Origin of the sequence: Paraburkholderia sp. BR10937, assembly GCF_040965695.1 — a bacterium.
Taxonomy (GTDB): Bacteria; Pseudomonadota; Gammaproteobacteria; order Burkholderiales; family Burkholderiaceae; genus Paraburkholderia.
Window position 1 is genome coordinate 111,707 of record NZ_JBFRCL010000003.1, and the last position, 112,913, is coordinate 224,619.

The window sequence follows — 112,913 nt, forward strand, 5'->3', positions numbered from 1 at the left end:
CCGCGAGCACCGGGCCGAATACTTCCTCCTGGGCGAGGCGGCTTTGCGGCGGCACGTCGCGCAGGAGCGTCGGGACTTCGTAGAAGCCGCCGCTCGGCGCATCGGCTTCGAGCCTGCCGCTTGCCGCCGTGGCGATGCGGCTCGCGGCCGCTTCGTCGAGAAAGCCTCGCACGCGCTGGCGCTGCTTCTCGTTGATGAGGGGGCCGCAGTCGAGATCGGCAGTGGCCGGGCCCACGCGCAACTTGCCAAACGAGGCGGCGAGGCGGTCGATGAGCGGCTCGTAGGCGCTGCGCTCGATCAGCACGCGGCTGCCCGCCGAACAGGTCTGCCCGGCGTTCTGCACGATCGCGGCGACGAGCACGGGCAGCGCGGCGTCGAAATCGGCATCGGCGAAGACGATTTGCGGCGACTTGCCGCCCAGTTCGAGCGTGACGGGCACGTGGTATTCGGCGGCCATCTGTGCGACGAGCTTGCCCGTTTGCGGCGAGCCCGTGAACGAGATGTGGTCGATGCCGGAATGCGCGCTGAGCGCCGCGCCCGCCTCATGCCCGAGCCCCGTGACAATGTTGAGCGCGCCCGCGGGCAGACCGGCTTCGCGCGCGAGTTCGGCCACGCGCAGCAGCGACACGCAGGCGTCCTCGGCGGGCTTCACCACGCACGCGTTGCCGGTGGCGAGCGCCGCGCCCACGCTGCGGCCGAAGATCTGCATCGGGTAGTTCCAGGGCACGATGTGGCCCGTCACGCCGTGCGGCTCGCGCACCGTGAGCACCGTGTAGCCGGCCTGGTAGGGCAGCGTTTCGCCGTGCAGCTTGTCGGCGGCGCCGGCGTAGAACTCGAAATAGCGCGCGAGCGCGGCGGCGTCGGCGCGCGCCTGCTTGAGCGGCTTGCCGGTGTCGCGCGCTTCGAGTTGCGCGAGTTCCTCCTGGTGCTGGCTGACCAGGCCCGAGAGCGCGAACAGCAGTCGCCCGCGCTCGGCGGCGCTCAGTGCGCCCCAGGCGCCCTCGAAGGCTTTGCGTGCAGCCGTGACGGCCGAGTCGATGTCGGCTGCATTGCCGCGCGCGAGCTGCACGAAGGGCTGGCCGGTGGAGGGATCGATCGCGGCGAGCGTCTCGCCGCTGGCGGGCGATTGCCACTCGCCGCCGATGAAGTGCTTCGCTTCTTCCATGCATGCGCCTCGTAAATAGGGAGTGAAGCGGGGGTGAAACGAGGGAGGGGAAACGCAAAACGGGAAACGTCGCCGAAACGTGCCTCGGATCGCCAGATGGCGGGCCGCGCCGGCAGATCGATTATCGCGCCAATTGCGGGCGCTACGCGCGGCAATTCAGCAGGCGCTTCATCTGCGTGCGGGAAAGCCCTGGGCCGAAGTCCCGGCCGCCCTGGCCGATTGGCTATAATGGCGTCCATCCTCCAACGTCCGCGACGTTCGGTTCCGCGCCGTTTTTCCGCGCGAGCCGTCGATTTTTCCCCTTCTCAACAGAGAGCGCTCATGAGCTTTGCAAATGTCCCCGCCGGCAAGGATCTGCCGCAAGACTTCAACGTGATCATCGAGATTCCCGCGCAAAGCGATCCGGTGAAATACGAAGCCGACAAGGACCTGGGCCTGCTCGTCGTCGACCGTTTCGTCGGCACGGGCATGCGCTATCCCGTGAACTACGGCTTCATTCCGCAGACGCTCTCCGGCGACGGCGACCCGGTCGACGTGCTCGTGATCACGCCGTTCCCGCTGCTGGCAGGTTCGGTCGTGCGCTCGCGCGCACTCGGCATGCTGCAGATGACCGACGAGTCGGGCGTCGACGCGAAGCTGATCGCGGTCCCGCATGACAAGGTCTGCCCGATGACGGCCAACCTCAAGTCGCTCGACGACGTGCCCGAGTACCTGAAGGACCAGATCAAGCACTTCTTCGAGAACTACAAGGCGCTCGAAAAGGGCAAGTGGGTCAAGGTCGAAGGCTGGGTCGGCATCGAAGCCGCCCACAAGGAAATCACCGACGGCGTGGCGAACTTCAAGAAGTAGACCAGCGTAATCAGGAAACGAAAGTTTCCGATGAGGCGCCCCCTTTGGGGGCGCTTTTTTTACGCCTACGAATTTGCGAGGCTTTTCACATTGCTCGGTCGGGTTTGACTCCGCAGTTTTTCTTGCTTGGACAAGCCGGCGTAGCTGGCGCGTCAGGAGCTCAAGTATGTGCAACTCCGGTACCGCCCTCGGGGCGGCTGTCCACACCCTTGCGGTGTGGGCAGCGGAGTTGTGCACACGGGGAACCGGCGATGCGAATGGAAAACAGGTGGCCGGAATCAGATGCGGCTATCCGAAACGCTCCGGGAAGCGGAAAGCGCACTGCTGGCCGAGTTTGAAAGGTATCCGTCTGCGCAACCCGCCAGAAGTCTGAACCTCAGAACGCGTAACCTTGATCGTGCCAGTAATGCCAGTCCGCGACTGCCACCTGTGTTGACTTATCGCTGTTCAACGAAACAAGCTGGGCCAGCGGTGCCACAACGTCTCGTTCGCCCCACCGGGCCCAGACGAAGATGCCAACCCGACACAGGTCTTCATGAGCGAGCGCGGTGACCGAGACCTGTTCACCTGCGGGCAGCGGCGAAGAGGCCATCGCCTTGCGAACATTGGCCTGGAATGGGAACGAGAGGTGTTCTTCCAGGTAGTAGTACCACGACAGCGCACGCTCTTCCTCGGTATACGCGTCGACGACGACTTCCATCTCGATGCGATGTTCACGTTCCGCGTTGGGTTTGGTCCTGGCCATGACGTCGTGCGGTATTCGGTATTGACTCGGCTTACAGATCGACGATATGCCGCAGCAGGCCGTAGGAAACGCGCCAGTGCCCCTCCGAGCCTGTTACCGCGATCGAGGCGGTTTTCGCGTTCAGTCTGACGATGATGCCAAAGCGCTCGTTCAGGTGCGTGTCGGTGAACCCGACCGTGTCGCCGATGGCGAACTCTTCGCGTTTTGCGCGCGGCGGCGGTGGCGGCTCAGGATGAACAACTGGGGCAGTCCTGTCGGGAACGATCGCCGCGTAGGGAATCGCCCAGTGGCGCCGACTGCGGCTGTCCTGAACGACCGCCTGTGTGTGCCGAAGCTCAACGATGGTGCCTTGCGATAGCGGTTCCAGTGGATTCTCGCCGACGTAGTCGACGCTCATCCCGAGGTGCAGCCGCTGCCGCACTTCCAGGATCCGTCTGGGGTCGTCAAGCATTTTGCCGATCGCGAGATAGAGGCGGTAGAGTTCGGCGCTGGGCGCCTGTCGAAGTGTTTCGAGAATGTCCATGAATCGAGGGGCGTTTAACGGGCAAGCGGCAGCAGTTCGTGCACCCGACTGGCTGGATATGACGGCAATTTCTCGAGTGTGTTCTTGAGCCACGCATAGGGCTCGACGTGGTCCAGGCGGGCCGTACCGAGCAGTGAGTACATCGTGGCGGCCGCCTTCGCTCCGCGCGGCGAAGCTGCAAATAACGAGTTCTTGCGGTTATAGAAGGCCTTCTGTAAGCGTCGCGGCTGGCTGTTCGCGGACACTGTCGGCGGCGCGACTGCGAGCGCCAATCTTACTCTCTCGTCGAAACCTGCAAAGCCTGTCGAATCGATCCGTACCGTTACCTCACCTTGCTGTTCCAGCAATTGCCTCTGGCAAAGACTGTCGACGACTACGCTGCGCTGCTTGCCAGGGGCATGTCAGCTCAGCCCGGATGAGTTATAGATTTGCTCGCAGGAAGTCCACGACCTCCTGGTCGATCTGGCGATGAATCTCCACGCGATTGATCCGCGGCGCATCCCGGCAGATCAGGGTCACACTGGCTGCGACCGAGGCCGGACAGGGATCAATGAAAACGAAGTGGTTGCCTGGCACGATGTGGACTGCAGGCGGTGTGGGCAAGCCTGACACGACGGCAACAGAGTTTCTTGTAGAACCAAGATAGCTGTCGTCCTGCGGTCGATAGAGCATCGTCGGTATACGCACAGCGGACAAGCCATGCGCCTCAAACATCATCGCCAGCGGATCCATCAGCACCAGGGCCTTCATGCGGCGGTCAACGGGCGGTTGCCAAGCGACCAGTTCAGCGGGGACGGCCGCTTTACCTTGGGCGCCGTTCGTACCATTGCTGGATGCTGAACGCGGACATGATCCCGAATCATCATGGTTCGCGCAGTACGCACTGGCGTATGCAAAGTCGGGTTTCGCTCCCGCTAGAATCAGCGCAGTGTAGCCACCCGCCGAGTATCCGATCATGCCAATTCTGCCGACATCGGCGCTTGCTGAAAACCGTGGATCTGCGAGAACTGCATTGAGCGCGGCTTCTGCCTGTCGGGGACGATCAATCAGAATCTGGGCTTGGGACGGCGCCCGGGGATAGCCTGAAGCATCTCCAACGTGCGTCGGCAACACGACGATAAATCCGGCGCGAGCCAAAGCGGTAGCCAGGCCTGAGCCACTGAAGGAAAGCCTGGCTGGTTTTTGGTCGCGCCGCATTGATGAAACGAATCGTTTGGTCTACGAAGTAGCAAACACGCAAATCAATATCGTTTCGTGCCGCTACCACTACTGATGGTCAACACCAAGGAAAATCGCACCATGACCGCAGAACAGGAGAGGCACGACGAATTCGTTGTGTTTTGTTCAGGTGAATATAACGCGAGCTTTCGGCTCACGCTGGACGTTGACGGGGGAATTCGCTCCAGCGCGGCCCTTGTTTCGTTGAACAGAGAACTCGACAAGCCGCTCGGCCAGGTCAAGCTGGGCGTCCGCGCTCTCACCTTCACCCTGCATCAAGACGGCTATCCCGTCGAATACAGTGCTCAAGGCGAGTCATGGTCTCCAGTCCTGGAGCCGAAATTTGACGCCATGAGTCATGACGGCGCACTGGTTCTCGACGTCCGCAAGGCGCAAGAACCCGGTGAGCCTCATCGTTCTGCAGCTGGGTCTCTCTCTCTCTCTCTCACCCGCAGGCCTTGGGCAGCAGTTATGTGCGTCGATGCCAGCGCTGCCGCAGTAAACGGCGCCGTCGCCGTGAGCACGTAAATTGGACGACTGCTGAGGTTTCGAAACCGGTCTGGCGTCTTGTGCTTCTGGGCTGAGGTCGCTCCACATGATTCCTGCGCGACCATATGAACAGGCGCGGGTGACCTTCCAGACGGATGGGTGGACGGCCGACCAGTCCAGCGAACCGCTAATTCCCAGGCCGGATTCGAACACTACCGTCGGAGAGCCATTGCCAGTGCAGTTGAGCTGTATGCGCCGCTCGCCGATGTTCACCATCTCACCCGGCGGTTGCCCACTCCGTTGCCAGAAGAGATGACGTACCGCGAAGTAGAGGATGCCGTCATGGCTGGCGTGCTCTCAGGGGGAGCATCAAGGTCATCGGGTGGATAGGCGACGCCCGAAAACCGTAGTGTTCATAGAACTGTTTTGCGCGCTCGTTTAGCGCATGTACAAGCAACGCTCGAACGCCGGCATTCTCGGCGACGGCGTGCACGCGCGCGACAGCATCCTGGAGCAGGGACGCCCCGAGCTTGATGCCCTGGGCACGGGCATCGACTGCGAGCCTTGCAAGCACCATGACCGGCACCGGATCAGGCATGTTGCGCCGCACAGCGCTCGTGGTCTCCTCATGTGCGACGGCCCCCGCCGCCAGGGCGTAGTACCCAAGCACGCATTGGTCAGGGTCGACCACGATGAAGGTGCGGCTGGCGCCGTTCAGATGGTTGGTCAGGGCACGTCGCTTCAACCAGTCATCCAGCGATGGCTCGCCACAACTGAACCCATCAAGTCGATGCGTTGCGGCGAGCGGTTGCGGTGCCGAAAGCTGCATGTTCACGACTTGCCGGTCTTCCACGGTGCCTTGACCGCCATCAGGCGCTCAAGGCCCGGATTCGTGTCCTGTGGCGCATCAAGCAACGCGGTGAACTGGCGGAAGCGTGCCTCGTCCAGGCTGAAAAAGACCTGATCCAGCACAATGGCTTTCGCACGCTCACACGCCGCTTCCAGCATGAAATCAGAGCGATTCTTGCCCAGCAGGCTGGCAGCATGGTCGATCAGGTCGCGCTGCTCGGGCAACGCTCGCAGGTTGATAGAAGCGTCACGCATGAATTCGCCCCTTGATGTGTGTACATTAGATACACATAATAGGGCGGTGTGTAGCTGTTGTCAATACACTCTTGTGAACCGGCGACTCTCACAGGCCCGTTTAGCCTACTTCTGCGACGTCGCGCAGTTCGGGCCCGCGCAGGATGTCGAGCCGCGCGGGCCTGCCCACCGCATAGCCTTGCGCGTAGTCCACGCCCATCGCGATCATCCAGTCCACGATGGCGGCGTCCTCCACGCACTCGGCGATCGTCAGCTTGCCCGCGGCGTGCGCGACCTGATTGATCGATCGCACGATGGCCTGGTCCAGCGGACTGTCGATGATGCCGCGTATGAAGCTGCCGTCGATCTTCAGATAATCGACGTGCAGATGCTTGAGGTAGTTGAACGACGACATGCCCGCGCCGAAGTCGTCGAGCGCGAAGCGGCAGCCCTGCGCGCGCAGGCGTTCGATGAGCGTGATCGCCTCGTCCAGGTTCGTGATGGCGGCGGTTTCGGTGATCTCGAAACACACACGCTCGAACGGGATCGACCAGATGCGCTGCTGTTCCTCGATATAGTCGGCGAGCTGCTCGTCGCCGAGCGAGGCGCCCGAGAGGTTGATCGACCAGGTGCCGTAATCGTGCGTGCCTTCGGCGATCATCGCGAATGCGCTCGCGATCACCCAGCGGTCGATGGCCGGCATGAGGTCGAAGCGCTCGGCCGCGCCGATGAACGCGGAAGGCTCGACGAGCGCGCCGGAGGCGGACTGCATGCGCAGCAGCAGTTCGACGTGCGTGTCGTCGGCCGCCGATGCCGATATGGACGACTGCGCGAGCGAGAGGATTTTCTGGCCGAACAGGCAGAACTGGCCGTTCTCGAGCGCCGCCTTGATGTCGGAGACCCACGCCATCTGCGCGTGCGTCTGCGAGAGTTCCTCGTCGTCATAGCGAAAGCGGTGCACGCGGTTGCGGCCTTTCTTCTTCGCCATGTAGCACGCCACATCCGCGGCCTTCATCACCTCTTTCACGGAAACGAGTCCCGCCGCGTCGCCGACGAGGCCGATGCTCACGCTCGTCTGCACGATGCGCCCGGCGCCCGTGAAGCGGATCGCGGCGATGCCCGAGCGCAGGTTCTCCGCGAGCAGTGACGCGTGCGAGGCCGTGCAGTGCGGCAGCACGACGCCAAATTCGTCGCCACCCAGGCGCGCAATGATCTCCTCGCCACGCAACCCGCTTTTGAGCACGCGGCAAACCTGGCGGATCAGCTCGTCGCCGGTCGAGTGGCCGCAGGTGTCGTTGACGACCTTGAACTGGTCGAGGTCGAGAAACATGACCGCGTGGCCAGGCTGTCCGGCAGGTGCGCTAGCGCTCTCGTCGAGCAACGCGGCCAGACGCCGCTCAAATTCGCGGCGGTTGTAGATGTCGGTGAGCTCGTCGTGGGTCGCCTGGTAGGCGAGGCGGGCGGCATGCTCGCGCAGCGCGCTCACGTCGTAGAGCACGATAACGGTGCCGATCACACGGCGTTGCGCGTCGCGCAGCCTCGACACCGAGTAGTCGACCGCGAGACGTGAGCCGTTCGGGCGCAACACATGCAGACTCGCGCCGCCTGCGTTGCCTGCCGCCAGAGAATTCATCAGGAGATCGAAGCGCTGCTGTTGTTGCGCGTCGTTGCGCAGGTCGCAGATCGCGTCGAACGGTTGCGCGAGCATCCCGGCGGCCGCGCGGCCGAGCATGCGTTCGGCCACCGCGTTGCAGTAGGTCACGCGCGCGTGCTCATCGGTGCGGATCACGGCTTCACCGATCGAGGCCAGCGTGACCTCCGCCAGTTCGCGTTCGGTATAGGCCTTCGCTTCGGCGGTCCTCAGTTCGGAAATGTCGAACAGGCAACCGACCATGCGCACGGCGCGCCCGCGCGCGTCGCGCACCGCCTGGCCGCGCGCGCGGCACCAGCAGTAGCTGCCCGCGAGCGTGCGCAGACGAAACTCCACGTCGAAAGTCGTTGCGCGCGCAAGGTGTTGGCGCAGCGCGTGGCGCACGAGCGTGAGGTCGTCCGGGTGGACGAGCTGGCTGAGTCCCGTGTCGCTTTCGAAGCGCGTGCCCACGTCGTAGCCGAGCTGCTCGTAGAGCCAGTTCGAGAAGTAGCATTGCCGGCTGCCGACCTCCCAGTCCCAGAGTCCGGCGTTGATGCCTTCGAAGCCTAGCGTGAGGCGCTCCTCGTTCTTGCGCACTTCGGCTTCGAGGCGGTCGCTGCGAGCGAGCGCGCGGCGGATGAATTGCGAGAACACGCCGAGCAGCACGATCGCGGAAGCGGCGAGCGCGAGCGTGAGGAGCGAGCGCGTGGCGCGCGCCGCGTCGTCGAGCGAGCGGGAGAAGCCGCTTTCGATGGGCGCGAGCTGGCTGTCGATCTCGCGCAGTTCCTGCACGAGGCCGGTGGATTCGGGCGCGTGCAGTTTGCCCGCCCGAACGAGCGCGTGCAGGCGTTCGCCCGTATCGGCAAGACGCAGGATATAGCGGTCACCGGTCTCCCAGAAGGCCACGGCCGGGCGCATCCACGGCGTGTTCTTGAGCGTGCGGTAACCCCAGGTCATGCCGTCCATGTCGGCGGGCGCGATGCGGCCCAGCTCGAAACCGTGCCGGATCGCTGCGGTGTCCGGCTGCGCGCGGTTCATCTCCAGCCTGGCCGCGCGGTCCCCGAGCGGCACCGCAACGCCGGCGAGGAACGCGCGGTAGTCCGCCTCGTCGCCGGTGCGCGCGTAGCGCTCCAGCGCGTGGACCGCGTCCTTCTGGCCCTTCGACCAGCTGCTTTCCCCCGCCACATAGGCAAGCAGGATCGACATGATCGCGAGGCTGACCGCGGCGATCGCGGCCATGACGGCAGCGAGCAGCCATAACGGCAGCAGGACCGCGGTCGTGCGCCGCAATCCGTGCCACCCGGGGGCAAACCGGCTCGGCTCCGTTTTAATGGGTCTCTTCATGCTTCACCGGTCCCTTCGGCTTGCGAGGTGAAATGAGAGCGCACGCCGGGGGCTAAGACCGGCGTCTTGTGAGCAATAACGGCGAGGGCTGCGGCGGCTTTAGGCTTTAGACGGCGCGTTCGATGAAAAGAGCAAACGCTCTTGCGGCGAGGCGTTTGCTCATTCGGTCGCTGCGGTTTCCGGGGCTGCTTCCGGGGGCAGCGGGGGCAGGACCGATTCGAGCGTGCGCGCGCCGGCCGCGAGCGCGCGCTTTTCGCGCGGGGTGAGGCGCTTGACCCAGTACTCGGCGCTCGAGGCGCGCGCACGGTCGGCGAACTCGAATTGCGCGAGCACCTGCACCGGCTTGCGCGAGCGCGTGTAGCGCGCGCCCGTGCCGCTCGCGTGCTGGGCGAAGCGGGCGGCGACGTCGATGGCGATGCCCGTGTAGACGCTGCCGTCGGCGCATTCGAGCATGTAGAGGAACCACGGCATAGTTCTGGAAGCGATGATCGTTATGGGTGCGGGCGTTTCAGGACGCCCCGCGCGTGAATTTTACTTGCGGGCAACGCGCGAATCACGCTCGAAAAGGATTGCGCTCATTGAGTTCGTGCATGTAGGCGTGAATATGATTCGTCTCGCTCTCGAGAAAGCGCGCGACGGCATCCGAGAACGCCGGATGGGCGAGCCAATGCGCCGAACGCGTGGCGGTGGGCAGGAAACCGCGCGCCATCTTGTGTTCGCCTTGCGCGCCGCCTTCGAACACGTCGAGCTTTTCCTCGATGCAGAATTCGAGCGGCTGATAATACGCGGTCTCGAAGTGCAGACAGGGCACGTGTTCGAGCGCGCCCCAGTAGCGGCCATAGAGCGTACCGCCCTGGCCATTCTCACCGCGCTGCCAGACCACGAGCGAACTCGCGATCGGCTTGCCTTCGCGCTCGGCGATCACGAGCAGCAGATTCTCCGGCATCGTCTCGCCGATCATGCGAAAGAAGTCGAGATTCAGGTACGGCGAAGAGAAATGCTCGCGGTAGGTTTGCCGGTAGCAGCGGCTGAAAAAGCGCCACTCGGTGTCGCTGATGTCCTCGCCGCGCACACGCCGCATCGTCACGCCCGCGTCGTGCACCTTGCGCCGTTCCGCGCGGATGTTCTTGCGCTTCTTCTGCTCCAGCGTGGAGAGAAAGTCGTCGAAGTCGCGATAGCCGTCGTTGAGCCAGTGAAACTGCACGCCTTCGCGCTGCATCATGCCGAGATCGGTCAGCGCCTCGGCGTCTTCCGTGGTCGGAAAGAGCACGTGCAGCGACGAGACGTCGGCCTGCTCGGCGAAGGCGAGCAGCGTCGCGGCCAGATGGCGGCGCGCGGTTGCGTCGGCGGCGATCAGGCGCGTGCCCTGCACCGGCGTGAACGGCACGGCGCACAGGAGCTTCGGGTAGTACTCGAGGCCGTTGCGCTTGTACGCGTCGGCCCAGGCCCAGTCGAACACGTACTCGCCGTACGAGTGGCCCTTCAGATACACCGGCGCGGCGGCGGCGAGGCGGCCCGTGCGCGTGTCGGTGAGCGTGACGAATTGCGCGGCCCAGCCCTCGTTCGGCGTGGTGCAGCGCGTGGCGTCGAGCGCCGCGAGGAATTCGTGGCGCAAAAAGGGCGTAGGCTGCGCCTGGCGCGCGAGCAGCGCGTTCCATTCGGCGGCGTCGACCTCGGACGGTGAGCCGAGGATGCCCGTGCGATAATCGAAATGTTCCTGTTTCATGCGTGCCCGTTGGCGTGGGATGCGGCTTGGGTCGTTCAGCAGCGCCTGGCGCGGCAAACGGTCATGGTAAAGCAAACGTCCCGAGCGGGTGAGGACCGCCGCGCTTCGTGCAGCGGCGTCAGCCAGGCAGCATCGAGCGGCCCCAAAGCGGCATCAAGCGGTGTCAAGCAGCCCGAACGTCAGAGCGCGCGCTTGCGTGTGCAGCGCGCCCGCCTCAAGGTTATCGAAATGAAAGAGCGCTTCTTCAATCTCTATACGCACGGCTTTGCGCGCGTGGCCGTGGGCGTGCCGCGCTGCCGTGTGGCCGATCCCGCATTCAACGCCAGCGAGACGCTCGCGCTCGCGCGCGAGGCCGCCTCGCAGGGCGCGGCGCTCGTCGCGTTCCCTGAGCTTGGGCTCTCGGCCTATACCTGCGACGACCTGTTCCATCAGCAAGCGTTGCTCGACACCTGCGAGCGCGCGCTCGCGCAGATCGTGGAAGCGTCGGCGGCGCTGCCGCTCGTGATGATCGTGGGGCTGCCGGTGCGCGCGGGGCATTCGCTCTTCAACTGCGCAGCCGTCGTGGCGGGCGGGCGTGTGGCGGGCGTCGTGCCCAAGAGCTTCCTGCCGAACTACGGCGAATTCTACGAGCCGCGCCAGTTCAGCGCTGCCGATAGCGCGAGCACCGACACCGTACGTCTCGCCGGCGCGGACGTGCCGTTCGGCGCGTCGCTGCTGTTCGAGGTGCCGCAGGTCGCGGGTCTGCGCTTTCACGTGGAAATCTGCGAGGACGTCTGGGTGCCGATCCCGCCGTCGTCGTTCGCGGCGCTCGCGGGCGCTTCGGTGCTCGTCAATCTTTCGGCGTCAAACGTCGTGGTGGGCAAGGCGGGCTATCGGCAGCAGCTGGTCTCGCAACAGTCGGCGCGCTGTCTCGCCGCGTATCTGTACACCTCGGCGGGCAAGGGCGAATCGACCACCGACATGGCCTGGGACGGCCACGCGCTCGTGTGCGAAAACGGCGAACTGCTCGCGCAGTCGGAGCGCTTCTCCGACGACTCGCACCTCATCTTCGCCGATGTCGATCTCGCGCGGCTGCAGCAGGAGCGCATCCGCCAGACCACGTTCGGCGATTCGGTCCGGCGCCACGCCGATGAAGTCGCGAAGTTCCGCGTGATTTCATGCGAGCTGGCCGGCGAGGGCGCATGGCAGCGCGATGCGCTCGCGCTTTCGCGCCGCGTGGAGCGCTTCCCCTATGTGCCGGCCGATCCGAAGCGGCGCGACGAGCGCTGCAACGAGGTCTACAACATCCAGGTGCAGGCGCTCGTGCAGCGGCTTTCGCAGGCGGGCATCAAGAAGGTGGTGATTGGCGTCTCGGGCGGCCTCGACTCCACGCATGCGCTGCTCGTCTGCGCGAAGGCGATGGATCGCCTCGGGCTGCCGCGCGCGAACATCCTCGCGTACACCATGCCCGGGTTCGCCACGAGCGAGCGCACGCTGCGCCAGGCGCGCGAACTGATGGCGCTGGTGGGCTGCACGGCGCGCGAAATCGACATTCGCCAAAGCTGCATGCAGATGCTCGAAGACCTCGGCCATCCGTATTCGGAAGGCAAGGAAACCTACGACATCACTTTTGAAAACGTGCAGGCCGGCGAGCGTACGAATCACCTGTTCCGCCTCGCCAACTTCAACCACGCGATCGTGATCGGCACGGGCGATCTCTCCGAGCTCGCGCTCGGCTGGTGCACGTATGGTGTGGGCGATCACATGTCGCACTACAACGTGAATGCGAGTGTGCCGAAAACGCTCATCACGCACCTCGTGCGCTGGGTGGCCGAAACGGGCCAGATTGGCCAGAACGGGGAGAGCGGGCGCGACGTGCTCGAAGCGATTCTCGCCACCGACATCAGCCCGGAGCTGATCCCCGGCAAGTCCGATGGCGCGCCCGGGCAGAAAACCGAAAGCACGATCGGCCCGTACGAATTGCAGGACTTCAACCTCTACTACACGCTGCGCTTTGGCTTCGCGCCTTCGAAGGTCGCGTTCCTCGCGCGCCACGCGTGGGGTGACCGCGAAGCGGGCGCGTGGCCCGAGAACGCGAAGGTCGCGCGCAATCAGTACGATCTCGCGTCGATCAAGCGCAATCTGCGTATTTTCCTCGACCGCTTCTTCCGCCAGAGCCAGTTCAAGCGCACCTGCATTCCGAATGCGCCGAAGGTCGGCTCGGGCGGCTCGCTCTCGCCGCGCGGCGACTGGCGCGCGCCCAGCGATTCGGAGTCGGTGGTCTGGCTCGCCGATCTGGAGCGCGTACCCGACGAAGCGGGCGGGGCGAGCGCGGCGCCTGCGGGCAAGCCCTCGGCGTGAGCCCCGGCCGCACAGCGTAGAATCCCGATATGTTCCGAAATTTTCGACAAATCCGATAACGAGACGAGGTTCGCCATGAAACGCATTACTGCCGTGATCAAACCGTTCAAGCTCGACGAAGTGCGCGAGGCGCTCGCCGAAGTGGGCCTCACGGGCCTGACCGTCACCGAGGTCAAGGGCTTCGGCCGCCAGAAGGGCCATACGGAGCTTTACCGCGGCGCCGAGTACGTGGTCGACTTTCTGCCGAAGGTGAAGATCGAGGTGGTGGTCGCGAGCGCCCAGGCCGACCAGGTGATCGACGCGATCATCGGCGCGGCGCGCACCGGCAAGATCGGCGACGGCAAGATCTTCGTGACCGACGTGGAGCGCGTGATCCGCATCCGCACGGGCGAGGAAAACGAAGCGGCGGTCTGAGGCCGCGCGCCTTCGAAGCACCGGAAGCACCCATAGAAAAGGGGACGGCGCCGCTTGCGCGGCCCGTCCCCAGAATAAAAAACGGTGCGATACCCTTTCGGACATCGCACCGATACGCGCCTCTCGCAGCAGCGTGAAAACGTCGATGTAGCTGTTCTTTCTACACTCGCTTCGAATTAGAACGAGTGCTGGATACCTGCGTACACGCCAACCTGGCTGTGGCCCGGAACCGGGTTGCCCGTGCTTGCAGCCGTACCGAAGTTGTTGGCGTTCAGGCCGAAGTTGGCCGTCTTGCTGTTCTGCACCGTGCCTGCCTGGATGTCAAGCAGCGTGCGCTTGGACAGGTTGTACGAGCCGCCGATCGTGTACAGCGTGGCGTTGCCGCCGCCGTTGTTCGCGTTGACGTGGTAGACCGCTGCGATCAGGGCTGCAGCCGGCGTCATTTGCCACGTCACACCGCCCCACTCGTGGTCGAGCGTGGTCGGCTGGCCGATGATGCCCGGATTCATGCCCGACGAACGGATGGCTTCGTAGCCGCCCTGAACCTTGAACGCGCCGAGGAACAGGTTGAACATGGCCATGTAATCGCGCGAGTAAGCGAATACGCCGTTGCCGTTACCTTGCGAGGTGGAGAGCGGCGTCTTCGTGCTGCCGTCCAGCGCGTTGTACAGGCCGCCGAGCTGACCATTGTTCGGATTGCGGATTTCGTCATACAGGCCGCGGATCTGGAACAACGAGCTCGTGTAGGTCAGTTGCAGGCCAGCTTCGCGACCCGACGGCGTCGTGTTGTTGCCGTTCCAGTTCGTCGCGTTCGAGAACGCGTACTGGCCGTACACGTCAAAGCCGTACCAGTTCGGCGACTGGTACGAAATGTTGTTGCTCGATTGCGGCCAGTTGCGGCCACGGACCATCGAAGCCGACGACCAGTTCGACTGACCGAACGGGTCGAAGTCCCAAATGCCGTTGGAGATGAACAGCATGCGGCCAGCCAGCAGCGTACCGAACTGGTCGTTCGCTACACCGATAGTCGCCCAGCGATTCCAGAGCGAGCCGGCCGAGCCGAGCGAGCCGTTCGCGGTGCTGAAGCTGCCTTCCAGGTGGAACAGAACCTTGTTGCCGCCACCGATGTCTTCAACGCCCTTCATGCCCCAGAGGCTGGTGCCCCAGTAGCCGCTTTCGAGCTGAACCTGGCTGGAGCCGTGGGTGGCTTGACCATTCGCGCCGCTGCCGGCACCAATGCCGTTCATATACGCCACACCCATGTCGAGGCGGCCATAGAGCGTGACGCTGCTTTGTGCATGCGCGATCACGCCAGCCGACATCAATGCTGCGGCGAGCAAAGCTTTCTTCATCTTCTCCTCCATACCCTGTCAAAGAGTCAACCTTAGTACTGCGAAAGACGTCCGTGCGCTTGGCGGCGCTGCGAACAGAAATCGTCGCGTGAGGGAGAATTACCCCGAGGACCGGCGTACGGGCTGGTGCCGCTGCATGACCCGCGCTGGGTCGTCTTGCAGGTCCCCTGGTTGACTGGCATCTCCCGTTCTTTTTGAAGTGAAACTACTTTTAATGAACTTTGTTTTGCTACTTTGGTTACTAATTTAGCAAAAAAGGTCCGCGCTGGCGAACTAATTCGTGCTCGCACCCCGGGATGTCGTCAAATTGCAATATGGTCTTCCTGGATGGTGGTCAGAGAGATACTACAAACAGGTCGAAAAGCTTGCGGGACAAGGGACTCACGTCAGTTGAATGGCTGAGTTCAGGATTGCCACTATTGACGAGGGATTTCACAAGGAGTAATGCGAAAAACGCCGTTTTTGCGGCTAAACGGACGGCTTTTCGAGGACGAACGTCCCAAAAAGAAAAGGCGCTGTAAGCGCCTTGTAAAACTACTTTTACTACATGGCCGAAAGGCCGCGACCCAGTGAGTCGTCTTACTTGAGGCTGCCTGAAAGGAACTGGCGCAGGCGCTCGCTCTTCGGATTGGCGAAGACCTCGGCCGGCTGGCCTTCCTCTTCCACGAGTCCCTTGTGCAGGAACATGACGTGGTTCGAAACGTTGCGCGCGAAACCCATTTCGTGGGTGACCACGATCATCGTGCGGCCTTCCTCGGCGAGTTTCTGCATGACCTTGAGCACTTCACCCACGAGTTCGGGGTCGAGCGCCGAGGTGGGCTCGTCGAACAGCATGACGTCGGGGTGCATGGCGAGCGCGCGGGCAATCGCGACGCGCTGCTGCTGACCGCCCGAGAGGTGCGAGGGGTATTGCTTCTCCACGCGCGGCGCGAGACCGACCTTCTCCAGATAGGTGCGTGCGCGCTCTTCGGCTTCCTTGCGCGGCAAGCCCAGCACGTGCACGGGCGCCTCGATCACGTTCTCGAGCACCGACATGTGCGACCACAGGTTGAAGTGCTGGAACACCATGGCGAGCTTGGTGCGCACGCGCTGGAGTTGCTTTGCGTCGGCGGGGTGCAGGGCGCCCGTGCGCTTGTCCGCGCGCGTGGCGACTTCCTCGCCGTCCACCACGATGCGCCCTTCGTTGGGCTGCTCGAGGAAATTGATGCAACGCAGCATCGTGCTCTTGCCCGATCCGGACGAGCCGATCACGCTGATCACGTCGCCTGCATTGGCTTTCAGGGACACGCCCTTGAGGACTTCGTTGTCGCCGTACTTCTTGTGGATGGAGTCGACGAACAGCTTCTGCTTCTGGGAATTCATCAATTGACCTTTAAACACGCCCTCGCGGGCTCACTTGCCTTGCGGTCGCAGGTACGCGAGCCAGCGGCGCTCCGCGCGGCGGAACAGCCACACGAGCGTGAAAGAAATGATCAGGTACAGGAGTGCGGCGATGCCGAACGCGCCGAACGACTGATACGTTGCCGAGTTCACGTCGCGCGCGATCTTCAGGATGTCCGGCACGGTTGCCGTGAAGGCCACGGTCGTCGCGTGCAGCATCAGAATGACTTCGTTGCTGTAGTAGGGCAGGGCGCGGCGCAGCGCCGAAGGCAGGATCACGCGGCGGTACAGCGTGAATTGCGACATGCCGTACGCGCGCGCGGCCTCGATCTCGCCGTAGGGCGTCGCCTTGATCGCGCCCGCGAAGATTTCGGTGGTGTACGCGCAGGTGTTGAGCGTGAACGCCAGCAGCGTGCAGTTCATGCCGCTCCTGAAGAACGCGCTCGTGAGCTCGTGGTTGCGCACGATCTCGAGGCTGTAGAGGCCCGTATAGCACAGCAGCAACTGCACATAGAGCGGCGTGCCGCGGAAGATGTAGGTGTAGAGCCACACGAGCCCGGCGAGCCACTTCCTCTTCGACACGCGGGCCACGGCGAGCGGCACCGAGAGGCAGAAGCCGAGTCCGATCGAGATGACGAGCAGCCATAACGTGATGGCCACGCCGCTGAAATGGTAGCCGTCGGAGAAGAGGTAGTTGCGCCAGTATTGCTGGATCAGTTGGACGAAGTCTTGCATGGTCTTGGCCTCGCGCGATTCAGAGATCCGCCTTGCGCACACCGGTGGAGTAGCGCTTGTCGAGATACATCAGCACGAAGTTGGAGACCGTGGTGATGACGAGATAGATCGCGCCGGCGAGCAGCGTGAAGAAGAAGAAACGCAGCGTGCCCTTGCCAGCGTCCTGGCTTGCCTTCACGACGTCGGCGAGGCCGATGATCGAGACGAGCGCCGTGGACTTCACGAGCACCTGCCAGTTGTTGCCGATACCGGGGAGCGCGAAGCGCATCATCTGCGGGAACATGATGCGCGTGAACACCTGCCAGCCCGTCATGCCGTACGCGTGGCCCGCTTCGAGCTGGCCGCGCGGCACCGCGAGGAACGCACCGCGGAACGTCTCGGTGAAGTACGCACCGTAGATGAAGCCCAGCACGACCACGCCCGCGAGGAACGGATCGATGTCTATCTGATCCCAGCCGAGCATGTCGGTGAGGTTGTTCAGCCAGATCTGGATGCTGTAGAAGAGCAGCAGCATGAGCACGAGATCGGGCACGCCGCGAATGAGCGTGGTGTAGAGCGTGCCCGCGCCGTGCGCGAGGCGGTTTTTGGAGAGCTTGGCCGCCGCGCCGATCAGCCCGAGCACGAACGAGAGCGCGAGCGACAGCACGGCGAGCTTGACGGTCTGCCAGGTGCCGGCGAGGATCAGCGGGCCGTAGCCTTGAAGAAACATGGGCGAGTCCTTGACGGTGCGTTTCTCACACCGCGAAAGGCGCGGCTGTCTGCCGCGGTTCAAATCCGGTCATGGCCGCGCGGTTTTTAGCCTGGTCGCGCGCGGGCCGATGCGATTGCGCTCGTGAGCGCGCCTGTGACTGTATACGAAGCCCGGTGGCGGTCTATCGGGGAGCCCCCGGGGCTTTAATGTGTCGTGGCGCGAGGCGCGAGCGGTGGGTGTCTCGTTGTTTATTTACCTGCGTGTGCGTTCCCGTTCACTTGCCTTTGTAGATATCGAAGTCGAAGTACTGCTTCGCGATCCTGTCGAACGTGCCGTCCGCATGAATCGCGGCCAGCGCCGTGTTGAACTTCGCTTTGAGTTCGGCGTCGTCCTTGCGCAGGCCGATGGCGGTGCCGTCGCCGATCGTCGCCGGGTCTTCCACTTCCGGGCCCGCCCACGCGAAGCCCTTGCCGCGCGGCGTTTTCAGGAAGCCGAAATCCGCCTGGACCTCGTCTTGCAGCGTGGCGTCGAGGCGCCCGGCGATCAGATCCTGGTAGACCTGATCCTGATTCTGGTACGAGATCACGTTCACGCCCTGCGGCGCCCAGTGCGCCTTCGCGTACGCTTCCTGGGTCGAGCCCTGCTCGACGCCCACGTTCTTGCCCTTGAGCGAAGCCGACGTGGGCAGAAGCGGCGAGCCCGTGCGCGCGAGCATGCGTGCGGGCGCATCGAACATCTTCGCGGAGTAGTCGATCTGCTGGGCGCGCTGCGGCGTGATGGTCAGCGACGATACGATCGCGTCGAACTTGCGAGCCTTGAGCGCCGGGATGATGCCGTCGAGGTCGTTTTCGACCCAGACACACTTCACGTTCATGCGCGCGCACAGGGCTTTCGTGAGGTCGACATCGAAGCCGACGATCTGTCCGTTCGGCGCTTTGGATTCGAACGGCGCATAGCTGGCGTCCACGCCGATGCGCACGGTTTTCCACTCTTTGGCGGCGGCACTGCCTGCGATCAGGGCGAGCGCCACGCACACTGCAAACTTCTTCATCATTCTCCTGTCGAGCCGGAGCGAGTGCTTTTTTTAGCACTGACTCCGTCCCATGCACGACTGATACGGGCGGCGCGGCGCGGTAGGGGCGCGCGGCCGACGCAAGGCGGACCGGCTCGTGGCCGTTGGCCGCCATTCTAGGTGATCAAAAATGCGGGTCGGAAAGCGCGACGCACTCCGGCCCCTGCGGCAGCGCGTGCTGGCGGGGCGGATAATCGCCACGGGGTGTCCACCCCGGGGCCATCAGGGCTCACGCCGGCCGAAAAGCGCGGTATTTTACCCGAAGCCGGGGGGCGTGCGGGTCTGACGCAGGGCGACGTCGGCAGCGCAGCGCATTGATGTTGCTGGTGAAACGATGCGGTGCGCCGCTGCGGATTGTGCAAGTGGGCCGCCGCCCTTACCTTCGGACATCGACATGATTGACCGGAGATTGCCATGCTGACTATCCGACGCGCCGACGAACGCGGCCATGCCAACCACGGCTGGCTCGACTCGTACCACAGCTTTTCGTTTGCCGACTATTTCGACGAAGCGCACATGCACTACGGTGCGCTGCGGGTGCTCAACGACGACCGCATCGCGGGCGGCCAGGGCTTCGGCGCGCACGGCCATCGCGACATGGAGATCGTGACCTATGTGCTTTCCGGCGCGCTCGCACACCGTGACAGCATGGGCAACGGCTCGACCATCCGCCCCGGCGACGTGCAGCGCATGAGCGCCGGCACCGGCGTGATGCACAGCGAGTTCAACGGCTCGAAGGAAGAGGAAGCGCACCTGCTGCAGATCTGGCTGCTGCCGCGCGAGCGCGGCGGCGCGCCCGGCTACGAGGAAAAGCGCTTCGACGACGCCGACAAGCGCGGGCGGCTGCGCCTCGTCGCCTCGCCAGACGGGCGCGACGGCTCGGTGACCGTGCAGTCGGATGCCTCGATCTACGCGGCGCTCGTCGACGGCGAGGAGCGCGTCGAGTATGCGGTGCCGGCCGGGCGGCGCGTCTATCTGCATGTGGCGCGCGGTGCGCTGGACGTGAACGGCCAGCGCCTCGAAGCCGGCGATGCCGCGATGATCGAGGCCGAGGCGGGCGTCGCGCTCGCGAGGGGCGCAGCGGCCGAAGTGCTGCTGTTCGATCTCGCCTGAGCCTTTGACCGGCAGCGGCCGGCAACCGCCCGCGCCATGAAAAAAGCGCCGCGGGGTGCGAATCCCCGCGGCGCTTTGTCGCGCTTTTGCGCGTGTTACGCGATTACTGCTGTGCAGCCGGTGCCGAAGCGCCGCCCTTGTGGTGCTGCTCCCAGCGCTCGCGCATCTGCTCGTGGCGCTGCTCCATCTTCGCGAAGCGTTCCTTGATCGCCGTGCTCACGGTCGTCTTCTGCTGGTCGTTCAGGCCGTTGTAGAAGGCGAGCCACGCTTGCGTGGTTTGCTCGCGCAGCTGCTGGTTCTGCTGCTCGACCTGCTCGTGCGCCGTGTGCATGGCGTTCAGGTCGAGGATCGGCTGGTTCTTCATCGAATCGAACTGCTGCTTCATCTGTTCATGATTCTTGCGCATGGCCTGGCCGTTCTGCTTCATCGTGTCGAGCGCGGCCTGCCATTGCTTTTCCTGCGCGGCGTTCAGGTTCAGCTTGTCGTGCAGCTTCTTGAAGCCGAGCATGAAGTCGCCGTGCATGCCCGGACCGCCGTGCATCATGCCGGGGCCGCCGGGGGGCGGCGGGGTCTGGGCGTTGGCGGCGGTGGCGCCCACGGTGAGCGCGAGCGAGGCAGCAGCGATGGCGAGAAGGCGCGAAGTCGTCTTGTACATGGTGATGCTCCTGACAAATCCATGAGGGTTTTATCCGGTCTGGCGCGGCGCTTTCCGGAAAGTGGTGGCGCTCGCAACCGGTGTCCCTAGCGTATCGACCCGGCAGGCAGCGCGTGTTACGCGGCGGGCCGCCGAGATTACGCAACATTACACGCGCCTTTCGCGGTAACACCTCGTAACCCAGCTGGAAGAGCTGTAAGCAAACGGCCCGTGCGCGCGCGTTACACTTCATCCCATGGCTACTCAAATCCTTGTCGTCGACGACGACCTCGAACTACGCGACCTCCTGCGCGACTATCTCGCGCGCCAGGGCATGGAAGTCTCGGTGCTGCACGACGCCGGCTCGCTGGAGCGGCGGCTCGAGCGCGAGCGCCCGGACCTGATCGTGCTCGACCTGATGATGCCGGGCGTGGACGGCCTGACCGCGCTGCGCAAGCTGCGCGCGGCCGGCGACGACATCCCCGTGATCATGCTGACGGCGCGCGCAGACGACGTGGATCGCATCGTCGGCCTCGAACTCGGCGCGGACGACTACCTCGGCAAGCCGTTCAACCCGCGCGAGCTGCTCGCGCGCGTGCAGGCGGTGCTGCGCCGGCGCCGCACGATGCCTTCGGCCGCGGCGCCCGAGCAGCGCGAGCCGTACGCGTTCGGCCGCTTCACGCTCGACTTCCAGTCGCGCACGCTGCAGCAGGAAGGCAAGCCGATCATGCTGTCGGGCAGCGAGTTCGCGCTCCTGAAGATTTTCGTGAACCACCCCATGCGTACGCTCACGCGCGAGCGCCTGCTGGAGTTGCTGCACGGTCCCGAGTACGACGGCACCGACCGCGGCATCGACGTGCAGGTGTGGCGTCTGCGGCGCATTCTCGAAAGCGACCCGTCCACGCCGCGCTTCATTCAGACCGTACGCGGGCGCGGCTACGTGTTCGTTCCCGACGGAGAGCAGGGCAACCATGCGCCGGCCGGTTGATTCGCTGTTCGGGCGCCTCGCGGTCATCTTCATCGGCGTTCTGCTGGTGTCGCACGTCGCCTGGTTCACGCTCATGCGCGTCGAACACAATCAGATGCAAACGCGCTACGCCGTCGAGGAAGCGACCTTCCTCGTCGACGCGGTGCGCCAGCACGTCGAGCGCGAGCCCGACCAGCCGCTGCCTTCGCGCGTGCAACTCGTCGATCCGGCGAGTCCTGCCGTGCCGCCGGTCACCGACCGCATGCCCGAGCCGCTGCGCCGTTTCATCGACGAAGTGCGCGACCGCATGCCGCCCGGCACCGACGTGCGCGTCGGGCCGCCCGGCGGGCCGCCCACGCTCTGGGTGCGCGGGCCGCAGGACGCTCGCTGGATCGTGCTGCCGGGCCAGCCGCTGCGCATCATGCGGCCGCTCGACAAGTTTCTGCCCTGGGTCATCACCATTTTCGCCACCGCCGTGATCGCCGCGCTCGTGGCCGCGTGGATGCTGCAGCAGCCGCTGAGCGCGCTCGCCCAGGCGGTGGGGCGCTTTGGCCGCGGCGAGCCCGTGCCGCCCGTGCCCGAACGCGGGCCGCGCGAGCTGCGTCAGCTCACGCTGGGCTTTAACCAGATGGTCAAGGAAGTCGAGCGCACGGAGAAAGACCGCGCCGTCATGCTGGCGGGCGTCGCGCACGATCTCAAGACGCCGCTTGCCCGGCTGCGCCTGCGCGCCGAAATGATGGACGAGCAAAAGGTGCGCGACGGCGTGGTGCGCGACGTCGAGTCGATGGCGCACATCGTCGATCAGTTCCTCGTGTTTGCGCACGACGGCGCCGATCGCAGCGAGCCCGTCGAGGTCGACGATCAGTGCGAGCGCATCGTGCGCAACCATCGCACGGCGAGCGGCGAGACGATCACGATCGAAACGCGTCTGCGCGCGGGGCCGGAGTTTCGTCTGCCCGCGGCCACGCTCGAGCGCGTGGTCTCGAACCTGCTCGACAACGCGCATGCGTATGGCGCACCGCCCGTCGTGATCGAGAGCGAGCGCGGCCCGACGGGTTTCTCGCTCACCGTGCGCGACCACGGCAAGGGCATCCCCGACCAGGAACTGACGCAGGCGAGCCGGCCGTTCGTGCGCCTCGACCCGGCGCGCGGCGGCAACGGGCACAGCGGCCTGGGCCTCGCGATCGTCGAGCGGCTCGTGCGCCGCGCGGGCGGCGAGCTCTCGATCGGCAACGGCGAGAGCGGCGGGCTCGCGGTGCGCATGACGTTTGCGTTCGACGTGGTGGAGCGCACCGTCACCGAAGCGGCGCAGATCTGGTAAATCGCGTGGGAATGGGTCTGGCGGAAGCCCGCGCCGAAGAGGCGGGGCATGGCCGCATGGGCTCGACGTGGTACTGAGCTGGTATTGACCAGGCAGGAACCGGACGTTCGGCCCGAAGGCGCCGCCAGAGCGACGCCAGGATAAGCCAGGCTAAGCCACGTCAGGTCGGGCGCAGCCGCTCAGGCCGTGAAGAGCGTGTCGAGCGCGGCGGCGGCCTCGTTGTCCACCGTGTTGTAGGTCACGGTGTCGGCCTCGAAGATGTAGTGCGTGGTGTACTTGCCGAGGCGGGCAAGAATCTCTTCCTGAATCAGCTCGGGCGTGGCGTCGAGTTTCAGGTACCACGCGGTCGATGACAGGCGCGTCTGGAACGCGCCGTACTCGACCATCAACTGGTCGAACGCGAGCGCATCCTGATCGCGGCAGACAATGACCAGATTTCCCTTCATGCATGCCTCCAGATTTGTGCGGAACACCGAAGTGGCGCGGTTTGACTCGTGCGCACCGTATGGACTGGCGCGCACCGTTCATCCCATGATACCGCGCCTCGCCGGTTGAGCCGGGCGAGCCCCGCAGCCTGGTACGGGCATCCCTCGTGTGATGGTTTGCGCAAGCTCGTTGCGCACTCACCAGGTCGGCGCCGCGGCGCGCGGCGGCACGACGCCCTCGGCCGTCATGGCCTCGCAACGGTCGCGCCCGGCCGCCTTCGCCATGTAGAGCGCGAGATCGGCGCGGCTCATCAGACGCTCGGGCTGATCCTGCGAGGCCGCAAGTTCGGTCACGCCGATGCTCACGCTCACGCTCGCTTCCTCGGGCAATTCCACGCACATGCGTTTGCCAACCTGCTCGCGCAGGCGATCGAGCACGATGAGCCCCGTGGCTAGCGAGGTCGCGGGCAGCAGGATGCCGAACTCCTCGCCGCCCAGACGGCCGACGGCGTCGTCGGCGCGCAGTTCGGCGCGGCAGGTCTCCACGAAATGCTGGAGCGCGCGGTCGCCCGCCGGGTGGCCGAAGCGGTCGTTGATCTGCTTGAAGTAGTCGAGGTCGGCAATCGCCATGCACAGCGGTTGGCCTGCCTCGTAGGCCGCGTCGATCTCGCGGCGCAGCAGGTCGAGGAAGTAGCGCCGCGAGAGCGCGCCGGTCAGGGCGTCGTGGCGCGCCTCGGCGGCGAGCAGCGCGTTCGCGGCCTGCAACTGCCCGGCGAGATCGCGGCTCGCGTGATGCAGGCGCCGCTCGCGTACCCACGAGACCGAGATCACCGCCGCGAGCGCCGCGGTGCCCGCGAGCGTGAGGAAACTGAGGAGCCGGTCGCGCTGATGGTTCGCGATCAGCTCGGACCATGCGTTGACCGGATCCACGAGATGCGCCGAGAGCCCGGAGTTCAAGCCGCCGCGCTGTTCGTAGAGGGCTGGCGCGCGCTGGCCCGGCAAGGCGATCATCTGCGCGGCGTCAGCGCGCGGGATCCACGGCGCCTCGCGCAACGCGGTTTTCGATGCCGGGCGCAACTCGAGCGGCGCGAAGTGCTCGCGCAGATAGGTGTTCACGCGGTCCAACGCATTCATTTCGGCGACGTGCGAGCCAGGCAAGGCGCGTCCTTCGAGTGCGCTGTCATGGGCCATGATGATGACGCCATTGTTGTCCGCGACGAAGGTGCCCGGGTGGGTCACCCAGTGGCGCAGCCGGGCGATGCTGACCTTCGCGACCACGGCGCCGACCAGCAGGCCGTCGTCATAGGCGGGCGCTGCGACGAAAATGCCGGGCTCGCCGCTTGCCGTGCCCACGCCGTAGGCTTCGGAAAACGCCCCGAGCAGCGTGTCGTTCAGATACGCGCGCGGACGCATGTCCACGCCGACGTAGGAGATTTTTTCGAGCGCATTGCTCGACGCGATGCAGATGCCGTTCGCGTTGACGAGCCAGATCGCATCGAGCCCGGAGAAGCCCTGGGCGTCGTGGAGGAAGCGGTCGACCCCGGCGAGCGCCGGCACGCCTTGCAACTCCTTGCGCCGCGCCAGTTCCGTCGAATCGCTCGACGCGGCATAATGCGCGGCCCCGGTAAGCGCCTGCTGCACGACGCGCGTTTCGGCCATCGTCGCCGGAATGGCGCGCGACATGGCGAGGTCGCTGGCGATCATTTCGGCCATGTTGTCCACGACCGAGCGCATCACCTGGCGTTGTGCGGCGAGCGCGGCCTCGAACTCCTGGCGGACCATGCGGTCCGCGAGCCAGTCGGCCGCCGCCCAGCAGACGAGCGCGACCACCACGACCCCGAGGGGCCCGGCTGCCTGACGCAAGAGTCTCCTGTTCATCGGCCTTCTGGTCCGTGAGTGGTATTGAGGCGTGGGGATCGGCGCCCCTGGGCGTCGGAGCGCCACTGACGGAGCGTGTCGATTTTACCCCTCGAACGGGGCTGGCGAGCCCGCTCTCGAAGCGTCAGCGCGGCGTTGCGAGGCGGCGCGAGCGGACGGCGGCGCGAGCGTGGATCGCTAACATGCAAGGCGCATGCCGTCAGCGCGGCGATACGCGGCGATGAGCGAGGTCGAGGTAGCGCAGACGCGGTTGGCGCGGCTTCGCGAGCGCCGTTCACGCACGTGCCAGCGTGTGGCGCGCAAGCGACGCCCACTGGCGTTGGCGGCCCGAATGAGGCAGGAACGGAGGCAGACGCGGCGTTGCTGTGTCATCAAGGCGTCATCGATGCGTCATCACGATGACGTGCACAAGCCGCGCGCGGCGCGTTCTGGAAGCTCTCCAGAAGGCCGGCGAAAGCGCCGCGAAAGCCCGTGTAGTCTGGCTTTCACGGCGTACCGGACGCGGTTGTGAGTGTCATCAAGGTTGTAGTAGTGTCGTGCCGTTTCAGTCGAGGCAAGTCCAGCCGCCAGTTGCCAGCCGCAACTGCGGCGCGGGCGGTGTATACCACCGCGGCATCGTCGCCGTGTCATCAACGCCAACGAAATTCTGAGTCCATGCGCCTTGCCTTTATCGATCCGCCATCCCCGCAGCTTGAGCAATGTCTGCCCGGCGGCACGGACGCCATGTCGTCCGCCTTTCTGAAACCCGGTGCGGAGGGCGTCTGAATGGAGTTCAGCTTCAACCTGAACCGCACGGCCAACGCCTCGGCGTGGCGCGTGCTGCCGAACCGCTGGGACTTCGTGGCGTTCCCGCTGATGATCGGCCTGATTGCGATGGCGGCCGTGGGCTTTCACGAAACGATGGCGCCCATCGCCACCTTGAAGGCGCAGCCCATCTCGCTCGATCCCGCGAACCTGCCCGAGTACGCCATGCGCACCACGCTGCGCATGCTCGCGGCGATGGTGGCGTCGCTCATCTTCACGCTCGTCTACGGCACGCTCGCGGCGAAGAGCCGTCGCGCGGGCCAGGTGCTCGTGCCGATTCTCGACATCCTGCAGTCGGTGCCGGTGCTCGGCTACATCTCGTTCACGGTCACGTTCTTTCTCGCGCTCTTTCCCTCGCGCGTGCTCGGTGCCGAACTCGCGGCGATCTTCGCGATCTTTACGAGCCAGGCCTGGAACATGACCTTCAGCTTCTACCAGTCTCTGCGCACGGTGCCGCGCGATCTGGATGAAGTCTCGCGCGGGTTCCACCTGACCGCATGGCAGCGCTTCTGGAAGCTCGAAGTGCCGTTCTCGATGCCGGGTCTCATCTGGAACATGATGATGTCGATGTCGGGCGGCTGGTTCTTCGTGGTGGCCTCCGAAGCGATCACGGTGGGCAACAACACGATCACGCTGCCGGGTGTCGGCGCGTATCTGGCCCAGGCGATCGCGGAAAAGAACCTGCATGCCGTGGGCTGGGTGATCCTCGCGATGGTCGTGGTGATTCTCGCCTACGACCAGTTCCTGTTCCGCCCGCTCGTGGCGTGGGCCGACAAGTTCCGCATGGAGAACACGAGCTCGGGCGACGCGCCCGAATCGTGGCTGCTCGACCTGATTCGCCGCACCCATCTCATTCATCAACTGCTCGTGCCGCTCGGCTGGCTCTTCGCCAAGGCGGCGCGCATGCCGATCAAGCTGCCGTCGTTTCCGAACGTGACGTTCGCCGCGCCCGTGGCGCGCGGCCGCCCCGGCTTGCGCGCACGCATCGGCGACGCCGTGTGGGCCGTGCTCGTGATCGCCTTGACTGTGTTCGTGGTGTGGCGCGTGGTGAGCTTCGTACGCACGGGTGTGACGCTCGACGAAGTGTGGCACGTGCTCGGCCTCGGCTTCATCACGCTCTTTCGCGTGATCTTGCTGATCGCCATCGCTTCGGTGATCTGGGTACCGCTCGGCGTGCTGATCGGCCTGCGTCCGGCGATCGCCGAGAAGGTGCAGCCGCTTGCGCAGTTCCTCGCGGCGTTCCCGGCGAACCTGCTGTTCCCGGTGTTCGTGATCGTGATCGTGCGCTTTCACCTCAACCCTGACATCTGGCTGTCGCCGCTGATCGTCCTCGGCACGCAGTGGTATATCCTGTTCAACGTGATCGCGGGGGCCAGCGCCTATCCGAACGACTACAAGGAAGCGGCGAAGAACTTCCGCATTCGTGGCTGGCAGTGGTGGCGTCAGGCTATGCTGCCGGGTATTTTCCCGTACTACGTGACGGGCGCCATCACCGCTTCGGGCGGCGCGTGGAACGCGAGTATCGTCGCGGAGTTCGTGCAGTGGGGCGACACGAAGGTCGCCGCGCACGGTCTGGGCGCCTACATTGCGCAGACGACGGCGGCCGGCGATTACCCGAAGATCATTCTCGGCATTGCCGTGATGTCGCTCTTCGTCACGCTGTTCAACCGCCTCCTGTGGCGCCCGATGTACACGTATGCCGAGTCCCGTCTGCGGCTCGACTGATCGACGACTGATCGAACAACGAATGATCGAAGGTAACGCGATGCAAAACCCCAAGACGCTGAGCGCCGCGCACGGCGATGTGCAGACGGCCCCGAACCCGCCGCGCCTCGGCGAAGAAATTCTGAACGTGAAGGACGTGTGCCGGGGCTTCAACAAGACCCAGGGCGAACTGCTCGTGCTCGACGACGCCAACCTCCAGCTGCGCGAGGGCGAGATCGTCGGTCTGCTGGGTCGCTCGGGCTCGGGCAAGTCCACGCTGCTGCGCATCATCGCGGGCCTGATCTCGCCCACGTCGGGCGACGTCACCTGGCGCGGCAAGCCGCTCGAAGGGCCGGCCGAAGGCGTGGCGATGGTGTTCCAGACTTTCGCGCTGTTCCCGTGGCTCACCGTGCTGCAGAACGTGGAAGCGGGCCTCGAAGCGCAGGGCGTGGGCGCGCGCGAGCGGCGCGAACGGGCGCTGGCCGCCATCGACCTGATCGGTCTGGACGGCTTCGAAAACGCCTATCCGCGCGAGCTTTCGGGCGGCATGCGCCAGCGCGTGGGCTTCGCGCGCGCGCTCGTGGTCGACCCGATGCTGATGCTCATGGACGAGCCGTTTTCCGCGCTCGACGTGCTGACCGCCGAAACGCTGCGTACCGACCTGCTCGACCTGTGGACGCAAGGCCGCCTGCCGATCAAGTCGGTGCTGATCGTCACGCACAACATCGAGGAAGCGGTGTTCATGTGCGACCGCATCCTCGTGTTGTCGTCGAATCCGGGCCGCGTGGTGGCCGAGATCAAGGTGCCGTTCAAGCATCCGCGCAACCGTCTCGACCCGGCGTTCCGCAAGCTCGTGGACGACATCTACGCGAAGATGACCGCGCGCCAGACCGGCGAAACCACCAGGAAGGGCCTCGAACTCGGCAGCTGGCTGCCGCGCGTGTCGACCAACCTGATGGCCGGTCTGATCGAAACGCTCGCGATGGCGCCGTATCACGGCCGCGCCGACATGCCGGAGATCGCACGCTCGCTGCATCTGGAAGTGGACGACCTGTTCCCGATCGCGGAAGTGCTGCAGAACCTCGGTTTCGCCGACGTGCGCGAAGGCGACGTGCTGCTCACGCCGCCCGCGCGCGTGTTCGCGGAGTTCGGCACGCAGGAGCGCAAGATGATGTTCGCCGAGCATCTGCTGCGCCACGTGCCGCTCGCGGCGCGAATCAAGAAGGTGCTCAACGAGCGCCCGGGCCATCGCGCGCCGCGCGTGCGTTTCGAGCAGGAACTGGAGGACTTTCTCTCCGACGGCGCCGCCGAAGAGACGCTCGACACCGTGATCGACTGGGGCCGTTATGGCGAGATCTTCTCGTACAACGACCAGTCGGAAATCTTCAGCCTCGAGGACGTGGAGTCCTGAGCGACACACGGTTCGTCGGACATAAAAAACGGTCGCGGGGTGCGTTCACCCGGCGACCGTTTTTCGTTTGCGGACAAGACGTGTTATTGCAGCGTGCCCCAGCGCTCCACCGCAGGTTCGGCTGTGGCCCACTTCCAGCCCGACTGGTCCTGACAGGCGCTCGCGGTGAACCACTGCTCGGGCGCGTCGGCTTTCTCGCCGTCCTGCACCGAGAACACGAAGTCCTTGCAGAGCGTGAGGGCGTTGGCGAACGCGCGCGTCACGCGCACCTGGCCGTGGCCGTTCTCCACGGGCAAATCGTGCTTGATGCGCCAGATGTCCATGCCGCCCACGGGCAGGCGGCCGGCCGTCTCGGCGATCAGCGCCTGCTGGTCCGCGTGCATGCTCTTCATGAAACGGCCGACGGCTTCGTCGGTGGCCGCCTGCACGGCAATGCCCACGCCAATGCCCACGGCAGGATTCGCCGTGACGATGCCCGTGGCCGCGGCCGCCGCGGCGCCGCTCGCCGCGCCGATCGACGAGCAGCCGCTCGCCGCGAGCGCGACGCCCGCACAGAGTGCGGCCAGCGCGATGAGCTTCACGGGGCGAGCCTTCGACGAGTCCGTTGCAGCGTGCCGTGCGCGCTTCGCGCGCGCGTTCATGCCGTTCATTGCAGCGCACCCCAGCGGGCGGTGGCGGGTTCGGCCGAGGCCCACTTCCAGTTGTCGCCGTCGCGGCACACCGATGCGACGAAGAACGCGCTCGAGGCGGGCTTGTCCTTCGTGGCCTCGTGATCGACGGAGAAGACGATCTCCTTGCAGTCGAGCGCGCCGTTGCTGATCGTGCGGCTCACCGTGACGCGGCCATGCTCGTCGTCCTCGATCGGGAACGAGTGCGTGATCGACCATGGCGCGACCGCGCCGACTGCGAGCGGGCCCGCCGCGTGGGCGATGCTGTTCTGGGTGTTGGTGTGGACGACGCGCTCGGAGTACTGCACGCCGGCCTTCGCCGCGGCCACGGCGCCGAGGCCGATGCCGGTCGCCACAGCCGCGTTGCTCGTCACTTTCGAGGCGACCGCCGCGCCGGCGATACCGGCGCCGGTTTGTGCGCCTTCGGAGTAGAGCGAGCTGCAGGCCGAGCACGCGAGGCTCGCCACCGTGGCGAGCAGCGTGAGCGACATGACGCGTCGCCAGCGAGGATGAGCGCAAGGGAGCGGGGGCACGCCGGCGATCGTTTCCATGACCGCGACCGACACCGATGGCGCAACGCGCGCCCGAGCACTTCGTTCTTGCATGATGATTCCCTGCCGCTAGCCGGATAGCGCCGCGTTGCGCGGATATCCAGCATGTTTTGCTGACTTGACGTGCTGCGGATTGTGCAGCACGGGATTGCTTACGGGGATAGGTAAAGTGCAAGAAATTGCAAAAGGGCGTGCACGGCAGGCCGACCTTTGATCGGACTGCCGCGCGGCTCCCGCCTCGCCGCGCAACGAGCGTGCCGCGATCAGGCGGGGAGGGGAATCAGGCTTCGTTCGTGTCCGGGTCGGCGGGTGCTTCGCTTTCGCCATCGTCGGCGCCGTAGCTGCCGAGCCGGTTGTAGAGCGTCTTGAGGCTCACGCCGAGCGTGCGCGCCGCGAGACGCTTGTCGCCGCCGCAATACTTGAGCGTGCCGAGAATGATCTGCTTCTGCGCATCGGCAAGCGGCGTGCCGATCCAGACGCTCATGGCGTCGCCCTGGGTGACGGGCTTCTTCACGCGCGGCACCAACTGCGGATGCGCGATCTCCACGACCTTTTCGGCGAGGATGAATGCGCGGTACACGGCGTTCTTCAGCTCGCGCACGTTGCCGGGCCACGACCAGTTGCGCACGGTTTCGAGCGCACGCTTGCTGAACGCCTTTTGCGTGCCTTCCTGGTCGTTCAGCTCGGTGAGGAAATGCTGCGCGAGCAGTTCGCGGTCGCGTTCACGTTCGCGCAGCGGCGGCGCGCGCAGCGGAAACACCGCGAGCCGGTACATCAGATCCTCGCGCAGGCAGTTTTCCTTCACGGCCGTCACGGGGTCGCGGTTGGTGGCGGCGATGATGCGCACGTCGCCGCGAATCGCTTCGTTGCCGCCCACCGGAAAGTACTCGCCGGTTTCGAGCGCGCGCAGCAGCTTCACCTGATGCAGCAGCGACATCTCGGTGATTTCATCGAGGAACAGCGTGCCGCCGCGCGCGTGCTCGAAGTGACCGTCGCGGGCCTGCACGGCGCCCGTGAAGCTGCCTTTTTCGTGACCGAACAACTCGGCCTCGATCAGCTCGTCGGGAATCGCACCGCAGTTGACCGCGATGAACGGACCGTCGCGGCGTTCGCTGTGCGCGTGAATCGCGCGGGCGATCAGCTCCTTGCCCGTGCCCGATTCGCCGACGATGAGCGCCGTCGCCTCGGTTACGGCCACGCGGTCGATCTGCGCATAAAGATCCAGCATGACGGCCGACGAGCCGTACAGCAGACCGTACGACTGCAATCCCGCGACGCGCGCATCCGCGTCCGCTGCGGTATTTCCATTGTTTTCGCTGTTGCGTTTGGTGGCGGCGGGCGAGCCCGGCTCGATTGACGCCATAGGGATGTTCGTCCTGCAAAGGTAGTGCGGGGCGTTCGCTTCTGCGCACATCGGCGTGCTTCTGCGCGTATCGGCGAACCGGCCCTGCGATCCGGGGCTGGCCGTCCAGGACAGGTGCGGAACTTGCCGCTCCGACGGCCGCGAGGTTTGCGTCTGCGAGGTTGGCATCTCGTTTTCGCGTAAACATTTAACCACTGCCGCGCCTGACAGGGCAATGGACCTGTCCGGGCACACCGCGAGCGAGTGTGGCACGCATCCTGCTGCGGAACTTGAGGAGCCCCGCGCCGTCTGCATGAACAGGGGCAGCGCATCGACCACGCCCCGGGCGATGTCATTCGAGTCAACTCGCGTCTTCCGTCTTTGACGAGGCGTATCTGGGAGAAAGCGATATGTCGAAGAACCGCAGCGGTTTGGTAGGAACCCTGGTGACCGTCGGCGCGCTTGGCGCCATGGCGGGCATGCTGGCCTGGCGTTTCTCGCAGCGTCATCACATGCAACGGCAAACTTTTTATCGCGATCTGAGCCGCTGGGAGGGCGAAGGCGGCTCGCTTGCCGATACCACGGACAACAACGGACTGGGCCCGGAAATGGCCATGGCCGGGGGGGCCCCGGACGCGCCGGCACATGGCGCGAAGAGCCGGATGACGAAGGGCGTGAACGGCGCGAATGGGGCTGCCGGCATGCCGTGGCCGTTTCCACACAGCTAGAAAGCGGCGTGGCCGGGGCCACGCGAGAGCCGTGCCCGCTTGTCTCGAATGAGTCTATAATAGTCATATCAACAACAATCGAGGTTCGGGCGGCCCGCGGTTGACGGTATTGTTGCTCAGTTGTAGCAAAACCGCGCATATTCAGGCTTTTGCCGCCTTGGGCGTGCGTCCGACCGTTTCGTACTCCACTGCAGCGCAATCACGTGCGTCGCGACTTCCGCGGTGCCGGGCAACGTTGTCCGGCACGCCTGCGAAGGGCGCGGCGCTCGCGCTTTGGAGCCATTCACCTATCAAGGCTGACGAGACGCGATGCCACATGTATTGATTGTCGATGACGATGCGGAAACCCGCGAGGCGCTGGCGGCCGTGGTGAGCGACGACGGGCTCACCACCGCGCAGGCAGGCGACCTGCGCGAGGCGCGCATCCAGCTCGTGCGGCAGATGCCGGACGTGGTCTTCACTGATCTGAAGCTGCCCGACGGCAGTGGCACCGACCTTTTCGAGGATCTCGACCCGCGCTCGGGCGTGGAACTCGTGGTCATCACCGGGCACGCGACGGTCGAGACGGCCGTCGATGCGCTCAAATCCGGCGCGATCGATTACCTGGTCAAGCCGATCAACCTCCAGCGCGTGAAGGCGATCCTGAACCGCCTGCCGCGCGCGGGCGACCTCAAGGCCGAAATCGGCACGCTGCGCGGCGAGTTGCGCCGCATGGGGCGCTTCGGCCTGATGCTCGGCAATTCGCCGACCATGCAGGAAGTCTACGACCAGATCAGCCGCGTCGCGCCGACGCCCGCCTCGGTCATGCTGGTGGGCGAATCGGGCACCGGCAAGGAAGTGGCCGCGCAGACCATCCACCAGTTGAGCCTGCGCCGCAAGCACGAATTCCTCGCGGTGAACTGCGGCGCGATCTCGCCGAACCTGATCGAGTCCGAGATGTTCGGTCACGAGCGCGGCTCGTTCACGGGCGCCGACCGGCAGCACAAGGGCTATTTCGAGCGCGCGAACGGCGGCACGCTGTTCCTCGACGAAATCACCGAAATGCCGATCGAGCTGCAGGTGAAGCTGCTGCGCGTGCTCGAAACCGGCATGTTCATGCGCGTGGGCACGACCAAGGAAATCGAGACCGACGTGCGCCTGATCGCGGCGACCAACCGCGACCCCGAGCAGGCCGTCGCCGAAGGCAAGCTGCGTCTGGACCTGTACCACCGCCTCAACGTGTTTCCGATCAGCCTGCCGCCGCTGCGCGAGCGCGGCAAGGACGTCGAGCTGCTCGCCCAGGCGTTCCTCGACGAGCTCAACGAGCGTCACGGCACGAAAAAGCAGTTTCCCGCGGCGGTGCGCGACATGCTGGCCGCGTACCCGTGGCCGGGCAACGTGCGCGAGCTGAAGAACTACGTGCAGCGCGCGCACATCATGTCGGGCAACGACGGCGATTTCACGGCCACGGTGCCGCTGCAGATCTCACTTTCGAAACCGATCGCGGGCACGGCGGTGACGATCCCGTTCGGCACTTCGCTCGCCGATGCCGATCGCCAGCTCATCCTCGCGACGCTCGAGCAGTGCGGCGGCGTGAAGACGCGTGCGGCGGAAATCCTCGGCATCAGCCTGAAGACGCTCTATAACCGTCTTGTGGAGTACGGCAACGAAAGCGCCGGCAAGGGCGATGCGCCCGCGCGCGTAGCCGGCGCCTGAGCGGCATGTGCGAGCGCGCCCGCCCAGGCGCGTTCGCGCGGGCGGTACGACGCTTGCAGTGTGAGTTTCGCGTCCATGATGAGGAGCGAAAGATGCCGAGCTGCAAAACCAGTGATGCCGTCCGCGTGAAGCCCTGGCTCGCGCATACCCCGCAGCCCGACGAACCGCCACCGGATCAACCCGGCGAGCCGGACGTGCCGCCCATCGGCGATCCGCCGGCGCAACCGGGTGAAGTGCCGCATACGGTGTATCCATTCGACCCTTCGGTCTCCTCTCGATTTCATCTCTCGCCTGGCGTATTGCCCGCCACGTGAGCATCTGCTCGCACGGCCTCGAGAAGTGATCCGCTGATCGTGATGCTTTTATGTACTAGTTACAAAGGCGCCACCATTTTTACCGGCGAATTCACGCGGCGAACCCTAGACTATAAAAAAGCGCCACGGCCGCGTGGCCGCCTTCCCGCTGGAGGCATCGACATGAGACATCCTGCCTTGCGCCGCTCCGCACGTTACACGGGCAAGCGTGGCCCGCGCGATTCGCAAGAGAAAAGCAGTCCGCAACCGTCGAACGCGCCGGACCCCGCGGGCCAGAATCGCGCCGCGCCTGGCGTGCCGCCCGACGGCGAGCACAACCAAGGCGGGGCGCGGGCTGAGGGCATCGAGTACCAGCGCGACCTCGGCTCCGAACAGGACGCCTGATCCGCTTCGAACCGCATCTCACCGCGCGCTGTTGGCAGGCCGGTTTCCTGGCCTGACAGTTCACCGGGCTATTCCGTTCTCGCGTGCTTGCCGCGCGGAATTTGCTCGCGCCATCGTTTGTGAGAAAAGATTTTTGCTCCAGACCCTGCCGAGCCGGCACGCGTCTTGCGTACGTACCGGAAGCATCGTCTTCGGACCCAACGAAACAGGAGGTAGAGCCGCAATGGGCAGACTGATCGTGGTATCGAATCGCGTTGCGCCGACCCAGGAGGGCCGTCCCGCAGCGGGCGGGCTCGCAGTCGGCGTATTGGACGCGCTCAAGGAAACCGGCGGTGTGTGGTTCGGGTGGAGCGGCGAAACCGTCGCGGAGCCATCCGCACCGGTCATCGAGCAGCAGGGCAGCGTCACCTACGCGACGGTGGGTCTCACCCGGCGTGACTATGACCAGTACTACAAGGGCTTCTCGAATACGACGCTCTGGCCGACGTTCCACTACCGCAACGACCTCGCGCGCTACGAGCGCCAGGAGTACGGCGGCTACCTGCGCGTGAACGTGTCGCTCGCGCGCCAGTTGCAGCCGCTCATCGAGCCCGACGACATCATCTGGGTGCACGACTATCACCTGATTCCGTTCGCGCGCTGCCTGCGCGATCTCGGGGTGAAGAACCCGATCGGCTTCTTCCTGCACATTCCGCTGCCGGTGCCCGAAGTCATGCGCTCGGTGCCGCCGCACGAAGAACTCATGAAGTTCATGTGCCACTACGACGTGGTCGGCTTCCAGACCGACGCCGACCGCCAGGCCTTCCTCGACTACGTCGAGCGCGGCGGCCATGGCACCGCGAGCGACGACGGCATGGTCCACGCGTGGGACCGCTTCCTGAAGGTCGGCGCGTACCCCATCGGCATCTATCCGGACGCGATTGCCAAAGCCTCGTCGCAGTTCGCCGACCGCAAGGCCGTGCGCAGCCTGCGCGAAGCCATGCGCGGACGCAAGCTGATCATGAGCGTGGACCGGCTCGACTATTCGAAGGGGCTCGCCGAGCGCTTCCAGGCGTTCGAGCGCCTGCTGCAGAACGGGCCGGGCTGGCATGGCCGCGTCTCGCTCCTGCAGATCGCGCCGCCGACGCGCTCCGACGTGCAGACCTACCAGACGATCCGCCGCAATCTCGAAGGCGAAGCGGGTCGGATCAACGGCCGTTTCGCGCAGCTCGACTGGACGCCGATCCAGTACCTGAACCGCAAGTACGAGCGCAACCTGCTGATGGCGCTGTTCCGCGAGGCGCAGGTGGGCTACGTTGCGCCGCTGCGCGACGGCATGAACCTCGTGGCGAAGGAATACGTGGCGTCGCAGAATCCCGACGATCCCGGCGTGCTGGTGCTTTCGCAGTTCGCGGGTGCAGCCGAACAGCTGCCGGGCGCGCTGGTCGTGAATCCGTACGACCTGAACCAGACGGCCGAGGCGCTCGAGCGCGCGCTCTCGATGCCGCACGCCGAGCGCGTCTCGCGCTACAACGACATGATGGCGTCGCTGCGCGAGAACAATCTTTCGGTGTGGCGCGATACGTTCCTCGCCGACCTGCGCAGCGTCGCGACGGCCGCTTCAGTCACGGCCAGGGCGCGCAACGCCGCGCCAGCGGGGAAAGCTGCCGTGCAAGCGAGCGCGCCCGAACAGGCGCAGCGTGCGGCGCGCGCGTAGCGAGGCACTTTCGACGCAACTGGATTCGCGCGGCGGCCTTCGGGCCGCCGCTTTTTTTTGCGTCCGCGTAATCGATACCCGGCGATGCCTGGCGATACGCGGTGCGCGTGCGCTCAGACGCGCTGGCCGCTCGGCGCGGCGAACGGCATCGGCGGGCGGGTCGGATCGAAATCGGCCCAGTGTCCGTCGTGCCATTGGCCCGAGGCGCACTCGATATCGGCGGCGCCGCCGTCGCGCAGCAACTGCGCGGCGAGATCCTGGTTCTCGTAGCAGACGTGCACCGAGAGCAGCACGCCGTCGCTGCGCGTTTCGCGATGCACCCGCTCGTGGTGCACGGACATTTGCTGCGCAGCGGCTTTCGCCCCCACGCTCGCGCCGATGCGCGCCCCGATCCAGGCGCCCACGCCGGCCGCGATCACGACCGAAGGCAGCGCAGCCGAGAACGCGCTGAAAATCACCACGCCCACCACGGCGCCCGCCACGGCGCCTGCGGTGATATTGCGGGTGTGATGCGGATGCACGGCGGCGACCGTGGGCGGCGCGCCCATGGCCGTCCCCTGGACGCTGTGGCGCGCATGCTGGCCGCGCGGATTGACGAAGAACAGGTTGACGTCTTCTTCGAGGAAGCCGCCCGCGTACAGCTTTTCGGCGGCGGCTTCGGCGGCGGGAAAGGTCGTGAACCGACCAGCGACGATCAGTGACATGGGAAGCCCCCTTTGCCGGGTCCGGCAGGTTGACTCGCCGGGCGCGGCCGCGAATGCGGCCCGCCCTGAATCCATGTTAGTGCCTGCGCGCGCGCAGGGTTAGGCCGCGCTTAGCCCGACGTGTGCGCCGCGGTGCCCGGCATCAGGCGCAGCAGGCTCACCACCGCCGCGACGGCGGCGAAGGCCGTCGCCACGTACAGCGCCATGGTCGGCCCGTGTTGCGGCGCAACGCCGAAGATCAGCGCCACGAGCGCCGCGCCGAGCGTTTGCCCGGTGAGGCGCGCGGTGCCGAGCATGCCGCTCGCGCCGCCGCTGCGCTCGCGCGGCGCGGAGGAGAGGATCTGCCGGTTGTTGGGCGACTGGAACACGCCGAAGCCCGCGCCGCACAAGGCCATGCGCCAGCAGATATCGAACACCGCCGGATGCGCGCCGAGCGTGGCGAGCGAGAGCAGGCCGAGCGCGAACAGCGCGAGTCCGATGCCGCCGAGCATGCCCGCCGGATAGCGGTCGGAGAGCGCGCCCGAGAGCGGCGCGGCGCCGACGATGACGAGCGGCCAGGGCGTCATGAGCAGGCCCGTGTCGACCTGCGAGAAACCGAAGGTCTCCTGCAGCATGAAGGGCAGCGCGACGAACGCGAGCATTTGCGCGCAGAACGAGCAGACCGAGGTGCTGATCGACAGCGCGAACACGGGGTTGGCGAGCAGATCGACGGGCAAGAGCGGCGCGGCCTGCGTGAGCTGGCGGCGCACGAAGAACCAGCCGATCACGATCGCGAGCACGAATTCGAGCGCGACGAGGCGATTGCTCTCGCCGTGGCCGAGGCCGTCGACGGCAAAGATCAGGAGGCCGAACACGATGGCGTTGAGCACGGCGCTCAGATAGTCGTAGGGCGCGGGGTGCCGCTCGTTCACGGGCAGCGCGCGCATACCCAGCATGAGCGCGGCGACGCCGATCGGCACGTTGATCGCGAAGAGCCAGGGCCACGTCGCGATGGCGAGCACGCCCGAGGCCAGCGTCGGTCCGACCGCCGAGGCGATCGCGACGACCATCGCGTTGATGGCGACGCCGCGACCAAGCTGCGCGCGCGGATAGATCATGCGCACGAGCGCGGTGTTCACGCTCATGATCCCCGCGCCGCCGAAGCCCTGCAGCATGCGTGCGAACGCGAGTTCGGGCAGCGTGCTCGCCAGCGCGCAGCCGAGCGACGCGACGGTGAACAGCACCATGCCGGCCAGATACACGCGCTTGTAGCCGATGCGGTCGCCGAGCGAGGCGAGCGGCAAGAGCGAGATGGTCACCGAAAGCTGATACGCGTTGACGATCCAGATCGAGCTTGCCGCGCTCGCGTGGAGGTGCCGCGCGATGGTCGGCAACGCGACGTTGGCGATCGCGCCGTCGAGCACGGCGAGCGTGATGCCGAGCGCGACCACGAGGATCGCGTAGTAGCGCTGTGGGAAGGGCAGGCCGTTTTCGATGTCGGCGGTGGAAGCGGCGGAGAGTTCGGAAAGCGTGGGCATCGACGGGAGAGGCGGCGCGCGATGGACGTGCGCCGCCGGCTGGATGTTGTTTTCTGGTGTGCTCTGGCGGCTTATTTCAATTCATAGAGCCCGACATAGGTGGTCGAATCCACCTCGTTCAGATGCGTCATGAAGCGCACCACCGCGTTCGTCGTTTCCGGCGTGACGGGCAGTTGCGCCGCCTTGAGCGCATGCACGCGGAAGATGTAGCGATGGGGTTTGTCGCCGCGTGGGGGCGCCGCGCCGCCGAAGCCGACCGTGCCGTAGTCGTTGCGCACCTGCACCGCGCCCTGCGGGAGCAGGCTGCCGTCGGCCTTGCCGGCGTTGCGGGCGAGCGAGCGCACGTCGGGCGAAATGTTGACCACGACCCAGTGCCAGAAGCCGCTGCCCGTGGGCGCGTCCGGATCGTAGACGGTGAGCGCGAAGCTTTGCGTATCGGCAGGTGGATCGTCCCACTGCAGCGCGGGCGAGACGTTGTCGCCGTCGACACCGAAGGCCCGGTCGTCGAACTCCTGCGCCTTCGGCATGAAACCGTTGCTGGGAAAGTCATCGGACCAAAGTCGGAAATCAGCCATCGGGTGTCTCCTTCGCTTGGGGTCGTGGGACGGTTGCGCCAGCACGTGTGACGCGTGAAGGTGGGTGCGCAGCCGCTCAATCGAGTTTATCACTGCGGGCTCTGCAGGCAGGGCCAGCCTCGCAGCGTGAGATGCGCGGCGCATCGGCTTGCGGTCATGCTTCGCGTGACGCCCGGTGAGGGATCGTTACGAACGCGCCTCGAACCAGGCCGACGATTCGTCTTCGAGCCACGCGGCCAGCTGCTCGACGACCGCCTGCGGATCGTGCTGCGCGCCACGCAACGCGCATTCCCAGATCACCGCCACGCGCCAGCCCTGGGCGGCGAGCGCGGCGAGCGCCCTGGCGTCGTTCAGACGGTTGCGCGCGATCTTCTCGCGCCAGAACTCGGGGCGCGTTTGCGGCCACTTGAAGAGGGCGCAGTTGTGGCCGTGCCAGAAGCAGCCGTGCACGAACACGACGGCGCGCCGGCGCGGCAGCACGATGTCGGGCCGGCCCGGCAGCTCGCGCACGTTCAGGCGAAAGCGGAAGCCGCGCCGGTGCAGCAGACTGCGGATCAGCTTCTCGGGCTTCGTGTTGCGTCCGCGGATGCCGGACATCATCCGGCTGCGGGTCGCGGTATCGACGACGTCCACCATCGTCTGTCGCCTCGCTTCGGTTGGCCGCGGCGCGCGCCGGTCAGCGGCCTCCCGCCGTGGCCGTCGCCGCGTTGCGCGTAGCGCGCGACGTGCGGGCCGTGCGCGTGGTGCGCGTGGTGCGCGTTGTGTGCGCAACCTCGGGAACCGTCGGCGCGTCTGCACGCGGTGCTGCGTGCTGTCCGGCCAGCAGCGCATCGAGGTGCGGCATCATCGTGCGCGCGACTTCGCGCATCACCGGCATCACCACGCTGTTGCCGAACTGGCGGTACGCCTGAGTGTCGCTCACCGGAATGCGGAAGGTGTCGGGCAGGCCCATCAGCCGCGCACACTCGCGCGGCGTGAGGCGGCGCGGGCGCAATCCTTCGCCTTGATAGACGAGGATCTCCGAGCCGTCCTTGTGGTAGCGCGCAGAAAGCGTGCGCGTGACGCTGCCGGGAAACGCGAGGCCGTAGCCGAAGCCGTTGCCGGCGGCGCGATGCTTCTCGGCGTATTGCTGCAGATAGGCCCAGAGCCCCGGCGTGAGCGTGTACTTCGGCTGCACGCGGCGCGCGCCGTGATCGAAGAAGCGCTCGCCGTCCCACGGCAGCTGCGGCTCGCAGCCGTCGGTGCGGTGCAGGATCGAGGCGAGCCGCGGGCCTTCTTCCGGCAGCGCGAGCGCGTCCCACGAGAACGCCGCCGGCTCGCGAAAACCGACGATGATGATGCGTTCGCGATGCTGTGGCGTGAAATGGCTGCCGTCGATCACGCGGTAGTGCACGTCGTAGCCGAGCTCGTCGCGCAGCACCTGGAGGATCACGTCGAACGTGCGGCCGCGGTCGTGCGAGACCAGGTTCTTCACGTTCTCGAGCAGGAATGCGGCGGGCCGCTTCTCGGCGATGATGCGCGCGACGTCGAAGAACAACGTGCCCTGCGTGGTGCAGGCAAAGCCGTGCGGACGGCCAAGCGCATTCTTCTTGCTCACGCCCGCGATCGAGAACGGCTGGCACGGAAAGCCCGCGAGCAGGACGTCGTGATCGGGCACGTCGGCGGCGTCCACGGCCGTAATGTCGCCGATGAACGGATGATCTTCGCCGTAGTTTTCCAGATAGGTCTTGCGCGAGAACGGGTTCCACTCGCTCGTGAAGACGCACTCGCCGCCGTGTGCCTCGAACCCCTTGCGGATGCCGCCGATGCCGGCGAACAGGTCGATGAAGCGAAAGCGCGCCGCCGTGCCATGGGCGTGAGCGCCGCCTTGCAGCAGTTCGCGCAGTGCGGCTTCGAGCATCGCGGGGCAGGGCGTCTCGCCCTTTTCCCAGCGCCGCACGGTCTTCACGTCGCGGCCGACGTGTGTGGCGATCTGCTGTTGCGTGAAACGCTTGCGTGCCTGCTGGAGCAGGTCTCTCGGTTCGGCCGTGAGCACGGAGTCCTCGTTAGGGTATTTTTGCGGACATTATGACCGATGGTCGACCCGCGGCACCAGGAATTCCCGATGTGCGTGCGCAGACGAGCGCCGCGCAGGCGAATGCCTGCACGCGCGAGCGTCGATTTCAAGGAGAAGTCAGGAGTGTTACGGGCCGGCGTTTGCCTGCTTCGCAAGAGCCGCGGAGGCCGAGGCGGCGTTCAGCTCGTGCAGGTCGAGGATCAGCAGCAGGCTGTCGATTTCACACAGCTGCCCCTTGTTCACGTGACCGGTGTCGAGCAGACGGTGCAGGCGCTGGCGCCAGTAGAGCGCGGGGAGAATCGGCCCGCCGAAGTCGCCGGCGAGTGACAGTGGCATCACGCGGCGAATGTGCGCGATATCCTGATCGATGAGGGTCGACATCATATGACCGGCGGGGAGGGGACGCGTGGAGTCCATGAAGGACTTTACGGCACTATTTTTCCCTACTTTAGGGGGATTTAACTCGGTATTTTCCCCTAACTAACACCGGTCGGATTCCGTTTATTCGGCAGCGGGCGGCGTCGCGCCTTGTACCTGGGCCGCGCTTTCGAAGAAACGCCGCGTCGCTTCGAACGAGTTCAGCATCTGCTCGGGCCAGGGCGTCTGCAGCATGACGGCCTGGTGGTTCTCGAACGCCGCGCCCAGCTGGCGGGCGAGTTCGGGCGAATTGAGGTGGCGCAGCAGCACGCTCACGGCGATGGCGGTGGCCTGACTGGCTCCTGCCGTCTGCAGTTCGGAGGCGGTGAGGGCGGCGACTTGCTTGTTGATGTCCATGGAAAACCTGCTCGGGAAAGAGGGGGCGCGAGTGCGCGAAAGAGACGGGACGGGGATCTGCGAACCGGTTGCGGACTTCGCGGCCCGGCCTGCGCGGCCCGGCGTGGTGGCCGGGCGGCTGGTCCCCCTGGCAGGAATCGAACCTGCATCTAGCGCTTAGGAGGCACTTGTTCTATCCATTGAACTACAGGGAGCGCGAGGTCGAGCATGGCTCCGTTCGATCGCCATGTTTCCCAAGTGACCCGTCATGGCGCGGAGCGGCGTGCGAAGCAGTTCGGCCTTGCAGGTCCGAGCGATATCGCGGCGCAGGGCCAAGAGTATAGCAAACGCGTTCGGGCGCGAAAATGACGCCCTTCAGCTCCGGCAGAGTCGTCGCAATCAGAACTCGACGACGGCGAATTCCGCCTTGCCCACGTCGCACAGCGGACAGCGCCAGTCGTCGGGAATATCCGCAAAGCGCGTGCCGGCGGCGATGCCTTCGTCGGGCAGGCCTTCTTCCTCGTTGTAGATCCACCCGCAGATCAGGCAGACCCAACTCTTGTATTCGATTACTTCGCTCACAGCGTGTCCTTCGTTTAGTCGATTCGATGCGTGGCCCGTCATGCGGCCCTTTAACTACAAGGCAGGGCAGGGCGGGCGACCCGCGATGTTACCGGAAAACGGCTCGCGTGCCGCCGCGCCATGGGGCAGCCAAACGCGGAGGCCCGACCTGCGCGGCCCGGTACAATGCCCCCTTCAGGTCCACCGCACGCATCGCTTTCCATCCATGTCGCTTTACACCATCACAGACGCGCAACTGGCGTTCGGCCACGTCGCGCTGCTCGACCACGCGGACTTTTCGCTCGAAGCCGGCGAGCGCGTCGGGCTGATCGGCCGCAACGGCGCGGGCAAGTCGTCGCTGCTCACGATCGTCGCCGATCTCGCCAGGCCCGACGACGGCCTCGTCACGCGCCAGCAGGAGCTTTCGACCGTCTACGTGCCGCAGGAGCCCGACTTCGACGCCGACGCCACGGTGTTCGACACCGTCGCCTCGGGACTTGCCGACGTGCGCGCGCTGCTCGACGAATACGACACGGTCGCGCACCAGCTCGCGGACACGCCCGAAGGTGCCGGACACGACGCGCTGCTCGCGCGCATGAACACGCTGCAATCGTCGCTCGATCACGCCGATGCCTGGAGCTGGCGCACGCGCGTTTCGACGACGCTCGCGCAGATCGGCCTCGAAGGCGACGCCCGCGTGGGCGCGCTCTCGGGCGGTATGCAAAAGCGCGTGGCGCTTGCGCGCGCGCTCGTCGTGCAGCCCGATATCCTGCTGCTCGACGAACCGACCAACCACCTCGACTTCGACGGCATCCGCTGGCTGGAAGAACTGCTCGTGGCGCAGCGTTCGAGCCTGCTCTTCATCACCCACGACCGCGCGTTTCTCGACCGCGTGGCCACGCGCATCGTCGAACTCGATCGCGGCAAGCTGCTCTCGTATCCGGGCAACTTCTCGCAGTATCAGGAGCGCAAGGCCCAGCAGCTCGAAGTCGAGCGCGTGGAGAACGAGAAGTTCGACAAGCTGCTCGCGCAGGAAGAAGTGTGGATCCGCAAGGGCGTGGAAGCGCGGCGCACGCGCAGCGTGGGGCGCATCGCGCGCCTCGTGCAGATGCGCAACGACCGCGCCGAGCGCCGCAACGTCCAGGGCAACGTGAAGCTCGACGTCGCGCAGGGCGAGAAGTCCGGCAAGATCGTCGCCGAACTCACGGACGTGACCAAGCGCTATGGCGGCCGCACGATCGTCGACAACTTCTCGTCGACGGTCCTGCGCGGCGACAAGATCGGCTTCGTCGGTCCGAACGGCGCGGGCAAGACCACGCTGCTGAAGCTGATTCTCGGCGCGTTGAAGCCCGACGAAGGCACCGTGCGCGTGGGCACGAACCTGCAGGTTGCGTACTTCGACCAGATGCGCGCGCAACTCGACATGGAAAAGAGCCTCGCCGATACCATCAGCCCCGGCAGCGACTGGGTCGAGATCAACGGCGCGAAGAAGCACGTGATGAGCTATCTCGGCGACTTCCTGTTCGCGCCCGAACGGGCGCGCTCGCCCGTGAAGTCGCTCTCGGGCGGCGAGCGCAATCGCCTGCTGCTCGCGCGTTTATTTGCGCGGCCCGCGAACGTGCTCGTGCTCGACGAACCGACCAACGACCTCGACATCCCGACGCTCGAACTGCTCGAAGAGTTGCTCACCGACTACGACGGCACCGTGCTGCTCGTCTCCCACGATCGCGCGTTCCTCGACAACGTGGTGACTTCGGTGATCGCGTCCGAGGGCGAAGGGCGCTGGCGCGAGTACGTGGGCGGCTTCACGGACTGGCAGACGCAGAGCACGCGTGCGCAAGAGATTGCCGAGGCGCGCGCGCCGAAAGAAGCGGCGCCTGCGGCTGCCGCACCCAAGGAGAGCGCGGCGGGGCGCAATGCGCAGCGCACTGTGAAGCTTTCATTCAAGGAGCAGCGCGAGCTCGAGGAACTGCCCAAGCGTATCGAGGCGCTGGAGACGGAGCAGAAGACGATCGGCGCGAAGATCGAGGACGGCTCGATCTTCGCGAAGGACGCGGCCGAAGGCACGCGGCTCACCGAGCGCTACGCGGCGATCGACGAGGAATTGCTCGTCGCGCTGGAGCGGTGGGAGGAGCTGGAGAGCAAGCGCAAGTGATGCGAGAGAAAGCGGCCTGATGTAGGCCGCTTTTTTTTAAGGCGGGCGGGCCGTAGTCATCCGTTCAGCCAGCCAACCCCCAGGCAAATTGCCGTGCGAGCCCAAATCAGTACAATACCTCGCGAATTCGAACAACTACGCGAACCACCGCGCCGCCGCGAGCGCACCTGCCACCACGGCGCGCAGCCGGTTCACCCCGTTGTTTCGTATCGGTTTTTTTGAACGCTCAACGCGTTTTCCCCGCAGATGTCCACAGGACCTGTGGACAAGCGCGCGGACAACCCCCTGTGGATCACCATGTCAACGAAGAAGTCCAACGCTGGAAACACTGGCTATAGCGAAGCGTCGATCAAGGTGCTCAAGGGCCTCGAGCCCGTCCGGCAGCGGCCGGGCATGTATACGCGCACCGAGAATCCGCTGCACATCATCCAGGAAGTCATCGACAACGCCTCGGACGAAGCGCTCGGCGGCTACGGCAAGCGCATCACTGTGACGCTGCACGCCGATCATTCCGTCTCCGTCGAGGACGACGGCCGCGGCATTCCCTTCGGCCTGCACCCCGACGAGAAGGTGCCCGTCGTCGAGATCGTCTTCACCCGCCTGCACGCGGGCGGCAAGTTCGACAAGGCCGCCGGCGGCGCCTATACGTTCTCGGGCGGCCTGCACGGCGTGGGCGTTTCGGTCACCAATGCGCTGTCCACGCGCCTCGACGTGACCGTCTGGCGCGACGGCAAGGTCGCCGAAATCGGCTTCTCGGACGGCAACGTCACGAGGCAACTCACCACGCGCAACGCCGCGCGCGACGACAAGAAGAGCGGCACGCGCGTGACCGCGTGGGCCGATCCGAAGTATTTCGACTCGCCCAATCTGCCGCTCGGCGAACTGCAGCGTCTGCTGCGCTCGAAGGCCGTGCTGCTGCCGGGCGTCGAGGTCGAACTCGTCATCGAGAAGACCGGCGAGCGCCAGAGCTGGAAGTATGAAGACGGCCTGCGCGGCTATCTGCTCGAAGGCATGGGCGGCGCCGACCTGCTGATCCCGCTGTTCGAAGGCGAGCGCTACGCCGACGCGCGCACCACCGACGACACCTTCGCCGAAGGCGAGGGCGCCGCCTGGGTCGTGGCGTGGAGCGAGGAAGGCTCGCTCACGCGCGAGTCGTACGTGAACCTGATCCCGACGCCCGCGGGCGGCACGCATGAAAGCGGCCTGCGCGACGGTCTGTTCCAGGCCGTGAAGAGCTTCGTCGAGTTGCACAATCTTCAGCCGAAAGGCGTGAAGCTGCTGCCCGAAGACGTCTTTGCGCGCGTCTCGTTCGTGCTCTCGGCCAAGGTGCTCGACCCGCAGTTCCAGGGGCAGATCAAGGAGCGCCTGAACAGCCGCGACGCCGTCAAGCTCGTTTCGTCGTTCGCGCGTCCCGCTCTGGAGCTGTGGCTCAACCAGCACGTCGAGCACGGCAAGAAGCTCGCCGATCTCGTCATCAAGCAGGCGCAGGCGCGCACGCGCGCGGGCCAGAAGGTCGAGAAGCGCAAGAGCTCGGGCGTGGCCGTGCTGCCCGGCAAGCTCACCGACTGCGAATCGACCGACATCGCGCGCAACGAACTCTTCCTCGTGGAGGGCGACTCGGCCGGCGGTTCCGCGAAGATGGGCCGCGACAAGGAGTACCAGGCCATCCTGCCGCTGCGCGGCAAGGTGCTCAACACCTGGGAGACCGAGCGCGACCGGCTCTTCGCGAACAACGAAGTGCACGACATTTCGGTGGCGATCGGCGTCGATCCGCACAGCCCCGACGAGACGGTCGATCTCTCGAATCTGCGCTACGGCAAGATCTGCATTCTGTCCGATGCCGACGTCGACGGCTCGCACATCCAGGTGCTGCTGCTCACGCTGTTCTTCAAGCATTTCCCGCAGCTCATCGAGCGCGGTCACGTGTGCGTGGCGCGCCCGCCGCTGTTCCGTGTGGATGCGCCCGCGCGCGGCAAGAAGCCCGCGCAGAAGCTCTATGCGCTCGACGAAGGCGAACTCGAAGCGATCCTCGACAAGCTGCGCAAGGACGGCGTGCGCGAAACGCAATGGACCATCAGCCGCTTCAAGGGTCTGGGCGAAATGAGCGCCGAGCAGCTCTGGGACACGACGATGAACCCCGACACGCGGCGCCTCTCGCCCATCGCGCTCGGCGACCTCGACTACGAGTCCACGGTCGCGCGCATGACGATGCTCATGGGCAAGGGCGAAGCGGCCTCGCGCCGTTCGTGGCTCGAAGAGAAGGGCAACGAAGTCGAAGCGGATATCTGATACGCGCAGGCGCACACACGATTACGGACTGATTGAAACATGGACGATCTCTTTGCTGAAGTGGCGGACGCCCCGAACGGCGACACGCTCACGCTCGGCCACTACGCGGAACGCGCCTATCTCGACTACGCGGTGAGCGTGGTGAAGGGCCGCGCGCTGCCCGACGTCTGCGACGGCCAGAAGCCGGTGCAGCGGCGCATTCTCTTCGCGATGAACGAAATGGGCCTGGGCGACAACGCCAAGCCCGTGAAGTCGGCGCGCGTGGTGGGCGACGTGCTCGGCAAGTACCACCCGCACGGCGACCAGTCGGCCTACGACGCGCTCGTGCGTCTCGCCCAGGACTTCTCGATGCGCTACCCGCTCATCGACGGCCAGGGCAATTTCGGCTCGCGCGACGGCGACGGCGCGGCGGCCATGCGCTACACCGAAGCGCGCCTGACGCCCATCGCCAAGCTGCTGCTCGATGAAATCGACATGGGCACCGTCGATTTCATGCCGAACTACGACGGCTCGTTCCAGGAGCCGAAGACGCTGCCCGCGCGCCTGCCGATGCTGCTGCTCAACGGCGCGTCGGGCATCGCGGTGGGTCTCGCCACCGAAATTCCCTCGCATAACCTGCGCGAAGTCGCGTCGGCGGCGGTGGCGATGATTCGCAACCCGAAGCTTTCGCATGCGGAGATCATGGAGAGGCTGCCGGGGCCCGATTTCCCGGGCGGCGGCCAGATCATTTCGAGCGACGCGGAAATTGCGGCGGCCTACGAGTCGGGCCGCGGCAGCCTCAAGGTGCGCGCGCGCTGGAAGATCGAGGAGCTCGCGCGCGGCCAGTGGCAGCTCGTGGTGACCGAGCTGCCGCCGAACACGTCGGGCCAGAAGGTGCTCGAAGAGATCGAGGAACTGACGAACCCGAAGCTCAAGCTCGGCAAGAAGACGCTCACGCCCGAGCAGCTGCAGAGCAAGCAGACCATGCTCGCGCTGCTCGACGCCGTGCGCGATGAGTCGGGCAAGGACGCGCCCGTGCGCCTCGTGTTCGAGCCGAAGACGAGCCGCATCGACCAGGCCGAGTTCGTCAATTCGCTGCTCGCGAACACGAGTCTCGAATCGAATGCTTCGCTGAATCTCGTGATGATCGGCGCCGATGGCCGTCCGCGCCAGAAGGGCATCAGCGAGATTCTGGGCGAGTGGATCGGCTTCCGCTTCGCCACGGTCACGCGCCGCACGCAGCATCGCCTGACGAAGGTCGACGACCGCATCCATATCCTCGAAGGGCGGATGATCGTCTTCCTCAATATCGACGAGGTGATCCGCATCATCCGCGAGTCGGACGAGCCCAAGAGCGCGCTGATGAGCGCATTCGGGCTTTCCGAGCGCCAGGCCGAAGACATTCTTGAAATCCGTCTGCGTCAGTTGGCGCGGCTCGAGAAGATCAAGATCGAGAAGGAACTCGCGGAACTGCGCGAAGAGAAGGCGAAGCTCGAAGAACTGCTCGCGAACGATGCGTCGATGAAGCGGCTCATCGTGAAGGAAATCGAATCCGACGCGAAACAGTACGGCGACGATCGCCGCACGCTGATCCAGCAGGAAAAGCGGGCGAGCTTCGAAGCGCGCGTGGTGGACGAGCCGGTCACGGTCGTCGTCTCGCAGAAGGGCTGGGTGCGTGCGCTCAAGGGCCACGGGCTCGATACGCAAGGCTTCACGTTCAAGGCCGGCGACGGCCTCTATGCGGCGTTCCAGTGCCGCACGCCCGACACGCTCATCGCGTGGGGCAGCAACGGCCGTGTCTATTCGGTGTCGATTGCGAATCTGCCCGGCGGCCGCGGTGACGGCGTGCCGGTCACGTCGCTCATCGAACTCGAAGCGGGTACGCATCTGCTGCATTACTTCGCGGCGAATGCGGAACAGCAATTGCTGCTGGCGTCGAGCAACGGCTTCGGCTTCATCGCGAAGATCGGCGACATGGTGAGCCGCGTGAAGGCGGGCAAGGCGTTCATGACGATCGACGAGGGCTGCGTGCCGCTCGCGCCGATGCCGATGCTGCCCGACGCGCTGCAGGTGGCGTGCCTGTCGTCGGGCGGTCGTTTGCTCGTGTTCGGCCTCGACGAGATGAAGACGCTCTCGGGCGGTGGACGTGGCGTCACGCTCATGCAGCTCGACGACAACGAGAAGCTCGTGCAGGCGCTCGCGATCAGCGCGGCGGGCGTCGTGCTCGTGGGCACGGGCCGCGGCGGCAAGGCGACCGAGGACCTGATGGCGGGCGCGGTGCTGGCCCCGCAGATCGGCAAGCGCGCACGCAAGGGCCGCGCGCCGGACTCGAAGCTCAAGGTCGTGACAGGCATGCGTCCGGTGTTGCCGCAGTAAAAGAGCGGCTCTGCATGGGGCCGGGGGCGCTCTGCGTGGGACCGGAGTAAGCGCTAAAGCGCTAACTCCGGATCGCAAGGTGCTAAAGCATCAACTCCGGCCGACACATATCCGGCGCGAATCGCGGCGCGGCATGGAATAATGCCGCGCAAAGGCATGGGACGGGAGTGCGTTGCACTCACTCCCGTCGACATGCCGCCGATAATGACACGTTACGAGGGAAATCAAGCATGGGCCACGCGATCGCAGTCGCGCTCTTTCTGCATCTGCTGGGCGTCGCCGTCTGGGTGGGCGGCATGATCTTCGCGCACTTCTGTCTGCGCCCGGCGCTCGAGGACCTCTCGCCGCAGCTGCGCCTGCCGCTCATCGAATCGGTGTTCGGCCGCTTCTTCAACTGGGTGGGCGTCTCGGTCATCGTGATCCTGCTGAGCGGCGGCTTCCTGCTCATGCAGTTCGGCGGCGAGCACGCCACCTGGCAACTGCATGCCATGGCGGGCCTCGGCGTGCTGATGATGCTGATCTTCGGCCACATCCGCTTCGCCGTGTTTCCGCGCATCCGCCGCGCCGTGCAGGCGCAGAAGTGGCCCGACGGCGCGCGCGCCGTGGGCACCGTGCGCCGGCTCGTCGTCATCAATCTCGTGCTCGGGATCGTGACGATCGGCGTTGCCGTGCTCGCGCGCGGGTTCTGATCGTTTCTCCTGCAACGTTCGCGGCTCGCGCCTGACGCGCTACAGGCGCTCCGCGAGCGCGTGGCGCTGCATGCAGCGTTCCATCGCGTCGAAGAACGCTTCTTCGGCCGCATTGCGCTTGCGTTCGCGATGCCACAGCAAGTGGATATCGACGTCCACGAGCCCGTCCTCCGGCGGCAGCCGCCACAGCCGCTGCCGCGCCAGATCGTCCCGCACCGTATGCTCGGGCAGGCAGCCAATGCCGTAGCCCGCAAAGATCAGCCGCCGCACTTCGTCCAGACTCGGTGACGACGCCACGATCCGCCCCGTGAAGCCGCGCTGGTCGCGAAAAACCGTGAGCGGCGACAGGCTGTCGCCAATCTGGTCGCTCGTGAAGGAGACGAAGTTCTCGGCGAGCAGGTCGTCCATCGTCAGCTGCGAGAGGCCGAAGAGCCGGTGATGCCGGCCGCAGAACATCGCGTAGCGCTGGCGCAGGAAGCAGCGCATGTCCAGCTTGTCGATGGGGGTGCGGCACAGGCTCAAGCCCGCCGTCGCGGTCTTCTGCAGCAGCGACGAGATGATGTCCGACGAGCGCATCACCTCGATCTGCAGATCGATGCGCGGGTAGGCCGTGTGGAATTCCGCGAGAAATTCGTCGTACACGCGCGACTCGATGCGGCTCACCGTGAGCAGGCGGATCGAGCCGGTGATGTCGGCGGTGCGCTCGTCGAGCCCGGTTTCGAGCTGGGAAATCGTGCCGTAGATGTCGCTCGCGATGCGATAGACCTCTTCGCCCGCCTCGGTCGGCACGAACTGCGCGCCGCGGCGCTCGATGAGCTTGCGGCCGAGCGCGTCTTCGAGGCGCTTGAGCGCCTGGCTCACGGCCGGCTGCGTGACGTACAGGCGCGCGGCGGCGCGGCTCAGGCTGCGCTCCTGCATGATCGCGAGATAGGTGCGCAGCAGGTTCCAGTCGAGACGGTCGTTGAGAAAGCGGGTGGTGTCGGCGCGCATGGACGGTCTCCCGGCGCACGGGTGCGCCAAGGGTATTAGTTAAATTTATGTGGAGAATAATAACGCGAAATTTGACTAATGATTTGTGGCTGGCGATAAAGCGTGCATGCAACACAAACGCATCCCAAACGCGCCTGAGGCCTGAAGGAGACCGACGCATGGCTAACCCAGCACCCAGCACCCGGCAACCGGTGCGCGCCGCCGCCGCGGCGTTCATCGGCACGATGATCGAGTGGTACGACTTCTACATCTACGCCACGGCCGCCGCGCTCGTGTTCGGCGAGCTGTATTTCCCTTCTGAAGACCGCTTCGTGAGCACGATGGCGTCGTTCGCGACCTTCGCCGTCGGGTTCTTCGCGCGTCCGCTCGGCGGCCTGATCTTCGGCCATCTCGGCGACCGCATCGGCCGCAAGAAGGCGCTCATGACCACGCTGATGATGATGGGCGTCGCGACCGTCTGCGTCGGCTTGCTGCCTTCGTATGCGAGCGTGGGAATGCTCGCGCCGGTGCTGCTCGTGCTGCTGCGCGTGGTGCAGGGCATCGCCGTGGGCGGCGAGTGGGGCGGCGCGGTGCTGATGGCGGGCGAGCATGCGCCTGAAGGCCGCCGCACGTTCTTCGCCTCGTTCGCGCAACTGGGCTCGCCGGCCGGCCTGATTCTTTCGCTGCTCGCGTTCCGCTCGGTCACGTCGCTCGACAAGGCCGACTTTCTTTCCTGGGGCTGGCGTCTGCCGTTTCTCGTTTCCGCGGTGCTGCTCGTGGTCGGCATCATGATCCGCCTCGGCGTGAACGAGTCGCCCGAGTTCGAGAAGCTCAAGGACCAGCGCCGCACGCTCAAGCTGCCTGTCGCCGAAGTGTTCCGCTCGGCGTGGGGCCTCGTGCTGCTGTGCATCGGCGCGAATACCATCGGCATTGCGGGCGTGTACTTCACCAACACGTTCATGATCGCCTACACCACGCAGTACGTCGGCATCACGCGCTCGCTGATTCTCGACTGTCTGTTCGCGGTCGCGATCATCCAGTTCCTCGTGCAGCCGCTCGCCGCGTGGCTCGCCGAACGCATGGGCGGCGCGCGCTTCCTCAAGTGCGCGGCGCTCGCGGCGATGCTTTCGCCGTATCCGATGTTCGTGCTCGTGCAGACCGGCAAGGTCGTGCCGATGGTGATCGGTATCGCGATCGCCGTGGTCTGCATGGCGAGCTTCTATTCGGTGATCGCCGGCTTCGTTTCCGGGGTGTTCCCCACGCGCGTGCGCTACTCCGCGATTTCGCTCTCCTACCAGGTGTGCGGCGCGATCGCGGGCGGCCTCACACCGCTCGTCGGCACGTGGCTCGCGCATCGCCATGTGGGGCAGTGGTGGCCGCTCGCCGTGTTCTATACGTGCCTCGCGGGCGTCTCGCTGCTGTGCATCGTCGCGCTCGACGCGCGCCGCCACCAGCATGCGCTCGACGAGGCGGCCGCCGAGGCGCTCATTACGCGTTGATGCGCGCTGATGTTGCGCACTTGGAATGACTAGTTCGACTGAAATGGATGGACCGATGAAAGACCTTTTGCGGATCGACGGCCCGCGCCTGTGGGCGAGCCTCATGGAGATGGCGCGCATTGGCGCGACGGCGGGCGGCGGCGTGCGCCGCCTCGCGCTCAGCGAAGAAGACCGGCGCGGGCGTGACCTGTTCGCGCGCTGGTGCCGCGAGGCGGGCATGACGGTGTGGACCGACGAAGTGGGGAACCTGTTCGCGCGCCGCGATGGCGACGACGCGCAGGCCGCGCCGGTGCTGATGGGCAGTCACCTCGACACGCAGCCCGAAGGCGGCCGTTTCGACGGCGTCTACGGCGTGCTCGCCGCGCTCGAAGTCGTGCGCGCGCTCAACGATGCGGGCGCACGCACCGTGAAGCCTGTCGAGATCTGCTCGTGGACCAACGAGGAGGGCGCGCGCTTCACGCCGGCGATGCTGGGCTCGGCGGTGTTCGCGGGCGCGATGACGCCGGCGGACGCCCTGGCGCGCACGGACGCCGACGGCGTGACGCTCGGCGCGGCGCTCGACGCCTGCGGCGCGCGCGGCACGCGTGCCGTGCAAGGCGTGGCCGTCGATGCCTACTTCGAGGCCCATATCGAGCAGGGCCCGATTCTGGAGGCGAACGAGACGACCATCGGCGTCGTGACGGGCGGCCAGGCGATCCGCTGGTTCGACGTGAGTGTCACGGGCGTGGCCGCGCACGCGGGGACGACGCCAATGCGCTATCGCAAGGATGCATGGTTCGGCGCGGCGCAGATGTCGCTCGAGATCGAGCGCACGATGGCGCGCTACGCACCGCTCGGTCTGGTGACGATCGGCCAGGCGCAGATCGCGAACGCGTCGCGCAACACGATCGCGGCGAACCTGACGTTCACCGTCGATCTGCGCCATCCCGACGATGCGCAACTCGACGCGATGGAGCGCGACTTGCGCGCGCTATGCGCGGACGTGGCCGCACAGCGCGGCCTCGGCGTGCAGATCGCGCATTGCTGGACGAGCCCCGCCACGCCGTTCGACGCGCAGTGCGTCGAACTGGTCGAGCAGGCAACGGCGCGCTTCGGTTATCCGCACGAGCGTATCGTGAGCGGTGCGGGCCACGACGCGATCCACCTCGCACGCTACTGCCCGACCGCGATGGTGTTCATTCCCTGCGTGGACGGCCTCTCGCACAACGAGGCCGAGGACGCCTTGCCGGAAGACGTCACCGCCGGCGCGAACGTGCTGCTCAACGCCGTCGCGGTGCGCGCAGGCGTGCGCTTGATTGTTGCCGCCGACGCGTAAAGAGGAGAACTGAACATGAAGACCTGGTTCCACCCCGATCAGCTGCTGCACCATCCGCGCGCCTATTTCTCGCGCGGCCAGTTGCGTGCCCCGCAGGAAGTGCCGCAGCGCGCCGAGCATCTGGTTGCCGCGGCGCGCTCGCTCGGCTTCGACGTGCAGGCGCCCGCCGACTTCGGTACCGCGCCCATCGCCGCCGTGCACGACATGAACTATCTGCGTTTTCTCGAGGAAGCGCACACCGAATGGAAGCGCGTGCCCGAGGATTGGGGCGAAGAGGTGATGTCGAACATTTACGTGCGCGAGCCGAATCCGCTGCGCGGCGTGCTCGCGCAGGCGGCGCGCTATCTCGCGGACGGCAGTTGCCCCATCGGTGCGAACACCTGGCGCGCGGCCTACTGGTCGGCGCAAAGCGCGCTGGCGGCCGCCGCATGCGTGAACGAGGGCGCGCGCGAGTCGTATGCGCTCTCGCGTCCGCCCGGCCATCATGCCCGCGCGGACGCGGCCGGCGGCTTCTGCTATCTGAACAACGCGGCCATCGCGGCGCAATCGCTGCGCAGCCGCTTCGCGCGCGTGGCGATCCTCGACACCGACATGCACCACGGCCAGGGCGTCCAGGAGATCTTCTACGGCCGCAGCGACGTGCTCTATATCTCGATCCATGGCGACCCGACCAACTTCTATCCCGTGGTGGCGGGCTACGAGGACGAGCGCGGCGACGGCGCGGGCGAGGGCTACAACGTCAATCTGCCGATGCCGCATGGCGCATCGGAAGCCGACTTCTTCGAGCGCGTGGAAGCGGCGCTGCGCGTCCTTGGGCGCTTCGAGCCGGACGCGCTCGTGCTGGCGCTAGGCTTTGACATCTACAAGGACGATCCGCAGTCGAAGGTCGCCGTAACGACCGGAGGCTTCGGCCGGCTCGGCACGGCGATCGGCGCGCTCGGCCTGCCTTCGGTGATCGTGCAGGAAGGCGGCTATCACCTCGAAAGCCTCGAAGACAACGCGCGCGCGTTCTTCGGCGGCTTTACGGGGGCGCGTTGATCACTGCGTGAACGCGTGCTTCAGGCCAGCAGCAGCCGCGCCCCGCACGCGAGTCCCACCGTCGCGTAAACCGCGTAGGCGGGGAGCCTGAGCTTGCCGAAGCACATCGCCGAGAAGACGGCCGTCAGCAGATACGACAGATGCAACGGCACGTGCCGCGCGATATGCCAGACGGCAATCGCGAGGAACGCGGTGGTCGCGGCGCGCAGCACGCGCATGGCGTGCTCGAAGCGCAGGTTCGCCTTCATGCGGTGCAGGTGGCGCCGCGCGAGCACGACGAGGCAGCCCGACGGCACGAACAGCGCGAGCGTGGCGACGAGCGCGCCGACCCAGCCATCGACGAGATAGCCGAAGAAGGGCACCACGTTCAGAAGCGGCCCCGGCGAAAGCGGCGAGAGCGTGAACGCCAGCGTGAAGTCGTCGTTGGTGATGCCGACCGCGGGCGTGACGAACAGCGTTTTCAACACGGGCAGCGCCGAAAAGCCGCCGCCGAACAGCGTCATGCCCGCGCCCGCGAGACGCGGCCAGAGCAGCGCCGAGTCGAGCGCATGCGGCAGCGGCAGTGCGAACACGACGATCAGCGCGGCCAGCGCGGCGAGCAACTGCACGTCGCGCCGCGTCACGCGCAACTCGAGCCGCTGCGAACGCACCGGGCTCGCGAGCCAACCCGCGGCAAACGCAACGAGCAGAATCGCCACGTAGGCCGCGCCGCTCGCCGCGAGCGCGAGGGCCGCGCAGGCTGCGATCGCCACGCCCCATTCAAGCGGGCCGCGCACGAGCGCACGCGTTTGCCGGTACCAGGTCACGCCGATCAGCATGGCGAGCACCACGCTGAAATGGTCGAGCAGCGTACGCGAGGCGACCGCGTGCACGAGCGGTGTGCGGTAGAAAATGGCGAACAGCGTCATCAGCGCGAAGAAGGGCAGCACGCTCGCCGCGCCTGCGACCCAGGCGCCCGCGCGTCCGCGCAGCGCATGGCCGAGTTGCACCGCGACGTTGCAGCCCACCGGCCCCGGCACCATCCAGGCGAGTGCTACCAGATCCGAGAACGCGGTTTGCGTGAGACGCGTTTCGCGCTCCACGTAGTGCTGCTCGAGTTGCGCCATGAGTGCGAGGCCGCCCCATGAGACCGCGGAGACGGTCAGCACGACGCGAAAGAGCGTGAGGAGCGGTTCGTGGTGGTCGCGGATTGGCGCCGCGATCGCTTCGTCGGTGCGGGTTTGCATGGCTGCATCATGCGTGCGAAGGTCCGTGCGGGTCTGTGCGCGAAGGCACGCGCTTCGCGCAACTCACTGAATAACCCGTGGAAAATGCGCAACCTGCGCGCTGTCCCTGCGTCAGCGCGATTGCGGCGCGTCGCTCAGCCGCTCGCTGCGGCGCTCTTCGCGTGCGGCTTGCGTGCCCGCCGGCTGCGTCGCGCTGCACACGCCGAAGCGCTCGATCAGCGCGGCCACGCCTTCCACGGGCACGGGGCGCGAGAACAGGAAGCCCTGCGCCTCGATCGGGCCGAGCGCGGAGAGCCACGCGATCTGCTCCTCGGTTTCGGTGCCCTCGACGACCACCGTGAGCCCGAGCGAGCGCGCGAGATTGACGATCGCCGAGACCATCACACACACGCTGCGGTCGGCGGGGATGGCCTGCACGAACGAGCGGTCGACCTTGAGCGTGTCGACGGCGAAGCGGTTCAGGTAGGAGAGCGACGAATAGCCGGTGCCGAAGTCGTCGAGCGCGACGCGCACGCCAAGGCGCTTGAGCGCGAAGATTTTCTCCGATACCAGCTCCGGGTACTCCATCATCGCGGTTTCGGTGATCTCGAGTTCGAGCCGGTGCGCGGCAATGCCGGTTTCCTCGATGGCGCGTGCCACGGTCTCGTACAGGTCGCCGCGCCAGAACTGCACCGCCGAGATGTTGATGGCGAGCGTGAGCGACTCGTAGCCCTGCTGCTGCCACTGCGCGAGCTGCGCGCACGCGGTGCGGATCACGAAGTCGCCTACCGGCACGATGAGGCCCGTGGATTCGGCCACGGGAATGAACTCGCCCGCGGGAATCAGCCCGTATTGCGGATGGTTCCAGCGCACGAGCGCCTCGAAGCCCGTGATGCAGCGCCGGCGCAGATCGATCTTCGGCTGATAGGCGAGAAAGAGCTGGTCTTCGGCGAGCGCGACGCGCAATTGCTGCTCCCACTTCATCAAGTGATCGGCGCGGTGGGCGAGCTGCGGCGAGTAGAAGCGAAAGCAGTTGCGTCCGGCTTCCTTCGCGGCATACATCGCGAGGTCGGCCTTCTTGAGCAGATCGATTTCGCTTTCGTGCGCGACCGCGAAGAGCGCGATGCCCGTGCTCGCGTGCAGCACGAAGGCGCTGCCGCGCACGTCGAACGGATGTGTGAACGCGGCGTTGGTGGCTTCGGCGAGCGCGATCGCGCGTTTTTCGATGTCGTCGCCCTTGACGATCACCACGAACTCGTCGCCGCCGATACGCGCGAGCGTGCCCGCGCCGCCCACGGCGTCGGCGAGGCGCGCGGCGCTCATCTGCAGCACGATGTCGCCGGCGTTGTGGCCGAGCGTGTCGTTGACCGTCTTGAAGTTGTCGAGGTCGATGAAGAGGATGGCGAGGCGCCCGAGGTTGCCCGGCTGCGAGACTTCATGGCGCAGGCGCTGCAGCGTGGCGTAGCGGTTGGGCAGGCCCGTGAGCAGGTCGTACTGCACGAGCTGCGACATCTCGCGCTCGCGCCCGAGCAGCTTGCCGATCAGTCCCGTGGCCACGGCGAAGAACGAGAGCATGGCGAGCGAGATGAACGTCGCCATCATCAGGTAGACGTCACGCGTGTGGTTGTAGTCGGCGAATTCCTCGGCCTGCGAGAGACCGACCAGCACGGCGAGCGGATAGCCATCGATATGGCGGTACGAGACGATGCGCGTGACGTGATCGATCGGGTCGACGTAGGTGCCCGACACATGCTCGGAAATGGGATACACGCCGCTTGCGGAGAACGTGCCGTTCGCGCGCTCGGCGCTGCCCGTGCGGCGCGCGAGCACGGCGCCGCTGTCCGAGATCACGGCGATCACGCCGTCACGGCCGATCGCGGCGTTGTTGTAGAAGTCGCTCGTGAAGTAGCTCGGGTCCTCAGAAACCACGACGACGCCCGCGAACGAGCCGTCCGGATGATTGAGGCGGCGCGTCATCTGCAGGGTCCAGTGGGCGGACACGCGGCCGAGCACCGGCTTGCTGATATAAAGCTGGTCGTCGTTCTCGTGCTCGTGCACCTTGAAGTGCTCGCGGTCCGAGAGGTCGATGGGCTTGGGATTCGGTTCGGCCGTGTTGGCGACGAGCGTGCCGTGCTCGTCGATGATCGACACCTGCACGAGCGAGTCGCTCTGCACCACACCCTTCTCGACCGTGCTGCCGAGATCGAAGCGGCCCGGCGACTTTTCGAACTCGTACTTCACGAAGCGCGTGATCTGGTCGACCTGGTGGATCGCCTTGACGGTGTGCTGTTCGAGCGCCGCTGAGAGGATCGCCGCCGAGGCCGTGGCCTCGCGCATGGTCGCCTCCTTCTCGACGGACAGACGCGTGAAGATGACCGCCCACAGCAGCACGAGCACCAGCACGCCGAGCAGCGGAATGGCGAGCAGCGCGCGCGGACGCGTGTAGGCCGGGCCGGGCGCGTTGCGCAGGCTCGAATCGCGCGAGAACGGACCCCGCGTGGTGCTCATCGCGGCCGCCGGAGGCGCGTGAGCTCACACCGCGGATGCGGCGGCCGGAACGGCAAGGATGCGCTCGGTTGAATCGGCGGCATGAATAACGGATGGCTGGGGGAACACGTGCATTGCGCGCGCGCAATGCACGCCGGACGCGTCGTGCGTCCGATGTTTCGATATTACTGGTTGGGGAATGATTAAGGAAGCTGTGGTCCCCCGGGTATACGCGAGGGTCGCCTCAACGCGCGCGCGATGCCCATGTGCGGTGCATGGCTGCGAGGCGGTGCATCGTGGTCGATGCACCTTGCATGAAACGGGCTGTTGCTGCAGGCGCCTAGCCGAGCCGGCAGCTCCCGTCGACGACTGTCACCGAGTGGCCGCCAATCCAGATCTTTTTCGCCGCATCGTCATAGTCTACGCGCACGCGCCCGTCGCGGCCGAGCGCCGTGCCTTGACGCACCGTATAGCGTGCGCCCGGACGCCGGTTCTGCTGTTCGAGCAGCATGGCGATGGCGGCGTTCGCGCTGCCGGTGACGGGGTCTTCGCCCTTGCCGAGGCCGGTCATGAGGCAGCGCACTTCGAAGGTTGCGGGACCATCGGCCTCATGTGGCCCATAGGCGGCCACGCCGTGTGCGCCCACGCTCGCGGCAACGGCTTCGATCGCCTCGTAGTCGACGTCGAGCGCGAGCACCGCTTGCGCCGACGCGAGACGCACGACGAGCCAGGGCGCGCCGTTGTCGACGCCGCAGGGCGCCGCCGTGAAGTCGACGGCGTCCGAGCGCAGCGCCGTGCGCAATGCGTCGAACTGTGCGGCGGCGAGCGGCGTCACGCGCGCGGGCGGCGCAGCGAAGGCCCACGCACCGTTCTCCGCGGCGGCCAGATCGATGAGACCCGCGCCGCATTCCTGCACGAGGCGGGCGGGCGTCTTCGGTGCGCGGCCGCTTTCGAGGAACGCATGCGCCGTGCCGAGCGTCGGATGGCCCGCGAACGGCAGCTCGCCCTTGGTCGTGAAGATGCGCACGCGATAGTCGGCGCGCGCGTCGGCGGGGGCGAGCAGGAAGCTGGTTTCCGAGAGATTGGTCCAGCGCGCGATGGCCTGCATCTCGTCGCCGCTCAAGCCGTCGGCGTCGAACACCACGGCGAGCGGGTTGCCCTTGAAGGGTACCGACGTGAAGACGTCGACCTGTTTAAAGCGGACGCTGGGCTGGGTCATGGCGGGACGATCGTGGAAGGGGAGAGCGGCGCGAGAGGCGCGCCAGGTTGCGCGAACGCACAACAGAAAATGCAGGAACGTGCGCGGACCCCGATGCAGGTTCGCGCACGTTACCAAAGGTCGCCGATGCGGCTTACTCGACTTCGGCGATCAGCTCGATCTCGACGCATGCGCCCAGCGGAATCTGCGCGACGCCGAAGGCCGAGCGCGCGTGCTTGCCCTTCTCGCCGAACACGTCGGCGATCAGCTCCGAAGCGCCGTTCGTGACGACGTGCTGCTCGGTGAAGGTGAGCGTCGAGTTCACGAGGCTCATGAGCTTGACCACGCGCTTGACCTTGTTGAGGTCGCCCGTGTGGGCGTGCAGCGTGGCGAGCAGGTCGATCGCGATCGAGCGCGCGGCGGCCTTGCCTTCCTCGGTCGTGAGCGACTCGCCCAGCTTGCCGGCCCACACCTTGCCGTCCTTCTTGGCGATGTGACCCGACAGGTACACCGTGTTGCCGCTCTGGGCGCTCATCACGTAGGCCGCGGCGGGCGCGCCTGCCTGGGGCAGGGTGATGCCGAGCTGTTCGAGACGGTCGTAAATGTTGATGTCAGCCATGGTCAGGATTCCTCGTTCGGGTGTTGAGTCGGAAAAAGCCTGGCATGACGCCAGGCTTTCGCCGGGCTTGTGTCAGGCCTGCGCGCGGATCAGGGCCGCGAGCTTCGCGACGCCTTCTTCGATCTTCGCGGGCGGCACCGTGACGAACGACAGGCGCAGCTTGTTGTGTTGCGGCTCGTCGGCGAAGAACGGCGCGCCGGGCACGAAGGCCACGTTCTGCGCGACGGCTTCGGCCAGCAGCTTCATGCTGTCGATGTTCGAGGGCAGCGTCACCCAGACGAACATGCCGCCTTCGGGGCGGTTCCAGCTCACGCCTTCGGGCATGTTGCGCTTGAGCGAGTCGAGCATCGCCTCGCACTGGTCGCGATAGAGCGCGCGCACCTTCGGGATGTGCGTGTTGAGGAAGCCGTCCTTCACCACCTCGTAGACGATGCGCTGCGTGAAGCTCGGCGTGTGCAGGTCGGTGGCCTGCTTGGCCTGCACGAGCTTGAAGTGCAGGTCTTCGGGCGCAATGATGTAGCCCACGCGCAGGCCCGGGGCCAGGATCTTCGAGAACGAGCCCAGATGCACGACGTGCTCGGGCGCGAGCGAGTGCACCGTCGGCAGGGGCTCGCCCGCGTAGAGCAGCGCGCCGTAGGGGTCGTCTTCTATCACGGGGAAGGGCGAGTGCTTCGCGAATTCCGCGAGCGCCTGGCGGCGCTCGAGCGGCAGGCGGCGGCCCGTGGGGTTCTGGAAGTTCGGGATCGCGTAGAGCAGGCGTGCGCCGGCCGTGAGCTCGGGCGTCAGGCCTTCGGGCACGAGGCCCTTCTCGTCGGTCGGGACCTGGACGTACTTCGGCTCGTAAAGCGAGAACGACTGCAGCGCGCCGAGGTAGGTGGGCGTTTCCACGAGCACGGGGCTATTGGGGCAGACCAGCACCTTGCCGATCAGGTCGAGCGCCTGCTGCGAACCCGTGGTGATGAGCACCTGCGAGGGACGCACTGTCACGCCGCCCACCGAGTGGCGCGCGGCAATCCATTCGCGCAGCGGCATATAGCCTTCGGTCGCGCTGTACTGGAGGGCGCCCGAAGGGTCGTCGCGCAGGATGCGGTCGGCGGCGGCGCGCATTTCCTCGGCCGGGAAGCTGGCCGGCGCGGGCAGGCCGCCCGCGAACGAAATGACTTCGGGACGCTCGGTGACCTTCAGGATTTCGCGAATCGCCGAGCTGGTCAGCTTGATTGCACGCTCGGACAGTTGCCACGCGGGCGCGGCCTTGAGATCGCTCTGGTCCATGGGGTCTCCTTGTTGGGGTGAGGCGAGTGACGGATTCAGTGGCGGCATGGGGCGCGATCGCATGCCGCCGGATGCCGCCGAAAACCTTGAATTATGACGCGAAACCGGCTCATGCGCGCGCTGGCGCGGGGGCCATGCGGATCGCCGCGCGGCGGCCCAGCACGACCGTGGCGATCACCGCGGCCGCATAGAGCCATGCCGAGGGCGCGACCTGCTCGCCGAAAAAGAGCGCCGAGAACGCCATCGTGAAGAAAATCTGCAGCAGCTGGACCTGGCCCACGCGTGCCGTGCCGCCCATGGCGAGCCCCGCGTACCACGCGAAAAAGCCGATGAACTGCGAAAACAGCGTGACGTAGCCGAAGGCGAGCCAGGTCTCGAGCGCGACGGGGCCGGGATGCGCCACATGATGCGCCCATGCGAGCCAGCCCACGGGCAGCACGAGGAACGGCGCCGAGAGCACGAGCGCCCAGCAGATCACCTGCCAGCCGCCGAGCTGGCGGGCGAGGCGCGCGCCTTCGGCGTAGCCGAGCGCACCGATGCCCACCGCGATGAGCATCCACGCGTCGCCCGCGTGCAGCGAGCCGCCGCCCGCCTGGAGCGCGAACGCGACCACGAGCGCGCTGCCGATCAGCGCGCTGGCCCAGAACGCCTTCGAGGGCCGCTCGTGCGAGAGCCACGCGGCGTAGATCGCCACGGCGAGCGGCTGCAGGCCGTTGACGATGGCGCCGTGCGAGGCCGGCACGGTCTTCATCGCAAAGGCGGAAAACACCGGAAACGCGACGATCACGCCAAGCGACACCACGGCGAGGCTCTTGACCTGTGGCCACGTGGGCCATTTCTCGCGGCGAATGGCGAGCAGCAGCGCGGCCGGCACGGCGGCGGCGAGCGCGCGGCCGAGGCCGTTCAGGAGCGGGTGGAATTCGGCGACGACGATGCGCGTCATCGGCAGCGTCAGGCTGAAGATCATGACGCCGACGAGGCCGAGCAGCATGCCCTGGGTTTCGCGTGCTTTCATGCGGGACTTTGCGCTCGACGGATCAGCGTGCCGGCGCGCCGAGCGTGCGCGGACCGGACGGGGTTTCGAACTGCGCGACGAGCGCGGGCGAGAGGGCTTCCTCCACGGTGATCAGGTGCGCCGCGCCGAGCCACTGAAGCTGCTCGCGCGCCGCCTGCGCCTCGCGGTGAAAGCCGGTGAGCGAGGTGAGCGCGATGCCGGTGTCGGCCAGCACCTGCGACGGATGATGCGCCGTGTCCCACTGGATCAGCGAGGGCAGAATGCCGTCGCCCGCGCCTTGCCAGGCCGGGAAGGCGCCGTCTTCCGGCACCGTGAGCTGCCAGGAGAAGTCGCCGCGCGTCATCGGCACGAGCGCGGGAATGCGCTGGGGATACTGCTCGCGCCAGCGCGCGAGGCTCTTCGGCGGATCGACGCGTGCCACCCAATGCGAGAGGTACGGCCCCTGTTCGAGGCGCGCCTGGACGGCAGGGTCGTCGAGCGCGAACAGGCGCGCGCGGGCGTTCGCTGCACCTTTTGCGGCCGGATCGACGGCGATGACTTCCAGATACGCGCCGCCCCACAGCCCGAGCAGACGGTTGTGCGTGCGCATGAGCGGGTGAGCGCCGCCGCCCGCGGGCGCGACGCCGAGTGCGTCGCTCACGTACTGCACGCCTTCTTCCAGCGTGCGCGCGGCGACGACGAGGTGATCGAGGCGAAGCGGCGAGGCGTTCATGGGCGGGCGATCGGAGCCAGAAGTTTCCAGGGGCCGGAAGGAAGAAGGGCAGGAGGGCGCCTGAACACTGTGCCGACGCCGCTACCGCATCCTTACCGGTACGCATGCGATCAAATGTACCGGTATGGCTGCAGACAGTAACGGTACAATCGGCCCGATAGTGCTCTGTACAGTTCGAGTTCAGGGAGTCCTCATGTCCTCCGTACCGCTAGACCAGATTCCCGCCCCGCACGACGCGGCGACGCTTACGCTCGTCGACCAGCTCGTGCAGTGGGGCCGCCGCCGCATCGAGGAGCGCGTGTTCCGGCCCGGCATGCGCATGCCGTCCATCCGCAAGCTCGCGCTCGACAAGGGTGTGTCGCGCTTCACCGTGGTCGAGGCGTACGAGCGTCTGGTCGCGCAGGGCTACCTCGACTCGCGGCGCGGCTCCGGTTTCTATGTGCGCGAGCGGCTGGCGCTCGTGGCCGGCGGCGAACGCCAGCCGCTGACTGCGGGCGTCCCGGCGCGCGCCGACGCGGTTGCTGCCCCCGCGCCGCCCACCATCGACGTGGTCTGGCTGCTGCGCAACATGCTTCACACATCCACGCGGCCGGAAAAAGGGCCGGGTCTGGGCTATCTGCCCGCGCGCTGGCTGGATGGCGAGCTGCTGACCGGCGCGATGCGCTCGCTTGGCCGCCAGAGCGGCACGCAACTGCTCGGCTTCGGCTCGCCGCAAGGCTTCCTGCCGTTGCGCCAGCAGCTCCAGACGCGCATGGCGGAACTCGAGATCGGCGCGACGCCCGAGCAGATTGTGCTCGTGTCAGGCATCACCCAGGCGATCGACCTGCTCGCGCGCATCTACGTGCAGCCCGGCGACACCGTGATCGTGGGCGACCCCGCGTGGTTCCAGATGTTCGGGCGCTTCGCCTCGCAGGGCGCGCGGCTCGTCGGCATGCCGTACACGCCCGACGGGCCGGACCTCGACGCGCTCGAAGCACTGGTCGAGACCTGGCGGCCGAAAATGCTCGTCATCAATTCGGTCCTGCAAAATCCCACGGGCACCTCGCTGACCGCCGCACAGGCGTTCCGCATTCTGCGGCTTGCCGAACAGTACGACTTCATCGTCGTCGAAGACGATATCTACGGCGACCTCTGCCCGGCGGGCTATCCGGCCACGCGCCTCGCGAGCCTCGACCAGCTTCGCCGCGTGATCTACCTCGGCAGCTTTTCGAAGACGCTCGCGCCGAACCTGCGCGTGGGCTATATCGCGAGTGCGCTCGACGTGACCCAGGCGGTGGCGGACCAGAAAATGCTCGTCGGCATGACGAGTCCCGAACTCAACGAGCGCGTCCTCTACCGCGTGCTCACGGAGGGCCACTACCGGCGTCACGTGGAGCGCCTGCGCGGGCGGCTCGACGGCGTGCGCGACAAGGCCGCGCGCATGCTGGAGCGCGCCGGCTTGCGCCTGTTCGCGGCGCCGGGCGCCGGCATGTTCCTGTGGGCCGACACCGGCGTCGACGCGGACGCGCTCACCGCGGCGGGCCACGAAGCGGGCTTCCTGCTCACGCCGGGGAGCCTGTTCTCGCCGCACCAGTCGCCGACCACGTGGATGCGCTTCAACATCGCCAACTGCGGCGACCCGGCGCTGCCCGCCTTCCTCGCCGACTACCTCGAAGGCGTGGCCCGGCGCGGCGGCGGCGCGCAAGCGTGAATTCGCGGGCGGCGGCTCTTGAAACCTGCGCCGTCTGTCCCCAACTGGGCGGGCGGCGCGCCGCGATGCGAATTGCCTCGAACTCGCGGCCACAAATTTGTCAGACTAGAACTGCAACGAAAGAGGACTCTCGACCATGGCACAAGAAACCATGAGCTTCCAGGCAGAAGTGAAACAGCTTCTGCACCTGATGATCCATTCGCTGTACAGCAACAAGGAAATCTTCCTGCGCGAGCTGATTTCGAACGCATCGGACGCGGCGGACAAGCTGCGCTTCGAGGCGATCGCCAACAGCGCGCTCTATGAGAACGATCCGAACCTGCGCATCCGCGTGAGCTTCGACAAGGAAGCGCGCACCATCACGATCGACGACAACGGCATTGGCATGAGCCACGACGAAGCCGTGTCGCACCTCGGCACGATCGCGCGCTCGGGTACGAAGGAGTTCTTCGGCAGGCTCTCAGGCGACCAGCAGAAGGACGCGGCGCTGATCGGCCAGTTCGGCGTGGGCTTCTATTCGGGCTTCATCGTCGCGGACAAGATCACCGTGGAAAGCCGCCGCGCGGGCCTGACGGCCGCCGAAGGCGTGCGCTGGACGAGCGCGGGCGAGGGCGAGTTCGCTGTCGAGACGATCGAGCGCGCGCAGCGCGGCACGACGATCACGCTGCATCTGCGCGAAGGCGAGGACGAACTGCTTTCCGCCTGGAAGATCAAGTCGATCATCCAGAAGTATTCGGATCACGTCGGCCTGCCCATCGAGATGAAGAAGGAAGAATGGGACGCCGAAAAGAGCGAGATGGTCACGAAGGACGAGTACGAGACCATCAACCAGGCGAGCGCGCTGTGGACGCGTTCGAAGAGCGAGATCAGCGACGAGCAGTATCAGCAGTTCTATCAGCACCTCGCGCACGATCACCAGAACCCGCTCGCGTGGACGCATAACCGCGTGGAAGGCCGCAGCGAATATACGCAGCTGCTTTACGTGCCGTCGCATGCGCCGTTCGACCTGTGGAATCGCGATCACAAGAGCGGTCTGAAGCTCTACGTGAAGCGCGTGTTCATCATGGACGACGCCGAGCAGCTGCTGCCGAACTATCTGCGCTTCGTGAAGGGCGTGGTCGATTCGAGCGATCTGCCGCTCAACGTCTCGCGCGAAATCCTGCAGGAAAGCCGCGATGTCAAGGCGATTCGCGACGGCGTGACCAAGCGCGTGCTGTCGATGCTCGAAGAGATGGCCAACGCTGTGACGGACGCCGAAGCAAGCGAAGAGGACAAGGCCAAGTACGCCACGTTCTGGGCCGAGTTCGGCCAGGTACTCAAGGAAGGCATCGGCGAGGATCACGCCAACCGCGAGCGCGTGGCGAAGCTGGCGCGCTTCGCGTCTACGCACAACGACACGAACGAGCAGACCGTCACGCTCGCCGACTACGTTGCGCGCATGAAGCCCGAGCAGACGAAGATCTACTACGTCACCGCCGACACGTGGCAAGGCGCGACCCACAGCCCGCACCTCGAAGTGTTCCGCAAGAAGGGCGTGGAAGTGCTGCTTCTCACGGACCGCGTGGACGAGTGGATGCTCTCGTTCCTCAACGAGTTCGACGGCAAGCCGCTCGCGAGCGTGGCGCGCGGCGACCTCGACCTGGGCGCGCTCAACGACGAGGAACAGCAGCAGCAGGAGAAGGTGAGCGAGGAATTCAAGCCGCTCGTCGAGCACATGAAGGAAGCGCTCAAGGACAAGGCCAAGGACGTGCGTCTCACGTTCCGCCTGACCGATTCGCCCTCGTGCCTCGTGGCTGACGAAGGCGACATGAGCGGCTACCTGCAGCGCATGCTGAAGGCGGCGGGACAACAGGCGCCGCAGATGCAGCCGATCCTCGAAGTGAACCCGGAGCATCCGCTCGTGAAGGCGCTGCGCACCGATAGCGCGGACTTTGGCGACTGGTGCAATCTCCTGTTCGATCAGGCATTGCTGGCGGAAGGCGGCGCGCTGGAAGATCCGGCCAGCTTCGTCAAGCGTACGAACGCGTTGCTGATTGCCCGCGCCGGTTAACGCGCGCGGCCTGGCATGAGCGAAACCCCTTGCGGCTACTTGCTGCAAGGGGTTTTTCTTTTGTCCGCCCGGCTTGCAGCGAACTGAAATCCTCGCAGCCTATAATGCGCGCCATGCCTCTTCGATTCGATGCCGCTAACGCGCACTGGCGCGTCACGCCCTTGCCCGCCTTGAGCGCCGACCAGAAGGATTGGCTCACGCGCGGCGGTTCGCTCACGGCGCATTTGCGCACGCTCGGCCGCGTCGTGGTGCGGGTCACGCGCGAAGCCGTCGACATGCCCTGGTCCGATGAATGTGCCGCGCTCGGTCTGGCGCCGCGCGAGCGCGCGTGGGTGCGCGAGATCGTGCTCGAAGTCGATGGTGTGCCGTTCGTCGCCGCGCACAGCGTGACGCCACTCGCCGCGAGTCAAGGCGTGTGGCAGGCCATGCGCCGCTTGCGTACGCGGCCGCTCGCGGAACTTCTCTATAGCGATAGCGGTGTTGCGCGCTCCGCGCTCGTGAGCCGGCGCGTAAGCGCGCGGCATCCGCTCTATACACTCTCGGCGCGCGAGCTCATGCTCGAGCCGAAGCACAGACCGCATGCGTTCGTCGCGCGCCGCTCGGTATTTGAGCGCGCAGGCGCGCCGCTGCTCGTGACCGAATGCATGCTGCCCGCGCTGTGGTCGCGCCTTACTAGCGGGCCTTTGGCGCAAGAAACCGGCGTGCATCTCGGACGCGAACGCGGCCCGCTCGATCACACTGCCTCGCGCGCGCATCACGCGCCGCGTTGAACGTGCCGCATCCGCTGCCATGACCTTCAAGCGCTGCTTCGATCCCGTCGTCGATGCATGCACGCGCGTGCTCATTCTCGGCAGCTTGCCTGGCGAGGCGTCGCTCGCGCATCAGCAGTATTACGCGCATAAGCAGAACAAGTTCTGGCATCTCGTGGGCGAGGTGATCGGCGAGGATCTCGTGGCGATGGAGTACGAAGCGCGGCTGCAAGCGCTGCGTGCGCATCGCGTGGGCCTATGGGACGTCGTGGCGCAGGCGCGCCGCGAGGGCAGTCTCGATGGCGATATCCGCGACCACGAGGGCAACGATCTCGTCGCGCTTGTCGAGCGCCTGCCCGCCCTCGAAGCGATCGCGTTCAACGGCGGCACGGCGGCGCGCATCGGCGAGCGCATTCTCGGCGCGCATGCGCGGCCCATGACGATTCTGCGCCTGCCTTCCAGCAGTCCTGCGTATGCGTCGATGAACTTCGCGGCGAAACTCGTGCAATGGCGCGCATTGGCCGCGTTCACAGGCGACTCCGATGCGCCTACGAGTGCTGGCGCACACAAACCTAAGCGCGCTGCAACCTCGCCCCGCTAGCATGGTTACGCAGCACGCTGCGGCGCGCGCTCATCCCGTCGGGACACGAGACCATAATGAACAAGAAACGTCTGCCCCTGATCATTTTGCCCATGACGCACATGCCAGGCGCCTGCCCGGGCGACAGCCACTGACTCGCGCAGCGCGTGGGCGAGGCGCGCGAAGTGCCTGCCAAATCCGGCTCGAAGCGCCGCGAATGCTATGCTCTCGGTCGCCTGAGCAAATGCACCTGCATTTGCGCCCCCACAGCAAGCGATTTTCTACATGACGACTCTCATCAAGCGCGCCTCAGCCGAGGCCCGCGCATTCAAGCAAACCGGCAACGCGACGCAATCGGGCGACACCGCGAGCAAGACCGCAAAGGTGACGAAGCGCCCGCGCCGTGCCGCTGCCGCCGCTGCCGAAGAAGAACTCGACAACGCCCCGGTCATCGAAGCGCCGCGCAAGCCGCGTTTCGCGCCGGTCACGTTCTCGGAAGAGAACGGCGTGCGTTATCTGCACTTCGGCACGGAGTGGGTGCAGGGCGCGATGCGTCTGGCGAAGCCGCTGCACATCGAACTGGAATACGCGCAGCAGATGATGGCCTGGCTGCTGTTCCTCGCCACGCCAGAGCGCATCGTGCAACTGGGTCTGGGAGCCGCCGCGCTCACCAAGTTCGCGCACCGCTATCTGCGTCCCGCGAAGGTCGAGGCGATCGAACTGAATCCGGCGGTCGTGGTGGCCGCGCGCACGATGTTCGAACTGCCGTACGACGACGCGCGCCTGACCGTGCGCGAACTCGACGCGTGGGACTTCGTGCAGGACCGCGCCAATCACGGCACCATCGGCGCGCTGCAGATCGACGTGTACGATGCGACCGCGCGCGGCCCGGTGCTCGACAGTGTGGCGTTCTACCGCGCCGTGCGCGCGTGCCTGACCAATGCCGGCGTTGCGACGATCAACCTGTTCGGCGACCACCCGAGTTTCGTGCGCAACATGAAGCGCCTGAACGAAGCCTTCGAGGGCCGCGTGATCGCGTTGCCCGAAGTGCACGAAGGCAATCGCGTCGCACTTGCGTTCTCGGGCCCGGCACTCGAAGTCACCTTCGACGCGCTCGAAAAGCGCGCGCGCCTGCTCGAAAGCAAGCTCGGCCTGCCGGCGCACCAGTGGGTCAAGGCGCTGCGCGAATCGAGCGGCCAGCACGGCGCGACGTTCTCGATCTGATCCGCGCGAACGGCGGCAACGCCGTTGCAGCACAGATAACCGGCCTCAGGGCCGGTTTTTTTTCGCCTGCTCGCCCGCATAGCGCATTTCCGGGCAATTATCACGACATGGAGCAAGCCGTTGGCTCTTGACAACGTCCTCGGAATTGGGGTCCGCCCTGCTTGACCGTGCGGCGTGGCCTCGATACTCTTTTTAGCGCTTTCGGGGACCTTGCGGATTATCCGTCCGTGAGGCCATCGGCCGCCTCACGCCGGGCGGCGGACCGCAAACAAAGCAAGGCCGCATAACTACATAAGCAACGAGGAGACGTCATGGCTCACGACGCCGACGCCGGAAAACCAAGCAAGCATTGGCTTTGGCTTTTGCTGCTGCCCTGGATCGCGATGGTCTGGGTGCCGTCATACAACAGAATCGAGCCCACTCTGTGGGACTTCCCGTTTTTCTACTGGTATCAGCTTCTCTGGGTGCTGATCAGCGCAGTCATTACCGCGCTCGTCTACTTCAAGACGAAGACCCGCAAGGGCGATGAAGGGGGCGCGCAATGAACGTCACAGCAACCGTTGTGTTTGTTCTGTTCTTCCTCGGCGTCACGGTGCTCGGCTTCGTCGCCGCGCACTGGCGCAAGGGCGACCTCGCGCATCTCGAAGAGTGGGGCCTCGGCGGCCGCCGCTTCGGCACGATCGTCACCTGGTTCCTGCTCGGCGGGGACCTCTACACCGCGTACACCTTCGTCGCCGTGCCGGCGCTCGTGTTCGGTGCGGGCGCAACGGGTTTCTTCGCGCTGCCGTACACGATCCTGATCTATCCCTTCGCGTTCGTCGTGTTCCCGAAGCTCTGGGCCGTCGCGAAGCGCCACCAATACGTCACCTCGGCCGACTTCGTGAGCGCGCGCTATGGCAGCCGCCTGCTGGCGCTCGCCATCGCCGTGACGGGCATCGTCGCGACCATGCCGTATATCGCGCTGCAGCTGGTGGGTATCGAAGTGGTGATCGGCGCACTCGGCTTCGACACGACGGGCTTCGTCGGCGACCTGCCGCTCATCATCGCGTTCGCGATTCTCGCCGCCTACACGTACACGTCGGGCCTGCGCGCGCCGGCCATGATCGCCGTGGTGAAGGACATCCTCATCTACATCACGATCATCGTCGCGATCATCGTGATTCCCGCGCAGATGGGCGGCTTCGGCCACATCTTCGGCGCGGTGCCGCCGGCCAAGCTGCTGCTCAAGTCGCCGGACGCCACGAGTCTGAACGGCTATAGCGCCTACGCGACACTGGCGGTAGGGTCGGCGCTCGCGCTGTTCCTGTATCCGCACTCGGTCACGGCAATCCTGTCGTCGTCGTCGGGCAACACCATCCGCCGCAACATGGCGATGCTGCCGGCGTACTCGCTGGTGCTCGGTCTGCTCGCACTGCTCGGCTACATGGCGCTCGCCGCCGGCGTGAAGGACATGCCGGAGTTCGCGCCGTACTTCAAGGCCTTCGGTCCGAACTTCGCGGTGCCGGCGCTGTTCCTGCACTTCTTCCCGTCGTGGTTCGTGGGGGTGGCGTTCGCAGCCATCGGTATCGGCGCGCTGGTGCCCGCCGCGATCATGTCGATTGCAGCGGCCAACCTCTACACGCGCAACATCCACAAGGAGTTCATCAACCGCAACATGAATCACGAGCAGGAGACCAACATCGCCAAGCTGGTCTCGCTGATCGTGAAGGTCGGCGCGGTGGCGTTCATCCTGGGCCTGCCGCTCACGTACGCGATCCAGCTGCAGCTGCTCGGCGGTATCTGGATCATCCAGACGCTGCCCGCCATCGTGCTCGGTCTCTACACGCGCATGCTCGACTACCGCGGCCTGCTGGTGGGCTGGGCGGCCGGCATCGCCACCGGCACGTGGATGGCCATTTCGCTCAAGCTCGCAAGCTCGATCTTCACGATCCACCTGTTCGGCATGGCGATTCCGGGCTACGCCGCGGTGTGGTCGCTGATCGTGAACCTCGTGGTCTCGATCGTCGTCTCGGCGCTCGTGCATGTGGTCGGCATGCAAAAGGGCGCGGATCGCACGCGTCCGGAAGACTATCTCGACGTCGTCGAGGGCTGATCCGCTCATGCCCGGCGCATGCCGCCGGGCCAGTTTCGTACCCGATGCCCGCAACACACAGTTGCGGGCATTTGTTTTTCTGGTGCACGATGATCGCTGATCCGGCTCACGTCCAGCCCGTGCCATGGCCTCGTCCCAAACCGAATCCCGTTCCCGATCCGGGCGCAGCGGCGCGCAACGCCTGCGCCCGCGCCGCCGCTCGCGTCTCGCGCGCATGTGGCGCGCGTTGGCCTCGCCGTACTATCGCTACCGCAACGCCAAGGTGATCCACAGCGTGCGCGTGGGTCTCGCCATGCTCGCCTCGATTCTCGCCACGTCGGGCATCCATATTCCGCACGGCATCTGGGCCTCGGTCACGCTGCTCGTCGTGATCGGCGGGCTGCAGCACCAGGGCAACATCCGCAAGAAGGCCGCCGAACGCGCGCTCGGCACGCTGCTCGGCGCCGTGATCGGGCTCTTGCTCATCGTCGTGCAGGCCATTACCGGTTCCGTGGCGCTCACCTACGTGCTGATGTCGCTCGTCGCCGCCGTGTGCGGCTACTACGCCATCGGCAAGCCGGGCTATGTCGCGCTGCTGGCCGCCATCACCATGTGCATCGTCGCGGGGCACGGCGACAACCTCATCGATACGGGCCTCTGGCGCACGCTCAACGTGATCCTCGGCATCGTCATCGCGCTCGTGTTTTCGTTTGCCTTGCCGCTGCACGCGACGTATTCGTGGCGCTACAGCCTCGCCGACAATCTGCGCGACTGCGCGCGCGTCTATGCGCAGGTGGCGAACGGCGTGCACGTCGACGCCGACGAGCAGGCGCAGACCTTCATGCGCCTGAACGCACGGCTCGTGCAGCTGCGCGCGCTGATGCCCTCGGTCGCCAAGGAGATCGACGTGCCGCTCGCGCGGCTCGAACAGGTGCAGCGTCTGCATCGGTCGCTCCTGAGCGCGCTGGAGATGCTCTGTACGGGCACGGGCAGCTACGAGCAGGCGCTCGTGCGCGTGGCGTTCGCCGAGCGCAGCGAGACTGTGCGCCGGGCGCTGCTCGCCACGGCGCGGGCGCTGCGCTTTGGCGGCGGGCGTCACCCCGAGGCGGCGCAGCAGGCGCTGCGCACGGTCGCGGCGCTGGGTGAGGGCAGTGGCGAGGGCAGTGGCGAGGGCGAGCGGGCGGGCGAGCCCGTCAACGAAAGCATGCAGGGCGAGCGGCAGGGCTGCCCCGAGCCGCGGATGCAGGGGCCTTACTGGCTCAGCCTGCGTGTGGAGGAGCAGGTGGAGCGCCTGCGCGCGCTGCTCCTCGAGACCGAACCGCGCTGGAACATCGAGCGCGCCGCGACGCACCGCATGGTGTGACGCCGGGCGCGCTTCTCCAGGCGTGGCGGCGGCCGATCAGGCGGGTTGCTCGTGCGGCGCCGAGACCATCCACGGCACACCGAACTTGTCGGTCAGCATGCCGAAGCCGGGCGACCAGAAGGTCTTCTGGAACGGCATCGTGACCGTGCCGCCTTTGGCCAGCGCGTTGAAATAGCGTTCGGCCGTGCCGAGGTCGGACCCGGTCAGCGAGACGCCGAAGCCGAGGAACTTGTCGTTCTGCGTCATGCAGCCGCCGTCGGACACCATGATCTGCGCGTCGCCGATCTGGAGCGTCGCGTGCATGATCTTTTCGGCGAATTCGGGCGGCATGGGGCGCGCGGGGTCCGGCGGCGCTTCCTTGAAGCGCATCTTGATCACTTCCTTCGCGCCGAGCGCTTCGCCATAGAACGCGATCGCTTCGTCGCAGTTGCCGGGGTAAAAGAGATAGGGCTGGATTTGCATCGTCGGTTTCCTTGCGGACGGGACGTTGGCCGGCCTTTATCATGCGATTCCGTGCGAGGGTGTGCACGGGGCCGGATCGTGCGGCGGGTTGCGCCGCTGCCCTGATTCTAGGCGTGCGCGATGACGGGACCGAGCGGTGTGTCGTCAGGGATTGCGAGAGTGCAGACGGGAACGGTCGTTGCAGTCCGCGCCCTAAAACAAAGGGCCGCACATGCGCCATGTGCGGCCCTCGGTCATCGATACTGCGATGCGCGCTGCATGGCGCGCCGGCGCATTACTTCGCGCGCAGCTCTTCGATCATCTTTTCGAGCTTGATCGCGTCTGCAGCGAACGCGCGGATGCCTTCAGCGAGTTTTTCGGTCGCCATGGCGTCGTCGTTGAGCTGGAAGCGGAACGACGGCTCGTCCACGGCCACGCGCTCGATCTTCGCGTCCTTGAACGCTTCCGGCGAGAGCTTGCGCTCGACCTTCTCGTTGCTGTCGTGGAGCTTCTGCAGCAGGTCCGGGCTGATGGTGAGCAGGTCGCAGCCGGCCAGCTCGACGATCTGGCTCGTGTTGCGGAAGCTCGCGCCCATCACCTCGGTCTTGTGGCCGAACTTCTTGTAGTACGCGTAGATCTTGCGCACCGACTGCACGCCCGGGTCGTTCGCGCCGCCGTCCTTCGCGTCGTCCCAGTCGGCGCCCTTGGCCTTCTTGTACCAGTCGTAGATGCGGCCCACGAACGGCGAGATGAGCTGCGCGCCCGCTTCGGCGCAGGCGGCGGCCTGGGCGAGCGAGAACAGCAGCGTCATATTGCAGCGGATGCCGTCCTTTTGCAGCGCTTCGGCGGCGCGGATGCCTTCCCAGGTGGAGGCGAGCTTGATCAGCACGCGCTCGCGCCCGATGCCGGCCTGCTTGTACAGGTCGATGATGTGGTGCGCCTTGTCGATCGACCTTTTCGTGTCGAACGAGAGGCGCGCGTCGACTTCGGTCGAGACGCGGCCCGGAATGATCTTGAGGATTTCGGTGCCGAACGCGATCAGCAGATGGTCGATGATCGACTCGAGCGACTCGCTCGCGTGATCGCGCACGGTTTTTTCGAGCAGCGGACGGTACTCGGCTTTCTGGACCGCCTTGAGGATCAGCGACGGGTTGGTCGTGGCGTCCTGCGGCTTGTACTGCACGAATTGCTGGAAGTCGCCCGTATCGGCGACGACGGTGGTGTACTGCTTGAGCTGGTCGAGTGCGGTAGTCATGTCAGGCCTTGTGGGCGCGTGCGCGCCTGCATCGGTGAGAGTTGAACGGCCGGTGCGCTTCAGGCGTGAACCTGGGGCGCGCCGGGCGGAACCAGAAAGGCGCTGCGCCTGCCGGCACGGCCCGCACGGATTGGGCGGGAAGCCGGGTGGGGCGCATCTTGCCGCGTGTGTGGGCGCGGCTCACATCGTCATTTTATGGCGGAAACGCATGGCGTTGCGTTTCGCGCGGGCATGGGGCATGGCAAACGCGCCGCACACACCGTGCCAGCGGGGCTGGCGGGCGCACGCGGCGGCGGCTCACACGGGTCAGGCGCGCCGCGCGTTGAGCACGAACTGCGTGATGACGCCCGCCACGAGCCCCCAGAACGCCGCGCCGATGGAAAGCAGCGTGAGCCCGGAGGCCGTCACCATGAAGGTGATGAGCGCGGCTTCGCGCTCGCTGGGGTTTTGCATGGCGTTGGTGAGGCCGCTCATGATCGAGCCGAACAGCGCGAGCGCCGCGATCGACACTACGAGCGCCTGCGGGAACGCCGCGAACAGTGCCGCGATGGTCGCGCCGAAGGTGCCGGCGATCAGGTAGAAGATGCCGCACCACACGGCCGCCATGTAGCGCTTCGTGCGGTCTTCGTGGGCGTGCGGGCCGGTGCAGATCGCCGCCGTGATGGCCGCAAGGTTCACGCCGTGCGAGCCGAACGGCGCGAGCACGAGCGAGGCTATGCCCGTGGTGGCGATGAGCGGCGAGGAAGGCGCGGCCGTGTGGTCGTAGCCGTCGGCGCGCAGCACGGCGATGCCGGGCACGTTCTGCGAGGCCATCGCCACGACGAAGAGCGGGATGCCGATGCTCACCACCGCGGTGAGCGAGAACGCCGGCATCGTGAACACGGGTCTGGCCACTGCCACGCGGAAGTGGCTGAAATCGAGCAGCCCGAGCATGGCGGCGGCGGCGATGCCGATCACGAGCGTCGCGACGATCGCATAGCGCGGCACGAAGCGCTTCACGATCAGGTAGCCGAAGAACATCGTGAGCACGAGCGGCGTCTGCACCTGCGCGGCGTGGAAGATCTCGATGCCGATCTCGAACAGGATGCCCGCGAGCAGCGCCGCCGCGATGCCGGCGGGAACGCGCTTCATGAGCGTGTCGAACCAGCCGGTGAGGCCCACGGCCGTGAGCAGCACGGCGCAGACGAGATAGGCGCCGATCGCCTCGGCATACGGCACGTGCGGCAGCGAGCTGATGAGCAGCGCCGCGCCCGGCGTGGACCACGCGATCACGATGGGCGCGCGGAACCACAGCGACAGGCCGATGGTGGTCAAGGCCATGCCGATGGACAGCGCCCAGATCCACGAGGAGATCTGCGCGTCGGACAGATGCGCGGCCTGGCCAGCCTGGAACATCAGCACGAGCGAGCTGGTGTAGCCGGTCATCATCGCGACGAAGCCGGCCACGATCGTGGCGACCGAGGTGTCGGCGAAAGGCCGCAGCGGTCCCGGCCTGAATGTCGCTGGCAGGTCGGGGGAAGAGGGGGCGGTCATGCGGGTAGTCTCCAGGTTTTGCGTAGGTATGACGGCATCGGGCGGCGCGGCCTGAACACACCTCAGGCATGCGCCACCTCGAGAAAGCGGAAAAGGGCGGGAGTGCGGGCGCCTATTTGCTCAGGACGCGCATGGCCGTTTCGAGCCCGGCGACGGTGAGCGGGTACATGCGGTGGCCGAGAATCTCGCGGATGATCGACACCGACTGGCGGTACTCCCATAGTCGCTCGGGCTCGGGGTTGAGCCAGGCGAAATGCGGGAACTGGTCGGCGAGGCGGCGCAGCCACACGGCGCCCGCTTCGGGGTTGTTGTACTCGACCGAGCCGCCCGGCTGCAGGACCTCATACGGGCTCATGGTGGCGTCGCCCACGAAAATGAGCTTGTAGTCGGGTGTGAACTTGTGCAGCAGGTCCCACGTGGGCGTGCGCTCGGCGTGGCGGCGGCGGTTGTTCTTCCACAGGTGGTCGTACACGCAGTTGTGGAAGTAATAGAACTCCAGATGCTTGAACTCGGCCTTGGCGGCCGAGAACAGCTCCTCGGTGCGCTTGATGTGATCGTCCATCGAGCCGCCCACGTCGAGCAGCATCAGCACCTTCACGTTGTTGTGGCGCTCCGGCACCATCTTGAGGTCGAGCCAGCCCGCGTTCGCGGCGGTGCTGCGGATCGTGTCGCCGAGGTCGAGTTCTTCCGCCGCGCCTTCGCGCGCGAAGCGGCGCAGGCGGCGCAACGCGACCTTGATGTTGCGCGTGCCGATTTCGACCTGGTCGTCGTAGTCGCGGTACGCACGCGCGTCCCACACTTTCACTGCGCTGCGCTGGCCGCCTTCGCCGCCGATGCGGATCCCTTCGGGGTTATAGCCGCCGTGGCCGAAGGGCGACGTGCCGCCCGTGCCGATCCACTTGCTGCCGCCCTCGTGGCGCTCCTTCTGTTCTTCGAACAGCTCTTTGAGGCGCTCCATGAGCTTGTCGAGGCCGCCCATCGCTTCGATCTGCGCGCGCTGTTCGGGCGTGAAGTCGCGCTCCAGCCGCTTCTTGAGCCAGTCCTCGGGAATCTCGAAGGCGAGTTCCGACTTCTTCTCGATGCCGCGAAAATACGCGCCGAACGCCTGATCGAAGCGGTCGAAGTACTGCTCGTCCTTCACGAGCGTCATGCGCGCGAGGTAGTAGAAGTCGTCGAGCGAGGGCGCGATCACGCGCGCCTTGAGCGCTTCGACGAGCGTGAGGTACTCCTTCACGGAAACCGGCAGCTTCGCGTCGCGCAGCGTATAGAAGAAGTCGATCAGCATGCGGTGTCTCCGGCTTTCGCGCGCGGTTTTCCTGTCAACGGTTGTGGCGGTTCATGTAGATGAGGCGCTCGAACAGCGTCATGTCCTGCTCGTTCTTGAGCAACGCACCGGCGAGCGGCGGCATGGACTTCGAGCCGTCGACCGCGCGCAGCGCCGAGGGCGGGATCTCTTCGGCGAGCAGGAGCTTGAGCCAGTCGAGCAGCTCCGACGTCGACGGCTTTTTCTTCAGGCCCGCGACGTTGCGCAGTTCGAAGAAGCTTTCCATGGCCGCGTTGAGCAGTTCCTTGCGGATGCCCGGATAGTGCACCTCGACGATCCGTTGCATCGTCGCAGGATCGGGAAAGCTGATGTAGTGGAAGAAGCAGCGGCGCAGGAAAGCGTCGGGCAGCTCCTTCTCGTTGTTCGACGTGATGATGACGAGCGGACGCTGTTTCGCCTTGATGAGCTGGCGCGTCTCGTAGACGTAGAACTCCATGCGGTCGAGTTCGCGCAGCAGGTCGTTCGGGAACTCGATGTCGGCCTTGTCGATCTCGTCGATCAGCAGCACGCTTTGCTCGTCCGACTCGAACGCCTGCCACAGCACGCCCTTGACGATGTAGTTGGCGATGTCCTTCACGCGTTCGTCACCGAGCTGCGAGTCGCGCAGGCGCGAGACCGCGTCGTACTCGTAGAGCCCTTGCTGCGCCTTCGTGGTGGACTTGATGTGCCACTGCATGAGCGGCATATCCAGTGCCGCAGCCACTTCTTCGGCCAGCATGGTCTTGCCGGTGCCGGGCTCGCCCTTGATGAGCAGCGGGCGTTTCAGCGTGATCGCGGCATTGACCGCGAGCTTGAGGTCGTCGGTGGCGACGTATTGCGATGAGCCTTCGAAACGCGTGGCGCGCATGGTCAATCCGCTCGCTGGGAAAAAAATCCCAGTATAAGTCAGATGGGGTGTTGCGTCGGCGCGCCACCGCGTATCGTTGGGTCCGCTCTTTGGGGGCGCGGTCGCGAGGGCTGCCAGCCGTCTCGCGACGGCGCGCGGCGAGTCCGTTGCGCGTGCCAGGGTTCATCCGGGTTGTCTGCGGGCAAGGCGGCGCGCCAGGGCGCTGCGTGGCCGCCGCGGGCCCGTCGCGAGGCCTCGCGAGGCGCTCCGAGGCCCGCCAGGCGTGGCGCGGCCGGTGGACGGGCGGCGCGGCGTCGCGGTATACTCGGACCGATTTTTTTCGGCCTGCACGGCGACCCCAAAAGTAAAACAGCAGTAATGCGGCGCAGGCCGTGGCCTGCGGTTCGGGCGTTCGAATCCCCTCAAGCCAGGTTGGATGCTATGAAAAAAATTGTCGGCAAGCACGTCATCACGGGCGCAATCACCATGCTGGCGTGCTTCGCGGTCACGGCTCACGCGGACATCGTGGGCAACGCGAAGGCGGGTCAGGACAAGGTGGCGATGTGTATCGGCTGTCATGGTATTCCCGACTACCGCACCGCTTACCCCGAGGTCTACCACGTGCCCATTCTGGGCGGCCAGAACGCGCAGTACATTATGAACGCGTTGCTCGCCTACAAGAAGGGCGACCGGCATTTCGAGACGATGCACGCGATCGCGTCCTCGCTCACCGAACAGGACATCGCCGACATCGCGGCCTACTATGCGTCGCAAACGGCCGCGTCGAAAGACAATCCGAATAAATAACCGGCAGGTGGAGAACCCATGAACAAGCCCTACACGGCTATGCCTTCGTTTGCCGGTGCAACCATCAAGCTCGCGGGCGTCGGGCTCGCACTGGCCGCCGCGCTCGCGCTCAATCCCGCACACGCGGCCGATGCCGCCAACGGCAAGGCCCTCGCCGACAGCCACAACTGCGCGGCCTGTCACGGCCCGGGCCTGAACAAGCCCGTGAGCCCCGAATATCCGAAGCTCGCCGGCCAGCACGCCGACTACATCTACTGGGCGCTGCGCCAGTACCAGATGGGTACGAGCAATCCGCACCTCGGCCGCAACAATCCGATCATGCAGGCGCAGGTGCAGAGCCTTTCGCAGCGCGACATGAAGGATCTCGCCGCATATATCGAGTCGCTCGGCGGCGATCTCGTCAACAAGAAGTAAGCGTGAGCGCGGCGCGCGCCATGCGTGCCGCATCATGCGAAACACCCCGCGTGGGCCTCGTTTTCGGCGAGGCGTTCGCGGGGTGTTTTTTTGCGGCCTTATTGCATTCAGATGTGCTTCAGTCGCGCTTCAATCGCGTGAAGCGCGGCGCTCGATACGCATGAGATAGGCGTCGGTGTCGGGCGGCGTGTTCGTGCGTTGCGCTTCCCAGATCGTTTCGCCGAGGCATTCCATGATTGCGTGCTGCGCGTCGTGCGTGGAGCCGAGACGTGCCGCGAGCCGGTCGTGCGCGGCGCGGATGCCGGGCGGCTGGTCGATCGAAAGCTGCTCGCTGATCGCCAGATGCATCGACAGATGCAGGAACGGATTGCTCTGGCCGCGCTCGGGCGAGTAGTCCTGCGCGGCGGCCGCATCGGCATCGGTGAGTTCGGCGTGATATTCGGGGTGCTCGACGATCCAGTCGGCGGCGATCGCCTCGAGCGGCGTGAGGATTTCGCCCGCGCGCTGCTTGCGCCAGGTCTCGGTGAAAAAGCGGCGGACTTCGTCGCGGCTGGGATTGAACATCGTGAGTCGGTGAGTAGGGGTGAGGCGTCGCGCTGCGACGCCTGGATCGATCATTTTACGCCGGGGCGCGCGCGCTCGCTCAGAGCTCCGGCGGTGGCGTCTTCGGCTTGAACTCGCACAGCGGCTCGATCACGCAATGCCAGCATTCGGGCCGGCGCGCCTTGCATACATAGCGGCCGTGCAGGATGAGCCAGTGATGCGCGTCCTGGCGGAACTCGGGCGGCGTGAATTTTTCGAGCGCGAGTTCGACGGCGCGCACGTCCTTGCCGGGCGCGAGTCCCGTTCGGTTCGCAACCCGAAAGATATGCGTGTCGACCGCGATGGTCGGTTGGCCGAACGCCGTGTTGAGCACCACGTTCGCGGTCTTGCGTCCAACGCCGGGTAGGGCTTCCAGCGCCTCGCGCGCGGGCGGGACCTCGCTGCCGTATTGCTCGATGAGAATGCGGCACGTCGCAATGACGTTCTTGGCCTTGGTGCGATAGAGGCCGATCGTCTTGATGTAATCGGCCACCCCTTCCTCGCCCAGCGCGAGCACCGTTTCCGGCGTGTTGGCGACCGGAAACATCCGGCGCATGGCCTTGTTCACCGAAACGTCGGTGGCCTGCGCCGAGAGCATCACGGCGATCAGGAGTTCGAACGGCGTGTTGAATTCCAGCTCGGTAGTGGGATGCGGATTGAGGCTTTGCAGCGTTTCGTAGATGGCGCGGCGCTTGGTGGCATTCATGCTCGTTGTGCGTGGGGCCGTTGCGTTGCGGAGCGCTATTGCGCGGATTTGTCGTCGGGCTTCGAGTCCGATGTATTCGACTCGATACCGATGCGCTTGCGGCGCGCCTCGGCCTCGTCGATCTGCGCCTGCACATCGGCGCTCACGTGTTCGACGTTGCGCGGTCCCACACCCTGTTCGGCCAGTTCCGCCTTCTTGCGGCGCGCACGTTCGAGCGCGGCCTGGATGATCGCTTTCTTCTTCGCTTCGGCGTCGTCGGCGGGGGGGCTTGCGGGTGGCGTGGCGGCGTCTTGCGGCGCTTGCGGTGCGTGGGCCTGCGGCGCGCTCGTGGCGGCGCGGCGTGCGGCGGCGCGCGCCTCGGCCGCATTGCGTTCGGCGGCCTGACGCGCGGCGCGCCGGTCATGCCGCACGCGGGCTTCGTCGGCCTGCTGCTGTGTCCATGCGTCCCAGCCGGTCGCCTCGCCCGTAACGGGAATCATTGCGATGCAGTCGACCGGGCAGGGCGCGACGCACAGGTCGCACCCCGTGCACTGATCCTTGACGATGGTGTGCATCTGCTTGGGCGCACCCACGATCGCGTCGACGGGGCACGCCTGCATGCACAGCGTGCAGCCGATGCACAGTTGTTCGTCGATGAACGCCACGGGACGTGGACGCTCCACGCCGTTGTCCGGATTGATCGGGATGACGGGTTTGCCGAGCAGCGTCGCGAGACGCTCGACGCCTACCAGGCCGCCGGGCGGGCACTGGTTGTAGTTGGCGGTGCCGGCGGCGACGGCTTCGGCATAGGGCCGGCAGCCGTCATAGCCGCACTTCGTGCATTGGGTCTGGGGCAGCAGATCTTCGATGCGATCTGCGAGTGTTTTGGGATCGTTCACGTTCGCTACATCGGGGCGGGGCGGGCGGTGGCGTGACCTTGCGGCGCAGGGTTTCGCACCGGGTCTCAAGGCGCGCACATGCACAGCGCCAAAGCCTGCATTATCGCCGATTTCCCGCATTGCCATCGGCGGGCCATGTGCCATAATCAAAGCGCTTAATGCGAAGCACCGTGCAGTCCAGGGGAAATCAATAGACGTAAGCGGTACATGTCGGGCACGGCAGGCAACGTGCTTCGCAGGAGGCGGACAGGGGGAAGAACGATGTCGGCTCGCAACGACATCAAACAAACAAGAAGGAACGCAAGACCGTAGGTCGGAGGGTGTCTGTCCATTAACCTGGCGCGCCCCGCACAACGTTGTCGATACCAGGGCGAGGAGAGGCCCGGCGCAGTATTGCCCGACAACGCAAACCGGACAACGCGGCTTAACGAGATCCTGCCACCATGAATCAGCCAAAAATCAAAAGAGATCCTGAAGGCACACGCCGCCGCATTCTGCTCGCCGCGGCGGAAGAATTCGCCAATGGCGGCCTGTTCGGCGCACGCGTCGACCAGATCGCGCGACGCGCGGAAACCAATGAGCGCATGCTCTATTACTACTTCGGCAGCAAGGAGCAACTATTCACGGCGGTCCTCGAGCATGCATTCGGCGCGCTCAATGAGGCCGAGCGCGCGCTCGATCTCTCGGGGCTCGCACCCGTCGAGGCGATCACGCGCCTCGCGCATTTCGTGTGGGACTACTATCGCGACAATCCCGAACTGCTGAGGCTCGTGAACAACGAGAATCTGCACGAGGCGCGATATATGCAGAAGTCCACACGAATTCGCGAGATGATCTCGCCGATCGTGGCGACGCTCGGTTCGATTCTCACGCGCGGTGAATCTGCGGGACTGTTCCGCCCGAGCATCGATCCGTTGCGCCTCTATGTGACGCTGTCGGGCATGGGCTACTACATCGTCTCGAACCGCTACACGCTCAACGCCACGCTCGGTCGCGACTTCAGCACGACGGCCGAACGCGCGGAAGTCATTCAGCTCAACACGGAGATGCTGCTCGCGTATCTCATGCGCAAATAGCGCACGACTCGCACGCGGCAAATTCGCGAAGCCGTTTCACGCTCCACAAACGCCGCGCGCCGTCCTGGGACGGCGCGCGGATTGTGCTGCTGGTGCGGTCTGCGTGCGCTCGAGTGAAGCGCAAGGCTTGGTCAGGCGACAGCGCCCTGTGCCGCGCGGCCGCGGGCAGACGCTTCCTTGCCCGTGTGGCTGGCAGCCTGCTGGTGCTGGCGGATGAAATCGCGCAGTTGCGGATAGATGATCGTGCGCCAGCGGCGGCCCGAGAAGATGCCGTAGTGGCCGCATTTCTCGGCGGTCAGATGATGCTTGTTCGCCTCGGGAATGCCCGTGCACAGATCGTGCGCGGCGCGCGTCTGGCCTGCGCCCGAAATGTCGTCGAGCTCGCCTTCGATCGTGAAGAGCGCCGTGTCGCGAATGTCCTGCGGGCGCACGCGTTCGCCGGCCACGTCCCACGTGCCTTCAGCGAGGCTGAAATCCTGGAACACGGTGCGGATGGTCTCGAGGTAATACTCGGCGGCCATGTCGAGCACCGCGTTGTATTCGTCGTAGAACTGGCGATGTGCTTCGGCGTCCTCTTCGTCGCCGCGCAGCAGGCTCTTGTAGAAGTCCCAGTGCGCCGTGGTGTGGCGGCCCGGATTCATCGCGACGAAACCCGCGTGCTGCAGGAAGCCCGGATACACCTCGCGGCCTTCGCCCGGATAGTTCGCCGGCACGGGGTGGATCACGTTGTTCGCAAACCAGTCGAGCGAATGCTCGGTGGCGAGCGAGTTGACTGCGGTGGGGCTGCGGCGCGCGTCGATCGGGCCGCCCATCATCGTCATCGTGAGCGGGGTGTCCTCGCCGCGGCTCGCCATCAGCGAGATGGCCGCGAGCACGGGCACCGTGGGCTGGCAAACCGACAGCACGTGCAGATTCTTCGCGCCGATATGGCGGATGAATTCCTGGATATACGCCACGTAGTCGTCGAGATGGAACGGACCGGCTTCGAGCGGCACCATGCGCGCGTCGACCCAGTCGGTGATGTACACCTTGTGGTCCTGCAGCAGCGTGCGCACGGTGTCGCGCAGGAGCGTGGCGTGGTGGCCGGAGAGCGGCGCGCACACGAGCACGGCCGGCTCGTCCTTGAGCGCGGCCACGGCGCCGGTGTCGTCGGCGTAGCGCTTGAAGCGCAGCAGGCGGCAAAACGGCTTCTCGATGATGGTCTGCTCGACGATCGGAATATTGAAGCCGTCCTTCACGATCTGGCGAAGGTTGAACTCGGGCTTCTCGTAGTCCTTCCCAAGGCGATAGAGCAGTTCGTAGCCTGCGGCGAAGCGCGTGGCGCCCGGCACGAGTGAAAACGGGCTCGTCGGATTCGAGAACGATTTCGAGGCGGCCTGGGCCCAGGCGGTCAGCGGGCTGAGCAATGCACGCTGGAATTCACGGATTTGATAGAGCATGGGCGCTCCGGCATCTTCAAGGAGCGGTTCGCACCCGGGTCGCGCGCGGGTGAGGCGCGGAGCAGATGCGGGCCGGCAAGGTTGGTCGGTCAGTCAGGTTGTTTATCGGCCGCCGCCCGGAGGGCTTTAGCGCGGACAGACCCGCAGGCGTCTCGCGGCTTGTGGCTGCGAGCGCGCTGCAAGGCGGTACACGCGTTTCGCCCCGTTGCCAGGCGGCGCGGGCGGTACTGTTCCGCCCGGTTGTTGTGCAACGCAGCATCCCTAGTGTACCCCAGCCCGCGAAAACGTCCAGGCGCTTTCGAACATTCACGATGCGGATACAACAGCTGGCTCAGCCGACGCCCCGCCGACCGCGGGGTGCCCCGTCTCCTTCGCCATTTCCTGTTCGTGCCGCATGAGGTTCAGGCCCGTATGCACGAGCGCCACATGCGAGAACGCCTGCGGGAAGTTGCCGACCAGACGCCCCGCAATGGGGTCATATTCCTCGGCGAGCAATCCCACGTCGTTGGCGAGCGAAAGCAGGCGCTCGTACATGCGGCGTGCGTCGTCCATGCGGCCTTGCAGGGCCAGGTTGTCGACCATCCAGAAGCTGCACGCAAGGAAGGTGCCTTCCCCCGGCGGCAGTCCATCGTTGAATTCGGTGGTGCGGTAACGCATCACAAAACCTTCACACATGAGATCGCGCTCGATCGCCGCGACCGTGCCGGCGATGCGGGGATCTGCCGCGGGCAGGAAGCCGACCAGCGGCATGAGAAGCAGGCTCGCGTCGAGATCGGTGCCGCCGTAGATCTGCGTAAAGGAATTCAGATTCTCGTTGAAGCTGCGCTCGCAAATGGTCGCGTGGATCGTCGAGCGCAGTTCGCGCCAGTGATCGAGCGGCCCGGGCAGCTCGAATTTTTCCGCCGACTTGATGGCGCGGTCGAAGGCGACCCACGCCATCACCTTAGAGAAGGTGAAATGCTGGCGGCCGCCGCGCGTTTCCCAGATGCCCTCATCGGGCTTGGTCCAGATCGTTTCCAGGTGCTCGAGCATCGCGCACTGGATCGACCATGCGGTGTCGTCGGCCTGCAGGCCGCCCACGCGCGCGAGGTGCAGCGCGTTCATCACTTCGCCGTACACGTCGAGCTGCAGCTGGCCGACCGCGTTGTTGCCCACGCGCACCGGTTTCGCGCCTTCGTAGCCGGGCAGCCAGTCGAGTTCGAATTCGGGCAGACGGCGCTCGCCGGCGAGCCCGTACATGATCTGCAGCTGCGAGGGCGAGCCCGCCATCACACGGCCCAGCCACGCGCGCCAGGCGCGGGCTTCGTCGTAGTAGCCGCCGCGCATCATCGCGAGCAGCGTGATGGTCGCGTCGCGCAGCCAGCAGTAGCGGTAGTCCCAGTTGCGCGTGCCGCCCAGCTGCTCGGGCAGCGACGTGGTGGGTGCCGCGACGATCCCGCCGGTGGGCTCGTAGGCCAGCGCCTTGAGCGTGATGAGCGAGCGGCGGATGGGTTCGGCCCAGCGGCCTTCCACGGTGCTGCGCGAGGCCCATTCGGTCCAGAAGTTCTCCGTGCGCGCAAGCGCCGTGAACGGGTCGCGCGGCGGCGGCAGTCGCAGGTGCGAGGCCGCATACGAAAGCGAGAACGGCACGCGCTCGCCTTCCTTCAGGTCGAATTGCGCCACCGTGTGCATGTTCTCGCCCTGGAGGTCCACGGGCGTGCGCAGCACGACCGTGTCGGGGCCCACCGTGGCCTTGATGCCGCTCTCGTAGGTGAGGCGGCTCACCCACGGCACCGAAAAGCCGTAGTCGAAGCGCAGCACGAGCTGGCTTTCCATGCGCACGGTGCCGCGCCGGCCTACCACGATGCGCACGAGTTCGGACCAGCCGTTGCCGGGCGGCATGAAGTCGATGAGCGTCACCGCGCCTTCGGGCGTTTCGAAGTCGGTTTCGAGGATCAGCGTGTCGCCGCGATAGCGGCGCGTGGTCTTGATCTCGACTTTCGCGCCATCTTCGGGCTGCGCGGGCGCGATGAGCCAGCGGCCGTTCTCCTCCGTGCCGAGGAGGGCGGCGAAGCAGGCGCCGGAGTCGAAGCGCGGCCAGCAGAGCCAGTCGATGGATCCGGCGCGGGAAACGAGCGCGGCCGTGTGGCCGTCGCCGATCAATGCGTAGTCTTCAATGGGTGCGGGCATAGTAAGCAGATTGACAGCGTTGCTCGAAAACGAAAGCCGCTTGCCGCAGCGGTGCGGCATGCACGCACAAGAGTAGTGGCAGCGGGGCCGCCTGCGCAATGCGTTTTGCGCAGCAGCACGCGCAACTACTCATCTCGCCTGCGTCAACAAACGCCGCCGGGCGTGACCTGAGCGGGTCACAGATGCCCGCCCACGCCGAACAGCCCAATGACCCCGATGATGATCAGATACAGCGCGACGATGTAATTGAGCAGACGCGGCACGGCAAGAATCAGAATGCCTGCGATGAGCGCGACGAGCGGCCCGATGGCGACGTGAATGTTCATGACGGCTCCCTGGTGGCGGCGGGTTTCGAACCTTTGCGTTGATGCCCTGGTTGCTTGTTGTTGCTTCGACTTTGGTCTGGACTCGTCGCTGCGCGCTTGCGGGGCGGGCGCTCGCGACCTCTCCTATACTGGGCCGGTGTCCCAGTTATCAGACGAAAGCGGGACGCATACGGTCGGTATGGCGACGAGGGCCGACCCGCTCCCCTGGATCGACAAGAAAAAGGAGGTCGACATGTTCCTTCGCCGTGCCGCCGCAAACGCCGTGCCCAAGCCCTCCCGCTCATCCGCCGATTCAGGTAGCCTTTCCCGGTCGCGCCGGACTGAGCGCCGACCCGCGCATCTCCTCACCCAGCTCGTCAAAGGTGTTGTCATTATGGCTTCCGTCGCCGCGACGCACGCGTTCGCGCAATCCGCTTCCACGACCGCGCCCGCGGGCGGCGTCTACAACCTGATCGTCGGCACCTATACGGGCGGCAAGAGCGAGGGCCTCTACGTCTACCACTTCGATACGCAGACGGGCGACATGCAGCCGGTCGGCGTGGCGAAGACGGTGAACCCGTCGTTTCTCGTGGTGAGCAAGGACAACCGCTTCGTCTATGCGGTGAACGAGCTGCCGGGCGACAACGGTCCCGCCAGCCTGCGCGGCGACGTGAGCGCATTCGGCTTCGATGCCGCAAGCGGTCAGCTCACGTTTCTCAACAAGGTGTCCGCGCAGGGCAACGATCCGTGCTATCTGAGCCTCTCGCCGGACGGGCGCTATCTCTTCGTGGCGAACTACTCGGTTGCGGCCGACCCGGGCGGCAGCTTCGCAGTCCTGCCCGTGCAGCAGGACGGCAAGCTGGGCGAGGCCGTGCTCACCGTGCACCACGAGGGCGGCGGCCCCGTGAAGGGACGTCAGGACAACGCGCACGTGCACTCGACGGTGTTTTCGCCGGACGGGCACTATCTCTTCACCCAGGATCTCGGCACCGACAAGCTCTGGACCTATCTCTATACGCCGGACGGCAGCCGCGGCCTCGTGAGCCCCACCGAGTGGCGTTATACCGATGTGAAGTCAGGCAGTGGTCCGCGTCACCTGATCTTCGGCAATGACGGGCGTCACGCGTATCTCACGAGCGAACTGGCCGCCACCGTGACGGTGTTTGCGTATCACGATGGCCACATGAAGCTGGAACAAGTGGAGAAGCTCGCGGAGCCGGGCTTCAAGGGAACCCAGGGCGCGGCAGCGCTCCATCTGTCGCCGGACGGCAAGTTCCTCTACGTTTCCAATCGCGGCGACGCCAACGACATCTCGATCTTTGCCGTCGATGGCGACAGCGGCAAGCTCCGGCGCGTGGGGCGCCAGTCGAGCCTCGGCAAGTCGCCGCGCGAGTTCGCGATCGATCCGACCGGGCAGTGGCTGATCGTCGGCAACCAGAACAGCGATACCGCCTACGTGTTCCGCCGCGATCAGCAGACGGGTCTGCTCGAGCCGGACCCGAAGCGCATCGAGATCGGCTCGCCGGTCGATTTCAAGTTCGTTGCGCAATAGTCGAGCAATAGCGTCTCGAGATGACGAGAGAAGGCGCGCGGCGCGCCTTCTTCCTTACTCGCCCTGGGCGCCGCCGGGCACGAGCACTTCGCGGCTGCCGTTGATGCCCATCGGCGAAACGAGTCCCGCCGTTTCCATCTGTTCGACCAGACGCGCGGCGCGGTTGTAGCCGATGCGCAGTTGCCGCTGCACCGACGAGATCGACGCGCGCCGCGTGCGCACGACGAACGCGACGGCCTCGTCGTAGAGCGGGTCGGCTTCGGCGTCGGGCGAGTCGCCGAACAGGTCCTGCGGTGCGCCTTCGGCAGCCGGCCCGTCGAGAATGCCTTCGACGTACTCGGGCTCGCCGAACTGCTTCAGATACTCCACCACGGCGTGCACTTCCTCGTCGGCGACGAACGCGCCGTGCACGCGCTGCGGGTAGCCCGTGCCCGGTGGCAGGAACAGCATGTCGCCCTGGCCGAGCAGCGACTCGGCGCCCATCTGGTCGAGAATCGTGCGCGAGTCGATCTTCGACGACACCTGGAACGCCACCCGCGTCGGAATATTCGCCTTGATGAGACCGGTGATGACGTCCACCGAAGGACGCTGGGTCGCGAGAATCAGGTGAATGCCGGCGGCGCGTGCCTTTTGTGCGAGACGCGCGATCAATTCTTCGATCTTCTTGCCCGCAACCATCATGAGGTCGGCGAGTTCGTCGATCACGACCACGATCATCGGCAGCGGCGAGAGCGGCTCGGGGGCTTCCGGCGTGAGCGAGAACGGGTTGCCGATCTTCTTTTCGTGCGCTTCGGCGTCGCGGATCTTCTGGTTGAAGCCCGCGAGATTGCGCACGCCCACTGCCGACATCAGCCGGTAGCGCTTCTCCATCTCGCCCACACACCAGTTGAGCGCGTTGGCGGCGAGCTTCATGTCGGTCACGACCGGCGCGAGCAGATGCGGAATGCCTTCGTAGACGGACAATTCGAGCATCTTCGGGTCGATCATGATGAGCCGCACGTCCTCGGGCGTCGCCTTGTAGAGGAGCGAGAGGATCATCGCGTTGATCGCGACCGACTTGCCCGAACCGGTCGTGCCCGCCACGAGCATGTGCGGCGCCTTGGCGAGATCGGTGACGATCGGATGGCCGACGATGTCCTTGCCCATCGCGATCGTGAGCTTCGACTGCGAGCGATGGTAGGGCGCCGATTCGAGGATCTCCGAGAGGCGGATCATCTGGCGGCGCGCATTCGGCAGTTCCAGGCCCATGCAGGTCTTGCCGGGGATCGTCTCGACCACGCGGATCGACGTGAGGCCGAGGCCGCGCGAGAGATCCTTCATGAGGCCGACGATCTGGCTGCCGCGCACGCCGAGCGCGGGTTCCACTTCGAAGCGCGTGATGACCGGGCCCGCCGAGGCGCCGACCACCGTCACGGGGACCTTGAACTCCTGGAGACGCTGCTCGATGAGCTGGCTCGTCTCGGCGAGCTTCTGCTCGGAAACAGGCTCGATCTCGGACGATGCGCGTTCGAGCAGATCGAGGCCCGGCAGTTCCACCGCCGATGCGCTGAGCGGCTCGAACGCGAAGGACGTGGGCGCGTGGCCGCGCACGGGAGCGCGCTGGACTGCGGGCTCGGGGGCTTCGACCCGTTCGGGTGCTTCGATGGCTTCGGGTGCTTCGGATGCGGACTCGAAGTCGGGGCTCGCGGCGCCGGGATCGGTCGCGATGGCGGGGTAGGGCGTTGCGATCGGTATGGCAACCGGCGTCGCGGGCTGCGACGGAGTCGGCGTGAGCGTGGCCTCGGCAACTGCAGGACGGCTTTCCGGCTGCGATTCGGCAACCCATGGCGGAGTTGCTGTGTGTGCGGGCGCTTGCACTGCGGGCAGGGGCGTCGCGTCAAAAGCCGTTGTCTGGGTCGGCGGCGCGCCAGGTGCCGGCAACGCCTCGGCGGCTTCGCTCGCAACGCCTTGCGCTTCATCCATCGACGCGGGGTAAGCATCGACGCCGGCGGATTCGCTACGCGCGACGGGCGCGAAAGACTCGCCCGCCTTCTGCTCCGCCAATTGCGAAGGCGTTGTGTCGAACGGCGTCTCGGGAGCCGCATGTGCAGGCGCGGGCGCGACATGGGCAGGCGTCGCGGCGGTGTCGGGTTGCGCGTCGCGTGCGAAGCGGGGGAAGTGCACGATGTTCGACGCGGCCGCTGTGTCGAGCGGGTCGTGTGCTTCGTGCGCATCGTGCGCATCGTGCGATTCGGCCGGAGCGGGTTGCTCGGCCTGCGCGCTTGCCGCGACCGGCGTTTGCGTCGCTGCGGGCACTGGCACTGGCGCCGGTGCCACAACGGGAGAAACCTCTGCGGGCGCAGGCACCTGCTCCTGCACCGTCGACGGGCTGAACGTGAAGAACGGTTCGGCGGCGTGCGTCTCGGCGGGGGCGGTGGACGGTTCGTCGTCGAGCAGGATCCACGGCATGCCGTGATCGAGCGTTGGCCACGCCGAGGGCGTTGCGGCTTCTTCCGCCGCAGCTTGCACCGGCTCGACATGCGTTGCCTCGCTCGAGGCGCCTTGCGCGGCTTCTTCCACGTACGCAGCCATCGGTTGCCAGGCAGTCGGCGCAGCCGTATGGCCGGCGCTGACCGGATTCGGCTCGAACGATGCCGGGTTCTGAGCCGCGGCAGGGTAGGGGGCAGCGGACGTCGCGCCTGGCGTCGTGTCGCCCGGTTGCGCCGAGGCGTGCGTTTCCACGAACGACTGCACCCCCGGGATTGGCGAACCGTAATCGCCGTCCGGCTGCGTGACCGGAGCGGACGTCGCGTCCAGCGACCCGGCCGACGGCATCACCGGGAGCGCCGCCGTCGCGATGTCCGGCGATGCGCTCGGGAATTGCGCGTGCGTCTGTTCCTCGCCCGTGAGCGCACCCGCTTCGTCCAGGGTGCGGCGTGCGAGGCTCGCGCCGGCGAGCGTGGTCCAGCGCGCGGCGTTCTCTTCGATCGAGCGCAACGTTTCGAGCACGCTCGTCGAGAGCGGCGCCTCCGCCTGCGGCGTGCTGGTGGGCGCGGGGCGTGAGTAGGCCGGCGTTGCGGGCGGCGTTTCTGCCGGATGCGAGCCGAACGGCGCCGTGCGCGGCGCACTCATGGGCGGGCGAGGGTTCACGCGCGCGGGTTGCCCCTGCCAGACGTACGGTTTCGGCGGCTTCGCGACGCGCGGCGGCGCGGCGGCCGCGGCGCGCGCGGCCGTGCTACCCGCCGCGGGCGGCGGCGCCGTGCGGCGCGGCATGACGGGTTGCGCGAACGGCGAAGTCAGCGGATCGAGCGGCGCCGGTGTCGTGCCGAACGCGGCACTACGCGCGGCGGCCGCGGCCGCGGCGGCACCGGCCGCGAGCGGCGCGCCATGCACCGCCGCCGCCGAAGCTGCGCGCGCACCCGCGCCCGTCATCGCGGCGGCCATGGCCGGTCGCGTGTGAGCCGTTTCCGCCCGCCACGGCGCATTGGGTTGCGCGGGGACGCCCTGGACCCCATGCGCAGGCGCCACGTCCTGCACGGCGCTCGCACCGCGCACCGGCTGGCGGCGCGTTTCGCCGAGCGGCGCGGCCGGCGGCAACGGCGCGCGCGGCGGCTCCATCGGGGCTCGCGACGCACCCGCAGGCGGCGTTGGCACCGGCGCACGCGTGCCGCGCAGCCAGTCGGCGGCCGCGGTCGGTTCGGTGCGCGCCCATGCTGCGGAAGGATCGGCGGCACCACGGAAGCCCGGTTCGGCACGCCACGAACCCGCATCCGCAAACGCGTCCTGTGCGGTGGCGGCGGCCGACGCCGCGCCGAATCCCGTGGCCATCGCGCCGGCTGCGCGCAGGTTGTCGCGACCCTCGCGCACGTCGCGCGCCGGCGGGCGCCAGATCGTCGGCCGTTTGCGTCGCGCGCCGTCGCCGGGTATCGGCGGATTGAAGGTGGCGGCGCTATGCGCGGGCAGTCCTTCTTCGGCCGCGGCGCGGCGGCTGCGGCGTTCGCGGCGCGGGCTGTCTTCGGTGTCGCGCGCGGCGCGGATGTTCAGGCCGAGCCCGAGCGAGATGTCGGCCCACGCGAGGAATTCGCGCCAATGGAAGTCGAGCAGCCACGGCAAGCTCACGAGGAGGAGCGCCGTCATCGCGAGCGGCGCGGCCACGTGGCCGATGAGCTTGCCGAGCCCGCCCGCAAGCGCGTGGCCGAGCGCGTTGAAACCGGCGATGTCGATGAGCGTCGCCTCGAGCGCGCAGCTCGCCACGAGCACGCCGACGAAGCCGAGCCAGAGCCGGATTGTGCCCGGGCCGCGCAGGCCCGCGCCGCCCGGCAGCACGGACTTGACGAGACGCCAGATCAGAGGGATGAACCAGACGGCCGAAACGCCGAACCAGCCAGGAACTACCGTGTGCATGCCAAAGATGTACGTAGAGAAGGTGTGCGACGTGTGGAGTGTAACCGCTCGGCCCCTGCGCGCCGCCATCCACATGAGGGTGGTGTTGCGCGCGGTACGGCGGGCGTTGCGAGGCCGACACGCCAGAGACCCTGCGCGCGCCGCTTTGGTTCGCGCGCAACAAAAAAAGCGCCGCGCCGGGTAAGGGCGCGGCGGCTCATGCGCGCAGCGTTCACTGCGCCGGTTTGGCGTCGGAGGCGGCGCCGGGCGTCGCGGCCGGGCCCGTGCCTGGCTCGGCGCCCTGCTCGGCGAACGTCAGGCGGTCGCCGTTTTCGAGCACGAGAAAGAGCGATTGCGGATGGCGCATCTGCACGCCCGAGCGCGCGATATGCGAGAGCGCTTCCAGATACGCGCCCTCGATATCGCCGCCCGCGCCGATGCACGCCATGCGCGTGCCGCCGAGCTGGCTGAACGAGAGCAGGCCGTTCTTGAGCCTGTAGGCGCCGAAATAACGGTTGCAGCCCGAAAAGCCGCTTGCGCGGCGCTGGCCGCTCTCGGTCGAGAGGTCGAGCGTAATGGGGCGAGCGTCGGGGTTTTCGGCGTTGCCGGCATCGGCGTTGCGCCCCGGCAGGGCGCGCATCGTGCCGTCGGCGCGCTTCCATTCCACGAGCTGCCAGTGCGTGTTGTCGAGCAGTTGCGTCGTGGCGGGGTTGAACGGATCGGGCAGCGGCGCGGAGGCGTCCGTGTGCACGGGCAGCTTGCACGCGCACACCAGCAGGGCCGCAGCGAGCATCGCCGTGCGCGAGGCCAGCTTTCGCGCGAATTCGCCTCGGGCAGGGCGCAGGCGCGGGCGCATATTCATGCGCGGGCTCTCGCTCGGCGTCTGGCTAATAGGCATCGCATCGTTCCTCGTAATCGACGAAGGCGTAAGCGTAACGCACCGCGCTGCAGCATGCGAGCGCAAACGTGCGTGCGCCGTGCTGGAAGCGGGCGGCCGCCGACGCGCCAAAGCGCCGCTCCGCGACAGGGCCGCGTGTTAACATCGGCGCTCTTACGCATTTGCGCCATACCGCCATTCTGGAGACATCATGCAAACCCGCCCCCGCATCGGCACGCCGCTTTCCGCTTCCGCCACCCGTGTCATGCTGCTCGGCGCGGGCGAGCTTGGCAAGGAAGTGATCATCGCGCTGCAACGTCTCGGCGTTGAGGTGATCGCCGTCGATCGTTACGAAAACGCGCCCGGCCACCAGGTCGCGCATCGCGCGCACGTGATCGACATGGCCGATCCCAAGGCGCTGCGCGCGCTCATCGACGCCGAACGCCCGCATCTCGTCGTGCCCGAAATCGAAGCGATCGCCACCGACGCGCTCGCCGCCGTCGAGGCCGAGGGTGTCGCCGAGGTGATCCCCACCGCGCGCGCCGCGCAACTCACGATGAACCGCGAGGGCATCCGCCGTCTCGCCGCCGAGGAACTCGGCCTCGCCACCTCGCCTTACGCGTTCGCCGATTCGCTCGACGAGCTGAAGGCGGGCGTCGCCAAGGTCGGCTATCCCTGCGTGGTGAAGCCGGTGATGTCGTCGTCGGGCAAGGGGCAGTCGGTCGTGCGCAGCGACGCCGACGTCGAGCGTGCCTGGGAATATGCGCTCGCGGGCGGCCGCGTGAACCGCGGTCGGGTGATCGTCGAGGGCTTCATCAACTTCGACTATGAAATCACGCAGCTCACCGTGCGCGCCATCGACCCGACCAGCGGCCAGGTGCAAACGTATTTCTGCGATCCGATCGGCCACCTCCAGGTGGACGGCGACTACGTCGAATCGTGGCAGCCGCAGCCGATGAGCGCGAAGGCGCTCGAACGCTCGCGCGAAATCTCGCACAAGGTGACCGAGGCGCTGGGCGGGCGCGGTCTCTTCGGCGTCGAGCTGTTCGTGCGCGGCGACGAGGTGTGGTTCTCGGAAGTGAGCCCGCGCCCGCACGACACGGGGCTCGTCACGCTCGCGTCGCAGCGCTTCTCCGAGTTCGAACTGCATGCGCGCGCGATTCTCGGCCTGCCCGTCGATACGACGGCGCGCGGTCCGGGCGCCTCGGCCGTGATCTACGGCGGTATGGACGCGCGCGGCATCGCATTCGAAGGCGTTGCGCAAGCGCTGGCCGTGCCGGGCGCGGATCTGCGCCTGTTCGGCAAGCCCGAGAGTTTCGTGAAGCGCCGCATGGGCGTCGCGCTCGCCACCGGCGCCGACACCGACGAGGCCCGCTCGCGCGCCCGCGAAGCGGCCGCGGCGGTGCGTCCGGTGCCGGGCGACGCCGCATGGTGAGCGTGCGGCGCGGGCCGACGCGACGCCAACGCAACCCACGGAGAACACAATGATCGATGCTCGAAGCGGTGCAATCCGGCTGGCGGTGGCGTGCGGTCTCGCGGCCGCGCTGCACGTGGGCGCGGCGAGCGCGGCAAATGCGGCAGCCCCGCTCGAAGTGCGTGACATCCAGGTGCAGTCGCGCCACACGTTCAGCTACACCTGCGCCAACAGCAAGACCTTCAAGGTCACCTATCTGAACGCGGCCAACGGCCAGAGCTTCGCGCTCGTGCCCGTGGCAGGCCGCAAGCTCCTGTTCGTCGGCGTGATCGCGGCTTCGGGCGTGAAGTACGTCGCCGACCGCTACACGTGGTGGACCAAGGGTCCCGGCGCCGATCTCTACGACGTCACGTCCGACGCGAGTCCGAAGCCGGTGCTCTCGGGCTGCGCGACGATCATGCGCTAGCGCCGAACGCACGCTTCACGACGCATTCCGCCTCGCGGGAGTAACCTGACGGCCTGTTCGCGAAGGCCGGCTGCCGCCCGCGCCGCCGGCCGCGCTCTTGCCAGCGAGGTGGTCGATGAAAGCATCGGATCTGTTCGTGAAGGCGCTCGAAGCAGAAGGCGTCGATTATGTGTTCGGTATTCCAGGGGAAGAGAACCTCGATCTGCTCGAATCGCTGCGGCGCTCGAAGATTCGTCTGATCGTCACGCGCCACGAGCAGGCCGCGGGCTTCATGGCCGCCACTTACGGACGGCTGACGGGCCGTACCGGCGTGTGTCTGGCCACGCTCGGGCCCGGCGCCACCAACTTCGTGACCGCCGCGGCCTATGCGCAGCTGGGCGGCATGCCCATGCTGATGGTCACGGGCCAGAAGCCCATCAAGTCGAGCAAGCAGGGCCACTTCCAGATCGTCGACGTCGTGCGCATGATGGAGCCGCTCACCAAGTACGCGCGTCAGATCGTTTCCATCGGCAACATTCCGGCGCTCGTGCGCGAGGCGTTTCGCCAGGCCGAGCAGGAGCGGCCCGGCGCCGTGCATCTCGAGCTGCCCGAAGACGTGGCCGACGAAGAGGGCGACGGCAAGCCCATTCCCAAGAGCTTCAGCCGTCGTCCCGTGGCCGAGGAAAAGGCCGTCGCGCACGCGGTGGCGGCGATCTGCAAGGCGCGCCATCCGCTGCTGATGATCGGCGCGGGGGGCAATCGCAAGACCACGCGCAACGTGCTGCGTGAATTCGTCGACGAGACCGGCATCCCGTTCTTCACCACGCAGATGGGCAAGGGCGTGATCGACGAGTCGCATCCGCTCTGGCTCGGCAATGCCACGTTGTCGGACGGCGACTTCGTGCATCGCGCGATCGAGCACGCCGACTGCATCATCAACGTCGGCCACGACGTGATCGAAAAGCCACCGTTCTTCATGCGCAGCGCGGAAGAGAAAACCGTCATCCACGTGAATTTTCTCGGCGCGGAAGTCGACCCCGTGTATTTCCCGCAGATCGAGGTGGTGGGCGACATCGCCAACGCCGTCTGGCAGCTCAAGGAGAGCCTGAAGCCGCGCGAGCACGCGTGGGACTTCGCGCGCTTCGAGGAGATCAAGCGCCATTTCGAGGCGCATCTCGCCAAAGGCCAGCACGACGAGCGCTTCCCCATGTACCCGGTGCGGCTCGTGCACGACGTGTACGGCGCGATGCCGGACGACGGCATCCTGTGCCTCGACAACGGCATGTACAAGATCTGGTTCGCGCGCTACTACCGCGCACGCGAGCCCAATTCGATCCTGCTCGACAACGCGCTCGCCTCGATGGGCGCGGGGCTGCCCTCGGCCATCGCCACGAAGATCGTGCATCCGCAGCGCAAGGTCGTGGCGGTCTGCGGCGACGGCGGCTTCATGATGAATTCGCAGGAACTGGAGACGGCGGTGCGCCTGAAGCTCGATCTCGTCGTGCTGCTGTTGCGTGACGACGCGTTCGGCATGATCCGCTGGAAGCAGGAAAACATGAATTTCCCCGATTACGGGATGACGCTGCAGAACCCCGATTTCGTCGACTATGCGCAGAGCTACGGCGCGCATGGCCACCGTGTGGGCTCGGCGGACGAACTCAAGCCGCTCGTCGAGCAATGCCTCGCGCAGCCGGGCGTGCATGTGATCGACGTGCCCATCGACTATTCGGACAACGAGCGCGTGCTCAACCGCGACATCAAGCGCCTGAGCGCGCAGCTTTGACGCCGCACTTACGGAGAACCCGTCATGCTCAAACCGACTTATCCGTACTATCTGGCCAACGAGGCCGTTGCCGCCAATACCGACCTCGAAGTCACCGACAAATACAGCGGCGATGTCGCCACGCGCGTCGCGCTCGCCGATGCGAAGGCGATCGACCAGGCCATCGCGGCGGCCGAGGCCGCCATGCCCGCCATGCGCGCGTTCCCGCCGTACAAGCGCCAGGCCGTGATCGATCATTGCGTGGCGCGCTTTCGCGAGCGCTTCGACGAGCTGGCGATGGCGCTGTGCATCGAGGCGGGCAAGCCGATCAACGATTCGCGCGGCGAGGCCACGCGCCTGATCGACACGTTCCGCGTGGCCGCCGAAGAGAGCGTGCGCATCGACGGCGAGATCGTGAATCTCGAGATATCGGCGCGCGCGAAGGGCTATCACGGCTACGTGAAGCGCGTGCCGATCGGGCCGTGCTCGTTCATCTCGCCATTCAATTTCCCGCTCAATCTGGCGGCTCACAAGGTCGCGCCGGCGCTCGCCGCGGGCGTGCCGTTCGTGCTCAAGCCCGCGAGCCGCACGCCGGTGGGGGCGCTCATCATCGGCGAGGTGCTGGCGGAAACCGACCTGCCCAAGGGCGCGTTCTCGATCCTGCCCGCGCACCGCGACGGCGCCGACCTCTTCACCACCGACGAGCGCTTCAAGCTGCTCTCGTTCACGGGCTCGCCCGCGGTGGGCTGGGACCTCAAGAAGAAGGCCGGCAAGAAGAAGGTGGTGCTGGAACTGGGCGGCAATGCGGCGGCCATCGTCGACAGCGATCAGGGCGGCAAGCTCGACTACGTCGTGGACCGGCTGGCGTTCGGCGCGTACTACCAGTCGGGGCAGAGCTGCATCGGCGTTCAGCGCATTCTCGTGCACGCGTCGATTTACGACGCGCTCCGCGACAAGCTCATCGCCAAGGTGAAGACGCTCAAGATGGGCGACCCGAAGGACGAGACAACCTTCGTCGGGCCGATGATCTCGGAGTCCGAGTCGAAGCGTCTGGCGGGCTGGATGGAGAGCGCGGTGCTCGCGGGGGCGAAGATCGTCGCGGGCGGCAAGGTGGACGGCGCGATGTTCGAGGCCACGCTGCTCGAAGACGTGCGCCGCGACACCGACCTCTACCGCAAGGAGGCGTTCGGGCCGGTCGCGATCCTCGAGCGTTTCGACCACTTCGGCCAGGCGCTCGACATCGTCAACGACAGCGATTTCGGCCTGCAGGCGGGCGTCTTCACCGATTCGCTCGCCAACGCGCATCGTGCGTGGGACGGGCTCGACGTGGGCGGCGTGGTGATCAACGATATTCCGTCATTTCGTGTCGATAACATGCCGTACGGCGGCGTCAAGGACTCGGGCCTCGGGCGCGAGGGCGTGCGCTACGCGATCGAGGATATGACCGAACTGCGGCTGATGGTGATGCGCGAAACGTGGTGAGCAGGGAGCAGCAGGCTGGTGGAAAAAGGGTGCGATGCTGCGCCGCATGGCGCGCGGGGATTTCCCGTGCGCCGCTTTGCAGAACGCATGGTCCGCTGCCATAGGGATTTATGCCAAGGTGCTACAATACCGGCCTTTCGGCCCTTTGCGCCTGCCTCAAAGGGGGGGCAGAACGCCGGCAGAAAGCAAGCAGCAAGCAGGCAGCAAGCAGGCAGCAAGTCGCCCCGAGGCTTGCTGGATCGGCCTGAATCGCCGATCGAGCCGTTTTGACATATCCGGTGCGCGCGCCCGTCAATAGACGAGGACGGCGCCGGAACCATCTGGAATCGAGCGAGTCTGGCTGGGTTGAACCCGAGCGAGCGCGGCGATGGAGCCAGCGCCCCGTCCCCCGGCAGCTTGTCTCGTCGTCCACGGGCCATCCCGGGCCATCCGTTTGCCGGGAGGCCGTCGCGGGTGTGTGTTCCGCCCGTCGCCGCAGGGCGCCTGACGTGTTGTCCGGCGCCTTTGCATCGACCTGCAATGCCCAGCAGTGACCTTTTGAGGCGCTCCCGCGCCTTGCGCGAATAGCGCCTTTATAGCGAAGCCACCATGTCCGACACAGCCGTCACGCCCAGCACTGCGAACTTTGACCAGTTTGGTCTGGCCCCCGAAATCCTCCGGGCCATCAAGGAGCAGGGCTACACGACGCCCACGCCGATCCAGGCGGAGGCGATTCCCGTGGTGCTCACGGGCCGCGACGTGCTGGCTGCAGCGCAGACTGGCACGGGCAAGACGGCGGGCTTCTCGCTGCCGATCCTGCAACGCCTCTTGCCGCTGGCGAGCACGAGCGCCTCGCCCGCACGCCATCCGGTGCGCGCCCTGATTCTCACGCCGACGCGCGAGCTGGCCGACCAGGTCGCCAACAACGTGCGCACCTACGCGCAGCACACGCCGCTGCGCAGTGCGGTGGTGTTCGGCGGCGTCGACATGAATCCGCAGTCCGACGAGTTGCGCCGCGGCGTGGAAATCCTGATCGCGACGCCTGGCCGCCTGCTCGACCACGTGCAGCAAAAGACCACGAGCCTCGGTCAGGTGCAGATGCTCGTGCTCGACGAAGCCGACCGCATGCTCGACATGGGCTTCCTGCCTGACCTGCAGCGCATCCTGAACCTGCTGCCGAAGGAGCGCCAGACGCTGCTCTTCTCGGCCACGTTCTCGGGCGAGATCAAGAAGCTTGCCGCGACCTATCTGCGCACGCCGCAGACCATCGAGGTGGCGCGCAGCAACTCCACCGCGACCAACGTCACCCAGGTGGTGTACGAAGTCGCCGAGGGCGACAAGACCGGCGCGGTCGTTCAGTTGATCCGCGACCGGGGCCTGAAGCAGGTGATCGTGTTCTGCAACAGCAAGATCGGCGCGAGCCGTCTCGCGCGCCAGATCGAAAAGCAGGGCATCGTCGCGGCCGCGATCCACGGCGACCGCACGCAGAGCGAGCGCATGCAGGCGCTCGACGCCTTCAAGCGCGGAGAAATCGAAGCGCTCGTGGCGACCGACGTGGCCGCGCGCGGCCTCGACATTGCCGAGCTGCCCGCCGTCATCAACTTCGACCTGCCGTTCAACGCCGAAGACTACGTGCACCGGATCGGCCGTACCGGCCGCGCGGGCGCCTCGGGTGACGCGCTGTCGCTGTGCAGCCCGAACGAGAAGAAGCAGCTCGCCGATATCGAGAAGCTCATCAAGCGCCCGCTGACCGTGGAGCGCCTCGTGGTCGACGTGCCGGTGCCGCATCACGAGGGTGGCGGCCGCCGCCGCGAGCGCGACGGCTATGAAAGCCGCGAAGGCAGAGGTGAACGTGGCGAGCGCGGCACGCACCGCCGCGCGGCCTCGTTCGAGCGCCCGCATCACCATCGTTCGCAGCCGATCGACGATTTTTTCCTGAAGCCCTACGAGCCCTCGGCGACTGCGCGCAGCAAGGCCGAAGACAAGCCCGCGAACGCCGCGCCGCAAAAGCAGCAATCGAAGCAGCCGCTCGCGGCGCTGCTGGGCGGCCTCGGCTCGTCGTGGCGCAACAAGCCGACGTCGTCTTCGTCGAGCTGAGTTCGCGCGCGAAAGATTCGCGCGGCACAGAAAAAACGGCATGTCGCTCCGGGCGGCATGCCGTTTTTGTTTATGTGGCCGGCAATTGCGCGAGCCGCCGCTTCCATGCGTCGATCGCGTCGAGCTGGAACTCGGCGAGCGTCGCGGGCGCGGGATCGTGCAAGGCGAGGCCCAGGTGCCGCGCCGCGGCCAACAGCGCTTCCAGAGGGCGTGACGCATCGAGCGCCTGCGCCCCGGTCTGCTTCGAGAGCTTTTCGCCATCTGCGTTCGTCACGACCGGCACATGCAGATACGCGGGCGTCGGCACGCCGAGACACTGCTGGAGCCAGATCTGCCGCGCCGTCGAGTCGAGCAGGTCCGCGCCGCGCACCACGTGTGTGATGCGCTGGTCGGCGTCGTCCACGACGACGGCGAGCTGGTAGGCCCACTGGCCGTCCGCGCGCAGCAGCACGAAATCGCCGACTTCGGTCGCAAGATTCTGGTGCTGGGGGCCTTGCCAGCGATCGTCGAAGCGGATCAGTGCGGCATTGGCGTGCGCGCCGGCAGGGACGTCAACAGCGTCTTCGTCAGGCACACGCAGCCGCCACGCGCGTGCGGACTTGCCATGCAGGCCGTCGCGGCAGGTGCCCGGGTAGATCAGCGTGGTATTGCGCTGGTGCGCGCGCAGTTGCGAATCGGCGATTTCCTTGCGCGTGCAGCCGCACGGGTAGACGTGGCCCGAGGCGACCAGCCGGTCGAGCGCCGCACGGTAAAGACCGGTGCGGCGGCTCTGCCACTCGGGCGGTTCGTCGGCGTGAAAGCCGAAGGCCGCAAGCGTCGCGAGTATGTCCTCGGCTGCGCCCGGCACGGTGCGCGGGCCGTCAATGTCCTCCACGCGCACGAGCCAGGCGCCGCCGTGCGCCCGCGCGTCGAGCCAGCTCGCGAGCGCCGAGACGAGCGAGCCGAAGTGCAGCGGGCCAGTGGGCGAGGGCGCAAAGCGCCCGCGATACCCTTGCGGCGTTGCGCTCACGCGTGCGGCTTAAGCGGCAGCCTGAGCCGCCGCATCCGTCGCGCCCGGGCACTCCGGATGGCACGCCGGGCAGCTCTTGCCCACGACGTAGAGCGGCGAAGCCTGCTCCTGCGGCGTCACGACGGCGCGGCACGCGAAGCACTGCACGGTGTCCGTGGGTTCGAGCTGCGGATTGAGCGCGGTGCGCTGGTCGAACACGAAGCAGTCGCCGTTGTAGTGTGCGCCGCCCACTTCCTCGAAGTACTTGAGAATGCCGCCTTCGAGCTGGTACACGTGCTCGATGCCCACTTCCTTCATGTGGATGGCCGCCTTTTCGCAGCGAATGCCGCCCGTGCAGAACGACACGACCGTCTTGCCTTCGAGGTCGGCGCGGTTCGCCTCGATCACGCCGGGGAATTCGCTGAACTTGTCGATGCGGTAGTCGAGCGCCTTGTCGAACGTGCCGACGTCGATTTCGAACGCGTTGCGCGTGTCGAGCATGACGACGGGGCGGCCTTCGTCGTCGAAGCCGCGGTCGAGCCATTCCTTGAGCACGACGGGCGCCACGGAAGGCGCGCGGCCTTCTTCGGGGCGGATCGCGGGCTTCTTCATCGTGATGATCTCGCGCTTCAGGCGCACGAGCATGCGGTTGAAGGGCCGCGTTTCGGAGAGGCTTTCCTTGAACCGCAGCGTCGCGAACTTGCCCTCGAAGAGCGGATCGTGATTGATGTAGTCCATGAAGGCGCGCACGTTGCCTTCATCGCCGGCGACGAACAGGTTGATGCCTTCCGGCGCGAGCAGGATCGTGCCCCGCAAATCGAGCGACTGGCAGCGCTCGAGCACGAGCGGACGCCACTCGGCGGTCTTCTCGAGCGTGGCGAACTGGTAAGCGGAGAGATTGAGGATACGCATGGTGCAACTGGAAAAGCGCCATAAAAGGCGCGCGTGAAACCGGAGCCGGGCGCGCGTGCTTGCCTGTCAATGTCGGGTCCAAACTGCGGTCCCCCGAAAACGGGAATTGGGGCAAGGCGCGCGGCGGGCGCAATCCGCTATTATCCCTCAATCGCGCCTCGCGCCGCCTGCGGCGTAGTCGACACGCCGTGCGGCGCCCCCCGCGCCCGCGCAAGGTCCCGGCCAGCTGGCCGATGTCACTTGCCCATGCGAGCGTGCGCCGAAAATCGCGTGCCCCTGAAGGTACAATGACGGCCATGTCAGATCCCCGCTTCGTCCATCTCCGCGTCCACTCCGAATTCTCGATTGCCGACGGCATCGTGCGCCTCGACGACCTCGTCAAGGCGGCGGCCAGGGACGGCCAGGGCGCGCTCGCGCTCACCGACCTCGGCAACGCATTCGGCCTCGTCCGTTTCTATACCGAAGCCCGCGGCAAAGGGGTCAAACCCATCGCCGGCTGCGACGTCTGGATCACCAATCACGACGACCGCGACAAGCCGTCGCGCCTCCTGCTGCTGGTGAAGAACAAGCGCGGCTACCTGAATCTGTGCGAGCTGCTTTCCAAGGCGTGGCTCACGAACCAGTATCGCGGCCGCGCGGAAGTCGACGTTGCGTGGCTCGAAGAAGGGCTGGCCGAGGGCCTGCTCGCGATCTCGGGTGCGCAACAGGGCGACGTGGGTCTCGCGCTCGCGGCGGGCAATGCGGAAGGTGCGAAGCGCCATGCGCAGCGCTGGGCGAAGCTGTTTCCGAATGCGTATTACATCGAGCTGCAGCGCTGCGGCCAGCCCGGCGGCGAGCAGTATGTCGAGCAGGCGGTGGCGCTCGCGTCGCAACTGAAGCTGCCGGTGGTCGCCACGCACCCCATGCAGTTCATGACCGACGAGGAATACACCGCGCACGAAGCGCGCGTGTGCATCTCGGAAGGCGACATCCTCGCGAATCCGCGCCGCCAGAAGCGCTTCACGACCGATCAGCGTTTTCGCACGCAGGAAGAAATGGCCGCGCTGTTCGCGGACATTCCTTCGGCAATCGCGAACACCATCGAGATCGCGAGGCGCTGCAATCTCACGCTCGAACTCGGCAAGCCGAAGCTGCCGCTGTTCCCGACGCCGGACGGCCTCTCGCTCGACGACTATCTCGTGCAGCTGTCGAGAGAAGGTCTCGAAAAGCGCCTCGTGCAACTGTATCCGAACGAAGCCGAACGTGAGCAGGAGCGCGCGCGCTACAACGAGCGGCTCGAATTCGAGTGCGGCACGATCATCAAGATGGGCTTCCCGGGCTACTTCCTGATCGTTGCGGACTTCATCAACTGGGCGAAGAACAACGGCGTGCCGGTGGGGCCGGGCCGGGGTTCGGGCGCAGGCTCACTGGTCGCGTACGCGCTCGGCATTACCGATCTCGATCCGCTGCGCTACAACCTGCTGTTCGAGCGCTTCCTGAATCCGGAACGCGTGTCGATGCCCGACTTCGACATCGACTTCTGCCAGCACGGGCGCGACCGCGTCATTCAGTACGTGAAGGAAAAGTACGGCGCGGATGCCGTCTCGCAGATCGCCACCTTCGGCACCATGGCCGCGAAGGCCGCGGTGCGCGACATCGGCCGCGTGCTCGATCTCGGCTACAACTTCACCGACGGCGTCGCCAAGCTGATTCCGTTCAAGCCGGGCAAGCACGTCACCATCGCCGACGCGATGAAGGAAGAGCCGCTCCTGCAGGAGCGCTACGACAACGAAGACGAAGTGCACCAGCTGCTCGACCTCGCGCAGCTCGTGGAAGGTCTCACGCGTAACGTGGGCATGCACGCGGGCGGCGTGCTGATCGCGCCGGGCAAGCTCACCGACTTCTGCCCGCTCTACACGCAGGGCGACGAAAGCGGCGTCGTGAGCCAGTACGACAAGGACGACGTGGAAGCCGTCGGCCTCGTGAAGTTCGACTTTCTGGGCCTGACCACGCTCACGATTCTCGACTGGGCCGAGCGCTATATCCGCATGCTCGATCCGTCGAAGCAGGACTGGTCGCTCGCCCAGGTGCCGCTCGACGACGCGCCGTCGTTCCAGATCCTCAAGAAAGCGAATACGGTCGCCGTGTTCCAGCTGGAAAGCCGCGGCATGCAGGGCATGCTGAAAGACGCGCAGCCCGACCGCTTCGAGGACATCATCGCGCTCGTGGCCTTGTACCGTCCGGGCCCGATGGACCTGATCCCGAGCTTCTGCGCGCGTAAGCACGGCCGCGAAGTGGTGGAGTATCCCGATCCGCGCGTCGAGCCTGTTCTGAAAGAGACCTACGGCATCATGGTCTACCAGGAGCAGGTGATGCAGATGGCGCAGATCATCGGCGGCTACTCGCTCGGCGGCGCGGACTTGCTGCGTCGCGCGATGGGCAAGAAGAAGCCCGAGGAAATGGCCAAGCACCGCGAGATCTTCGCGGAAGGCGCGGCGAAGAACGGCCTCACGCGCGAGAAGGCCGACGAGACGTTCGACTTGATGGAGAAGTTCGCGGGCTACGGCTTCAACAAGTCGCACGCGGCCGCCTACGCGCTGCTCGCCTATCACACGGCGTGGCTCAAGGCGCACCATCCGGCCGAATTCATGGCAGCGAATATGTCGCTCGCCATGGACGACACCGACAAGGTGAAGATCCTCTTCGAGGATTGCCTGACCAACAAGATGGTCGTGCTGCCGCCGGACGTGAACGCTTCGGCGTACCGCTTCGAGCCGGTGGCCGACGCCAGCGTGGCCGAAGGCAAGCGCTCGCGCACGATCCGCTATGGTCTCGGTGCGATCAAGGGCAGCGGCCAGAACGCCATCGAAGAAATCTTGCGCGCGCGTGAGGAGGGCGGTCCGTTCAAGGACCTGTTCGACTTCTGCGAGCGCATCGACCGTCGTCTCGTGAATCGCCGCACCATCGAAGCGATGATCCGCGCCGGCGCGTTCGACACGATTCACGCGAACCGCGCGCAGTTGCTCGCGTCCGTGCCGATGGCGATGGAAGCCGCCGACCAGGCGAGCGCCAACGCCATGCAGGCCGGCCTCTTCGACATGGGCGACGCGCCGCTCGCCGCGCACGAACTGGTGGACGAGCCGGCGTGGGGCGAGAAGCGCAAGCTCCAGGAAGAAAAGGCGGCGCTGGGCTTCTACCTCTCCGGCCACCTGTTCGACGCCTACAAGGACGAAGTGCGCCGCTTCGTGCGCCAGAAGATCGGCGAGCTGAAAGAAGGTCGCGACAAGCTGATCGCCGGCGTGATCGCTTCGTTGCGCACGCAAATGACCCAGCGCGGCAAGATGCTGATCGCGCTGCTCGACGACGGCACCGGCCAGTGCGAAGTGACGGTGTTCAACGAGCAGTTCGAGGCGCACAAGGCGCTCTTCAAGGAAGACGAGTTGCTCGTCGTGCAGGGCGGGGCGCGCAACGACGCGTTCACGGGCGGCATCCGCTTCACGGTGGATACCGTGATGGACCTGGAGCGCGCGCGCAGCCGCTACGCGCAAGCGGTGAAGCTGCAGATGAACGGCAATGCCAATGCCGGCGCGCTGCGCACGGTGCTCGAAGCGTATCGCGCGAAGCCCGACGACTCGCTGCCGGCGCCTGCCACGGAAACGCGCGGCCGCGGCGGCTTCGGGCGCGATCGCGGCGAGCGCGCGCAAGCGGTCATTCCGAACGGGCTCGCGGTGCAGATCGCTTATCGCAACGATCGAGCGGAAGGCGAAGTGCGTCTGGGCGACGCCTGGCGCGTCAAGCCCACCGACGACCTGCTCGCCGCGCTGCGCGGCGAGTTCGCGGGCAGCGAAATCGAGATCGTGTACTGACGGGATCGGGCGGTATGGCAGTTTTCACTGCTGCCATGCCGCGCCGTGGTTCTGCGAAACGCGCGTCGTTTAACTCGCCAGTTCGGCCAGACCGCGTTCGGCGCGCACGGTGCCGTCCGCGATACGCACCTTGACCCTTGCTTCGTTGGAGCTTGCCTGCGCGCGCGCTTGCTCGCGATGCCAGAGGTGGAAGATTTCCGTGGCATAGGCGCCGAGCTTGCGGTGCACGCCGCAATTGGCGAGCCGGGCCACGAAATCGGCGTCCTCGTGCCCCCAGCCGGTGAAGCTGGTGTCGAACCCGTTCACGCGCTCGATGTCGCTGCGCCAGGCGCTCATGTTGCAGCCCTTGATGCCGCGCCACTTGAACTCCTCGATCACGCGCCATTTGCGATCTGGCAGCTTGAGGAAGAGGGGCGCGATCTTGTTGACGTGGCCAGCAAGGCGTTGCTGCACCCAGAAACCGAAGCCCTTGTCCGCGAGCGGAATCGTCTGTGCGATCACCTGCTGCGTGAGCGTGTCGTCGAGCAGGATGCGGCTGCCGGTGATAATGGCGCGCTCGCTGGCGAGCTGCCGATGGCGCGCAACGAAATCGTGCTGCGCGACGCAGTCGCCGTCGAGAAAGATCAGGTAATCGCCGCGGGCCTGCACGATGCCCTTGTTGCGGATCTCGGCGAGGCGAAAGCCGTCGTCCGGGTGCCACACGTGCTCCATGCGCACCGGACTCGACGCCGCGCAGCGCTCGACGGTTGCGCGGGTCGCATCGGCAGAGCCGTCGTCGGCGACGATGATTTCGTAGCGCGCGTCCGACTGCGCGCTCAGGCTGGCCAGCACCCGTTCGAGGGCATCGGGCCGGTTATAGGTGCTGACGATCACCGAAATCTGCATGTCGCGACGCGCGTTCATCGGCTCTCCGGTGCGGCGTCACGGGTTTTGGCGGCGGCGGACTGCTGGGTTTCGAGGAGCATGAGCTTCAGGTAGCGGTAGTAGGTGCCTTCGGCGTTGGAGATCGCCAGCACGAAGCCCATCTTGCCGTCGAGAAAGCCGCGCTGGATGATCCAGCTGCGCACGAAGGACCAGAAGCCGTGCAGCAGCGCCTTGCGCAGGCCGCCGCGCTTGCCGCGCGCCGCGCCCTGGGTCGCGCCGTAAGTCGAATAGCTGTCGATTTTTCCGAGCACTTCGGAGAAGTCGCGGAAGCTGTAGTGAATCAGCGCCTGAGCGAGCGTGCCGACACGCGCCTCGGGCGCGGCGATCACGCGTTCGTGCACGAGATCGTTCGAGAAGCGCGCCGCGTCGCGGCGAAAGAGCCGCGTCACATAGTCCGGCGACCAGCCGGAATGGCGGATCCACTTGCCGCAGTAGTTCGACTGGCGCGGCACGCGGAACAGGTCGGCGCCGTTCGTCTTCACGCTTGCGAGAATCTCGTCGCGAAGCAGGGGGGAAACGCGTTCGTCGGCGTCGAGCGAGAGAATCCACGGGCCGCGCGCAGCGTCGAGCGCGCGCTGCTTTTGCGGGCCGAAACCGGGCCAGTCGGTTTCGACGACCGTCGCGCCGAACTCGCGGCAGATGGCCTGGGTGCCGTCCGTGCTGCCCGAATCGAGCACGACGATTTCGTCGACCCAGCCGTGCACGGAAGCAAGGCAGTCCCGAATATCGTGTGCTTCGTTTTTGACGATGACGATGACGCTGATCGCATCGGGTTTGGCGCTGTCGTTCATCGGCGCTGGCTCGCGATGGCTGGAAGAAGGTGAAGAGGGCGGGAAGGCCGGCTGGAGCCGGCCTCGCGTTCGGAGAGCGCTTCGCGCAGACGCTTGCTGCGCGCGCGTTCGCGCCCCGAAGCCGAATCGCTGAGTATATACAAAAACGCCGGCGGCTACGAAACCGCCCCGGCGCCGGCCCCGGCCGGGCGGATGCATCGCCTCCTGGGCCGAACGTTTACAATGGCGTACCTGTTTGCCGGGGGGCGGGCAGATACCCGCATTTTTTTCGAGGAAATTTTGGGCGAGAGATCAACCTTGAGCAAGCCGATCGGCTCCGACACCAAGTCGTCGCCGATCGTGATTGGCCGGCGGCTGTGGCCGTATGTGAAGCCGCTTATGTGGGTGCTCCTCGCCGGCGTGATCGCGATGGCCGTGGTGGCCGCCACCGAAGCCGGCATTCCCGCGCTGCTCAAGCCGCTGCTCGATCACGGCTTCGGCACGCGCGGCGATCCGAAAGCGAAGTGGCTGGTGCCCATCGCGGTCATCGGGCTGGCGCTCGTGCGCGGCCTCGCGCAATACGCGTCCGGCTACCTGCTGCAGTATGTGTCGAACCGCGTGCTGCTCGCGCTGCGCCTGAAGATGTTCGAGCGCATGATTCACGCGAGCGTCGGCTTCTTTCAGCGCGAAACCGCGAGCACGGTCATCAACGCGATCGTGTTCGAGGTCAACCAGATTCTCGGCGTGCTGCTCGGCGTGCTGGTGACGCTCGTGCGCGACTCGCTCACGGTGATCTTCCTGCTCGGCTACCTGTTCTATCTGAACTGGCGGCTCACGTTGATCGTCGCGGTGCTGCTGCCGGCGATCGGCTGGCTCGTCAGCAAGATCAACCGGCGTCTGCGCCGGCTGAACCGCGAGCATCAGATGCTCACGAACGACCTGTCCTATATCGTCGAGGAGACGGTGGGCGGCTACAAGGTCGTCAAGGTTCACAACGGCGAGCGCTACGAAAAGGACCGCTTCGGCGAAATGAGCCGGCGCCTGCGCGGCTACCAGATGCGCATGACGGTGTCGGGCGGGCTCGCGCAGCCGCTCACGCAGTTCCTCGCTTCGATCGCGCTGGCGATCGTCATCACCATTGCCGTGGTGCAGGCCTCGAACGACCAGACGACGGTTGGCGGCTTCGTGGCGTTCGTCACGTCGATGCTGCTCGTGATCTCGCCGCTCAAGCACCTGATCGACGTGAATCAGCCGCTGCAGCGCGGCATGACCGCGGCCGAGCTGATCTTCGGGCTGATCGACGAGCCGCCCGAGCCCGTGGGCGGCGGCTTGCCGCTCGAACGCGCGCGCGGCGAGGTGGAGTTCCGCGACGTCTCGTTCGCCTATGGGGCGAGCCACCGCGTGACGCTCGACCATGTGTCGTTCCGCATCAATCCCGGCGAAATGGTGGCGCTCGCCGGCCCGTCCGGCAGCGGCAAGACCACGCTCGTGAATCTGTTGCCGCGCTTTTTCGATCCGAGCGGCGGCCAGGTGATGGTCGACGGCGTATCGATCGCCGACTACGACGTGCATGCGCTGCGCAACCAGATCGCGATGGTGAGCCAGGATGTGGTGCTGTTCAACGACACGGTCGCGAACAACGTCGCCTATGGCCAGACGGCCGACCGCGAGCGCGTGGAGCGCGCGCTGCGCGCCGCGAACCTGTGGGAGACGATTTCGGCGCTGCCCGAGGGCATGGACACGCTGATCGGCGACAACGGCATGAAGTTCTCGGGTGGCCAGCGCCAGCGCCTGGCGATCGCCCGTGCGATCTACAAGGATGCGCCGATCCTGATTCTCGACGAGGCCACCTCGGCGCTCGATTCGGAGTCGGAGCGCCATGTGCAGGCGGCGCTGGAAACGCTGATGCGCGGGCGCACGACGCTCGTGATCGCGCACCGTCTGTCGACGATCGAGCGCGCGAATCGCATCCTCGTGATGGATGGCGGCCATATCGTCGAATCGGGCACGCATCAGCAACTGCTCGAGAAGGGCGGCATGTACGCGCACCTGCACAAGATCCAGTATCAGCAGAGCGCCGCCTGAGTCTTCCGGGCGATGACGCGGCGCGCGCGTTCAGGCGCGCCGCGGTCATGAAAGTGCGCCGGCGTGGGCCGGAGCCGCTACGTTTGGGGTGATCAGGCCGCTGCGGGCGCCGTAGCGGGTGCGCGAGCGGCGAGTTGGCGCAGCACCGCGCCGACGACTTGCGCGGGCGGGATGGTGTCCACGTTGCCGCTGCCCTGCAGGCCGATGGACCGGCAGGCTTCGGTCAGGCGCAGCGCGGGCGGCTCTTGCTGCCTGAACAGCGAGACGCTGGGCGTTTGCGTGGTGTGGGCGACGTGCATCAGGCCGCCGTCCGCGCCCACGAACAGTTCGGCGTGCGCCACGATCTCGCGTGCCTGAAGGAACGCGAGCTTGCCGGTCAGCGAGCGGATACGTACGCCAGCGGGTGCGCTCGCGCACAACTGCTCCGCGATCTGCGTGCCGTTGTCGGAGCCGAGCACGACGATTTCCTTCGCGGCGCCCACATTGTCGTACTTGTTCAGCAATTCGACGACTTCGGGCCAGCGGTTGTAAGTACGATCGGGGTCCACGCCGCCCGCCGCGATCGCGATGAACGGACGTGCCGGCAGGAGGCCGCGCACCGACTCGCGCGTTGCCGGCTTGCTGGCGAGATAGGGCTTGCTGATTTCGGCGAGCGTGTCGGCGTCGTGGCCGAGCGAGAACACGTCGTTGACGCTCGCGAAGCTGAACCGGGTCTGGTTGCGGTCGGGCCCGTTGAAGTAACGGAACAGGCCCGCGAACGGCAGCTTCGCGAAGTGCCGGGTCTTGATGCGGATCGAGGGCAGGTTGTACTCGGAGAGCAGGATCGCGTCGTAGCGGCTCGCATCGACTTCGTCCGGGTCGCCGTAGACCTTGCCGAACACGTCGTCTTCGCCGAAAAGCGGCACCAGCGACGGCAGCGCGAGCAGATCGATGCGCATGCCGAGGGCCTTGAGCAGCGCGCGGCCGGCCATGTCCATCGTCGCGTCGCCGAAGTTGCGTTTGGCGTAGACCCAGAGGACGCGCTGCGAAGGGTCCAGATGTGCCTGTTCGAGGCGCAACTGGCCGTGCGCCTTCAGAAGAAACTGCTTGTGCAGGTATTTCTTCGCGATCTTGATGCGGCTGGTGCTGCGAAGAAACGGCTCCGGCTCGTAAGGCACGCCCGGGTAGGGGATCATGCAGGACCGCGAAACGGCGCGATCGAGCCAGCTTGCCGGCGAAACCCACGAAGTGTTTGAGTTGGTCTGCTGAAACACGGGTCTACTTGCTCTTCAAGATAACCTCTTATTATCACACGATAGCGGCTCGCGCGCTTGACGAAGAATCAGAGGCGGCTGCCTTGGCGGACACTACAGGATACGAACTTCGGCGGCGGGTTCGGGTAAGAAGAATGTATGCGTACAATATCGCGTTTCGCGTCATGCTTCGCACCCAAAAGGCCGCGTAGTCAGGACGTTATGAAAGAACCCATTTTTCTACGTGTCCAACCCGGCCGTTCTCGCGGCGGCAACGGAACGCGCGGATGCCAAATCTGACCCTTTCTAGGGCAAATCTTCATGTTCAGTATTCTGATCCCGACCTGGAACAACCTGCCGTACCTCAAGATGTGCGTCGACAGCATCCGGCGCCATTCTTCGTTCGAGCACGAGATTCTCGTGCACGTCAACGACGGCAGCGACGGCACGCTCGACTGGGTCCGTGAGCAGGGTATCCGCCATACGTGGAGCAAAGGGAACGTGGGCGTATGCCTCGCCGTGAACGACGTGGCGCGCCTCGCCACGACCGAGTGGATCCTCTTCATGAACGACGACATGTTCTGCACGCCCGGTTGGGATTCGGCCTTCGTCGACGCATTGCGCGAAATCGGCCAGGCGCCTGCCTATCTCGCCTCGCAGATCATCGAGCCGACCGACACCGGCAACGGCCTCGTGACGGTCGCCCACTTCGGCACGGGTCCTGCCGACTTCAACGAGGCGGGGCTGCTCGAATTTGCCGCAAAGATGAACACGGCCGACCGCAACGGCATCGCGCTGCAGCCGACGCTCGTGAGCCGCGAGCTTTGGCTGCGCGTGGGCGGCTATAGCATCGAGTTCGGGCCGGGCATGAGCAGCGACGACGACTTCCTGATGAAACTCTGGCTGGTTGGCTGCCGCACGTTCCGCTCGGTCGGCGCGAGCCGCATCTACCATTTCGGCTGCCGGACGACGGGACGCATCCGCCGCAACCGCGGTGGCCGCGAATTCCTCCTGAAGTGGGGCGTGACGCAGCGTGACTTCAAGTACAACTACATGGCCCGCACGGCCGACGCCGCGCCGGGCACGCTTCCCAACGTGCCGCGGCCCAACTTCGTGAGCCGTCTCAAGCGCGTGATCTACGCGTTCGGCCTTTACCCGACGCAGGATCTCGAAGCATGGGAGCCCGATCTGCCCGCGCAGCTTCAGCACACCGCTTCGTTGGCTCAACCCGCCACGCCGCGCCGCTAAGCGCGCTCACGCCGGCAGCGCCGTTGGGCGCCGGATCGCGCGGACTTTGCCTCGAATTGGAACAGTGCCTTAGGATTCTAGGG

96 protein-coding genes, 1 tRNA gene and 2 pseudogenes (1 of these 99 cut by a window edge) are annotated in these 112,913 nt (G+C 66.2%); 43 read left to right on the plus strand and 56 right to left on the minus strand.

Translation table 11 applies throughout. From position 1 onward, the window contains the following. On the minus strand, window positions 1-1,165 hold the 5' portion of the coding sequence (locus tag AB4Y44_RS03955) for an aldehyde dehydrogenase family protein (RefSeq protein ID WP_368698767.1). It extends 275 nt beyond the left edge of the window; 1,165 of the gene's 1,440 nt are visible here — the first part of the coding sequence; its start codon is at window positions 1,163-1,165; its stop codon lies beyond the left edge, outside the window. 321 nt (window positions 1,166-1,486) lie between these two features. On the opposite strand from AB4Y44_RS03955, the gene ppa reads away from it, so the two are divergent. Then, complete coding sequence (gene ppa / locus AB4Y44_RS03960) at window positions 1,487-2,014, plus strand: inorganic diphosphatase (RefSeq protein WP_069265419.1); 528 nt, start codon at window positions 1,487-1,489, stop codon at window positions 2,012-2,014. A 376-nt stretch (window positions 2,015-2,390) separates the two neighbouring features. Here the strand turns inward: ppa and AB4Y44_RS03965 are convergent, their stop codons facing one another. The 3 genes from AB4Y44_RS03965 to AB4Y44_RS03975 are packed head-to-tail and all read right to left on the minus strand — an operon-like array spanning window position 2,391 to window position 3,425. Then, entirely contained in the window at window positions 2,391-2,759 is a 369-nt protein-coding gene (locus tag AB4Y44_RS03965) for a calcium-binding protein (protein WP_069265418.1), read from the minus strand. Between the two features lie 31 nt (window positions 2,760-2,790). After that, window positions 2,791-3,282, minus strand: coding sequence for a hypothetical protein (locus AB4Y44_RS03970; RefSeq protein ID WP_368698768.1), 492 nt, complete (start codon window positions 3,280-3,282; stop codon window positions 2,791-2,793). Between the two features lie 14 nt (window positions 3,283-3,296). Further along, window positions 3,297-3,425, minus strand: a complete 129-nt coding sequence (locus tag AB4Y44_RS03975) for a transposase domain-containing protein (RefSeq protein ID WP_368698821.1) — start codon at window positions 3,423-3,425, stop codon at window positions 3,297-3,299. 76 nt (window positions 3,426-3,501) lie between these two features. Between AB4Y44_RS03975 and AB4Y44_RS03980 the strand changes: the two are divergent. From AB4Y44_RS03980 to AB4Y44_RS03990, 3 genes and pseudogenes are all read left to right on the plus strand, one after another. Beyond that, window positions 3,502-3,701 (plus strand): annotated as a pseudogene (locus AB4Y44_RS03980) (transposase domain-containing protein); the annotation flags it as partial. Window positions 3,702-4,399: 698 nt separating this feature from the next. After that, window positions 4,400-4,555 carry a Txe/YoeB family addiction module toxin gene (locus AB4Y44_RS03985; RefSeq protein WP_342921078.1) on the plus strand — a complete coding sequence of 52 codons (156 nt, stop codon included), beginning with the start codon at window positions 4,400-4,402 and terminating at the stop codon, window positions 4,553-4,555. A 26-nt stretch (window positions 4,556-4,581) separates the two neighbouring features. Then, window positions 4,582-5,028 carry a hypothetical protein gene (locus AB4Y44_RS03990; protein WP_368698769.1) on the plus strand — a complete coding sequence of 149 codons (447 nt, stop codon included), beginning with the start codon at window positions 4,582-4,584 and terminating at the stop codon, window positions 5,026-5,028. A gap of 301 nt (window positions 5,029-5,329) precedes the next feature. Here the strand turns inward: AB4Y44_RS03990 and AB4Y44_RS03995 are convergent, their stop codons facing one another. The 5 genes from AB4Y44_RS03995 to AB4Y44_RS04015 all read right to left on the minus strand — a co-directional run bounded on the left by AB4Y44_RS03995 (window position 5,330) and on the right by AB4Y44_RS04015 (window position 10,772). Next, window positions 5,330-5,824 (minus strand): GNAT family N-acetyltransferase, encoded by a 495-nt coding sequence (locus tag AB4Y44_RS03995; protein WP_368698770.1) that lies wholly within the window; start codon window positions 5,822-5,824, stop codon window positions 5,330-5,332. Next, window positions 5,821-6,093, minus strand: a complete 273-nt coding sequence (locus AB4Y44_RS04000) for a DUF1778 domain-containing protein (protein ID WP_069265413.1) — start codon at window positions 6,091-6,093, stop codon at window positions 5,821-5,823. Before AB4Y44_RS04000 ends, AB4Y44_RS03995 begins: the two co-directional genes overlap by 4 nt. A gap of 100 nt (window positions 6,094-6,193) precedes the next feature. Continuing rightward, the gene (locus tag AB4Y44_RS04005; protein ID WP_368698771.1) at window positions 6,194-9,046 is read right to left on the minus strand and encodes an EAL domain-containing protein; all 2,853 of its coding nucleotides are present in this window, start codon (window positions 9,044-9,046) and stop codon (window positions 6,194-6,196) included. A gap of 159 nt (window positions 9,047-9,205) precedes the next feature. Further along, window positions 9,206-9,517: a GIY-YIG nuclease family protein gene (locus tag AB4Y44_RS04010; RefSeq protein ID WP_368698772.1), complete on the minus strand. Its 312-nt coding sequence runs from the start codon at window positions 9,515-9,517 to the stop codon at window positions 9,206-9,208. 82 nt (window positions 9,518-9,599) lie between these two features. Continuing rightward, on the minus strand, window positions 9,600-10,772 hold the full coding sequence (locus AB4Y44_RS04015; RefSeq protein ID WP_368698773.1) for a GNAT family N-acetyltransferase: 1,173 nt from the start codon (window positions 10,770-10,772) through the stop codon (window positions 9,600-9,602). Window positions 10,773-11,000: 228 nt separating this feature from the next. Between AB4Y44_RS04015 and AB4Y44_RS04020 the strand changes: the two genes are divergently transcribed. After that, window positions 11,001-13,112, plus strand: coding sequence for an NAD(+) synthase (locus AB4Y44_RS04020; protein ID WP_368698774.1), 2,112 nt, complete (start codon window positions 11,001-11,003; stop codon window positions 13,110-13,112). Between the two features lie 75 nt (window positions 13,113-13,187). Beyond that, entirely contained in the window at window positions 13,188-13,526 is a 339-nt protein-coding gene (locus tag AB4Y44_RS04025; protein ID WP_342920946.1) for a P-II family nitrogen regulator, read from the plus strand. A 176-nt stretch (window positions 13,527-13,702) separates the two neighbouring features. On the opposite strand, the gene AB4Y44_RS04030 is transcribed toward AB4Y44_RS04025, so the two are convergent. From AB4Y44_RS04030 to AB4Y44_RS04050, 5 genes are all read right to left on the minus strand, one after another. Next, on the minus strand, window positions 13,703-14,878 hold the full coding sequence (locus AB4Y44_RS04030) for a porin (protein ID WP_254355771.1): 1,176 nt from the start codon (window positions 14,876-14,878) through the stop codon (window positions 13,703-13,705). Window positions 14,879-15,457: 579 nt separating this feature from the next. Then, window positions 15,458-16,240 (minus strand): ABC transporter ATP-binding protein, encoded by a 783-nt coding sequence (locus AB4Y44_RS04035; protein ID WP_342920947.1) that lies wholly within the window; start codon window positions 16,238-16,240, stop codon window positions 15,458-15,460. Window positions 16,241-16,270: 30 nt separating this feature from the next. Continuing rightward, window positions 16,271-16,993 (minus strand): ABC transporter permease, encoded by a 723-nt coding sequence (locus tag AB4Y44_RS04040; RefSeq protein WP_254318956.1) that lies wholly within the window; start codon window positions 16,991-16,993, stop codon window positions 16,271-16,273. A gap of 19 nt (window positions 16,994-17,012) precedes the next feature. After that, window positions 17,013-17,702, minus strand: coding sequence for a histidine ABC transporter permease HisQ (locus tag AB4Y44_RS04045; RefSeq protein WP_342920949.1), 690 nt, complete (start codon window positions 17,700-17,702; stop codon window positions 17,013-17,015). A 256-nt stretch (window positions 17,703-17,958) separates the two neighbouring features. Next, entirely contained in the window at window positions 17,959-18,735 is a 777-nt protein-coding gene (locus AB4Y44_RS04050) for an ABC transporter substrate-binding protein (RefSeq protein WP_368698822.1), read from the minus strand. Between the two features lie 435 nt (window positions 18,736-19,170). Between AB4Y44_RS04050 and AB4Y44_RS04055 the strand changes: the two genes are divergently transcribed. Next, on the plus strand, window positions 19,171-19,869 hold the full coding sequence (locus tag AB4Y44_RS04055; RefSeq protein WP_042271642.1) for a pirin family protein: 699 nt from the start codon (window positions 19,171-19,173) through the stop codon (window positions 19,867-19,869). A gap of 103 nt (window positions 19,870-19,972) precedes the next feature. Here the strand turns inward: AB4Y44_RS04055 and AB4Y44_RS04060 are convergent, their stop codons facing one another. Further along, the gene (locus AB4Y44_RS04060) at window positions 19,973-20,524 is read right to left on the minus strand and encodes a periplasmic heavy metal sensor (RefSeq protein ID WP_368698775.1); all 552 of its coding nucleotides are present in this window, start codon (window positions 20,522-20,524) and stop codon (window positions 19,973-19,975) included. Between the two features lie 235 nt (window positions 20,525-20,759). Here AB4Y44_RS04060 and AB4Y44_RS04065 point away from each other — a divergent pair, with 235 nt between their 5' ends. Both AB4Y44_RS04065 and AB4Y44_RS04070 read left to right on the plus strand, forming a co-directional pair. Next, complete coding sequence (locus AB4Y44_RS04065; RefSeq protein ID WP_368698776.1) at window positions 20,760-21,491, plus strand: response regulator; 732 nt, start codon at window positions 20,760-20,762, stop codon at window positions 21,489-21,491. Continuing rightward, entirely contained in the window at window positions 21,475-22,791 is a 1,317-nt protein-coding gene (locus tag AB4Y44_RS04070; RefSeq protein ID WP_368698777.1) for an ATP-binding protein, read from the plus strand. Before AB4Y44_RS04065 ends, AB4Y44_RS04070 begins: the two co-directional genes overlap by 17 nt. A 179-nt stretch (window positions 22,792-22,970) precedes the next feature. Here AB4Y44_RS04070 and AB4Y44_RS04075 read toward each other — a convergent pair whose 3' ends face one another. Beyond that, window positions 22,971-23,237, minus strand: coding sequence for a hypothetical protein (locus tag AB4Y44_RS04075; RefSeq protein ID WP_028207711.1), 267 nt, complete (start codon window positions 23,235-23,237; stop codon window positions 22,971-22,973). A 177-nt stretch (window positions 23,238-23,414) separates the two neighbouring features. After that, window positions 23,415-25,094: a diguanylate cyclase gene (locus tag AB4Y44_RS04080; RefSeq protein ID WP_368698778.1), complete on the minus strand. Its 1,680-nt coding sequence runs from the start codon at window positions 25,092-25,094 to the stop codon at window positions 23,415-23,417. Between the two features lie 765 nt (window positions 25,095-25,859). On the opposite strand from AB4Y44_RS04080, the gene AB4Y44_RS04085 reads away from it, so the two are divergent. Continuing rightward, complete coding sequence (locus AB4Y44_RS04085) at window positions 25,860-27,623, plus strand: ABC transporter permease (RefSeq protein ID WP_368698779.1); 1,764 nt, start codon at window positions 25,860-25,862, stop codon at window positions 27,621-27,623. A 40-nt stretch (window positions 27,624-27,663) separates the two neighbouring features. Beyond that, window positions 27,664-29,013 carry a nitrate/sulfonate/bicarbonate ABC transporter ATP-binding protein gene (locus tag AB4Y44_RS04090; protein ID WP_342920955.1) on the plus strand — a complete coding sequence of 450 codons (1,350 nt, stop codon included), beginning with the start codon at window positions 27,664-27,666 and terminating at the stop codon, window positions 29,011-29,013. Between the two features lie 83 nt (window positions 29,014-29,096). Here the strand turns inward: AB4Y44_RS04090 and AB4Y44_RS04095 are convergent, their stop codons facing one another. From AB4Y44_RS04095 to AB4Y44_RS04105, 3 genes are all read right to left on the minus strand, one after another. Next, on the minus strand, window positions 29,097-29,654 hold the full coding sequence (locus AB4Y44_RS04095) for a hypothetical protein (RefSeq protein WP_342921082.1): 558 nt from the start codon (window positions 29,652-29,654) through the stop codon (window positions 29,097-29,099). 5 nt (window positions 29,655-29,659) lie between these two features. Beyond that, complete coding sequence (locus AB4Y44_RS04100; protein ID WP_368698780.1) at window positions 29,660-30,172, minus strand: hypothetical protein; 513 nt, start codon at window positions 30,170-30,172, stop codon at window positions 29,660-29,662. Window positions 30,173-30,512: 340 nt separating this feature from the next. After that, entirely contained in the window at window positions 30,513-31,595 is a 1,083-nt protein-coding gene (locus tag AB4Y44_RS04105) for a sigma-54 interaction domain-containing protein (protein WP_368698781.1), read from the minus strand. Between the two features lie 389 nt (window positions 31,596-31,984). Between AB4Y44_RS04105 and AB4Y44_RS04110 the strand changes: the two genes are divergently transcribed. The 5 genes from AB4Y44_RS04110 (at window position 31,985) to otsA (ending at window position 36,391) form a co-directional block, all read left to right on the plus strand. Next, window positions 31,985-32,302: a hypothetical protein gene (locus AB4Y44_RS04110; protein ID WP_368698782.1), complete on the plus strand. Its 318-nt coding sequence runs from the start codon at window positions 31,985-31,987 to the stop codon at window positions 32,300-32,302. Between the two features lie 309 nt (window positions 32,303-32,611). Next, window positions 32,612-33,997, plus strand: a complete 1,386-nt coding sequence (locus tag AB4Y44_RS04115; RefSeq protein WP_342920959.1) for a sigma-54 dependent transcriptional regulator — start codon at window positions 32,612-32,614, stop codon at window positions 33,995-33,997. Window positions 33,998-34,089: 92 nt separating this feature from the next. Then, entirely contained in the window at window positions 34,090-34,311 is a 222-nt protein-coding gene (locus tag AB4Y44_RS04120) for a hypothetical protein (RefSeq protein WP_368698783.1), read from the plus strand. Between the two features lie 162 nt (window positions 34,312-34,473). Further along, a complete protein-coding gene (locus AB4Y44_RS04125; protein WP_342920961.1) occupies window positions 34,474-34,695 on the plus strand; it encodes a hypothetical protein in 222 nt (73 codons plus the stop codon). A gap of 223 nt (window positions 34,696-34,918) precedes the next feature. Continuing rightward, window positions 34,919-36,391 (plus strand): alpha,alpha-trehalose-phosphate synthase (UDP-forming), encoded by a 1,473-nt coding sequence (otsA, locus tag AB4Y44_RS04130; RefSeq protein WP_342920962.1) that lies wholly within the window; start codon window positions 34,919-34,921, stop codon window positions 36,389-36,391. Window positions 36,392-36,504: 113 nt separating this feature from the next. Here the strand turns inward: otsA and AB4Y44_RS04135 are convergent, their stop codons facing one another. The 9 genes from AB4Y44_RS04135 to AB4Y44_RS04175 form a co-directional block, all read right to left on the minus strand. Next, window positions 36,505-37,095, minus strand: coding sequence for a hypothetical protein (locus AB4Y44_RS04135; protein WP_342920963.1), 591 nt, complete (start codon window positions 37,093-37,095; stop codon window positions 36,505-36,507). A 110-nt stretch (window positions 37,096-37,205) separates the two neighbouring features. After that, window positions 37,206-38,612, minus strand: coding sequence for an MFS transporter (locus AB4Y44_RS04140; protein WP_342920964.1), 1,407 nt, complete (start codon window positions 38,610-38,612; stop codon window positions 37,206-37,208). Between the two features lie 71 nt (window positions 38,613-38,683). After that, window positions 38,684-39,187, minus strand: a complete 504-nt coding sequence (locus AB4Y44_RS04145; protein WP_342920965.1) for a YbhB/YbcL family Raf kinase inhibitor-like protein — start codon at window positions 39,185-39,187, stop codon at window positions 38,684-38,686. 186 nt (window positions 39,188-39,373) lie between these two features. Continuing rightward, window positions 39,374-39,823: a very short patch repair endonuclease gene (locus AB4Y44_RS04150; RefSeq protein ID WP_368698784.1), complete on the minus strand. Its 450-nt coding sequence runs from the start codon at window positions 39,821-39,823 to the stop codon at window positions 39,374-39,376. Between the two features lie 40 nt (window positions 39,824-39,863). Then, entirely contained in the window at window positions 39,864-41,222 is a 1,359-nt protein-coding gene (dcm, locus tag AB4Y44_RS04155) for a DNA (cytosine-5-)-methyltransferase (protein ID WP_368698785.1), read from the minus strand. Between the two features lie 147 nt (window positions 41,223-41,369). Then, window positions 41,370-41,624: a hypothetical protein gene (locus AB4Y44_RS04160; protein ID WP_368698823.1), complete on the minus strand. Its 255-nt coding sequence runs from the start codon at window positions 41,622-41,624 to the stop codon at window positions 41,370-41,372. 120 nt (window positions 41,625-41,744) lie between these two features. After that, entirely contained in the window at window positions 41,745-42,017 is a 273-nt protein-coding gene (locus tag AB4Y44_RS04165) for a hypothetical protein (RefSeq protein WP_069265389.1), read from the minus strand. A 119-nt stretch (window positions 42,018-42,136) separates the two neighbouring features. After that, window positions 42,137-42,211, minus strand: a tRNA-Arg gene (locus tag AB4Y44_RS04170). 184 nt (window positions 42,212-42,395) lie between these two features. Next, window positions 42,396-42,578, minus strand: a complete 183-nt coding sequence (locus AB4Y44_RS04175; protein ID WP_342920969.1) for a rubredoxin — start codon at window positions 42,576-42,578, stop codon at window positions 42,396-42,398. 205 nt (window positions 42,579-42,783) lie between these two features. Between AB4Y44_RS04175 and AB4Y44_RS04180 the strand changes: the two genes are divergently transcribed. The 4 genes from AB4Y44_RS04180 to AB4Y44_RS04195 all read left to right on the plus strand — a co-directional run bounded on the left by AB4Y44_RS04180 (window position 42,784) and on the right by AB4Y44_RS04195 (window position 50,045). Further along, the gene (locus tag AB4Y44_RS04180; protein ID WP_342920970.1) at window positions 42,784-44,712 is read left to right on the plus strand and encodes an ATP-binding cassette domain-containing protein; all 1,929 of its coding nucleotides are present in this window, start codon (window positions 42,784-42,786) and stop codon (window positions 44,710-44,712) included. Window positions 44,713-45,009: 297 nt separating this feature from the next. Continuing rightward, the gene (locus tag AB4Y44_RS04185; protein WP_342921083.1) at window positions 45,010-47,001 is read left to right on the plus strand and encodes a DNA topoisomerase IV subunit B; all 1,992 of its coding nucleotides are present in this window, start codon (window positions 45,010-45,012) and stop codon (window positions 46,999-47,001) included. Window positions 47,002-47,040: 39 nt separating this feature from the next. After that, complete coding sequence (gene parC, locus AB4Y44_RS04190; protein WP_342920971.1) at window positions 47,041-49,356, plus strand: DNA topoisomerase IV subunit A; 2,316 nt, start codon at window positions 47,041-47,043, stop codon at window positions 49,354-49,356. Window positions 49,357-49,586: 230 nt separating this feature from the next. Beyond that, window positions 49,587-50,045, plus strand: coding sequence for a CopD family protein (locus AB4Y44_RS04195; RefSeq protein ID WP_324153249.1), 459 nt, complete (start codon window positions 49,587-49,589; stop codon window positions 50,043-50,045). Between the two features lie 39 nt (window positions 50,046-50,084). Here AB4Y44_RS04195 and AB4Y44_RS04200 read toward each other — a convergent pair whose 3' ends face one another. After that, complete coding sequence (locus tag AB4Y44_RS04200; RefSeq protein ID WP_368698786.1) at window positions 50,085-51,035, minus strand: LysR family transcriptional regulator; 951 nt, start codon at window positions 51,033-51,035, stop codon at window positions 50,085-50,087. 158 nt (window positions 51,036-51,193) lie between these two features. On the opposite strand from AB4Y44_RS04200, the gene AB4Y44_RS04205 reads away from it, so the two are divergent. Genes AB4Y44_RS04205 through AB4Y44_RS04215 form a run of 3 tightly spaced genes read left to right on the plus strand, consistent with a single transcriptional unit; the run spans window position 51,194 to window position 54,866 of the window. Next, a complete protein-coding gene (locus AB4Y44_RS04205; RefSeq protein WP_342920972.1) occupies window positions 51,194-52,513 on the plus strand; it encodes an MFS transporter in 1,320 nt (439 codons plus the stop codon). 55 nt (window positions 52,514-52,568) lie between these two features. Then, window positions 52,569-53,828: a Zn-dependent hydrolase gene (locus AB4Y44_RS04210; protein WP_368698787.1), complete on the plus strand. Its 1,260-nt coding sequence runs from the start codon at window positions 52,569-52,571 to the stop codon at window positions 53,826-53,828. A gap of 15 nt (window positions 53,829-53,843) precedes the next feature. Then, window positions 53,844-54,866, plus strand: coding sequence for a histone deacetylase family protein (locus AB4Y44_RS04215; protein ID WP_368698788.1), 1,023 nt, complete (start codon window positions 53,844-53,846; stop codon window positions 54,864-54,866). A 20-nt stretch (window positions 54,867-54,886) separates the two neighbouring features. Here the strand turns inward: AB4Y44_RS04215 and AB4Y44_RS04220 are convergent, their stop codons facing one another. The 7 genes from AB4Y44_RS04220 to AB4Y44_RS04250 all read right to left on the minus strand — a co-directional run bounded on the left by AB4Y44_RS04220 (window position 54,887) and on the right by AB4Y44_RS04250 (window position 63,374). Next, a complete protein-coding gene (locus tag AB4Y44_RS04220) occupies window positions 54,887-56,092 on the minus strand; it encodes a chromate transporter (RefSeq protein ID WP_368698789.1) in 1,206 nt (401 codons plus the stop codon). Window positions 56,093-56,203: 111 nt separating this feature from the next. After that, window positions 56,204-58,579, minus strand: coding sequence for an EAL domain-containing protein (locus AB4Y44_RS04225; RefSeq protein ID WP_342920976.1), 2,376 nt, complete (start codon window positions 58,577-58,579; stop codon window positions 56,204-56,206). Window positions 58,580-58,898: 319 nt separating this feature from the next. Continuing rightward, window positions 58,899-59,777: a PhzF family phenazine biosynthesis protein gene (locus AB4Y44_RS04230; RefSeq protein ID WP_342920977.1), complete on the minus strand. Its 879-nt coding sequence runs from the start codon at window positions 59,775-59,777 to the stop codon at window positions 58,899-58,901. A gap of 133 nt (window positions 59,778-59,910) precedes the next feature. Next, on the minus strand, window positions 59,911-60,375 hold the full coding sequence (locus AB4Y44_RS04235; RefSeq protein ID WP_069265377.1) for a RidA family protein: 465 nt from the start codon (window positions 60,373-60,375) through the stop codon (window positions 59,911-59,913). 72 nt (window positions 60,376-60,447) lie between these two features. Further along, window positions 60,448-61,647 carry a PLP-dependent aminotransferase family protein gene (locus AB4Y44_RS04240; protein WP_342920978.1) on the minus strand — a complete coding sequence of 400 codons (1,200 nt, stop codon included), beginning with the start codon at window positions 61,645-61,647 and terminating at the stop codon, window positions 60,448-60,450. A gap of 109 nt (window positions 61,648-61,756) precedes the next feature. Then, a complete protein-coding gene (locus AB4Y44_RS04245; RefSeq protein WP_368698790.1) occupies window positions 61,757-62,662 on the minus strand; it encodes a DMT family transporter in 906 nt (301 codons plus the stop codon). Window positions 62,663-62,684: 22 nt separating this feature from the next. Continuing rightward, window positions 62,685-63,374 carry a VOC family protein gene (locus tag AB4Y44_RS04250; protein WP_368698791.1) on the minus strand — a complete coding sequence of 230 codons (690 nt, stop codon included), beginning with the start codon at window positions 63,372-63,374 and terminating at the stop codon, window positions 62,685-62,687. A gap of 193 nt (window positions 63,375-63,567) precedes the next feature. On the opposite strand from AB4Y44_RS04250, the gene AB4Y44_RS04255 reads away from it, so the two are divergent. The 8 genes from AB4Y44_RS04255 to AB4Y44_RS04290 all read left to right on the plus strand — a co-directional run bounded on the left by AB4Y44_RS04255 (window position 63,568) and on the right by AB4Y44_RS04290 (window position 73,101). Further along, on the plus strand, window positions 63,568-65,064 hold the full coding sequence (locus AB4Y44_RS04255; RefSeq protein WP_368698792.1) for a PLP-dependent aminotransferase family protein: 1,497 nt from the start codon (window positions 63,568-63,570) through the stop codon (window positions 65,062-65,064). Between the two features lie 136 nt (window positions 65,065-65,200). Then, window positions 65,201-67,114 carry a molecular chaperone HtpG gene (htpG, locus tag AB4Y44_RS04260; RefSeq protein WP_368698793.1) on the plus strand — a complete coding sequence of 638 codons (1,914 nt, stop codon included), beginning with the start codon at window positions 65,201-65,203 and terminating at the stop codon, window positions 67,112-67,114. Window positions 67,115-67,227: 113 nt separating this feature from the next. Beyond that, window positions 67,228-67,884, plus strand: a complete 657-nt coding sequence (locus AB4Y44_RS04265) for a chorismate lyase (protein ID WP_368698794.1) — start codon at window positions 67,228-67,230, stop codon at window positions 67,882-67,884. A 19-nt stretch (window positions 67,885-67,903) separates the two neighbouring features. After that, a complete protein-coding gene (locus AB4Y44_RS04270) occupies window positions 67,904-68,464 on the plus strand; it encodes a DNA-deoxyinosine glycosylase (RefSeq protein WP_368698795.1) in 561 nt (186 codons plus the stop codon). A 264-nt stretch (window positions 68,465-68,728) separates the two neighbouring features. After that, window positions 68,729-69,667, plus strand: coding sequence for a spermidine synthase (locus tag AB4Y44_RS04275; protein ID WP_342920985.1), 939 nt, complete (start codon window positions 68,729-68,731; stop codon window positions 69,665-69,667). A gap of 311 nt (window positions 69,668-69,978) precedes the next feature. Then, a complete protein-coding gene (locus AB4Y44_RS04280) occupies window positions 69,979-70,212 on the plus strand; it encodes a DUF3311 domain-containing protein (protein WP_342920986.1) in 234 nt (77 codons plus the stop codon). Beyond that, window positions 70,209-71,759, plus strand: coding sequence for a monocarboxylate uptake permease MctP (gene mctP / locus AB4Y44_RS04285; protein ID WP_342920987.1), 1,551 nt, complete (start codon window positions 70,209-70,211; stop codon window positions 71,757-71,759). The genes AB4Y44_RS04280 and mctP overlap by 4 nt, the downstream gene beginning before the upstream one ends. Before the next feature lie 214 nt (window positions 71,760-71,973). Next, entirely contained in the window at window positions 71,974-73,101 is a 1,128-nt protein-coding gene (locus AB4Y44_RS04290; protein ID WP_368698824.1) for an FUSC family protein, read from the plus strand. 36 nt (window positions 73,102-73,137) lie between these two features. On the opposite strand, the gene AB4Y44_RS04295 is transcribed toward AB4Y44_RS04290, so the two are convergent. The 5 genes from AB4Y44_RS04295 to AB4Y44_RS04315 all read right to left on the minus strand — a co-directional run bounded on the left by AB4Y44_RS04295 (window position 73,138) and on the right by AB4Y44_RS04315 (window position 78,501). Beyond that, complete coding sequence (locus AB4Y44_RS04295; RefSeq protein ID WP_342920988.1) at window positions 73,138-73,563, minus strand: VOC family protein; 426 nt, start codon at window positions 73,561-73,563, stop codon at window positions 73,138-73,140. A 274-nt stretch (window positions 73,564-73,837) separates the two neighbouring features. Beyond that, a complete protein-coding gene (tal, locus tag AB4Y44_RS04300) occupies window positions 73,838-74,797 on the minus strand; it encodes a transaldolase (protein ID WP_342920989.1) in 960 nt (319 codons plus the stop codon). 306 nt (window positions 74,798-75,103) lie between these two features. Further along, window positions 75,104-76,330, minus strand: coding sequence for a benzoate/H(+) symporter BenE family transporter (locus AB4Y44_RS04305; RefSeq protein ID WP_368698796.1), 1,227 nt, complete (start codon window positions 76,328-76,330; stop codon window positions 75,104-75,106). Window positions 76,331-76,442: 112 nt separating this feature from the next. Continuing rightward, window positions 76,443-77,615, minus strand: a complete 1,173-nt coding sequence (locus AB4Y44_RS04310; RefSeq protein WP_133181986.1) for a VWA domain-containing protein — start codon at window positions 77,613-77,615, stop codon at window positions 76,443-76,445. A 34-nt stretch (window positions 77,616-77,649) separates the two neighbouring features. Continuing rightward, the gene (locus AB4Y44_RS04315; RefSeq protein ID WP_324159749.1) at window positions 77,650-78,501 is read right to left on the minus strand and encodes a MoxR family ATPase; all 852 of its coding nucleotides are present in this window, start codon (window positions 78,499-78,501) and stop codon (window positions 77,650-77,652) included. 420 nt (window positions 78,502-78,921) lie between these two features. Here AB4Y44_RS04315 and AB4Y44_RS04320 point away from each other — a divergent pair, with 420 nt between their 5' ends. Together AB4Y44_RS04320 and AB4Y44_RS04325 are read left to right on the plus strand one after the other, a co-directional pair. Beyond that, a complete protein-coding gene (locus tag AB4Y44_RS04320) occupies window positions 78,922-79,287 on the plus strand; it encodes a c-type cytochrome (protein ID WP_069265359.1) in 366 nt (121 codons plus the stop codon). 18 nt (window positions 79,288-79,305) lie between these two features. Further along, entirely contained in the window at window positions 79,306-79,701 is a 396-nt protein-coding gene (locus AB4Y44_RS04325; RefSeq protein WP_368698797.1) for a cytochrome c, read from the plus strand. 129 nt (window positions 79,702-79,830) lie between these two features. Here the strand turns inward: AB4Y44_RS04325 and AB4Y44_RS04330 are convergent, their stop codons facing one another. The 3 genes from AB4Y44_RS04330 to rsxB all read right to left on the minus strand — a co-directional run bounded on the left by AB4Y44_RS04330 (window position 79,831) and on the right by rsxB (window position 81,867). Beyond that, window positions 79,831-80,265, minus strand: a complete 435-nt coding sequence (locus tag AB4Y44_RS04330; RefSeq protein WP_324141311.1) for a DUF1841 family protein — start codon at window positions 80,263-80,265, stop codon at window positions 79,831-79,833. Window positions 80,266-80,344: 79 nt separating this feature from the next. Further along, window positions 80,345-80,989, minus strand: coding sequence for an endonuclease III (gene nth, locus AB4Y44_RS04335; RefSeq protein ID WP_342920992.1), 645 nt, complete (start codon window positions 80,987-80,989; stop codon window positions 80,345-80,347). 35 nt (window positions 80,990-81,024) lie between these two features. Further along, a complete protein-coding gene (gene rsxB, locus AB4Y44_RS04340; protein ID WP_368698798.1) occupies window positions 81,025-81,867 on the minus strand; it encodes an electron transport complex subunit RsxB in 843 nt (280 codons plus the stop codon). A 443-nt stretch (window positions 81,868-82,310) separates the two neighbouring features. Here rsxB and AB4Y44_RS04345 point away from each other — a divergent pair, with 443 nt between their 5' ends. Further along, the gene (locus AB4Y44_RS04345; protein WP_069265354.1) at window positions 82,311-82,943 is read left to right on the plus strand and encodes a TetR family transcriptional regulator; all 633 of its coding nucleotides are present in this window, start codon (window positions 82,311-82,313) and stop codon (window positions 82,941-82,943) included. A gap of 203 nt (window positions 82,944-83,146) precedes the next feature. On the opposite strand, the pseudogene AB4Y44_RS04350 reads toward AB4Y44_RS04345, so the two are convergent. From AB4Y44_RS04350 to AB4Y44_RS04360, 3 genes and pseudogenes are all read right to left on the minus strand, one after another. Continuing rightward, window positions 83,147-84,382, minus strand: a pseudogene (locus AB4Y44_RS04350) (polyhydroxyalkanoate depolymerase); the annotation flags it as partial. Between the two features lie 306 nt (window positions 84,383-84,688). Next, the gene (locus AB4Y44_RS04355; protein WP_368698799.1) at window positions 84,689-86,551 is read right to left on the minus strand and encodes a glycoside hydrolase family 15 protein; all 1,863 of its coding nucleotides are present in this window, start codon (window positions 86,549-86,551) and stop codon (window positions 84,689-84,691) included. A gap of 176 nt (window positions 86,552-86,727) precedes the next feature. Continuing rightward, window positions 86,728-86,877, minus strand: a complete 150-nt coding sequence (locus AB4Y44_RS04360) for a DUF3096 domain-containing protein (RefSeq protein WP_081771773.1) — start codon at window positions 86,875-86,877, stop codon at window positions 86,728-86,730. 373 nt (window positions 86,878-87,250) lie between these two features. On the opposite strand from AB4Y44_RS04360, the gene AB4Y44_RS04365 reads away from it, so the two are divergent. Then, the gene (locus tag AB4Y44_RS04365) at window positions 87,251-88,408 is read left to right on the plus strand and encodes a lactonase family protein (protein ID WP_342920995.1); all 1,158 of its coding nucleotides are present in this window, start codon (window positions 87,251-87,253) and stop codon (window positions 88,406-88,408) included. 54 nt (window positions 88,409-88,462) lie between these two features. Here the strand turns inward: AB4Y44_RS04365 and AB4Y44_RS04370 are convergent, their stop codons facing one another. From AB4Y44_RS04370 to AB4Y44_RS04380, 3 genes are all read right to left on the minus strand, one after another. Continuing rightward, on the minus strand, window positions 88,463-92,791 hold the full coding sequence (locus AB4Y44_RS04370) for a DNA translocase FtsK (RefSeq protein WP_368698800.1): 4,329 nt from the start codon (window positions 92,789-92,791) through the stop codon (window positions 88,463-88,465). Window positions 92,792-93,002: 211 nt separating this feature from the next. After that, a complete protein-coding gene (locus AB4Y44_RS04375) occupies window positions 93,003-93,626 on the minus strand; it encodes an META domain-containing protein (RefSeq protein ID WP_368698825.1) in 624 nt (207 codons plus the stop codon). A 31-nt stretch (window positions 93,627-93,657) separates the two neighbouring features. Next, window positions 93,658-93,813 (minus strand): hypothetical protein, encoded by a 156-nt coding sequence (locus AB4Y44_RS04380; RefSeq protein ID WP_342920997.1) that lies wholly within the window; start codon window positions 93,811-93,813, stop codon window positions 93,658-93,660. Window positions 93,814-93,858: 45 nt separating this feature from the next. On the opposite strand from AB4Y44_RS04380, the gene purT reads away from it, so the two are divergent. From purT to AB4Y44_RS04405, 5 genes are all read left to right on the plus strand, one after another. After that, window positions 93,859-95,082 (plus strand): formate-dependent phosphoribosylglycinamide formyltransferase, encoded by a 1,224-nt coding sequence (purT, locus tag AB4Y44_RS04385; RefSeq protein ID WP_368698801.1) that lies wholly within the window; start codon window positions 93,859-93,861, stop codon window positions 95,080-95,082. Between the two features lie 49 nt (window positions 95,083-95,131). Further along, window positions 95,132-95,527, plus strand: coding sequence for an MliC family protein (locus AB4Y44_RS04390; protein WP_342920999.1), 396 nt, complete (start codon window positions 95,132-95,134; stop codon window positions 95,525-95,527). A 115-nt stretch (window positions 95,528-95,642) separates the two neighbouring features. Then, window positions 95,643-97,289, plus strand: a complete 1,647-nt coding sequence (locus tag AB4Y44_RS04395; protein ID WP_342921000.1) for an acetolactate synthase large subunit — start codon at window positions 95,643-95,645, stop codon at window positions 97,287-97,289. Window positions 97,290-97,313: 24 nt separating this feature from the next. Further along, window positions 97,314-98,750, plus strand: a complete 1,437-nt coding sequence (locus AB4Y44_RS04400) for an aldehyde dehydrogenase family protein (protein ID WP_368698802.1) — start codon at window positions 97,314-97,316, stop codon at window positions 98,748-98,750. Window positions 98,751-99,338: 588 nt separating this feature from the next. Beyond that, window positions 99,339-100,826 carry a DEAD/DEAH box helicase gene (locus tag AB4Y44_RS04405; protein WP_342921002.1) on the plus strand — a complete coding sequence of 496 codons (1,488 nt, stop codon included), beginning with the start codon at window positions 99,339-99,341 and terminating at the stop codon, window positions 100,824-100,826. Between the two features lie 70 nt (window positions 100,827-100,896). Here AB4Y44_RS04405 and gluQRS read toward each other — a convergent pair whose 3' ends face one another. After that, window positions 100,897-101,835 (minus strand): tRNA glutamyl-Q(34) synthetase GluQRS, encoded by a 939-nt coding sequence (gene gluQRS / locus AB4Y44_RS04410; protein WP_368698803.1) that lies wholly within the window; start codon window positions 101,833-101,835, stop codon window positions 100,897-100,899. A 9-nt stretch (window positions 101,836-101,844) separates the two neighbouring features. Further along, on the minus strand, window positions 101,845-102,726 hold the full coding sequence (locus AB4Y44_RS04415) for a sulfurtransferase (RefSeq protein WP_368698804.1): 882 nt from the start codon (window positions 102,724-102,726) through the stop codon (window positions 101,845-101,847). Window positions 102,727-103,013: 287 nt separating this feature from the next. On the opposite strand from AB4Y44_RS04415, the gene dnaE reads away from it, so the two are divergent. Continuing rightward, the gene (gene dnaE / locus AB4Y44_RS04420; RefSeq protein ID WP_368698805.1) at window positions 103,014-106,571 is read left to right on the plus strand and encodes a DNA polymerase III subunit alpha; all 3,558 of its coding nucleotides are present in this window, start codon (window positions 103,014-103,016) and stop codon (window positions 106,569-106,571) included. A 69-nt stretch (window positions 106,572-106,640) separates the two neighbouring features. On the opposite strand, the gene AB4Y44_RS04425 is transcribed toward dnaE, so the two are convergent. Both AB4Y44_RS04425 and AB4Y44_RS04430 read right to left on the minus strand, forming a co-directional pair. After that, the gene (locus tag AB4Y44_RS04425) at window positions 106,641-107,474 is read right to left on the minus strand and encodes a glycosyltransferase family 2 protein (protein WP_368698806.1); all 834 of its coding nucleotides are present in this window, start codon (window positions 107,472-107,474) and stop codon (window positions 106,641-106,643) included. After that, complete coding sequence (locus tag AB4Y44_RS04430; protein WP_368698807.1) at window positions 107,471-108,286, minus strand: glycosyltransferase family 2 protein; 816 nt, start codon at window positions 108,284-108,286, stop codon at window positions 107,471-107,473. The genes AB4Y44_RS04425 and AB4Y44_RS04430 overlap by 4 nt, the downstream gene beginning before the upstream one ends. Window positions 108,287-108,565: 279 nt before the next feature. On the opposite strand from AB4Y44_RS04430, the gene msbA reads away from it, so the two are divergent. Further along, the gene (msbA, locus tag AB4Y44_RS04435) at window positions 108,566-110,350 is read left to right on the plus strand and encodes a lipid A export permease/ATP-binding protein MsbA (RefSeq protein WP_368698808.1); all 1,785 of its coding nucleotides are present in this window, start codon (window positions 108,566-108,568) and stop codon (window positions 110,348-110,350) included. Window positions 110,351-110,442: 92 nt separating this feature from the next. Here msbA and AB4Y44_RS04440 read toward each other — a convergent pair whose 3' ends face one another. Beyond that, window positions 110,443-111,525 carry a glycosyltransferase family 9 protein gene (locus AB4Y44_RS04440; protein WP_368698809.1) on the minus strand — a complete coding sequence of 361 codons (1,083 nt, stop codon included), beginning with the start codon at window positions 111,523-111,525 and terminating at the stop codon, window positions 110,443-110,445. Between the two features lie 378 nt (window positions 111,526-111,903). Between AB4Y44_RS04440 and AB4Y44_RS04445 the strand changes: the two genes are divergently transcribed. Beyond that, the gene (locus tag AB4Y44_RS04445; RefSeq protein WP_368698810.1) at window positions 111,904-112,830 is read left to right on the plus strand and encodes a glycosyltransferase family 2 protein; all 927 of its coding nucleotides are present in this window, start codon (window positions 111,904-111,906) and stop codon (window positions 112,828-112,830) included. Window positions 112,831-112,913: the final 83 nt, after the last annotated feature.

Excerpts from the sequence above, each read along its gene's own strand:
- mctP (WP_342920987.1), top strand. The coding sequence starts at position 70,209 with ATGAACGTCACAGCAACCGTTGTGTTTGTTCTGTTCTTCCTCGGCGTC.
- AB4Y44_RS04255 (WP_368698792.1), top strand. The coding sequence starts at position 63,568 with ATGTCCTCCGTACCGCTAGACCAGATTCCCGCCCCGCACGACGCGGCG.
- AB4Y44_RS04415 (WP_368698804.1), bottom strand. The coding sequence starts at position 102,726 with ATGCGTATCCTCAATCTCTCCGCTTACCAGTTCGCCACGCTCGAGAAG.
- AB4Y44_RS04055 (WP_042271642.1), top strand. The coding sequence starts at position 19,171 with ATGCTGACTATCCGACGCGCCGACGAACGCGGCCATGCCAACCACGGC.
- AB4Y44_RS04325 (WP_368698797.1), top strand. The coding sequence starts at position 79,306 with ATGAACAAGCCCTACACGGCTATGCCTTCGTTTGCCGGTGCAACCATC.
- AB4Y44_RS04085 (WP_368698779.1), top strand. The coding sequence starts at position 25,860 with ATGGAGTTCAGCTTCAACCTGAACCGCACGGCCAACGCCTCGGCGTGG.
- AB4Y44_RS04120 (WP_368698783.1), top strand. The coding sequence starts at position 34,090 with ATGCCGAGCTGCAAAACCAGTGATGCCGTCCGCGTGAAGCCCTGGCTC.
- AB4Y44_RS04070 (WP_368698777.1), top strand. The coding sequence starts at position 21,475 with ATGCGCCGGCCGGTTGATTCGCTGTTCGGGCGCCTCGCGGTCATCTTC.
- AB4Y44_RS04230 (WP_342920977.1), bottom strand. The coding sequence starts at position 59,777 with ATGACCCAGCCCAGCGTCCGCTTTAAACAGGTCGACGTCTTCACGTCG.
- otsA (WP_342920962.1), top strand. The coding sequence starts at position 34,919 with ATGGGCAGACTGATCGTGGTATCGAATCGCGTTGCGCCGACCCAGGAG.
- AB4Y44_RS04290 (WP_368698824.1), top strand. The coding sequence starts at position 71,974 with ATGTGGCGCGCGTTGGCCTCGCCGTACTATCGCTACCGCAACGCCAAG.
- AB4Y44_RS04045 (WP_342920949.1), bottom strand. The coding sequence starts at position 17,702 with ATGTTTCTTCAAGGCTACGGCCCGCTGATCCTCGCCGGCACCTGGCAG.
- AB4Y44_RS04125 (WP_342920961.1), top strand. The coding sequence starts at position 34,474 with ATGAGACATCCTGCCTTGCGCCGCTCCGCACGTTACACGGGCAAGCGT.
- AB4Y44_RS04060 (WP_368698775.1), bottom strand. The coding sequence starts at position 20,524 with ATGTACAAGACGACTTCGCGCCTTCTCGCCATCGCTGCTGCCTCGCTC.
- AB4Y44_RS04195 (WP_324153249.1), top strand. The coding sequence starts at position 49,587 with ATGGGCCACGCGATCGCAGTCGCGCTCTTTCTGCATCTGCTGGGCGTC.
- AB4Y44_RS03975 (WP_368698821.1), bottom strand. The coding sequence starts at position 3,425 with ATGTACTCACTGCTCGGTACGGCCCGCCTGGACCACGTCGAGCCCTAT.
- AB4Y44_RS04445 (WP_368698810.1), top strand. The coding sequence starts at position 111,904 with ATGTTCAGTATTCTGATCCCGACCTGGAACAACCTGCCGTACCTCAAG.
- AB4Y44_RS04185 (WP_342921083.1), top strand. The coding sequence starts at position 45,010 with ATGTCAACGAAGAAGTCCAACGCTGGAAACACTGGCTATAGCGAAGCG.
- AB4Y44_RS04320 (WP_069265359.1), top strand. The coding sequence starts at position 78,922 with ATGAAAAAAATTGTCGGCAAGCACGTCATCACGGGCGCAATCACCATG.
- AB4Y44_RS04020 (WP_368698774.1), top strand. The coding sequence starts at position 11,001 with ATGAAAGAGCGCTTCTTCAATCTCTATACGCACGGCTTTGCGCGCGTG.
- AB4Y44_RS04380 (WP_342920997.1), bottom strand. The coding sequence starts at position 93,813 with ATGTTAACACGCGGCCCTGTCGCGGAGCGGCGCTTTGGCGCGTCGGCG.
- AB4Y44_RS03965 (WP_069265418.1), bottom strand. The coding sequence starts at position 2,759 with ATGGCCAGGACCAAACCCAACGCGGAACGTGAACATCGCATCGAGATG.
- AB4Y44_RS04135 (WP_342920963.1), bottom strand. The coding sequence starts at position 37,095 with ATGTCACTGATCGTCGCTGGTCGGTTCACGACCTTTCCCGCCGCCGAA.
- AB4Y44_RS04180 (WP_342920970.1), top strand. The coding sequence starts at position 42,784 with ATGTCGCTTTACACCATCACAGACGCGCAACTGGCGTTCGGCCACGTC.
- AB4Y44_RS04440 (WP_368698809.1), bottom strand. The coding sequence starts at position 111,525 with ATGATCCCCTACCCGGGCGTGCCTTACGAGCCGGAGCCGTTTCTTCGC.
- AB4Y44_RS04215 (WP_368698788.1), top strand. The coding sequence starts at position 53,844 with ATGAAGACCTGGTTCCACCCCGATCAGCTGCTGCACCATCCGCGCGCC.
- AB4Y44_RS04160 (WP_368698823.1), bottom strand. The coding sequence starts at position 41,624 with ATGTCGACCCTCATCGATCAGGATATCGCGCACATTCGCCGCGTGATG.
- AB4Y44_RS04115 (WP_342920959.1), top strand. The coding sequence starts at position 32,612 with ATGCCACATGTATTGATTGTCGATGACGATGCGGAAACCCGCGAGGCG.
- AB4Y44_RS04235 (WP_069265377.1), bottom strand. The coding sequence starts at position 60,375 with ATGGCTGACATCAACATTTACGACCGTCTCGAACAGCTCGGCATCACC.
- AB4Y44_RS04430 (WP_368698807.1), bottom strand. The coding sequence starts at position 108,286 with ATGAACGACAGCGCCAAACCCGATGCGATCAGCGTCATCGTCATCGTC.
- AB4Y44_RS04025 (WP_342920946.1), top strand. The coding sequence starts at position 13,188 with ATGAAACGCATTACTGCCGTGATCAAACCGTTCAAGCTCGACGAAGTG.
- AB4Y44_RS04245 (WP_368698790.1), bottom strand. The coding sequence starts at position 62,662 with ATGAAAGCACGCGAAACCCAGGGCATGCTGCTCGGCCTCGTCGGCGTC.
- AB4Y44_RS04265 (WP_368698794.1), top strand. The coding sequence starts at position 67,228 with ATGCCTCTTCGATTCGATGCCGCTAACGCGCACTGGCGCGTCACGCCC.
- AB4Y44_RS04105 (WP_368698781.1), bottom strand. The coding sequence starts at position 31,595 with ATGGCGTCAATCGAGCCGGGCTCGCCCGCCGCCACCAAACGCAACAGC.
- AB4Y44_RS04345 (WP_069265354.1), top strand. The coding sequence starts at position 82,311 with ATGAATCAGCCAAAAATCAAAAGAGATCCTGAAGGCACACGCCGCCGC.
- AB4Y44_RS04405 (WP_342921002.1), top strand. The coding sequence starts at position 99,339 with ATGTCCGACACAGCCGTCACGCCCAGCACTGCGAACTTTGACCAGTTT.
- AB4Y44_RS04315 (WP_324159749.1), bottom strand. The coding sequence starts at position 78,501 with ATGCGCGCCACGCGTTTCGAAGGCTCATCGCAATACGTCGCCACCGAC.
- AB4Y44_RS04075 (WP_028207711.1), bottom strand. The coding sequence starts at position 23,237 with ATGAAGGGAAATCTGGTCATTGTCTGCCGCGATCAGGATGCGCTCGCG.
- AB4Y44_RS04280 (WP_342920986.1), top strand. The coding sequence starts at position 69,979 with ATGGCTCACGACGCCGACGCCGGAAAACCAAGCAAGCATTGGCTTTGG.
- AB4Y44_RS04240 (WP_342920978.1), bottom strand. The coding sequence starts at position 61,647 with ATGGACCAGAGCGATCTCAAGGCCGCGCCCGCGTGGCAACTGTCCGAG.
- AB4Y44_RS04005 (WP_368698771.1), bottom strand. The coding sequence starts at position 9,046 with ATGAAGAGACCCATTAAAACGGAGCCGAGCCGGTTTGCCCCCGGGTGG.
- AB4Y44_RS04100 (WP_368698780.1), bottom strand. The coding sequence starts at position 30,172 with ATGTCGCTCACGCTGCTCGCCACGGTGGCGAGCCTCGCGTGCTCGGCC.
- AB4Y44_RS04110 (WP_368698782.1), top strand. The coding sequence starts at position 31,985 with ATGTCGAAGAACCGCAGCGGTTTGGTAGGAACCCTGGTGACCGTCGGC.
- AB4Y44_RS04360 (WP_081771773.1), bottom strand. The coding sequence starts at position 86,877 with ATGAACATTCACGTCGCCATCGGGCCGCTCGTCGCGCTCATCGCAGGC.
- AB4Y44_RS04210 (WP_368698787.1), top strand. The coding sequence starts at position 52,569 with ATGAAAGACCTTTTGCGGATCGACGGCCCGCGCCTGTGGGCGAGCCTC.
- AB4Y44_RS04035 (WP_342920947.1), bottom strand. The coding sequence starts at position 16,240 with ATGAATTCCCAGAAGCAGAAGCTGTTCGTCGACTCCATCCACAAGAAG.
- htpG (WP_368698793.1), top strand. The coding sequence starts at position 65,201 with ATGGCACAAGAAACCATGAGCTTCCAGGCAGAAGTGAAACAGCTTCTG.
- AB4Y44_RS04370 (WP_368698800.1), bottom strand. The coding sequence starts at position 92,791 with ATGCACACGGTAGTTCCTGGCTGGTTCGGCGTTTCGGCCGTCTGGTTC.
- AB4Y44_RS04065 (WP_368698776.1), top strand. The coding sequence starts at position 20,760 with ATGGCTACTCAAATCCTTGTCGTCGACGACGACCTCGAACTACGCGAC.
- AB4Y44_RS04305 (WP_368698796.1), bottom strand. The coding sequence starts at position 76,330 with ATGACCGCCCCCTCTTCCCCCGACCTGCCAGCGACATTCAGGCCGGGA.
- AB4Y44_RS04200 (WP_368698786.1), bottom strand. The coding sequence starts at position 51,035 with ATGCGCGCCGACACCACCCGCTTTCTCAACGACCGTCTCGACTGGAAC.
- ppa (WP_069265419.1), top strand. The coding sequence starts at position 1,487 with ATGAGCTTTGCAAATGTCCCCGCCGGCAAGGATCTGCCGCAAGACTTC.
- AB4Y44_RS04050 (WP_368698822.1), bottom strand. The coding sequence starts at position 18,735 with ATGAAGAAGTTTGCAGTGTGCGTGGCGCTCGCCCTGATCGCAGGCAGT.
- AB4Y44_RS04270 (WP_368698795.1), top strand. The coding sequence starts at position 67,904 with ATGACCTTCAAGCGCTGCTTCGATCCCGTCGTCGATGCATGCACGCGC.
- AB4Y44_RS04150 (WP_368698784.1), bottom strand. The coding sequence starts at position 39,823 with ATGGTGGACGTCGTCGATACCGCGACCCGCAGCCGGATGATGTCCGGC.
- tal (WP_342920989.1), bottom strand. The coding sequence starts at position 74,797 with ATGACTACCGCACTCGACCAGCTCAAGCAGTACACCACCGTCGTCGCC.
- AB4Y44_RS04275 (WP_342920985.1), top strand. The coding sequence starts at position 68,729 with ATGACGACTCTCATCAAGCGCGCCTCAGCCGAGGCCCGCGCATTCAAG.
- AB4Y44_RS04330 (WP_324141311.1), bottom strand. The coding sequence starts at position 80,265 with ATGTTCAATCCCAGCCGCGACGAAGTCCGCCGCTTTTTCACCGAGACC.
- AB4Y44_RS04040 (WP_254318956.1), bottom strand. The coding sequence starts at position 16,993 with ATGCAAGACTTCGTCCAACTGATCCAGCAATACTGGCGCAACTACCTC.
- AB4Y44_RS03990 (WP_368698769.1), top strand. The coding sequence starts at position 4,582 with ATGACCGCAGAACAGGAGAGGCACGACGAATTCGTTGTGTTTTGTTCA.
- AB4Y44_RS04205 (WP_342920972.1), top strand. The coding sequence starts at position 51,194 with ATGGCTAACCCAGCACCCAGCACCCGGCAACCGGTGCGCGCCGCCGCC.
- AB4Y44_RS04375 (WP_368698825.1), bottom strand. The coding sequence starts at position 93,626 with ATGCGCCCGCGCCTGCGCCCTGCCCGAGGCGAATTCGCGCGAAAGCTG.
- AB4Y44_RS04090 (WP_342920955.1), top strand. The coding sequence starts at position 27,664 with ATGCAAAACCCCAAGACGCTGAGCGCCGCGCACGGCGATGTGCAGACG.
- AB4Y44_RS04145 (WP_342920965.1), bottom strand. The coding sequence starts at position 39,187 with ATGGCTGATTTCCGACTTTGGTCCGATGACTTTCCCAGCAACGGTTTC.
- AB4Y44_RS04355 (WP_368698799.1), bottom strand. The coding sequence starts at position 86,551 with ATGCCCGCACCCATTGAAGACTACGCATTGATCGGCGACGGCCACACG.
- AB4Y44_RS04250 (WP_368698791.1), bottom strand. The coding sequence starts at position 63,374 with ATGAACGCCTCGCCGCTTCGCCTCGATCACCTCGTCGTCGCCGCGCGC.
- AB4Y44_RS04400 (WP_368698802.1), top strand. The coding sequence starts at position 97,314 with ATGCTCAAACCGACTTATCCGTACTATCTGGCCAACGAGGCCGTTGCC.
- AB4Y44_RS04425 (WP_368698806.1), bottom strand. The coding sequence starts at position 107,474 with ATGAACGCGCGTCGCGACATGCAGATTTCGGTGATCGTCAGCACCTAT.
- AB4Y44_RS04000 (WP_069265413.1), bottom strand. The coding sequence starts at position 6,093 with ATGCGTGACGCTTCTATCAACCTGCGAGCGTTGCCCGAGCAGCGCGAC.
- AB4Y44_RS04165 (WP_069265389.1), bottom strand. The coding sequence starts at position 42,017 with ATGGACATCAACAAGCAAGTCGCCGCCCTCACCGCCTCCGAACTGCAG.
- AB4Y44_RS04310 (WP_133181986.1), bottom strand. The coding sequence starts at position 77,615 with ATGCTGATCGACTTCTTCTATACGCTGCGCGACGCGAAGCTGCCGGTT.
- AB4Y44_RS04140 (WP_342920964.1), bottom strand. The coding sequence starts at position 38,612 with ATGCCCACGCTTTCCGAACTCTCCGCCGCTTCCACCGCCGACATCGAA.
- AB4Y44_RS04015 (WP_368698773.1), bottom strand. The coding sequence starts at position 10,772 with ATGAAACAGGAACATTTCGATTATCGCACGGGCATCCTCGGCTCACCG.
- AB4Y44_RS04220 (WP_368698789.1), bottom strand. The coding sequence starts at position 56,092 with ATGCAAACCCGCACCGACGAAGCGATCGCGGCGCCAATCCGCGACCAC.
- AB4Y44_RS04010 (WP_368698772.1), bottom strand. The coding sequence starts at position 9,517 with ATGCCGTGGTTCCTCTACATGCTCGAATGCGCCGACGGCAGCGTCTAC.
- AB4Y44_RS04390 (WP_342920999.1), top strand. The coding sequence starts at position 95,132 with ATGATCGATGCTCGAAGCGGTGCAATCCGGCTGGCGGTGGCGTGCGGT.
- AB4Y44_RS04295 (WP_342920988.1), bottom strand. The coding sequence starts at position 73,563 with ATGCAAATCCAGCCCTATCTCTTTTACCCCGGCAACTGCGACGAAGCG.
- AB4Y44_RS04080 (WP_368698778.1), bottom strand. The coding sequence starts at position 25,094 with ATGAACAGGAGACTCTTGCGTCAGGCAGCCGGGCCCCTCGGGGTCGTG.
- dnaE (WP_368698805.1), top strand. The coding sequence starts at position 103,014 with ATGACGGCCATGTCAGATCCCCGCTTCGTCCATCTCCGCGTCCACTCC.
- AB4Y44_RS04030 (WP_254355771.1), bottom strand. The coding sequence starts at position 14,878 with ATGAAGAAAGCTTTGCTCGCCGCAGCATTGATGTCGGCTGGCGTGATC.
- AB4Y44_RS03970 (WP_368698768.1), bottom strand. The coding sequence starts at position 3,282 with ATGGACATTCTCGAAACACTTCGACAGGCGCCCAGCGCCGAACTCTAC.
- AB4Y44_RS04225 (WP_342920976.1), bottom strand. The coding sequence starts at position 58,579 with ATGAGCACCACGCGGGGTCCGTTCTCGCGCGATTCGAGCCTGCGCAAC.
- parC (WP_342920971.1), top strand. The coding sequence starts at position 47,041 with ATGGACGATCTCTTTGCTGAAGTGGCGGACGCCCCGAACGGCGACACG.
- purT (WP_368698801.1), top strand. The coding sequence starts at position 93,859 with ATGCAAACCCGCCCCCGCATCGGCACGCCGCTTTCCGCTTCCGCCACC.
- AB4Y44_RS04095 (WP_342921082.1), bottom strand. The coding sequence starts at position 29,654 with ATGAACGCGCGCGCGAAGCGCGCACGGCACGCTGCAACGGACTCGTCG.
- AB4Y44_RS04395 (WP_342921000.1), top strand. The coding sequence starts at position 95,643 with ATGAAAGCATCGGATCTGTTCGTGAAGGCGCTCGAAGCAGAAGGCGTC.
- AB4Y44_RS04365 (WP_342920995.1), top strand. The coding sequence starts at position 87,251 with ATGGCTTCCGTCGCCGCGACGCACGCGTTCGCGCAATCCGCTTCCACG.
- nth (WP_342920992.1), bottom strand. The coding sequence starts at position 80,989 with ATGAATGCCACCAAGCGCCGCGCCATCTACGAAACGCTGCAAAGCCTC.